The 109,174-nt window shown below is 62.6% G+C and carries 127 protein-coding genes, 1 tRNA gene and 1 riboswitch (1 of these 129 running past the window's edge); of the genes, 43 read left to right on the top strand and 85 right to left on the bottom strand.

Features of this window, described 5'->3' with window-relative positions; all coding sequences use genetic code 11:
• Window positions 1-10: 10 nt before the first annotated feature.
• The 7 genes from BUA69_RS05995 to dctP form a co-directional block, all read right to left on the bottom strand.
• On the bottom strand, window positions 11-1,327 hold the full coding sequence (locus BUA69_RS05995; protein WP_046133499.1) for an MFS transporter: 1,317 nt from the start codon (window positions 1,325-1,327) through the stop codon (window positions 11-13).
• A 45-nt stretch (window positions 1,328-1,372) separates the two neighbouring features.
• On the bottom strand, window positions 1,373-1,648 hold the full coding sequence (locus tag BUA69_RS06000; RefSeq protein ID WP_046133498.1) for a metal-sensing transcriptional repressor: 276 nt from the start codon (window positions 1,646-1,648) through the stop codon (window positions 1,373-1,375).
• Between the two features lie 119 nt (window positions 1,649-1,767).
• A complete protein-coding gene (locus tag BUA69_RS06005; protein WP_046133497.1) occupies window positions 1,768-2,412 on the bottom strand; it encodes an SRPBCC family protein in 645 nt (214 codons plus the stop codon).
• 61 nt (window positions 2,413-2,473) lie between these two features.
• Window positions 2,474-3,745, bottom strand: a complete 1,272-nt coding sequence (locus BUA69_RS06010; RefSeq protein ID WP_046133496.1) for an ArgE/DapE family deacylase — start codon at window positions 3,743-3,745, stop codon at window positions 2,474-2,476.
• Between the two features lie 75 nt (window positions 3,746-3,820).
• The gene (locus BUA69_RS06015) at window positions 3,821-5,134 is read right to left on the bottom strand and encodes a TRAP transporter large permease (protein ID WP_046133495.1); all 1,314 of its coding nucleotides are present in this window, start codon (window positions 5,132-5,134) and stop codon (window positions 3,821-3,823) included.
• A 5-nt stretch (window positions 5,135-5,139) separates the two neighbouring features.
• Window positions 5,140-5,655, bottom strand: coding sequence for a TRAP transporter small permease (locus tag BUA69_RS06020; RefSeq protein ID WP_052950313.1), 516 nt, complete (start codon window positions 5,653-5,655; stop codon window positions 5,140-5,142).
• 84 nt (window positions 5,656-5,739) lie between these two features.
• On the bottom strand, window positions 5,740-6,753 hold the full coding sequence (gene dctP / locus BUA69_RS06025; RefSeq protein ID WP_046133494.1) for a TRAP transporter substrate-binding protein DctP: 1,014 nt from the start codon (window positions 6,751-6,753) through the stop codon (window positions 5,740-5,742).
• A gap of 247 nt (window positions 6,754-7,000) precedes the next feature.
• Between dctP and BUA69_RS06030 the strand changes: the two genes are divergently transcribed.
• Genes BUA69_RS06030 through BUA69_RS06040 form a run of 3 tightly spaced genes read left to right on the top strand, consistent with a single transcriptional unit; the run spans window position 7,001 to window position 10,700 of the window.
• The gene (locus BUA69_RS06030) at window positions 7,001-7,870 is read left to right on the top strand and encodes an FAD binding domain-containing protein (RefSeq protein WP_046133493.1); all 870 of its coding nucleotides are present in this window, start codon (window positions 7,001-7,003) and stop codon (window positions 7,868-7,870) included.
• On the top strand, window positions 7,867-8,361 hold the full coding sequence (locus tag BUA69_RS06035; protein ID WP_046133492.1) for a (2Fe-2S)-binding protein: 495 nt from the start codon (window positions 7,867-7,869) through the stop codon (window positions 8,359-8,361). Before BUA69_RS06030 ends, BUA69_RS06035 begins: the two co-directional genes overlap by 4 nt.
• The gene (locus BUA69_RS06040; RefSeq protein WP_046133491.1) at window positions 8,358-10,700 is read left to right on the top strand and encodes a xanthine dehydrogenase family protein molybdopterin-binding subunit; all 2,343 of its coding nucleotides are present in this window, start codon (window positions 8,358-8,360) and stop codon (window positions 10,698-10,700) included. Before BUA69_RS06035 ends, BUA69_RS06040 begins: the two co-directional genes overlap by 4 nt.
• Before the next feature lie 135 nt (window positions 10,701-10,835).
• Here BUA69_RS06040 and BUA69_RS06045 read toward each other — a convergent pair whose 3' ends face one another.
• The 6 genes from BUA69_RS06045 to BUA69_RS06065 form a co-directional block, all read right to left on the bottom strand.
• Window positions 10,836-11,813 carry a 2-hydroxyacid dehydrogenase gene (locus BUA69_RS06045; RefSeq protein ID WP_244468675.1) on the bottom strand — a complete coding sequence of 326 codons (978 nt, stop codon included), beginning with the start codon at window positions 11,811-11,813 and terminating at the stop codon, window positions 10,836-10,838.
• A 127-nt stretch (window positions 11,814-11,940) separates the two neighbouring features.
• The gene (locus tag BUA69_RS06050; protein WP_280136794.1) at window positions 11,941-12,912 is read right to left on the bottom strand and encodes a TRAP transporter large permease; all 972 of its coding nucleotides are present in this window, start codon (window positions 12,910-12,912) and stop codon (window positions 11,941-11,943) included.
• Entirely contained in the window at window positions 12,912-13,220 is a 309-nt protein-coding gene (locus BUA69_RS21405) for a TRAP transporter large permease subunit (RefSeq protein ID WP_280136793.1), read from the bottom strand. The genes BUA69_RS06050 and BUA69_RS21405 overlap by 1 nt, the downstream gene beginning before the upstream one ends.
• A 2-nt stretch (window positions 13,221-13,222) precedes the next feature.
• Complete coding sequence (locus tag BUA69_RS06055) at window positions 13,223-13,735, bottom strand: TRAP transporter small permease (protein ID WP_046133489.1); 513 nt, start codon at window positions 13,733-13,735, stop codon at window positions 13,223-13,225.
• Entirely contained in the window at window positions 13,732-14,550 is an 819-nt protein-coding gene (locus BUA69_RS06060) for a maleate cis-trans isomerase family protein (protein WP_046133488.1), read from the bottom strand. The genes BUA69_RS06055 and BUA69_RS06060 overlap by 4 nt, the downstream gene beginning before the upstream one ends.
• On the bottom strand, window positions 14,547-15,530 hold the full coding sequence (locus BUA69_RS06065; protein ID WP_046133487.1) for a TRAP transporter substrate-binding protein: 984 nt from the start codon (window positions 15,528-15,530) through the stop codon (window positions 14,547-14,549). Before BUA69_RS06065 ends, BUA69_RS06060 begins: the two co-directional genes overlap by 4 nt.
• A gap of 334 nt (window positions 15,531-15,864) precedes the next feature.
• Between BUA69_RS06065 and BUA69_RS06070 the strand changes: the two genes are divergently transcribed.
• Entirely contained in the window at window positions 15,865-16,773 is a 909-nt protein-coding gene (locus BUA69_RS06070; protein WP_046133486.1) for a LysR family transcriptional regulator, read from the top strand.
• Here BUA69_RS06070 and BUA69_RS06075 read toward each other — a convergent pair.
• The 8 genes from BUA69_RS06075 to BUA69_RS06110 all read right to left on the bottom strand — a co-directional run bounded on the left by BUA69_RS06075 (window position 16,765) and on the right by BUA69_RS06110 (window position 24,766).
• Window positions 16,765-17,382 (bottom strand): nucleotidyltransferase family protein, encoded by a 618-nt coding sequence (locus tag BUA69_RS06075; RefSeq protein ID WP_046133485.1) that lies wholly within the window; start codon window positions 17,380-17,382, stop codon window positions 16,765-16,767. The two genes, BUA69_RS06070 and BUA69_RS06075, sit on opposite strands and share 9 nt — an antisense overlap.
• The gene (locus BUA69_RS06080; protein ID WP_046133484.1) at window positions 17,369-18,331 is read right to left on the bottom strand and encodes an XdhC family protein; all 963 of its coding nucleotides are present in this window, start codon (window positions 18,329-18,331) and stop codon (window positions 17,369-17,371) included. The genes BUA69_RS06075 and BUA69_RS06080 overlap by 14 nt, the downstream gene beginning before the upstream one ends.
• 49 nt (window positions 18,332-18,380) lie before the next feature.
• On the bottom strand, window positions 18,381-19,859 hold the full coding sequence (locus BUA69_RS06085; RefSeq protein ID WP_046133483.1) for a pyridoxal-phosphate dependent enzyme: 1,479 nt from the start codon (window positions 19,857-19,859) through the stop codon (window positions 18,381-18,383).
• Window positions 19,856-21,076 (bottom strand): diaminopropionate ammonia-lyase, encoded by a 1,221-nt coding sequence (locus BUA69_RS06090; protein ID WP_046133518.1) that lies wholly within the window; start codon window positions 21,074-21,076, stop codon window positions 19,856-19,858. Before BUA69_RS06090 ends, BUA69_RS06085 begins: the two co-directional genes overlap by 4 nt.
• Before the next feature lie 107 nt (window positions 21,077-21,183).
• A complete protein-coding gene (locus BUA69_RS06095) occupies window positions 21,184-21,870 on the bottom strand; it encodes a GntR family transcriptional regulator (RefSeq protein ID WP_052950312.1) in 687 nt (228 codons plus the stop codon).
• A 78-nt stretch (window positions 21,871-21,948) separates the two neighbouring features.
• Window positions 21,949-22,281, bottom strand: coding sequence for a cupin domain-containing protein (locus BUA69_RS06100; RefSeq protein WP_052950311.1), 333 nt, complete (start codon window positions 22,279-22,281; stop codon window positions 21,949-21,951).
• 30 nt (window positions 22,282-22,311) lie between these two features.
• Complete coding sequence (locus tag BUA69_RS06105; protein ID WP_046133482.1) at window positions 22,312-23,952, bottom strand: thiamine pyrophosphate-binding protein; 1,641 nt, start codon at window positions 23,950-23,952, stop codon at window positions 22,312-22,314.
• Between the two features lie 25 nt (window positions 23,953-23,977).
• Window positions 23,978-24,766, bottom strand: a complete 789-nt coding sequence (locus tag BUA69_RS06110; RefSeq protein WP_046133481.1) for an SDR family oxidoreductase — start codon at window positions 24,764-24,766, stop codon at window positions 23,978-23,980.
• 163 nt (window positions 24,767-24,929) lie between these two features.
• Here BUA69_RS06110 and BUA69_RS06115 point away from each other — a divergent pair, with 163 nt between their 5' ends.
• The 7 genes from BUA69_RS06115 to BUA69_RS06145 all read left to right on the top strand — a co-directional run bounded on the left by BUA69_RS06115 (window position 24,930) and on the right by BUA69_RS06145 (window position 31,747).
• Window positions 24,930-26,387, top strand: coding sequence for an aldehyde dehydrogenase family protein (locus BUA69_RS06115; RefSeq protein WP_201777423.1), 1,458 nt, complete (start codon window positions 24,930-24,932; stop codon window positions 26,385-26,387).
• 147 nt (window positions 26,388-26,534) lie between these two features.
• Entirely contained in the window at window positions 26,535-27,065 is a 531-nt protein-coding gene (locus BUA69_RS06120) for a dihydrofolate reductase family protein (RefSeq protein WP_046133480.1), read from the top strand.
• A 95-nt stretch (window positions 27,066-27,160) separates the two neighbouring features.
• Window positions 27,161-27,274: riboswitch (TPP riboswitch) on the top strand.
• The gene (locus tag BUA69_RS06125) at window positions 27,266-27,877 is read left to right on the top strand and encodes a YkoF family thiamine/hydroxymethylpyrimidine-binding protein (RefSeq protein ID WP_046133479.1); all 612 of its coding nucleotides are present in this window, start codon (window positions 27,266-27,268) and stop codon (window positions 27,875-27,877) included. Its footprint overlaps the riboswitch before it by 9 nt.
• Window positions 27,878-27,910: 33 nt before the next feature.
• Window positions 27,911-28,705, top strand: coding sequence for an ABC transporter permease (locus BUA69_RS06130; RefSeq protein ID WP_046133478.1), 795 nt, complete (start codon window positions 27,911-27,913; stop codon window positions 28,703-28,705).
• The gene (locus BUA69_RS06135; protein ID WP_072866487.1) at window positions 28,702-29,454 is read left to right on the top strand and encodes an ABC transporter ATP-binding protein; all 753 of its coding nucleotides are present in this window, start codon (window positions 28,702-28,704) and stop codon (window positions 29,452-29,454) included. Before BUA69_RS06130 ends, BUA69_RS06135 begins: the two co-directional genes overlap by 4 nt.
• A 2-nt stretch (window positions 29,455-29,456) precedes the next feature.
• Window positions 29,457-30,452, top strand: coding sequence for an ABC transporter substrate-binding protein (locus BUA69_RS06140; RefSeq protein WP_046133841.1), 996 nt, complete (start codon window positions 29,457-29,459; stop codon window positions 30,450-30,452).
• A complete protein-coding gene (locus tag BUA69_RS06145; RefSeq protein ID WP_046133840.1) occupies window positions 30,449-31,747 on the top strand; it encodes an LLM class flavin-dependent oxidoreductase in 1,299 nt (432 codons plus the stop codon). Before BUA69_RS06140 ends, BUA69_RS06145 begins: the two co-directional genes overlap by 4 nt.
• On the opposite strand, the gene BUA69_RS06150 is transcribed toward BUA69_RS06145, so the two are convergent.
• The 7 genes from BUA69_RS06150 to BUA69_RS06180 form a co-directional block, all read right to left on the bottom strand.
• Window positions 31,744-32,730, bottom strand: coding sequence for an ABC transporter ATP-binding protein (locus BUA69_RS06150; RefSeq protein ID WP_046133839.1), 987 nt, complete (start codon window positions 32,728-32,730; stop codon window positions 31,744-31,746). The two genes, BUA69_RS06145 and BUA69_RS06150, sit on opposite strands and share 4 nt — an antisense overlap.
• Before the next feature lies 1 nt (window position 32,731).
• Window positions 32,732-33,742 carry an ABC transporter ATP-binding protein gene (locus BUA69_RS06155; RefSeq protein WP_046133838.1) on the bottom strand — a complete coding sequence of 337 codons (1,011 nt, stop codon included), beginning with the start codon at window positions 33,740-33,742 and terminating at the stop codon, window positions 32,732-32,734.
• Window positions 33,743-33,746: 4 nt separating this feature from the next.
• Complete coding sequence (locus BUA69_RS06160) at window positions 33,747-34,664, bottom strand: dihydrodipicolinate synthase family protein (RefSeq protein ID WP_046133837.1); 918 nt, start codon at window positions 34,662-34,664, stop codon at window positions 33,747-33,749.
• 23 nt (window positions 34,665-34,687) lie between these two features.
• Complete coding sequence (locus tag BUA69_RS06165; RefSeq protein WP_046133836.1) at window positions 34,688-35,578, bottom strand: ABC transporter permease; 891 nt, start codon at window positions 35,576-35,578, stop codon at window positions 34,688-34,690.
• 1 nt (window position 35,579) lies between these two features.
• The gene (locus tag BUA69_RS06170) at window positions 35,580-36,539 is read right to left on the bottom strand and encodes an ABC transporter permease (protein ID WP_046133835.1); all 960 of its coding nucleotides are present in this window, start codon (window positions 36,537-36,539) and stop codon (window positions 35,580-35,582) included.
• A gap of 77 nt (window positions 36,540-36,616) precedes the next feature.
• Window positions 36,617-38,203 (bottom strand): ABC transporter substrate-binding protein, encoded by a 1,587-nt coding sequence (locus tag BUA69_RS06175; RefSeq protein ID WP_046133834.1) that lies wholly within the window; start codon window positions 38,201-38,203, stop codon window positions 36,617-36,619.
• 17 nt (window positions 38,204-38,220) lie between these two features.
• Window positions 38,221-38,943, bottom strand: a complete 723-nt coding sequence (locus tag BUA69_RS06180) for a FadR/GntR family transcriptional regulator (RefSeq protein WP_046133833.1) — start codon at window positions 38,941-38,943, stop codon at window positions 38,221-38,223.
• A gap of 124 nt (window positions 38,944-39,067) precedes the next feature.
• Between BUA69_RS06180 and BUA69_RS06185 the strand changes: the two genes are divergently transcribed.
• Genes BUA69_RS06185 through BUA69_RS06195 form a run of 3 tightly spaced genes read left to right on the top strand, consistent with a single transcriptional unit; the run spans window position 39,068 to window position 42,542 of the window.
• On the top strand, window positions 39,068-40,021 hold the full coding sequence (locus BUA69_RS06185) for a Gfo/Idh/MocA family protein (RefSeq protein WP_046133832.1): 954 nt from the start codon (window positions 39,068-39,070) through the stop codon (window positions 40,019-40,021).
• Entirely contained in the window at window positions 40,018-41,016 is a 999-nt protein-coding gene (locus BUA69_RS06190) for a Gfo/Idh/MocA family protein (protein ID WP_046133831.1), read from the top strand. Before BUA69_RS06185 ends, BUA69_RS06190 begins: the two co-directional genes overlap by 4 nt.
• A complete protein-coding gene (locus tag BUA69_RS06195; RefSeq protein ID WP_046133830.1) occupies window positions 41,013-42,542 on the top strand; it encodes a putative N-acetylmannosamine-6-phosphate 2-epimerase in 1,530 nt (509 codons plus the stop codon). The genes BUA69_RS06190 and BUA69_RS06195 overlap by 4 nt, the downstream gene beginning before the upstream one ends.
• Here BUA69_RS06195 and mnhG read toward each other — a convergent pair whose 3' ends face one another.
• Genes mnhG through BUA69_RS06225 form a run of 6 tightly spaced genes read right to left on the bottom strand, consistent with a single transcriptional unit; the run spans window position 42,543 to window position 48,590 of the window.
• Window positions 42,543-42,917: a monovalent cation/H(+) antiporter subunit G gene (gene mnhG, locus BUA69_RS06200; protein ID WP_046133829.1), complete on the bottom strand. Its 375-nt coding sequence runs from the start codon at window positions 42,915-42,917 to the stop codon at window positions 42,543-42,545.
• Entirely contained in the window at window positions 42,914-43,195 is a 282-nt protein-coding gene (locus tag BUA69_RS06205) for a K+/H+ antiporter subunit F (RefSeq protein WP_046133828.1), read from the bottom strand. The genes mnhG and BUA69_RS06205 overlap by 4 nt, the downstream gene beginning before the upstream one ends.
• Window positions 43,192-43,680 (bottom strand): Na+/H+ antiporter subunit E, encoded by a 489-nt coding sequence (locus tag BUA69_RS06210; protein WP_046133827.1) that lies wholly within the window; start codon window positions 43,678-43,680, stop codon window positions 43,192-43,194. Before BUA69_RS06210 ends, BUA69_RS06205 begins: the two co-directional genes overlap by 4 nt.
• Window positions 43,677-45,308 carry a monovalent cation/H+ antiporter subunit D gene (locus BUA69_RS06215; protein ID WP_046133826.1) on the bottom strand — a complete coding sequence of 544 codons (1,632 nt, stop codon included), beginning with the start codon at window positions 45,306-45,308 and terminating at the stop codon, window positions 43,677-43,679. The genes BUA69_RS06210 and BUA69_RS06215 overlap by 4 nt, the downstream gene beginning before the upstream one ends.
• Window position 45,309: 1 nt before the next feature.
• Window positions 45,310-45,645: a Na+/H+ antiporter subunit C gene (locus tag BUA69_RS06220; RefSeq protein WP_046133825.1), complete on the bottom strand. Its 336-nt coding sequence runs from the start codon at window positions 45,643-45,645 to the stop codon at window positions 45,310-45,312.
• A complete protein-coding gene (locus BUA69_RS06225) occupies window positions 45,645-48,590 on the bottom strand; it encodes a monovalent cation/H+ antiporter subunit A (protein WP_082093692.1) in 2,946 nt (981 codons plus the stop codon). The genes BUA69_RS06220 and BUA69_RS06225 overlap by 1 nt, the downstream gene beginning before the upstream one ends.
• Window positions 48,591-49,025: 435 nt before the next feature.
• On the opposite strand from BUA69_RS06225, the gene BUA69_RS06230 reads away from it, so the two are divergent.
• A complete protein-coding gene (locus tag BUA69_RS06230) occupies window positions 49,026-50,597 on the top strand; it encodes a serine hydrolase (RefSeq protein WP_046133823.1) in 1,572 nt (523 codons plus the stop codon).
• On the opposite strand, the gene BUA69_RS06235 is transcribed toward BUA69_RS06230, so the two are convergent.
• Complete coding sequence (locus BUA69_RS06235) at window positions 50,594-51,274, bottom strand: GAP family protein (RefSeq protein ID WP_046133822.1); 681 nt, start codon at window positions 51,272-51,274, stop codon at window positions 50,594-50,596. The genes BUA69_RS06230 and BUA69_RS06235 overlap by 4 nt on opposite strands.
• Before the next feature lie 271 nt (window positions 51,275-51,545).
• Here BUA69_RS06235 and BUA69_RS06240 point away from each other — a divergent pair, with 271 nt between their 5' ends.
• Both BUA69_RS06240 and BUA69_RS06245 read left to right on the top strand, forming a co-directional pair.
• Entirely contained in the window at window positions 51,546-52,403 is an 858-nt protein-coding gene (locus tag BUA69_RS06240; RefSeq protein WP_046133821.1) for a division plane positioning ATPase MipZ, read from the top strand.
• Between the two features lie 70 nt (window positions 52,404-52,473).
• Window positions 52,474-52,926, top strand: a complete 453-nt coding sequence (locus tag BUA69_RS06245) for a MarR family winged helix-turn-helix transcriptional regulator (RefSeq protein ID WP_046133820.1) — start codon at window positions 52,474-52,476, stop codon at window positions 52,924-52,926.
• 73 nt (window positions 52,927-52,999) lie between these two features.
• Here the strand turns inward: BUA69_RS06245 and BUA69_RS06250 are convergent, their stop codons facing one another.
• The 3 genes from BUA69_RS06250 to BUA69_RS06260 form a co-directional block, all read right to left on the bottom strand.
• Entirely contained in the window at window positions 53,000-54,295 is a 1,296-nt protein-coding gene (locus tag BUA69_RS06250) for a serine hydrolase domain-containing protein (RefSeq protein WP_046133888.1), read from the bottom strand.
• A 13-nt stretch (window positions 54,296-54,308) separates the two neighbouring features.
• On the bottom strand, window positions 54,309-55,757 hold the full coding sequence (locus BUA69_RS06255) for an alginate export family protein (protein WP_201777428.1): 1,449 nt from the start codon (window positions 55,755-55,757) through the stop codon (window positions 54,309-54,311).
• A gap of 127 nt (window positions 55,758-55,884) precedes the next feature.
• Window positions 55,885-56,544 (bottom strand): LuxR C-terminal-related transcriptional regulator, encoded by a 660-nt coding sequence (locus tag BUA69_RS06260; RefSeq protein ID WP_046133819.1) that lies wholly within the window; start codon window positions 56,542-56,544, stop codon window positions 55,885-55,887.
• A gap of 340 nt (window positions 56,545-56,884) precedes the next feature.
• Between BUA69_RS06260 and BUA69_RS06265 the strand changes: the two genes are divergently transcribed.
• Complete coding sequence (locus BUA69_RS06265) at window positions 56,885-57,583, top strand: L,D-transpeptidase (protein ID WP_046133818.1); 699 nt, start codon at window positions 56,885-56,887, stop codon at window positions 57,581-57,583.
• A gap of 296 nt (window positions 57,584-57,879) precedes the next feature.
• Window positions 57,880-58,248, top strand: coding sequence for a hypothetical protein (locus BUA69_RS20715; protein ID WP_143154435.1), 369 nt, complete (start codon window positions 57,880-57,882; stop codon window positions 58,246-58,248).
• Window positions 58,249-58,369: 121 nt separating this feature from the next.
• Here BUA69_RS20715 and BUA69_RS06270 read toward each other — a convergent pair whose 3' ends face one another.
• From BUA69_RS06270 to BUA69_RS21540, 4 genes are read right to left on the bottom strand one after another with little or no spacing between them, the layout of a single operon-like run.
• Window positions 58,370-58,660: a hypothetical protein gene (locus tag BUA69_RS06270; protein ID WP_046133817.1), complete on the bottom strand. Its 291-nt coding sequence runs from the start codon at window positions 58,658-58,660 to the stop codon at window positions 58,370-58,372.
• Window positions 58,657-59,094 (bottom strand): hypothetical protein, encoded by a 438-nt coding sequence (locus tag BUA69_RS06275; RefSeq protein WP_046133816.1) that lies wholly within the window; start codon window positions 59,092-59,094, stop codon window positions 58,657-58,659. Before BUA69_RS06275 ends, BUA69_RS06270 begins: the two co-directional genes overlap by 4 nt.
• Window positions 59,094-60,041 carry an ORF6N domain-containing protein gene (locus BUA69_RS06280; RefSeq protein ID WP_342079332.1) on the bottom strand — a complete coding sequence of 316 codons (948 nt, stop codon included), beginning with the start codon at window positions 60,039-60,041 and terminating at the stop codon, window positions 59,094-59,096. The genes BUA69_RS06275 and BUA69_RS06280 overlap by 1 nt, the downstream gene beginning before the upstream one ends.
• The gene (locus BUA69_RS21540; RefSeq protein WP_072866488.1) at window positions 59,935-60,165 is read right to left on the bottom strand and encodes an Arc family DNA-binding protein; all 231 of its coding nucleotides are present in this window, start codon (window positions 60,163-60,165) and stop codon (window positions 59,935-59,937) included. Before BUA69_RS21540 ends, BUA69_RS06280 begins: the two co-directional genes overlap by 107 nt.
• 130 nt (window positions 60,166-60,295) lie before the next feature.
• On the opposite strand from BUA69_RS21540, the gene BUA69_RS06290 reads away from it, so the two are divergent.
• Window positions 60,296-60,937, top strand: a complete 642-nt coding sequence (locus tag BUA69_RS06290) for an Arc family DNA-binding protein (protein WP_046133814.1) — start codon at window positions 60,296-60,298, stop codon at window positions 60,935-60,937.
• A gap of 10 nt (window positions 60,938-60,947) precedes the next feature.
• On the opposite strand, the gene BUA69_RS06295 is transcribed toward BUA69_RS06290, so the two are convergent.
• From BUA69_RS06295 to BUA69_RS06305, 3 genes are all read right to left on the bottom strand, one after another.
• On the bottom strand, window positions 60,948-61,364 hold the full coding sequence (locus tag BUA69_RS06295; protein ID WP_046133813.1) for a hypothetical protein: 417 nt from the start codon (window positions 61,362-61,364) through the stop codon (window positions 60,948-60,950).
• Between the two features lie 210 nt (window positions 61,365-61,574).
• Window positions 61,575-61,817 carry a hypothetical protein gene (locus tag BUA69_RS06300; protein ID WP_046133812.1) on the bottom strand — a complete coding sequence of 81 codons (243 nt, stop codon included), beginning with the start codon at window positions 61,815-61,817 and terminating at the stop codon, window positions 61,575-61,577.
• Entirely contained in the window at window positions 61,814-62,497 is a 684-nt protein-coding gene (locus BUA69_RS06305) for a lysozyme (RefSeq protein WP_046133811.1), read from the bottom strand. The genes BUA69_RS06300 and BUA69_RS06305 overlap by 4 nt, the downstream gene beginning before the upstream one ends.
• Before the next feature lie 93 nt (window positions 62,498-62,590).
• On the opposite strand from BUA69_RS06305, the gene BUA69_RS06310 reads away from it, so the two are divergent.
• The 4 genes from BUA69_RS06310 to BUA69_RS06320 all read left to right on the top strand — a co-directional run bounded on the left by BUA69_RS06310 (window position 62,591) and on the right by BUA69_RS06320 (window position 63,720).
• Window positions 62,591-62,812 (top strand): hypothetical protein, encoded by a 222-nt coding sequence (locus BUA69_RS06310; protein ID WP_143154436.1) that lies wholly within the window; start codon window positions 62,591-62,593, stop codon window positions 62,810-62,812.
• A gap of 110 nt (window positions 62,813-62,922) precedes the next feature.
• Window positions 62,923-63,123 (top strand): hypothetical protein, encoded by a 201-nt coding sequence (locus BUA69_RS06315; protein WP_046133809.1) that lies wholly within the window; start codon window positions 62,923-62,925, stop codon window positions 63,121-63,123.
• A 24-nt stretch (window positions 63,124-63,147) separates the two neighbouring features.
• Window positions 63,148-63,375 (top strand): hypothetical protein, encoded by a 228-nt coding sequence (locus tag BUA69_RS20720; RefSeq protein WP_143154437.1) that lies wholly within the window; start codon window positions 63,148-63,150, stop codon window positions 63,373-63,375.
• 51 nt (window positions 63,376-63,426) lie between these two features.
• Window positions 63,427-63,720 carry a hypothetical protein gene (locus BUA69_RS06320; protein WP_046133808.1) on the top strand — a complete coding sequence of 98 codons (294 nt, stop codon included), beginning with the start codon at window positions 63,427-63,429 and terminating at the stop codon, window positions 63,718-63,720.
• A gap of 559 nt (window positions 63,721-64,279) precedes the next feature.
• On the opposite strand, the gene BUA69_RS06325 is transcribed toward BUA69_RS06320, so the two are convergent.
• The 10 genes from BUA69_RS06325 to BUA69_RS06370 form a co-directional block, all read right to left on the bottom strand.
• On the bottom strand, window positions 64,280-64,606 hold the full coding sequence (locus BUA69_RS06325) for a hypothetical protein (protein ID WP_046133807.1): 327 nt from the start codon (window positions 64,604-64,606) through the stop codon (window positions 64,280-64,282).
• Complete coding sequence (locus BUA69_RS06330) at window positions 64,599-64,949, bottom strand: hypothetical protein (RefSeq protein ID WP_046133806.1); 351 nt, start codon at window positions 64,947-64,949, stop codon at window positions 64,599-64,601. The genes BUA69_RS06325 and BUA69_RS06330 overlap by 8 nt, the downstream gene beginning before the upstream one ends.
• Window positions 64,950-66,473, bottom strand: a complete 1,524-nt coding sequence (locus BUA69_RS20930) for a hypothetical protein (RefSeq protein WP_052950362.1) — start codon at window positions 66,471-66,473, stop codon at window positions 64,950-64,952.
• A 37-nt stretch (window positions 66,474-66,510) separates the two neighbouring features.
• Entirely contained in the window at window positions 66,511-67,323 is an 813-nt protein-coding gene (locus BUA69_RS06340) for a hypothetical protein (protein ID WP_046133805.1), read from the bottom strand.
• A gap of 2 nt (window positions 67,324-67,325) precedes the next feature.
• Window positions 67,326-67,988 (bottom strand): hypothetical protein, encoded by a 663-nt coding sequence (locus tag BUA69_RS06345; protein ID WP_143154438.1) that lies wholly within the window; start codon window positions 67,986-67,988, stop codon window positions 67,326-67,328.
• A 122-nt stretch (window positions 67,989-68,110) separates the two neighbouring features.
• Window positions 68,111-70,675 (bottom strand): phage tail protein, encoded by a 2,565-nt coding sequence (locus tag BUA69_RS06350; RefSeq protein WP_046133803.1) that lies wholly within the window; start codon window positions 70,673-70,675, stop codon window positions 68,111-68,113.
• 12 nt (window positions 70,676-70,687) lie between these two features.
• The gene (locus tag BUA69_RS06355; RefSeq protein ID WP_052950361.1) at window positions 70,688-71,125 is read right to left on the bottom strand and encodes a GNAT family protein; all 438 of its coding nucleotides are present in this window, start codon (window positions 71,123-71,125) and stop codon (window positions 70,688-70,690) included.
• Complete coding sequence (locus BUA69_RS06360; RefSeq protein ID WP_046133802.1) at window positions 71,122-71,802, bottom strand: hypothetical protein; 681 nt, start codon at window positions 71,800-71,802, stop codon at window positions 71,122-71,124. Before BUA69_RS06360 ends, BUA69_RS06355 begins: the two co-directional genes overlap by 4 nt.
• Before the next feature lie 8 nt (window positions 71,803-71,810).
• Window positions 71,811-72,425 (bottom strand): hypothetical protein, encoded by a 615-nt coding sequence (locus tag BUA69_RS06365; protein WP_046133801.1) that lies wholly within the window; start codon window positions 72,423-72,425, stop codon window positions 71,811-71,813.
• 3 nt (window positions 72,426-72,428) lie between these two features.
• A complete protein-coding gene (locus BUA69_RS06370; RefSeq protein ID WP_046133800.1) occupies window positions 72,429-74,297 on the bottom strand; it encodes a phage tail length tape measure family protein in 1,869 nt (622 codons plus the stop codon).
• A 24-nt stretch (window positions 74,298-74,321) separates the two neighbouring features.
• Here BUA69_RS06370 and BUA69_RS06375 point away from each other — a divergent pair, with 24 nt between their 5' ends.
• Window positions 74,322-74,615 (top strand): hypothetical protein, encoded by a 294-nt coding sequence (locus tag BUA69_RS06375; RefSeq protein WP_046133799.1) that lies wholly within the window; start codon window positions 74,322-74,324, stop codon window positions 74,613-74,615.
• Here BUA69_RS06375 and BUA69_RS06380 read toward each other — a convergent pair.
• The 25 genes from BUA69_RS06380 to BUA69_RS06500 form a co-directional block, all read right to left on the bottom strand.
• The gene (locus BUA69_RS06380; RefSeq protein WP_046133798.1) at window positions 74,598-74,816 is read right to left on the bottom strand and encodes a hypothetical protein; all 219 of its coding nucleotides are present in this window, start codon (window positions 74,814-74,816) and stop codon (window positions 74,598-74,600) included. The two genes, BUA69_RS06375 and BUA69_RS06380, sit on opposite strands and share 18 nt — an antisense overlap.
• A 32-nt stretch (window positions 74,817-74,848) precedes the next feature.
• Window positions 74,849-75,232 (bottom strand): gene transfer agent family protein, encoded by a 384-nt coding sequence (locus BUA69_RS06385; protein WP_046133797.1) that lies wholly within the window; start codon window positions 75,230-75,232, stop codon window positions 74,849-74,851.
• Entirely contained in the window at window positions 75,229-75,681 is a 453-nt protein-coding gene (locus tag BUA69_RS06390) for a phage tail tube protein (protein ID WP_046133882.1), read from the bottom strand. Before BUA69_RS06390 ends, BUA69_RS06385 begins: the two co-directional genes overlap by 4 nt.
• Before the next feature lie 41 nt (window positions 75,682-75,722).
• Entirely contained in the window at window positions 75,723-76,151 is a 429-nt protein-coding gene (locus tag BUA69_RS06395) for a DUF3168 domain-containing protein (RefSeq protein WP_052950360.1), read from the bottom strand.
• Between the two features lie 3 nt (window positions 76,152-76,154).
• A complete protein-coding gene (locus tag BUA69_RS06400; protein WP_046133796.1) occupies window positions 76,155-76,628 on the bottom strand; it encodes an HK97-gp10 family putative phage morphogenesis protein in 474 nt (157 codons plus the stop codon).
• Window positions 76,628-77,017 (bottom strand): head-tail adaptor protein, encoded by a 390-nt coding sequence (locus tag BUA69_RS06405; RefSeq protein ID WP_046133795.1) that lies wholly within the window; start codon window positions 77,015-77,017, stop codon window positions 76,628-76,630. The genes BUA69_RS06400 and BUA69_RS06405 overlap by 1 nt, the downstream gene beginning before the upstream one ends.
• Window positions 77,010-77,210, bottom strand: coding sequence for a hypothetical protein (locus BUA69_RS06410; protein WP_046133794.1), 201 nt, complete (start codon window positions 77,208-77,210; stop codon window positions 77,010-77,012). Before BUA69_RS06410 ends, BUA69_RS06405 begins: the two co-directional genes overlap by 8 nt.
• Window positions 77,211-77,219: 9 nt before the next feature.
• Window positions 77,220-77,567: a hypothetical protein gene (locus BUA69_RS06415; RefSeq protein WP_046133793.1), complete on the bottom strand. Its 348-nt coding sequence runs from the start codon at window positions 77,565-77,567 to the stop codon at window positions 77,220-77,222.
• Window position 77,568: 1 nt separating this feature from the next.
• A complete protein-coding gene (locus BUA69_RS06420; protein WP_052950359.1) occupies window positions 77,569-78,333 on the bottom strand; it encodes a hypothetical protein in 765 nt (254 codons plus the stop codon).
• On the bottom strand, window positions 78,330-79,694 hold the full coding sequence (locus BUA69_RS06425) for a phage portal protein (protein WP_046133792.1): 1,365 nt from the start codon (window positions 79,692-79,694) through the stop codon (window positions 78,330-78,332). The genes BUA69_RS06420 and BUA69_RS06425 overlap by 4 nt, the downstream gene beginning before the upstream one ends.
• A 5-nt stretch (window positions 79,695-79,699) precedes the next feature.
• Window positions 79,700-79,945 (bottom strand): hypothetical protein, encoded by a 246-nt coding sequence (locus tag BUA69_RS06430; protein ID WP_046133791.1) that lies wholly within the window; start codon window positions 79,943-79,945, stop codon window positions 79,700-79,702.
• Between the two features lie 65 nt (window positions 79,946-80,010).
• A complete protein-coding gene (locus BUA69_RS06435; RefSeq protein WP_244468685.1) occupies window positions 80,011-81,969 on the bottom strand; it encodes a phage major capsid protein in 1,959 nt (652 codons plus the stop codon).
• An 18-nt stretch (window positions 81,970-81,987) separates the two neighbouring features.
• On the bottom strand, window positions 81,988-83,808 hold the full coding sequence (locus BUA69_RS06440) for a terminase large subunit (RefSeq protein WP_046133790.1): 1,821 nt from the start codon (window positions 83,806-83,808) through the stop codon (window positions 81,988-81,990).
• Window positions 83,780-84,220 carry a P27 family phage terminase small subunit gene (locus BUA69_RS06445; RefSeq protein WP_046133789.1) on the bottom strand — a complete coding sequence of 147 codons (441 nt, stop codon included), beginning with the start codon at window positions 84,218-84,220 and terminating at the stop codon, window positions 83,780-83,782. The genes BUA69_RS06440 and BUA69_RS06445 overlap by 29 nt, the downstream gene beginning before the upstream one ends.
• A gap of 119 nt (window positions 84,221-84,339) precedes the next feature.
• On the bottom strand, window positions 84,340-84,711 hold the full coding sequence (locus tag BUA69_RS06450; RefSeq protein ID WP_046133788.1) for a hypothetical protein: 372 nt from the start codon (window positions 84,709-84,711) through the stop codon (window positions 84,340-84,342).
• Window positions 84,711-84,905 (bottom strand): hypothetical protein, encoded by a 195-nt coding sequence (locus BUA69_RS06455; RefSeq protein WP_046133787.1) that lies wholly within the window; start codon window positions 84,903-84,905, stop codon window positions 84,711-84,713. Before BUA69_RS06455 ends, BUA69_RS06450 begins: the two co-directional genes overlap by 1 nt.
• Before the next feature lie 7 nt (window positions 84,906-84,912).
• The gene (locus tag BUA69_RS06460) at window positions 84,913-85,263 is read right to left on the bottom strand and encodes a hypothetical protein (RefSeq protein ID WP_046133786.1); all 351 of its coding nucleotides are present in this window, start codon (window positions 85,261-85,263) and stop codon (window positions 84,913-84,915) included.
• Between the two features lie 2 nt (window positions 85,264-85,265).
• Window positions 85,266-85,640: a beta-sandwich lipoprotein gene (locus tag BUA69_RS06465; protein WP_046133785.1), complete on the bottom strand. Its 375-nt coding sequence runs from the start codon at window positions 85,638-85,640 to the stop codon at window positions 85,266-85,268.
• Window positions 85,641-86,133: 493 nt separating this feature from the next.
• The gene (locus BUA69_RS06470; RefSeq protein ID WP_046133784.1) at window positions 86,134-86,964 is read right to left on the bottom strand and encodes a hypothetical protein; all 831 of its coding nucleotides are present in this window, start codon (window positions 86,962-86,964) and stop codon (window positions 86,134-86,136) included.
• Window positions 86,965-87,221: 257 nt separating this feature from the next.
• Window positions 87,222-88,070, bottom strand: coding sequence for a ParB N-terminal domain-containing protein (locus tag BUA69_RS06475; protein WP_046133878.1), 849 nt, complete (start codon window positions 88,068-88,070; stop codon window positions 87,222-87,224).
• Entirely contained in the window at window positions 88,070-89,026 is a 957-nt protein-coding gene (locus BUA69_RS06480; RefSeq protein WP_046133783.1) for a toprim domain-containing protein, read from the bottom strand. Before BUA69_RS06480 ends, BUA69_RS06475 begins: the two co-directional genes overlap by 1 nt.
• Entirely contained in the window at window positions 89,016-90,500 is a 1,485-nt protein-coding gene (locus BUA69_RS06485) for a DEAD/DEAH box helicase (protein ID WP_052950358.1), read from the bottom strand. The genes BUA69_RS06480 and BUA69_RS06485 overlap by 11 nt, the downstream gene beginning before the upstream one ends.
• Window positions 90,497-91,000: a hypothetical protein gene (locus BUA69_RS06490; protein WP_052950357.1), complete on the bottom strand. Its 504-nt coding sequence runs from the start codon at window positions 90,998-91,000 to the stop codon at window positions 90,497-90,499. The genes BUA69_RS06485 and BUA69_RS06490 overlap by 4 nt, the downstream gene beginning before the upstream one ends.
• Entirely contained in the window at window positions 90,997-91,236 is a 240-nt protein-coding gene (locus tag BUA69_RS06495; protein ID WP_046133782.1) for a hypothetical protein, read from the bottom strand. The genes BUA69_RS06490 and BUA69_RS06495 overlap by 4 nt, the downstream gene beginning before the upstream one ends.
• A 119-nt stretch (window positions 91,237-91,355) precedes the next feature.
• Complete coding sequence (locus tag BUA69_RS06500; protein ID WP_072866490.1) at window positions 91,356-91,556, bottom strand: transcriptional regulator; 201 nt, start codon at window positions 91,554-91,556, stop codon at window positions 91,356-91,358.
• A gap of 96 nt (window positions 91,557-91,652) precedes the next feature.
• On the opposite strand from BUA69_RS06500, the gene BUA69_RS06505 reads away from it, so the two are divergent.
• From BUA69_RS06505 to BUA69_RS06545, 9 genes are all read left to right on the top strand, one after another.
• Complete coding sequence (locus BUA69_RS06505) at window positions 91,653-92,306, top strand: LexA family protein (RefSeq protein ID WP_046133781.1); 654 nt, start codon at window positions 91,653-91,655, stop codon at window positions 92,304-92,306.
• An 88-nt stretch (window positions 92,307-92,394) separates the two neighbouring features.
• Window positions 92,395-92,736, top strand: coding sequence for a hypothetical protein (locus BUA69_RS06510; RefSeq protein WP_046133780.1), 342 nt, complete (start codon window positions 92,395-92,397; stop codon window positions 92,734-92,736).
• Window positions 92,737-92,810: 74 nt separating this feature from the next.
• A complete protein-coding gene (locus BUA69_RS06515; protein ID WP_046133779.1) occupies window positions 92,811-93,179 on the top strand; it encodes a hypothetical protein in 369 nt (122 codons plus the stop codon).
• Complete coding sequence (locus BUA69_RS06520; protein ID WP_046133778.1) at window positions 93,179-93,415, top strand: hypothetical protein; 237 nt, start codon at window positions 93,179-93,181, stop codon at window positions 93,413-93,415. Before BUA69_RS06515 ends, BUA69_RS06520 begins: the two co-directional genes overlap by 1 nt.
• The gene (locus BUA69_RS06525) at window positions 93,412-93,618 is read left to right on the top strand and encodes a hypothetical protein (RefSeq protein ID WP_046133777.1); all 207 of its coding nucleotides are present in this window, start codon (window positions 93,412-93,414) and stop codon (window positions 93,616-93,618) included. The genes BUA69_RS06520 and BUA69_RS06525 overlap by 4 nt, the downstream gene beginning before the upstream one ends.
• Entirely contained in the window at window positions 93,615-93,893 is a 279-nt protein-coding gene (locus BUA69_RS06530) for a hypothetical protein (protein WP_046133776.1), read from the top strand. Before BUA69_RS06525 ends, BUA69_RS06530 begins: the two co-directional genes overlap by 4 nt.
• Window positions 93,893-94,324 carry a hypothetical protein gene (locus BUA69_RS06535; RefSeq protein WP_046133775.1) on the top strand — a complete coding sequence of 144 codons (432 nt, stop codon included), beginning with the start codon at window positions 93,893-93,895 and terminating at the stop codon, window positions 94,322-94,324. The genes BUA69_RS06530 and BUA69_RS06535 overlap by 1 nt, the downstream gene beginning before the upstream one ends.
• A 34-nt stretch (window positions 94,325-94,358) precedes the next feature.
• Window positions 94,359-94,754 carry a hypothetical protein gene (locus tag BUA69_RS06540; RefSeq protein WP_178371390.1) on the top strand — a complete coding sequence of 132 codons (396 nt, stop codon included), beginning with the start codon at window positions 94,359-94,361 and terminating at the stop codon, window positions 94,752-94,754.
• Window positions 94,714-95,805, top strand: a complete 1,092-nt coding sequence (locus BUA69_RS06545) for a tyrosine-type recombinase/integrase (RefSeq protein ID WP_046133773.1) — start codon at window positions 94,714-94,716, stop codon at window positions 95,803-95,805. The genes BUA69_RS06540 and BUA69_RS06545 overlap by 41 nt, the downstream gene beginning before the upstream one ends.
• A 60-nt stretch (window positions 95,806-95,865) precedes the next feature.
• Here the strand turns inward: BUA69_RS06545 and BUA69_RS06550 are convergent.
• Window positions 95,866-95,942: transfer RNA gene (locus BUA69_RS06550), tRNA-Met, on the bottom strand.
• Between the two features lie 297 nt (window positions 95,943-96,239).
• Between BUA69_RS06550 and BUA69_RS06555 the strand changes: the two genes are divergently transcribed.
• A complete protein-coding gene (locus BUA69_RS06555) occupies window positions 96,240-97,190 on the top strand; it encodes a ring-cleaving dioxygenase (protein ID WP_046133772.1) in 951 nt (316 codons plus the stop codon).
• Window positions 97,191-97,303: 113 nt separating this feature from the next.
• Here BUA69_RS06555 and BUA69_RS06560 read toward each other — a convergent pair whose 3' ends face one another.
• Both BUA69_RS06560 and BUA69_RS06565 read right to left on the bottom strand, forming a co-directional pair.
• Complete coding sequence (locus BUA69_RS06560) at window positions 97,304-99,397, bottom strand: vWA domain-containing protein (protein WP_244468684.1); 2,094 nt, start codon at window positions 99,395-99,397, stop codon at window positions 97,304-97,306.
• Window positions 99,394-99,906, bottom strand: a complete 513-nt coding sequence (locus BUA69_RS06565) for an RNA polymerase sigma factor (protein WP_143154455.1) — start codon at window positions 99,904-99,906, stop codon at window positions 99,394-99,396. The genes BUA69_RS06560 and BUA69_RS06565 overlap by 4 nt, the downstream gene beginning before the upstream one ends.
• A 210-nt stretch (window positions 99,907-100,116) precedes the next feature.
• Here BUA69_RS06565 and BUA69_RS06570 point away from each other — a divergent pair, with 210 nt between their 5' ends.
• Window positions 100,117-100,311, top strand: coding sequence for a hypothetical protein (locus BUA69_RS06570; RefSeq protein WP_046133770.1), 195 nt, complete (start codon window positions 100,117-100,119; stop codon window positions 100,309-100,311).
• Between the two features lie 5 nt (window positions 100,312-100,316).
• Here BUA69_RS06570 and mnmA read toward each other — a convergent pair whose 3' ends face one another.
• Window positions 100,317-101,468, bottom strand: coding sequence for a tRNA 2-thiouridine(34) synthase MnmA (gene mnmA, locus BUA69_RS06575; RefSeq protein ID WP_046133769.1), 1,152 nt, complete (start codon window positions 101,466-101,468; stop codon window positions 100,317-100,319).
• A gap of 267 nt (window positions 101,469-101,735) precedes the next feature.
• Between mnmA and BUA69_RS06580 the strand changes: the two genes are divergently transcribed.
• The 3 genes from BUA69_RS06580 to sciP all read left to right on the top strand — a co-directional run bounded on the left by BUA69_RS06580 (window position 101,736) and on the right by sciP (window position 104,450).
• Entirely contained in the window at window positions 101,736-103,211 is a 1,476-nt protein-coding gene (locus tag BUA69_RS06580) for a flagellar hook-length control protein FliK (protein WP_046133768.1), read from the top strand.
• A gap of 9 nt (window positions 103,212-103,220) precedes the next feature.
• The gene (locus tag BUA69_RS06585) at window positions 103,221-103,949 is read left to right on the top strand and encodes a flagellar hook assembly protein FlgD (RefSeq protein WP_072866493.1); all 729 of its coding nucleotides are present in this window, start codon (window positions 103,221-103,223) and stop codon (window positions 103,947-103,949) included.
• A gap of 222 nt (window positions 103,950-104,171) precedes the next feature.
• Window positions 104,172-104,450 (top strand): CtrA inhibitor SciP, encoded by a 279-nt coding sequence (sciP, locus tag BUA69_RS06590; RefSeq protein WP_035102845.1) that lies wholly within the window; start codon window positions 104,172-104,174, stop codon window positions 104,448-104,450.
• Window positions 104,451-104,758: 308 nt separating this feature from the next.
• Here the strand turns inward: sciP and BUA69_RS06595 are convergent, their stop codons facing one another.
• Window positions 104,759-105,382 (bottom strand): glutathione S-transferase family protein, encoded by a 624-nt coding sequence (locus BUA69_RS06595; RefSeq protein WP_046133767.1) that lies wholly within the window; start codon window positions 105,380-105,382, stop codon window positions 104,759-104,761.
• 215 nt (window positions 105,383-105,597) lie between these two features.
• On the opposite strand from BUA69_RS06595, the gene fliF reads away from it, so the two are divergent.
• The 4 genes in view from fliF to fliN are tightly spaced (at most 56 nt apart) and all read left to right on the top strand, a layout consistent with a single transcriptional unit that may run on beyond the window.
• A complete protein-coding gene (gene fliF / locus BUA69_RS06600) occupies window positions 105,598-107,169 on the top strand; it encodes a flagellar basal-body MS-ring/collar protein FliF (RefSeq protein WP_244468683.1) in 1,572 nt (523 codons plus the stop codon).
• 2 nt (window positions 107,170-107,171) lie between these two features.
• Window positions 107,172-108,248 carry a flagellar motor switch protein FliG gene (gene fliG, locus BUA69_RS06605; protein WP_046133765.1) on the top strand — a complete coding sequence of 359 codons (1,077 nt, stop codon included), beginning with the start codon at window positions 107,172-107,174 and terminating at the stop codon, window positions 108,246-108,248.
• 3 nt (window positions 108,249-108,251) lie between these two features.
• Window positions 108,252-108,890: a FliH/SctL family protein gene (locus BUA69_RS06610; protein WP_046133764.1), complete on the top strand. Its 639-nt coding sequence runs from the start codon at window positions 108,252-108,254 to the stop codon at window positions 108,888-108,890.
• A 56-nt stretch (window positions 108,891-108,946) separates the two neighbouring features.
• On the top strand, window positions 108,947-109,174 hold the 5' portion of the coding sequence (fliN, locus tag BUA69_RS06615; RefSeq protein WP_046133873.1) for a flagellar motor switch protein FliN. It continues 63 nt past the right edge of the window; the window shows 228 of its 291 coding nt (coding positions 1-228); the start codon lies at window positions 108,947-108,949; its stop codon lies beyond the right edge, outside the window.

A 109,174-nucleotide genomic window follows, 5' to 3' on the forward strand; every position in this document is an offset into this window, starting at 1 on the left:
TCGGATAATATCAGCGCGGCCAGACGGGGTGGTGATTGTCGATCACAAAGCCATGCGCATGCCGATGCCCCCGCCCGGCCGGCACCGCGTCATGCAGATGGGGATGGTCGGGGTCGAGCCCATAATGGGTGTGCGTCACCACATCGGGATCGCCAACCGGCCAAAACAGCGTCGCCACCACCATGGCCGTAGCCGCCGCCAGCCCCAGCACCATAAAGCTTGCCGGCAACCCGATCAGCGCCCCGAGCCAGCCCGCAAGCGGATATGTCGCCAGCCAGCAGGCGTGCGACAGCGCGAACTGCGCCGCAAACAGCGCCGGCCGGTCTTCGGGATGCGACGAGCGCCGCAACAATTGCCCCGACGGGGTCAGCACCAGCGAATAGCCCAGCCCGAACACGGACCACAGCGCCAGCAACTGGCCATAGCCATCGAGCATCACGCCGGCCAGCAGCGCCACGCACAGGACCCCCGCGCCGCTCATCATCGTCCTGCGCACCGGAAACCGGTCCAGCAGCGGCGGCAGCGCCAGCGCGGCAAGGATCGAGCCACCACCGAATGCCGCCAGCGCCCACGCCGTCGCCTGCTGGTCCAGCCCGAGCCCGGACTGCACGATCAGCACCGTGTTGACGAACACCATCGCCCCGGCACAGGCCACGCCGAAATTCAGCGCCAGCAAGCCACGCAGCCGCGGCGTCGCCAGATAAATGCGGATCCCCCGCGTCGTCCGCTCGTAAATTCCGCGCGGCGCCGTCGGCTTGGGGCTGGGTAGCGTCACCGAGACCACAAACGCCGCCGAGGCCAGAAATCCCACCACCGTCCCGGCGAAAATGCCATGGAAGCTGATCACCGTTAGCAGTGCCGCCGCCAGGATCGGGCTGACCACGCTTTCCAGGTCATAGGCCAGCCGCGACAGCGACAGCGCCCGCGTATAATCGCGCTCGTCGGGCAGCACATCGGGAATGGTCGCCTGAAAGGTCGGGGTGAACGAAGCCGACGCCGCCTGCAGCAGGAAGATCAGCACGAACACTTCCCAGATCTGGGTGACGAAGGGCAGCGCCACCGCCACCGCCGCCCGGATCAGGTCCAGCGTCACCAGCATGGCCCGGCGTGGCACCCGCTCGGCAAAGGCGGCCGCAACCGGAGCGACAGCCACATTGGCCACCATCTTGATCGCCAGCGCCGTACCCAGCACCATGCCGGCATTTACCCCCGCCAGTTCATAAGCCAGCAGGCCCAGCGCCACGGTACACAGCCCGGTGCCGATCAGCGCGATGACCTGCGCCATATAAAGGTGGCGATAGGTCCGGTTAGCCAGAACATGCAGCATCTTGTTTCCGCCCCCTCGGCGGGATGGTGAGTGAGCGGCCCCGATCTACAGGTACCGCGTGATTTCCTTGAACGTGTCGACTGACTGGCGCTTCTCCAGCGTCAGCGGTCCCACCACATCGTCCAGACAGTGATCGAGGTGATCCTGGATCAGCGTCCGCTTGGCCTGCACGATGGCCTTTTCCACGGCATGCAATTGCTGGGCGATATCCAGGCATTCCCGCCCACCCTCGATCATGTCGATAATGCTGCGCAAATGCCCTTCGGCCCGCTTCAGCCGCTTGACGATAGCCGGATGGTTTTGATGCAGGTGCTCACTCATGATCCTATCCTCCTGGAGGGGATAAAAAAGCCAGAAACACCCGCCAGATCAAGCCCTGTCCGCTCAACGTCCATCCCCAAAGAGTCAGGCGCGGGTCATTCGGCCCGCGCCTGCTTGGGTCACGGCTGCGTCTTGCCGCCAAACAGCGACCGCAGCTTGTTGCCCAGCACCGTCATAAGCAGCGCGAACATGTTGAGTTCACGTGGCTTGGCCTTGGCGGGTGCCGGGGCTGCCGCAGGAGCCGCAGCGGCCTCTGCACTCGTCCCCGCTGCCGGCGCTTCCGCCACGGCCGCAACCGGCGCCGGATTGGCTGCTTCGATTTCGGCTTCCAGGTTCTCGGTGAAATCCGAGATGATCTGCCCCGCCACTGCCTCGACTATGCCGCCCCGGGCAAACTGGGCCAGCCCGCCAGACAGGACATAGTCCACCGCCACGTCGACCTGCGTGCGCTTGCCGCCATCGAGATCGATCAGCGTATAGGTCACCACGCCCTTGGCGCGCGAGTTCTGGTTCTTGTCGACACCGGCGCCGGTAATGGTGCCGGTAAAGTCAGCCGGATTGGGCTCGACCTTGGCTTCGCCGCCAAAATCGGCCTTGATCGGCCCCAGCTTGACCGAAATCCGCCCCTTGGCCACGCCATCCACCGGCGGCTCGCTCAGCGACGCGCCGGGAATGCACGACACCACTTTGGGCAGGTCCTGGAACATGTCCCAGACAACGCTGCGATTGTGGTTGACGGTGAAGCTCTGCTTGATTTCGGCCATGGGGATATTCCTTGTCTGGATGGCGGCAGCCCGCTGCAAAGGCAGCAGGCTGCGCTGAAAACTAGTCTTCGACGCCGCACCAATCGTAGATGCACAGCGCCATGACCTTGATCGCGGTGATGTAGTCCTCGATCGAGACATACTCGTCATTGGAGTGCATCACGGCGGTCGAGCCGGGCCCGAAGATCACGGTCGGGGTATCGGCATAGAGATTGAGGAAGCGCGTATCGGCGGCGCCCTGGCGTCCACTGATGACGGGTTGCTTGCCGGTCAGTTCGGTATAGGTCTTCGACACCAGGTCGACGATCGGATGATCGTGCGGAATTTCGGACGCCTGGGCGTCATAGCCGACGAAGCGCACCACCGGCGGATGGTCCTTCATCCACGGATCCTGCGCCGCCATTTCGGCGATCTTGTCGACGAGGCTCTGCTTGACGCCCTCATGGTCTTCGCCCGGCACGGTGCCGATGCTGCCCTTGAGCAGGGCACTGTCGGGGAAGGCGCTGGGATAATTGCCGGCCTGGAAACTGCCGATAATGCAGGGCAGTGAATCGATGGCGCTGGGGTAGAGCGGATGCTTGACGGTGGCGACGCGATGGTCTTCCAGCTCCTGCACTGCCTTGACCACCTTGTTGCCAAGCTCGATGCCGCTGATGCCCAGATAGCGCTGCTGGATGCCTGCCGGCTTGCCCTGCACGGCGATCTCGAACCAGATGCGGCCGATACAGGCAGGCTGCACATGCAGGTCGCTGGTCTCGCCCGAAATGCCGGCATCGGCCTTGTAGCCGCGCATCACGGTGTCGAGCGTGCCGTGACCACTGACTTCCTCGTCGATGACGACGTTGATCAGCACGTCGCCCTTGAGCTTGACGCCCGCCGCCTTGAGGAATTCGACGGCAAGGATATGGCTGGCAACGCCGCTCTTCATGTCGCAGGAACCGCGGCCATAGATGCGGCCGTCCTTGATCGAAGCCGACCAGGGGCTGTCGGTCCAGCCTTCGCCATTGCCCACCGGGATGACGTCGGTATGGCCATTGAGCAGCAGCGACTTGCCGCCGCCGGTGCCCTTGTGAGTGGCCACGATATTGGGGCGGCCTTCATAGCCGCGTGCGACCGGGCGATAGCCGGGATGCGTCTTGAGCTTTTCCCAATCGGTTTCCCAGACGTCGACTTCCAGCCCGAGCGCGTCGAGATATTCGCCGACGAACTTCTGGATGGCGGCCTCGTCCCCGGTCACACTGGGGATGGCAACCATCTGCTGCAGGAAGGAAATCGCCTTGTCGCGGTTCTGCTCGATGACATCGAGAACGGCCTGGCGGGAATTGGCACTCATAAAGTCACTCCACGGGGAATATCGGGTTACAGCGCAGCCTGGGGCCGGGACCGCGAGGGCCCCGACCATTGAGCGTTACGGCATGAGGCTGGGGAGCCACATGGTGATGGACGGGAAGGCGATCATCAGGCCGATCAGCACCAGGTTGATGACGATGAACGGCAGGGCGGCCCGGTAAATATCGCCCATGGTCGTGTTCCTGGGCGCGATGCCCTTCATCACGAACAGCGACAGGCCGAAGGGCGGGGTGATCGTCGCCATTTCCAGGTTCACCATCATGATGATGCCGAACCAGATCGGATCGAGCCCCAGCGCCTGGATGATCGGCAGGAAGATCGGAATGGTGATCAGCACGATCGAGGTCTGCTCGATGAACATGCCCAGGAACACCACGATCAGCTGCATCACGATGACCAGCACGATCGGATGTACGTTCCAGTCCGTCGCCAGTTCGGTCAGCGCCGCCGTGGCGCCCGAAAAGCCCAGCAACTGGCTGAACCCGGCCGATCCGGTCAGGATGATCAGGATCATGATCGACAATTGCGTCGCCGAGCCGATGCCCTTGACCAGCACTTCCCCGTTCAGCTTGCGATAGAGGATCGCCAGGATAAAAGTCAGGAAGGTGCCCAGGGCCGCCGCCTCCGTCGGCGTGGCAACGCCGGTGAAGATACAGGCAATGATGATGACGACGATCGAAACCGGTGGCACCAGATAGAACAGGGTGTCGCGCAGCTTCTCGCGCATCGGCACCGCCTTGACCTCATAGAGCGGCGCAATTTCGGGCTGCAGCGTGCAGCGGATGATGATGTAGCCGATGCACATCACCGCCAGCATGATGCCGGGCACGATGATGCCGATCAGGATCTTGGCGACCGAGAAACCACCCAGGCTCGCCAGCACGATGGCCAGCGTGCTCGGCGGAATAAGGATGGCAAGGCCACCGCTGGCCAGGATCGGGCCGAGCGACATCGATTTGGCGTAGCCGCGCTTCTCCATTTCCGGGGTCAGGGTCGACCCCAGCATGGCGACACTGCCCATCGCCACGCCGGTCAAAGTGCCCAGCACGGCGCCAGCCCCGATTGCCAGGACCGCCAGCCGGCCAGCGATGAAGCCCAGCCACTGGTCCAGCACCGCGATCATCCGCTGGGCGATGCCAGCATGGAACATGATGGCGCCCATCAGGATGAACATCGGCACCGGGACCAGCACGAAGGTCGAGATCGAGCTGTCGATGCTCAGGATCAGCTGGTTGAAGCCGCCGGTGCCGCCCCACATGAAGTAGACGCCGACCATGTTGACCAGAAGGAAAGCGATGGCCACCGGCATGCCGGTCATCATCAGAAACGCCAGGCTCGAGAAAAACAGGATGAGATAGGCCCACCATTCCATGACGATCAGGCCTCCATCCGGGGTAGCTCGGAGGCGACGACGTCACCCCGATAGAACCGCATGGCGCGGCGAATAAACTCGATGCCCAGAAGAAACGAGCCGAGAGGGATAACGACCAGATTGACCGCGCGGGGGATTTCGAGTTCCGCCGCCACCATGACGCCACGCGCCAGGGAAATGGCTACGGTCTGGGCCGAGAAATAGGCGACCAGCAGGCAGGCAAAAGCACCGATCAGCGAGCCGATGATCAGGACAACCCGGCGCGGACCTTCCGCCAGTGCGCCAGTAACGATATCGACGGTGACATGGCCGTCATTGCGCAGCACCCAGGCGGCACCAAGGAAGGTCATGTAGACCATCATCACGCCACTGATCTGATCGATGCCCAGAATGCCGTGATTGAGGAACAGGCGCATGCCGATCTTGACGACCGTGGCGAGCATCATCGTCACCAGGATAACGCCGGAGACCACGGCAAACGCGTTGAGAATGAAGTCGAATATTTGTCCAAGTGCTTTCATCGGAAGCCCGTCTGCCCGCTGGAGCGTTACTGGAAGAAGGTCCGGACGCCGGCCGAGGGGACCGGCGCCCGGGAGCGTGCTGTCCTATTCGGCAGTCAGCAGCGCTTTGATTGAAGCCAGATGCTCGGCGTCGAGTACCGTCGCGTAATACGCCCACAGCGAGTCATTGGCGACCTTGGTCCAGCGGGCCGATTCCTCAGGCGTCAGCGACAGCACTTCCATGCCGGCTGCCTTCATCAGCGTCGTCTGCTCTTCAAGGTTCTGCGCGAACCAGCCACGGGTCCATTCCTGGGTCTCCGCCATGGCCTTGAGCAGGATGTCCTGGGCTTCGGGCGACAGGCTGTCCCACTTGTCCAGGTTCATCGCGATGCTGGCGCCACTGCGATACATCGGCTGGTCGATCATGTATTTGGTGACCGTCTGCCAGCCGTAGCGGGTGAACGCGTCAGCCACCGGCCAGCTGAAACCGTCAACCGTACCGCGATCCATGGCGAGAAAGATTTCGCTGGGCGGCAGGGTGATCGATTCAGCGCCCGCGGCCTGGATGAAATGGCGGGTCAGCGGCGCCACACGCAGCTTCATGCTCTTGAGATCGTCGATACTGGCCACCGGGAAATTGGTGCTCAGATAGTGCACCCCGACCCCGAGATCGCCGGCGCCATGGCCGATATAACGCACGCCCTTGGCGGCATAGAGATCGACCATGAAATTGTAGAGATCGGAGCCCGGGCCATTGTCGGGCGTCTGGAACGGCGACAATTCGGTGATATCGCCGCCCGGCACCACGCCAGCCCAATAGTTCGGCGCGCCATACCACACGTCGAACACGCCATTGACCAGCGCTTCGGGCTGATCGAAAGGCGGCAGCACGTCGTCGGCGCCGATATACTGAATCTTGACCACGCCTTCGCCGAGGCGATTGACATTGTCCATGAAGTTTTTGCCCACATCGGCGGTCGGCGAGAAGCCGTGTGCCCAGGCGCCGACCATTTTCAGCGTCACCGGAGCCGCCATGGGGGCAGCGGCCGTCAGCAGTACCGCGCCGATGGCAAGAATACTCGCGCCGAGCGAGGTTCTGACTGTCTTGAATACCTGCATTTCTCTCTCCCTGATCCGGTCCCGCATATCGCGGAGACCTCACATTCCGTCTAGGCTGCGCTAGAAAGTTCGGGTCGCGCAGTTTCCTCCTGTGACTGCCCGCACCGTAATGCGCGAAAGCGTCGTTTGTCTACAAAGTTTTTCTTATTGCATACAAGATGCCGCTGACTTACCGTCAAGGCAGGATGGAGCACGCCCCTATGCGCGCGATCCAGTCCGTTTTTTGGATTGCAGGAGACAGAACCGGATGAGGCCAGCTTCCTTCGGCTATCACAAGGCTACGGACCTGGCGCACGCGCTGGCCCTGTTGGCCGAATTCGGTGACGATGGCCGCCCCCTTGCGGGTGGGCAGAGTCTTGTACCGATGATGAACCTCAGGTTGGCGCGCCCCGCCCACCTGGTTGATATCAACGCGCTGCCGCTTACCGCCATCGAACGCCGGGGCGATGTGCTGCATGTCGGCGCACTGGTGCGTCACCACCGCTATCTCAGCGATCCCCTGATCGCGGCCCACTTCCCGGCCTTCCTCGAAGCCGTGCACTGGATCGGTCATCCGACCATCCGCAATCACGGCTCCATCGGCGGCAGCATTTCCCATGCCGACCCCACCGCCGAACTGCCGGCAATATGCCTGCTCTATGATGCCACCATCATCGCCAGCTCGACCGGCGGCGACCGGCGCATCGCGGCGCGCGACTTCTTTCTCGGCGCCTATGTCACCGCGCTGCAACCCGGCGAAATGGTCACTGCGGTCGAATTCCCCATTCCCCCCGCCAAATCCACCGGCGCTTTCATCGAATTGGGCGAACGGCGCGGCGATTTTGCCATCGCTTCGGTCGGCGTCGCCCTGCAATGGAGCGGGCGCCAGATCACCGGGGCGGCAGTCGTCTGCTGCGGCGCCAGGCTGGTGCCGATCCGCGCCAGCGAGGTCGAAAACCTGCTGATCGGCCGTCAACTCGACGCACCCGACGCCGCCGCCATCGGCCGCCGCTTCGCCAATACCATCGAGCCGGTCAGCGATCATTCCGGCAGCTCCGCCTATCGCAAACACCTCATCGGCGAACTGACCCGCCGCACCATCGAGCGCGCCTGCCAGCAAGCACTGGAAACAGCATGACCGAAATTACCCTTGCCGTGAACGGCACTGCCAAGACCGTCGATGTCGAGCCGCGGCGCCTCCTGGCCGACGTTTTGCGCAATGACTTCAACCTCTCCGGCGTCCATATCGGCTGCGCCCACGGTGCCTGCGGCTGCTGCACCGTGCAGATCGATGGCGTGCCGCGTCTCTCCTGCCTGACCTTTGCCGTGCAGTGCGAGAACGTCGAGATCACCACCGTCGAAAGCATGGGCGGGCCTGACGCCACCCATATCCTGCAGCAGGCGTTCAAGAGCGAACACGGCCTGCAATGCGGCTATTGCACCCCCGGCTTCATCATGACCCTGGCGCCCTATGTCGACACCATGCTGGCGCAGCGCCGCATGCCCAGCGATGAGGAAATCCGCGAGGCCATGAGTGGCAATATCTGCCGCTGCACCGGCTATCACGGCATTGTTTCGGCGGTGCGCAAGGCCATTGGCGACCAGCTTGGTTCGGAGGCAGCAGCATGAAGGCAGATAGCCCAAAACATATCGGCGCGCGCATCCAGCGCTTCGAGGACGTCCGCCTGCTCTCGGGCGCGGCCCGCTATATCGACGATATCCGCCTGCCCGGCATGCTGCACTGCACCTTTGCCCGTGCGCATACCGCTCATGGCACCATCCTGGAAATCGACACCTCCGGCCTCGCCGATCTCGATTATCCGACCTGGGTCTTCACCGGCAAGGACACTGCCGGCCTCTCGATGAAGGCGCATCAGGACTATCCTGAAATGCAATATTCCGAGCAGCCGCTACTGGCCGAAGGCAAGGTGCGCTTTGTCGGCGAAGCCGTCGCCGCCGTATTGGCCGAGGACGCCTATAAGTCCGAGGACGCCGCCGAGCAGCTGTTCATCGATTGCGATCCCCTGCCCGTGGTCGGCACCATGGCCCAGGCCCGCGACGCCTCGCTCCCACCGCTCTTCGATGGCTGGCACAGCAATGTCATCGTCCAGCGCCAGATGAAGGGTGGCGATCTCGAAGCCGCCAAGGCTGCCGCCGCCCACATCATCAAGCGCACCTATCGCAACCAGCGTCAGGCCGGCGTGCCGATGGAAGGTCGCGGCGTCGTCGCCCATTACAACAATGCCGATCGCGTCCTGACCGTCTGGTCCTCGACCCAGATGCCGCATCTGGTGCGCACCTATATCTCCGAGGAACTCGACCTGCCGGAATCGCGCATTCGCGTCGTCGCCCCCGATGTCGGCGGCGGCTTTGGCGTCAAGGGCCAGGTGTTTGGCGATGAAGTGCTGATCGCCTGGCTGGCGATGAAAACCGGCCGTCCGGTCAAGTGGATCGAGGATCGCCGCGAACACCTGATCGCCAGCATCCATGCGCGCGACCACGAGCATACGCTCGAGGCCTATGTCTCGGCCGACGGGCGCCTGCTGGGCCTCAAGGCCGATATCTCGGTCGATAACGGCGCCTATTCGACCTATCCCTTCACCTCGGCCGGCGAACCCGGCATGGTCGGTAAGGTCCTGCCCGGCCCCTATGATTTTCAGGCCTATGAGGCCACGTTCCGGGCGCTGGCCACCAACAAATGCTCCATCGGCACCTATCGTGGCGTGGCGCGGCCCTCGGCGGTGTTCTCCCAGGAACGGCTGATGGACGACATCGCCGCCGAACTGGGTCTTGATCCCTTCGAGTTCCGGCTCAAGAACATCATCCGCGAGTTCCCCTACAAGAACGTGCTCGGCTTCACCTATGACCCCGGCTCCTATGCCGAGTCACTGGAGCTGATGCAGACCCTGCTGGCCGACGATGTGGCGGCGGCCAAGGCTTCGCACGCTTCCGACACCACGCGCGTCGGCGTCGGCATTGCCTGCTTCATCGAGCAGACCGCGCATGGCACGCCCGACTTCACCCGTCGCCGCACCCCCATCGAAACCGGCTATATCGCCGCCCGCGTCGAGATGGCGCCCGATGGCACCGTCACCATCGATCTGGGCCTGCAGAACCACGGCCAGGGCCTGGAAACCACCATGGCGCAGGTCGCCGCCGACGCGCTCGGCGTCTTGCCCAGCAGCGTCTATGTCCGCCACGGCGATACCCTGACCACCCCCTATTCGGTGGGCACCTGGGGCAGCCGCGGCGGCGCGTTGGGTGGCGGCGCTGTCCATGTCGCCTCGCTCAAGATCGCCGAAAAACTCAAGGCCATCGCCGCCCACCTGATGCAGACCACCCCCGACGAGATCGAACTCGCCGATGGCCAGGCCTATATGCGCTCGGCCGAGGATCGTTTCATCCCGATCAGCAAGCTGGCCCGCGCCGCCCTGCGCAATGTCGATCAGCTCCCCCCCGGCATGCTGCCGGGCCTTGAAGCCGAACAGCGTCAGGATGGTCCCCGCGATGGCACCTATGCCAATGCCGTCCACGCCGCCGTGGTCGAGATCGATGTCCCCACCGGCAAGATGCAGCTGAAGCGTTTCGTCGTGGTCGAGGATTGCGGCACCATTCTCAATCCGCTGGTCGTCGATGGCCAGGTGCGCGGCGGCGTGGTGCAGGGCATTGGCTCGGCCATGTTCGAGCACTTCGTCTATGACGAGGAATGCCAACCGCTGACCACCAGCTTTGCCGATTACCTGATGCCGCTGGCGCCGGAAATTCCCAATATCGAAGTCCACCACTTCGAGACCCCGACGCCGCTGACCCCGCTCGGGGCCAAGGGCCTGGGCGAAGGCGGTGCCATCGGCCCCGCCGCCGCCATCGGCAATGCCGTCGCCAATGCGCTCGGCGTCGAAGTGCGGGAAACCCCGCTCAACGCCAATGCCATCTGGCACCTCTCGGCCCACCTGCGTCCTGCCGAATAACAAAAGCCGGAGACCGCGTCACACGGTCTCCGGCTTGTTTGTTATGAGCCCCTTCTCACCTCGCCCCTCCGGGGAGAGGTCGCCCCTCTCCGGGGCGGGTGAGGGGGCCTTCCTCCGCGAAGTAACCGCCGCCCCCTAGAACCCCGCCTTGGGATAAATCTGATGCAGCGGCGCGCCGCCGCCATTCACCCGCCGAATGCTCTCGGCGACGTCCTTGGCCGCGCTGGTCGGCACGGTAATGCTCGCCAGATGCGGGGTGATATAGACATTCTCCATCTGCCAGAAGGGATGGTTGGGCTCCAGCGGCTCCTTGATGAACACATCGAGCGTCGCCGCGCCCACCTGCCCCGATTGCAGCGCCGCAATCAGCGCCGGCTCATCGACCACATCGCCGCGCGATGCATTGACGAATTTGGTGCCAGGCGTCAGCGCCGCGAACACCTCCGCATTGATCAGCCCCCGCGTGCCCGCCGTCAGCGGCATCATGTTGACCAGGATATCCAGGTCGCCGAGGAACCCCGCCCATTGGGTCGGATCGGACACGGTGGTCACGCCTTCGATCACCTTGGGCGACAGGTCCCAGCCGCGCACGTCAAAACCCTGCTCCGCCAGTCCGCGCGCCACGGCCGAACCCAGCGCCCCGAGCCCCAGCACACCCACCCTGATGCGATCGAGCGGCGTGGGATGAATGTAATGCCATTCCTTGCGCCGCTTGGCCGCCTCGAAATCGGGCATGTCGCGGGCATAGCGGATCACCGCAAAGGTCACATAGCTGCGCATCAGCGCCACCATGCCGGGATCGGAAAGCCGGCAGATCGGCACTTCGGGCAGATCATCGCGCCCGGTCAGTGAATCAACCCCTGCCCCCAGATTGACCACCAGCTGCAGGTTCTTGAACGGCGCAAAAAACCCCGCCGGCGGCTTCCAGGCCAGCACGTAACGCACATCATCGGGATTGCCAACATCGGGATAGACCCGCACATCCAGCTCGGGCAGGCAGGCCTTGAGCGCATCCGACCATTCGGTCGGATCATCGAACTCGGAATAGAACACCAGAGCGCCCATTGCGCCGGCCGTCTCGGGTTCGGAAATCAGGCTTGGGGATGAAGACATGAATTCACCTAGTTTTTTTCTGACGCCGGGGCACGAGTGCGCGCTTCAGGCGCGGCGGTGCGGCCCGGCGGTTTAGGAATGGGCGCCTGCCGGCTTGATCCGGCAGGCGATAAGTTTGGAGGGGCCGCTACATCACCAGGTTGGGCAGCCAGGTAACGATGGACGGCACGAAGATCAGCAGGATCAGGAACAGGACCATCGAGATCAGGAAGGGCGTATTGGCCTTGAACGTCTCGATAATGTCTTCCTTGCCTATTCGCGCCGCCACGATCAGGGCGAGGGCCACCGGCGGCGTCACCTGGCCGATCACCACGGTCACCACCATCAGGATGCCGAAATGCACCAGGTCGATGTCCAGAGCCAGCAGCGAGGGCAGCAGCACCGGCATGATCATCGGGATCAGCGGATCCAGGATCATGCCTGCGATCAGCGCCAGCAGCAGCATGAGCATGATCTGCGGAACGGTCGATTCGAACGGGAAGATGGTCTGCAGCAGTTCGGCCAGCGCCGTCGGCACCCGCGCTTCTGAAAGCGCCCAGCCGAGCGCCACCGAGAAGCCCACCACCAGCATCACTTCACCGGTCAGCACCGTGGCTTCCACCAGCACCTTGCGCAGCTGTTTGAAACTGAGTGTGCGATAGACCAGCATTGCCAGCACCAGGGCATAGGCCACGGCGAAGGCACCCGCTTCGGACGGCGTGAAGATGCCGAACACCAGCCCACCGACGATCAGCGTTGGCAGACCCATCGGCAGCAGGGCGCGCTTGCCCGTCCGCAGCAATTCGGACCAGGCAAAGCCCTGCATCGCCTGCCAGCCATGCCGCCGCGCCAGGATGGCGACGGTGGTCATCAGCATGCCCGCCAGCACCAGGCCCGGCACCACGCCCGCCAGGAACAACGCCCCCAGCGAGGTGCCGGTCACTGCCGAATACAGGATCATCGGCGAACTCGGCGGCACCAGGATGCCGATGCCCGAAGACGTCGCCGACAATGCCGCCGCGAACGGACCGGGATAGCCGGCCTGCTTCATCTTGGGCATGATGATCGAGGCACTGCCGGCCAGATCGGCCACCGAAGTGCCGATCATGCCGCCGAACATCAGGCTGACCGCGAATTGACATGGGCCAGACCACCCCGCAGCCAGCCGAAAATGGCGGCGGCGAAGTCGAACAGGCGATCGGAGATATCGCTGGCATTCATGATCCCGCCCGCCAGGATGAAAAGCGGCAGGGTGATCAGGATGTAGTCGCTGATGCCCGTCAGCACCTGCTGCGGCAGCGACAGCTCCCAGCCGCCACTGACGAACAGGAAGACAATGACCGAGGAGGCCAGCGCAACGATGATGGGCATGCCCAGCACCGCCAGAACGCAGAGGGTCACGATGACCGCGAGCGCGAGAAAAAGCATGGTCAGGCCTTCCGTTTGAAGATCGGCACCAGAAGGGTGCAGGCCAATCCGAGCAGGGCCGCGAACAGCGCGGCAATGACGATGCCCTTGGGCATCCGCAACACCGGCGATTTGTCCCAGCCAAAGACCATCAGATATTCCCAGCTCAGCCAGGCGCAGTAGAACATCACGCCTGATCCAAGCAGGGCGGACAGCACCGCCAGGACCCGCCGGCGGCTGCTCCGCAGCCGGTCGGTGAGGATGTCGCAACAGATCAATGTCTGGCGCATACCGGCCATGATGATCCCCAGCGCCGTTAGCCAGACCATGAGGTAGATGACCACCTCCTCCGTCCAGGGCAGCGGCATCGAGAAGGCATAGCGGCTGAACGCATTGACGAAGACCAGGACCGCCAGGCTCGCCATGACCAGCATGGCTAAAGATTCCACCACCCAGTTGAGTGCGGCGACAACCTTGTTCGGCGGCCGAATTTCGTGGTCATGCAGGAGCAGTTCGGCGCTGCTGGCTTCGCTCATCTCGTCCCTCCCGGGGTCGGGTCGGCCAGCCGCCGCTTGAACAGCGAGCCATAGCCCGGCTTGGCGCCATTGACGTCTAGGACCTCCAGCGCATGCCAGAACGAGGCCTGCACCGCCGAGATCACCGGCTTGCCCAGCTCCTTTTCCAGCGCCTCGATCACCGCCACCGACCAGAAATTGGTGCAGGAGATGAAGATCGCGCTGGCTTCGGGCGTATCCACCGACTTCACCAGGTCATAGACCTGCTCGGGCGGCACTTCGGCCAGGGCCTGGTCGGTATCGATCGACAGGTTGCGCGAGCTGACCACGCCATGCCCGTTCTCTTCGAGAAAACGAATGGCGCGCTGGTGGATCTCGCCCACATAGGGGGTGGCCAAGGCCACCTTGCCGGCGCCAACTTCCTTGAGCGCGGCCAGCGTCGCCGTGGACGCCGTATTGATCTTGGGGCCCGGCGCCCAGCGCTTGAGTTTTTCGATCAGCGCATGGTCATAGGCCGTGCCGTGCAGGAACGAGGCACTGGTGCCCCCAAAGCACAGCAAATCGATCGGCGCCGAGCCCAGCAATTGCGCCGCCCGCTCGAGTTCGGGCGCATTCATCATCTCCTCGATGCCCTCGACAGTCACCTTGGGCAGCTTGATGCGCGTGGTATGGATGGCGACGCCCTCGGCGGCCATGGCCCACATTTCCGATTCCATGACGATGCTGGACGCCATGAAGATCAGCCCGATACGAGCCTTGGTGCCATTGCCGTCATAAGCGAAGTCTGGGTAGGCAGAGCGCTGTGCGCTCTGCCCGGTCTGAAGTGTCGATGTCATTGTACGATTGCTTTTACCTGGGCCATGAATTCTGGCGTTACGAACTTGGCGATCTCGGCATGGATCGGCTCGGCAGCGACCTGGAAGGCCGCGATGTCGGGAGAGTTGACGGCGACGCCCTTGGATTCAAAGAACGCCACCAGTTCGGCATCCTTGGCATCGGAGAGTTCGCGGGTCTTCTGGCCGGCAATTTCAGCCGCTGCGGTCACCTTGGCCTTCTGCTCGTCACTCAGCGTGTCCCAGGTCTTGCCGTTCATCGCCAGGGTGATCGGGCTGTAGACGTGGTTGGTCAGCGAAATGTATTTCTGCACTTCATAGAGCGAGAACTCCTCGATCACCGAGAGCGGGTTTTCCTGCCCGTCAAGGGCGCCCTGCCGCATGGCGACATAGGCATCGCCAAGCGCCATCGGGGTCGGCGCCGCGCCGAGCATGGCGAAGGCCAGGATGCGGGTTTCGCTGCCCGGGGTCCGGATCTTGAGGCCAGCCAGGTCGGCCGGAACATTGATCGGACGGGTATTGTTGGAGACCGAGCGGAAGCCCAGTTCGCCAAAGCCCAGCACATGCAGATTGGCCCGCTGGCGCAGCGTTGCCTTCAGCAGGTCGCCCAGCTCGCCATCGATGGCGGCACGCGCTTCATCCTTGTTGTCGAACAGGAAGGGCGCATCAAACACTGCGAAGTGATGGTCCATCTGCACGATATCGGAGCCCAGCGGCACCACCTGCACGCGGTCGACACGCAGCATTTCGGTGAGTGCGGTCTCGTCTCCCAGCGAGCCGCCTTCGAAGAACTCAACGGCGAAATCGGCACCGGCAGTCGCCGCCAACTCGTCCTTGAATGTGGTCAGCATCAGGTTCAGCGGATCGCCCGGCGAGGTTTCGACGGCCATGCGCAGCGAGGTTTGCGCCACGGCGCTCCCCGTCAGCAGGCCGAGCGCGACGATACCGGCGCAGGCGATCTTGAATGATTTGGGCTTACCCATGGAAATGTCCCCTAGTTCCTTGTGGTGGTTGGTTTGCCGAATCCAACGCGCGACTCAACGACGTCCGTGGAGCGAACAAAACAGATTCGGCGCTTTTTTATGCAGTTTTAGTTGTCGGCGTTTTTGCAGGCAGCGACAGGATTGTGCGAAAATGGTCGAAGTTGCCCAGCGGGTGCGGGTGACGCTTGCTGCGTTCCCAAAGTCCGCAAGCGGGCATTCTTCGGCTGCCGGCTTTCTCCCCAGTCCTCCTCCAAGCACTGGTCCAAAGACATATTGATGACATCCACAACATCAGTAAAATAGTATTCTCCTTTCTTTTGGATCGGATTTTCTGATGCTATTTTCTCTCCGTTCGCTCCGTTACATCGTGACCGCCGCCGAGACGCAGAGCGTCACCGAGGCCGCCCGCCAGCTGGGCATTTCCCAGCCCGCGATCTCCGGCGCCATTGCCGCAGCCGAGGTCGAACTGGGCACGGAAATCTTCGTGCGCCACCATGCCAAGGGCATTACCCTCACGGCGGCGGGACAGCGCTTCGTGCATGAGGCACGCCTGCTGCTGAAACATTCTCAGGACTTCGAGCGCTCGGTCGCCTCGCTTGGTTCCTCGATTACCGGCGAGATCACCGTGGGCTGTTTCGGCACCCTGGCGACGCGCTACATGCCGGCCCTGCTGTCGGAATTTTCCCGCCGCGCGCCCGGCATCACCGTGCGGCTCGAAGAGGGCAACCAGCAGGAAATCGTCGATGGCCTGCTGTCGGGGCGCATGGAGATCGCCATCGCCTATGCCTATGCGCTGCCGAGCGAAATCACCGGCGAGGCGCTGGTCGAGCTGCCGCCCTATCTGCTGGTCGCCGCCGACCATCCGCTGGCGTCCAAGCGCAAGATCAGTCTCAAGGAAATCGCCGCCGAGCCATTCATCCTGCTCGATCTGCCGCACTCGCGCGAATATTTCCTCAACCTGTTTTCGGCCTGCTCGATCATGCCGCTCATCGTCTATCGCTCGAAATCCTATGAGCTGATCCGGGGGCTGGTCGGGCATGGGCGCGGCTACACCATCCACAATGCCCTGCCGGGCACCTCGATCACCTATGACGGCAGCCGCGTCGCGGCACGCGCCATTGTCGAGCCCCTGCCCCCGGTTCATGTGATGAGCCTGCGGCTGCGCCGGCAAACCATGCGCCCGGCGGTCAAGGCCTTCGCCGATTTCCTGCCCGAAGCCTTCGCTCCCGGCGGACTATTCTGACAGTGCCAGCGCATAATCCTCCGCCTCCGCCAGAGCCGCTGGCGTATCGATGTCGATCAGCACGCCGCGATTGCGGCTGCGCACCTGCGCCAGGGCCGGGCCGTTCGCCCTGATGATCGCGCCACCGCCCTTGTCCCCCTGCAGGAGGCGCAGCGCCGGAAAATGCTGGCGCGCGAAGAGCACCGGATGTCCGCGCCGCCCCTCGAACAGTGGCGCCGCAATGGACTTTTCCGGCGCCTGTTCCAGCGCCGAGGCCAGCGCCCGATAATCATCCGGCCGCACAAACGGCATGTCCGCCAGCGCCAGGAAAGCATGGCTGACGCCATTGACCGCGCCAAACCCGGCAGCAATCGAGCCCCCCATGCCCAGGGCCGCATCTGCGTTTTCAACCAGCGCCAGGCCCGTGTGCCGGGCATAGTCGAGCAATTCGGTATCGGTGTGGGGTCCATGCACCATGCTCCGCTCAGCCAGCGGCACAGACGCCAGGCAATCGATCGCCCAGAATGCCAGCGGCCGCCCGCCCAGTTCCGCCACCAGCTTGCTGGCGCCAAAGCGGCGCGACAGGCCCGATGCCAGCAACACCCCGGCCATGGCTTCAAGCGAGGGCATTGGCCGGCTCCGCGCGGCGCCGCGCCGCAATGATCTCACCCAGAATGGCGATGGCAATTTCCGGCGGCGAACTCGCCCCGATATCCAGCCCGACCGGCGCCCTGATGCGCAGGATATCGTCGGCCGCAAACCCCATATGCCCCAGCGTCTGCACGCGGTTGGCATGCGTCCGCCGGCTACCCAGCGCCCCGACATAGAAACACGGGCTGCCCAGGATCTTGCCCAGAATAGCCGGCTCCCATTCATGCTCGTGAAACAGCAATACCGCCGCCGACCATTGATCGAGCCCGGCATAGGCAAAATCGCGCGGCGATTTCAGATGCACCTGCTCGGCACAATGCGGCGCGATCTGCGCCAACAGGTCCGGCTCGGTCGAAATCGCCACGATCTCGAACCCCGCCATGGCGCCCAGCTGGCACAGCGAACCCAGGATCGCGCCCTTGCCAATAGCCACGATGCGGCGCGCCGGCTCGTAATGCTTGCGGTATTCCGCCTTCGCTTCAGGCGAAACCACGGGCCCGGTTTCCAGCCACGAGCGATGCGCCCTGGTGTCCTGCACCAGCGTCACCGGCTGGCGGGCCTGCAGCCGCTCCGCCGCCGCCATGATCAGCTCGGGATCGATCCGCGCATTGATATAGATTTCGATGCCGGAGCCGCAGGGCAGCCGGATGTCGAAATAGGGCGAACCCTTGCCATAACGAATGCGCCGATTGCTCTGCGCCTCGATCGCCACCAGCGCCTCGGTGACGATGGCCGCTTCGGCGCAGCCCCCGGTGATATTACCGATGGCCGAGCCATCCTCGGCCACCGCCATCTGGCTGCCCAGCGGGCGCGGCGAGGAGCCATCCACCTCGACCAGCGTCACCAGCGCCACCCGCATGCCCTGCGCCGCCTTGGCATTGAACCAGGGCAGCACAAACTCGGCAAACGGCACCGGGCCGCCCGCCACCCGCCCCGTCCCGGGGACGGAGCAGGCCAGATCGGAACTGCTTTGGGCGCTAGCTGGCCGGTGCGTTGAAGGCATCGATCAACTCGTCCCAGATGGGCACCATTGCCATCAGGCCATCCCAGAAGGACTGCTGGCGCCGCGCATCGAACGCCTCCAGCGACACGCCCTGCTGTTCGACCCAGGTGTAATAGCCCAGGTTGAAAATCCGTTCCTTGTCGACGCGGCTCAGCTCCTGCATTTCGTCGGTGGCAATACCAGCCAGATATTGCCCGAACGCCTCGGCCGCCTGCACTGCGCCAAACCCCTTGGGGAAGTGCTGCGCCAGCGTCTTGTCCAGCTGGGAGCCATACATCACCGCCCCATCGGTCGCGATGGTGACAATGGCGTCGTCAGCCCCGAGATCGAGGTAGCGTGCGAGCTTGATCGCCGCCACGATATTGGCAATCGAGGACAGGCCGAGATGGCCCAGCCCCGCCAGCTGCGCGGCATCCAGCCCCTTGTGCTCGGCCAGATAAGCGCGCCCGGCTTCGGTATTGAACAACACGTTCAAAACGTCCGAGGCGTGGTCGGAAACCCCGATCACATAGTCGGTGTTAAAGGCATTGTGGATCAGCGGAATATGCTTGTCGCCGATGCCCTGGATATTGTGCTCGCCATAGCCATTGCGCAGCAATGTCGGGCATTCCGTCGCCTCGACCGCCGCAATCTGTGCGCCCAGCACGTCCTTCAGGTGATCGCCCGCCGCCAGCGTGCCGCTCGATCCCGAGGCACAGACAAACGCCCGCGCCCGCAGCGCGCTATCGCCCTTGACCGCGCGGAACACCGCTTCCAGCGCTGGCCCGGTCACCGCCCGATGGGTGACGTAATTACCGAATTCGCTGAACTGGTTGAGGATGACGTTCTGGGGATCCTTGGCCAGCTCATGGCAGGCATCGTAGATTTCCTTGAGATTGCTCTCGCTGCCCGGCGTGCGCACGATATCGCTGGGGTTCTTGGTCCAGGCTTCCAGCCAGGAGAACCGCTCGGCGCTCATCCCTTCGGGCAGCACCGCAACGCTGCGGCACCCCAGAATGGTCGAGATCGCCACCCCGCCACGACAGTAATTGCCCGTCGACGGCCATACCGCGCGCTGCGCCTGCGGGTCGAACTGCCCCGTCACCAGCCGCGGCACCAGGCACCCATAGGCCGCCAGCACCTTATGCGCCCCGATCATCGGGAAGCGGTCACCCAGCGCCACGATGATGCGGGCTTTGACCCCGGTCAGGCTTTCGGGCAGCACCAGATGCTGCGGCACCGCGCCCAGTCCCTGCCGCTCCGCATCATTGTGCCAATGCACGCGATAGAGATTGCGCGGATCGGCAGCGTCGGGATCGACCCCAGCCAGCTCCGCCACCACACCCTTGTCGATACGGGCTGGATCTGCCAGTTCCGACAGTTTGGGCAACCGCACCCCATTGGCGCGGAAATGCGCCCGGGCCCGCTCATGCACCCCCTGATCGACAACGCTGCGGGCAAACAGATCGGTCATTGCGCAGCCTCGTGATGCTCGGGCGTCCACTCATTGGTCGGCGCATTGATCAGCCGCTGATAGAGCGCCGCATCGGTTGCGCCCTCGGTGCCGATCAGCAGCACCCGCGAATTGCCATCCAGCCCCAGCTGCGCCTTTATGCCAGCATCCTCGAGCGCCACCATCAGCCCCGCCAGCCCAGCGCCACCGGACTCCCCGATCTCCAGCATGGGATCGCTGCCCAGCGGCCGCGCCAGCTGCTTGATCGCCGCAATCGCCACGCCATCAGGAATACTGAGGAAGAAGTCGGCCGTCTTTTCCAGGATATTCCAGGCGATCAGCGACGGCTCGTAGCATTCCAGCATCGCCATCACCGTCGCCTCGCCCGGCGCCATCGCCTGGCGCTGATTGGCCATCGCGCTGCGCTGCAGGCAATTGGCCCGCGCCGGCTCCACCACGATCAGCTGGGGCCGTTCGCTTTCCAGCAGGTCATGGAAATAGCCCGCGACCACCGCCGCCAGCCCGCCGACGCCGCCCTGCACGAACACATGGGTGAACGAGCCCGAGGCCTGCTCGATGATCTCGTCGAGCATGATCGTATAGCCCTGCATGACGAGGCCCGGGATTTCCTCATAGCCTTCCCAGGACATGTCCGAGACCGTGGTCCAACCCTCGCGCGCCGAAGTCTCGGTGGCCTCGGCGACCGACTGGTCGTAATTGCCCGGCGTCCGCACGATCTCGGCGCCAAACGCCGCAATCGCATCGGCCCGGCCCTGGCTGACGCCCGAATGCACGAAGATTACGCAGCGGCAGCCGAACATCTGCGCGCCCGCTGCGACCGAGCGGCCATGATTGCCGTCGGTGGCGCAGGCCACGGTCATCTCGGCCGCAATCGCCTTGCATTCCTCGCCCAGCAATTCCGCCGGATCGACCGCCCGCCCCAGCTTGCGCTCGACATGGCGATGCACCAGCCGCGCCACCGCATAGGCGCCGCCCAGCGCCTTGAAGCTCACCAGCCCATAGCGCTGGCCCTCATCCTTGACCGCGATGGCACCCAGCCCGAGCGTATCGGCCAGAGCCGGCAGCTCCACCAATGGTGTCGGCTTATAGGTGGGAAACGCGCCCAGATACCGGCGTACCGCGTCGGGCGCCTTGGCCCCGACGATCTGGGCCTCGGAAGCGTCGAGCTTGCGGTTGAGCTTCCCCGAGCTATTGGCCACCAAAGTCGTATCGGTCATCATCCACTCCATTCGGACAAGGCTTCGCCATTCCCGCCAGCGGCAGGTCGAAATAAGGTCATTTGGGTAGGTGCCGCTCGTGCGAGCGGCACGCTTCAAAGGCTGGGTTAGCCTCGGTTCTTGGCTTCGAGCGCCACCAGCACGTCGGCGGCGGAACCAGCCAGCAAGTCGACATGCTCGCGCATCAGGATATGCGCGCGTTCTTCGCTACCCTGCTCGATGGCATCGACGATCTTGTAATGCTCTTCGACCGACCGCCCCATGCGGCGCGGCTGGAAGGTGATGTGGCGGCGATAGACTTCCACCCGCCGCCGCAGCTTGCTGCTTTCCAGCGTTAGGAAGCGGTTCTGCGCGCATTTGTAGATCAATGCGTGGAAGGCATTATTGGCGGCAAAGAACCCCAGATGATCGCCGGCATTGGCCCGGGCCTGGCACTCGTCATTGAGCACGCGCAGTTCCTTGACCTCTTCCTCGGTCATCCGGCGGGTGCACAGACGCGCCGCCAGCCCTTCCATCTCGGCCAGCACCTGGAACATCTCGACCAGTTCGGCCGTGGTCACGGTCTTGACCGCGGCCCCCTGATTGCGCCGGATCTCGACCAGCCCGCTCGATGCCAGATGGTGCAGGGCCTCGCGCACCGGAGTGCGCGACACCTCGAAGCGCTTGGCCAGCGCCTGCTCGTCCAGCTTGTCGCCGGGCTTGAGCGCGCCATTGAGGATGTCATCCTCCAGAATGCGGATGAGATTGGCCGAGGAGGAACGCTGATCGGGTTCGTCTTCCATCACATTGCTCATCTTTCTCTCCACATTCCGACTCTGCCAGCCTCCGCGGCGGGCACGGATAGTGTGATACTATCCGCACCAGCCTCGATACTACTGCTTTACCGTGATCACCAGACTTGTGCAGTGCTCATCCTGCTCATTGACCGTGTAATGCGGATCGAACGGCTCGAACAGCACCGACTGGCCCTTGGTCAGCGTGAAGCGCTCCTTGCCCGTATCGAAGGTCAGCGCGCCCTCGAGCACATAGAATACCTGCGACCAGCTCTCATGGTGATGCAGTTCGCCGCCACCGCCCTTGGGGGCCTTGGAAACCTGCACGCTGAAATTGCTGCCGGCAAATGGCACGATATCGAGCACGTTGAGCCCGCCGAAGTGATTGGGCGGCGTAATCCCGGTCGCATCGCCATTCTTCCAGATCTTCATGTTCTGCTCCTCAATATGACTTTGCGCGGACTACGAAATGTAGGCCATGTAGGGGCTGATGACGCTGCGCACCGGCACCTGCACGATGGCCGGCTTGCCCTTGGCCACGGCATCGACCAGCGCCTCGGCAATCGCCGCCTCGGTCTCGGCGAAGTAGCCATTGCCACCTAGCCCGACCGCCACCTTGGTCCAGTCGCGGCGCGGCAGGTTCATCTCATAGGTTTCCCCGAAGCTCTGCTGCTGCGGCAGTGCGATGGCGCCCCACATCTCGTCATCGAGCACGACGATGATGAAGGCCCGGCCATAGCGCTCGGCGGTATCGAGTTCGGACACATGGAAGCCCACGCCACCATCGCCGACAAACACCACCACCGGCGCGTCATGATCGGCAAAGTTGGCCCCGGCGCCATAGGGCACTTCCGCCCCCAGCGTGCCCGACTGCCCGGCCCGCAGATAGCGCCCCGGCGCTGCGATCCGCAGCCGCCCATCCGCCCAGAAATCCACATTGCCATGCGAGGACACATAGATGGTATTCTCGGGCATGGCGGCGCACACCGCGTCGATTGCCGAGATCGGGTGCATCCCGGTATTGTCGCCTTCCCCGCTCTGGCCTTCGCGCTCGGCGCGCCATTCGGCGAGGAGACCCTCGATCCAGGCGCGGTCAAAGCTGCCAATCGCCGCTTCTGCCAGCGCATCGACCACCGATGACGGCGACGACTGGATGGCCAGATCGGCCCGCTTGTTGCGGTGCAGCAATTCGGCATCGGATGCGACCTGCACGATCTTGGTGCCCTTGCCGACATTGTCGCCAAATTCCAGATCGAACTCGAAATGGTGGCCTAGAAGGATCACCAGATCGGCTTCCTCGAGCCCACGGCGCAGTGCGCCATTGCAGGGGGCATAGCCGGGGCCGGCCCACAATTCGTGATGCTCGTCGATGATGCCGCGCGCCAGGCGCAGCGTCGTAAACGGCAGCCCATGGCGTTCGACGGCACCCTGCAGCTTGGCGCTCTGGTCAAAGAAGGTCTCGTCGCCCAGCACCAGGAATGGCCGCTTGGCGCCCGCCAGCAGCGCTTCGAACGCCGCCTTGTCGTCGGCCCGCAGCCCGGCCTTGCCCGGCATGACCGGCGCCGATGCAGCGATGGTGGCGGGATCGACGGTCACGGCTGCCGAAAGGATATCGGTCGGCACTTCCAGGAACACCGGACCCGGCCGCCCCGCCCACATCTTGCGCCAGGCGATATCGAGATATTCGGCCAGCCGGTTGGGATCGGTGCAGCGCGCCGACCACTTGGTCACCGAGCGCATGGTGGGCAGCACTTCAAACGACATGCCCGCGCCACGTTCGGCCGAGCTGGTCGAGGACTGGGCGCCAACGATCAAAAGCGGCGTACCGGCCAGACTCGATACCAGCGCCGGGGTCACCGCATTGGTCACGCCGGGCCCCAGGGTCACCACGGCCACGCCGGCCTGGCCGGTCACCCGCGCGCCGGCTTCCGCCATGTAGCAGGCTGCCGCTTCATGGCGGGCATGAACCAGTTGCACGCCCTGCTGGGCGCATGCCCGGTAGATTGCGTTGATCGGACCACCCGACACCGAAAAGATATCGGTGACGCCAGCGGCCTTGAACCATTTGACGATCGCTGCGCCGCCATCGAACTGCTGTTGCATTTGATACTTACCGTTCCTGCGAATGTTAGTAGGCGCGCGACTTGCCGCCATCGAGGGCGATCGCGGTGCCGGTGATGAAACCGGCGCGTTCCGAGGCGAGGGTGGCGACAATGGCGCCGAAATCCCGGGGGTCGCCGAATTTGCCGGTCGGCACTTCGGCCAGCCACAGCTTTTCGGCCTCGGCGCGGCTCAAGCCGTCGCGGTCCATGCTCGACTGCACCAGATATTCCATGCGGTCGGTCGCAAACGGGCCAGGGCAGAGGCAGTTGACCATGATGCCTTCATGGGCAAATTCGATCGACAGCGACTTGGCCAGCCCGACCACGGCAAGGCGCACCGAGTCAGACAGCACCATATTGGGCTGCACCACTTTGACGCCGACCGTGGTCACGAAAATGATCCGGCCCCACTGGTTCTTCTGCATTTCGGGCAGCACCGCATGGCAGAGATCGACCAGCGGCAACAGGCTCTCATTGAGAGCGGCTTCCCAACCCTCGCGCTTGATGCTCAGAAACGGGCCCGCTTCGGGTCCACCGGTATTGGCCACGAAAATGTCGAGGCCGCCCAGCTTGGCCACCGCAGCTTCGACGCCCGATACCAGGGTCTCGCGGCGCGACAGATCGATCTCGACCGCCACCGCTTCGGCGGCGCCAGCGGCGCGCAATTCATCGAGCAGCTCATCCATGCCCGCCACATTGCGGCCAGCAACGGCAATTCGCGCACCCTCGGCCGCCAGTGCCAGCGCCGATGCCCGACCCAATCCACGCGATGCCGCGGTGATCAGCGCCCGCTTACCGCCCAGTCCCAAATCCATTCCGGACCTCCCTCTTCGTTAATCCAGAGCTAGCACCAGCGAACACACGTTGTCAAATGATGTCGACAATACCAATTTGGTTGTATACAAACTTCGCATTGGAATTGAGCAGCGGCCCCATGCCGCCGTCTCCGACAATTGGACAGATTAAGGGAGTGGACCTGTGGCCATTGAGATGATCCCCCTCGTGCTGGGTAAGACGACGCTGAACGAGGGCTCCGACGGCGTCGGCGAGACCCGCGATCCGGCAACCGGGGCGGTAATCGCCCAGTTCGCCCGCGCCGGTGAACGCGAGGTCAATCTGGCGGTGGAAGCCGCCCGCAATGCCTTCGACCATGGTCACTGGACCCGCATGCGCCCCTTCGAGCGTGGCCGCATCCTGCGCCGCATCGGTGAATTGATCCTGGAGCGCCGCGATATCATCGCCCGCAAGGAAAGCATCGATAGCGGCAAGCCGCTGCGTGACGCCTATTGGGAAGTCGACTGCGCCGCCCGCTTCTTCGAATATTATGGCGGCGCCGCCGACAAGCTGCATGGCAGCTCGATCCCGCTCGGCCCCGATTGGTCCGACTGGACCGTCAAGGACCCGATTGGCGTCAGCCTCCACATCATTCCCTGGAACTATCCGTTCCAGCTGATCGCCCGTGGCGTTGCCCCCGCGCTCGCCGCTGGCTGCTCGATCATCATCAAGCCGGCGACGGACACCCCGGTCACCGCCTATGAATTCCTCAAGATCTGCCAGGAAGCCGGCCTGCCCGAAGGCCAGGTCAACCTGATCAATGGCCGTGGTTCGTTGGTTGGCGATCTGCTCGCCCGTCACCGCGGCGTCGATCAGATCACCTTCACCGGCTCGGTGCCGACCGGCGAGCGCGTGCTCGTCGCCGCCGCCTCCCATGCCATTCCCTGCTCGATGGAGCTGGGCGGCAAGTCCCCGCAGATCCTGTTCGCCGATGCCGATCTCGACAAGGCCCTGCCCATGGTCGCCGGTGGCTTCACCACCCATTGCGGCCAGGTCTGCAATGCCGGCACGCGCCTGCTGGTCCAGCGCTCGGTGCATGACGAAGTCGTCTCGCGCCTGCACGAGCGTCTCCAGACCATGACGCTGGGCGCCGGCCTCGATGATCCCGATATGGGCCCGCTGATCAGCCGCGGCCACAAGGAAGATGTCGAGCGCTATTACGACATCGCCCGCCAGGACGGCGACCTGCTGTTCGGTGCCGAGCTGCCGACATCATCGGCCCTTGCCAATGGCGCCTTCGTGCGCCCGGCTCTCGTCGTCGGTGCCGGCAACCAGACCCGCATTGCCCGCGAGGAAATCTTCGGGCCGGTGCTGACCATCATTCCGTTCGACACCGCCGAAGAGGCCGTGACCATCGCCAATGACTCGCCCTTCGGGCTGGTCGCGGGCGTCCACACCGCCAATATCTCGACCGCCCTCGGCGTCGGCGAAAAGCTGCGCGTCGGCCAGGTCTGGATCAATTCCTTCGGCGTCGGCCTCGACGTCGAATTCCCCTTCGGCGGCTACAAGCTCTCCGGCTTCGGCCGCGAAAAGGGCCTCGAAGCCCTCGGCGCCTATCAGCAGGTCAAGAACTTCTGCATCCACCACCCGCTCGGTAACTGATGCGTCCACATCACTGAGCCGGCAACGGCGCGCGACCCCCTCGCGCGCCGTTTTCGTTTGTTCCCTCGCCCTCGCCCCCAATTGTGCCCGGCCCCGCTTCTGGCTAAATTCTGTTCACCCTTCTGGGCAGCGCGGGGAGTTTGCGGCATGGCAAAGCTCGTCTTCGGAATGAACCAGTCTCTCGATGGTTATGTCGACTACACCGCGTTTGGGCCCAGTCCGACGCTGTTCCAGCACTATATCGAGCAGGCGCGCGAGCAGGTCGGCAGCATCTATGGCCCCCGCCTCTACGAACTCATGGCCTATTGGGATGAAGATCGGCCCGAATGGGACGCGCCTCGCCACGACTTCGCCAGGGCATGGCGCAAGCAGCACAAATGGGTCGTCTCGCATTCCGCAAAACCCGTCGGCCCCAACGCGACAATGATCAGCGCTGACGTTGAGGCGACGATCCGCCAGATCAAGCATGAGCGCCAGGGAGAAATCCAGGTCGGCGGCCCCAGGCTCGCCCATAGCCTGACCGAGCTCGGCCTGATTGATGAATATCGCCTCTATGTCCATCCCGTCGTGCTCGGCGCTGGCGAGCCGCTCTTTGCCGGCCCACAGCCAAGACTGCGCCTGCAGGCCAGCGAGCGCATGGACGAGGACGTGATCCGCCTGACTTACGTTTCGGCCTGACCGCGCCATCGCCGCTGCCAGCGCCGTCCGGCTCCGCCTTTCGTCGATACCAGTCAAACGGGTCTTGCCCTCGCCGGGGCAATCTGATTGATTGCCGCCATCCACAGGGGTGCTCCGTATTGCCGGGGCTGAGACGCGGGCGCCAAGCCTTCAGACCCTATTAGCTGATCTGGGTAATACCAGCGGAGCGAGGCGGGGCGATGTTTTCTGGCGCACAAATTTCCCTTTATCCCATGACCGACGATTTCGTCGGCGTCATCATGAGCGCATTGGGCGCGCTCGATCCCTATCGCGATCACCTGCGCATCGAGACCGACGATATCTCGACGCTGTTGGTCGGTCCGCCCGAAGTGCTGTTCCCGGCCATGCGCGACCTCTTCGCCGCCGCCGCCAATACCGGCACCCATACCGTGCTGTCCGCCGCCATCTCGCGGGGCTGCCCCGGCGAACCCGATGACGCCATCTGCGTCTCCGCCCAATTGTCCGGCCCGCGCGAGCCGCTGGAGCAGCGCAAGGCCGCGTCGCTGGCCGCTGTCGCCGCCGCCCCCGATCTGTCGACCCCGATCGCCGCCCAGTTCTCGCTCTATGTGATGGGCACCGGCAATCACATGGACGAAATCTACGGCTGCATCGACTTCCTCAAGCAGTCCGGCGTCTTCGACCGCTCCAAGAATTTCTGCACCAAGCTCGGCGGTGACGCCGGCGCCGTCTTCGCCACGCTGGAAGCGGCCTTCTGCCAGTTCGGCCCGCCCGAGGGGCATGTGACCATCGACCTGACGGTTTCAGCGAACAGCCCGACGCCGCGCACCTAGCGCCACCGTCCCCTCGCTTCCCAAGGTCTTGTCATGTCCAAATCGCACCCGCGCGCGTTCGCGTCCGCCTTCGGCCATATCGGCCCGGCCCTGCTCTCGGTCGGCTCGCTGATCCTGGCCTGGGAACTCTATGCCCAGTTCTCCGGCATCTCGCCAACCACGCTGCCCGCCCCCTCCCGGGTTCTGGCCCAGGCGCTGCAGCATCGTGCCGCGCTGTTCGAGAACACCCTGCCCACCATCAGCGCCACGCTCCTGGGCTTTTCCTGTTCGCTGATCGCCGCCTTCGTCTTCTCGGTGCTGATCGACTTCTTCAAGCCGCTGCGCCGCGCCCTGTTCCCGGTCTTCATCATCAGCCAGACCCTGCCGCTGGTCGCCATCGCCCCGCTCATCGTCCTCTGGTTCGGCTTCGGCCTCACGCCCAAGATCATGCTGGTGGCGCTGGTCACCTTCTTCCCCATGCTCGTCGCCCTCGTGCAGGGCTATGCCGCCACCGATGACGATATCGAGGCCCTGCTGGCCTCGATGGGCGCCTCGCGCGTCCGCATTTTCCTTTTGGCGCGCCTGCCCTCGTCCCTGCCCTATTTCTTCGCCGGGCTGCGCATTTCCATCACCTATGCCGTGGTCGGGGCGATCTTTGCCGAATATGCCGGCGCCGCCAAAGGCCTCGGCATCTATATCCTCAATGCCAAGAACAATTTCCGCCCCGATCTGGTGCTCGCCGCCGTCCTCGTCAGCGCCACCCTGACGCTGGTCCTGTTCGGCACCACCATCCTGATCCAGCGCCTCGCCATGCCCTGGGAACGACTGGGCGAGAAGGCCAGGCCATGACCCACAATCGCCTCGAACTCCGCCATGTCAGCAAGCGCTTCGGCGAGCTCGACGTGCTCGGCGACATCTCGCTCACTGTCCGTCCGGGTGAGTTCGTTTCCATCCTCGGCCCCTCCGGCGCCGGCAAATCCACCATCTTCAAGCTGCTGACCAGCAGCTTGCAGCTTGATGGTGGCGAGATCGCCTTTGATGGCGCCCCTTTGCGGGGTCAGCGCCCCTTCGCCTTCATGCCCCAGCACGATGCGCTGATGCCCTGGCGCCGCATCATCGACAACGCCACTTTGGGCCTGGAAGTCCAGGGAATGAGCCGGTCTGAGGCCCGCGCCCGGGTCCAGCCGCTCTTCGCCGAATTCGGTCTCGATGGCTTCGAGCAGCACTATCCGGCCCAGCTGTCCGGCGGCATGCGCCAGCGTGCCGCGCTGCTGCGCACCATCAGCCAGCAATCCAGCATGCTGCTTCTCGACGAGCCCTTTGGTGCCCTCGACGCGCTCACCCGCGCCGGCATGCAGCGCTGGCTGCAATCCATGTGGGAACACCACAATTGGACCGCCCTTCTCATCACCCACGACGTTCGCGAGGCGGTTTTCCTCTCCGACCGCATCTATGTGCTGACCGCCCGCCCCGCCCGGGTGCTCACCGAAATTACCGTCCCCCTACCCCGCCCGCGCCGCGACCTGGCCTCGCCAGCGGCCAGCGCCATCGAGGCCAAGCTCTTGCAAACCCTACTCAATCCCGACCAAAGGACCTGACCATGCGCCACCTTCTCGTCGCCGCCCTCGCCACCTTGATGGTCAGTCCGGCCCTCGCCCAGACCGAGCCCGTCACCATCTCCCTGGATTGGACACCCAATACCAACCACATCGGCCTCTACGTCGCCCAGGCCAAGGGCTTCTACACCGATGCCGGCCTCGCCGTCGAAGTCCTGCCCTATAGCGACACCTCCGCCGGCACCCTGGTCGCCAACCACGTCGCCGATTTCGGCATCCTCGGCTCCCTCGGCCTCTTCACCCAACGCACTGCCGGCGCCGACCTCGTCGCCACTTATGCCCTGATGCAGACCGAGACCGGTCGGCTGGTTTTCAACGCCGACCGCGCCGATATCGAGTCACCCAAGGACCTGGATGGCCTGACCTATGGCGGCTTTGGCAGCGCCTGGGAGAACGCCTTGATCGGCACCATCATTCGCCATGACGGCGGCGAAGGCAGCTTCGAAACCGTCACCCTCGGCACCTCGGCTTACGAGGCTCTGGCCAATGGCGCCGTGGATTTCACTTTGGAAGTCTACACTTGGGAGGGGGTCAAGGCCGAACTGGAAGGCAAGGGCCAGCGCGCCTTCCGCTATGCCGATTTCGGCGTGCCCGACCAGCACACCAATTTCATTGGCTCCAGCCAGGCATATCTCGATGCCAACCCGCAAACCGCCGCCGCCTTCATCGCCGCCAGCAAGCGCGGCTACGCTTATGCCGTGGCCAATCCCGATGAAGCCGCAGATATCCTCATCGCCGCCAATAGCGATGTGCTGACCGATCGCGCCCTGATCCGCGCCTCGCTGCAGGCCCTGATCGATGGCCATTACCTGCAATCGGCCGACGGCGTCATCGGCACCATCGACCCTGCCAAGATGGATGCTATCGCCGATTACCTCTTCACCGCCGGAATTCTCCGCGACGGCAATGGTAATCCCGTCGCCACCCGCCCCGACATCGCCGCCTATTACACCAACGCCTTCCAGGGCGGCGCCCAATGACCGACACGCGCCGGCTGCACCTCAATGCCGTGATCTTTGGCCTCGGCAGCCACGAGGCCGGCTGGCGCATGCCGGAAAGCGATCCTCTTGCCTCGACCAGTCTCGACTACTGGATCGACATTGCCCTTCGGTCCGAGGCCGCCGGATTCGATGCCCTGTTCCTCGGCGATGTCCTCGCCCTGCAACAGGGCGCCGACCGTCACCTCTCCGACGCGATGGACCCCTTTGTCATCCTGTCGGCGCTCGCCGCCGTGACCAGCCGCATCGGCCTGATCGGCACTGCCTCGACCAGCTTCGACCACCCATTTCACCTTGCCCGCCGCTTCGCCTCGCTCGACCATATCAGCAAGGGCCGCGCCGGCTGGAATATCGTCACCTCCTCCAACGCACTCGAAGCCCAGAATTTCGGCCTCGACGCCATGCCCGAGCACGATGCCCGCTATCGCCGGGCCGCCGATGTCGTCGATGCCGCCATCGCGCTCTGGCAGAGTTGGGAACCCGATGCCCGCCATCCCGACAAGGCCTCAGGCTGCTATTTCGACCCGGCCAAGGTCCACGCCGTCAATCACCGCGGCGCCTATGGCGGCGCTGCCGGTCCCCTCAACGTGCCGCGCCCGCCCCAGGGCCGCCCGATCCTGGCGCAAGCCGGTGCCTCGGAAGCCGGCCGCGCCTTCGCCGCCCGCTATGCCGATATTGTCTTCACAGTCCAATCGACCTTATCGGAGGCGCAATCCTTCTATCGCGACATCAAATCGCGCGCAGCAGACGTCGGTCGCGATCCCGCCAAGGTTCTGATCTTCCCCGGCATAGTCCCGATTGCCGCGCCAAGTCAGGCCGAAGCGGAAGCTCGCCTCGCGCAGATGAACAGCTTCGCCGTCATCGAACATGTGCTGGCCAAACTCTCTGAGTTTCTCGGCGCCAACCTGAGCGGCGCAGAACTCGACGCACCGCTCCCCGCCGAAGTCGGCGCGGGCGTACCCAGTCAGTCCAGCCAAAGCCGGGTCGCGGTCCTGGTCGGTATCGCCCGCCGTGACAATCTCACCCTGCGCCAGTTGCTGCTGCGTCTGGCCAGCGGTCGCGGCCACCTCTTGGCAGTGGGGACCGGCTCAACCATTGCCGACACCATGCAGCATTGGTTCGAGCACGGCGCCGCCGATGGGTTCAATGTCATGGCGCCGGTGATGCCAGCCGACCTGCAAAGCTTCATCGACCACGTCCTGCCGATCCTGCAGCAGCGTAGCCTTGCCGCTCCATCCGTCGGCACCAATCTGCGCCAAAGGCTCGGTCTGGACTAGCTGATTGCCCCTGCCGCGATCTCCGCATTGCGGATGCAGGCGCTCCGATGCTCGGTGCCAACCGTTTCAAGCCCCGGCACCGCCCCCGCACACGCCTCGATGGCGAGCGGACAGCGCGTGCGGAACACGCAGCCGGAGGGTGGATTGGCCGGGCTCGGAATATCGCCGACCAGCACCTGCCGCTGGCTGGTCCGGCCGGGGATGGGCTCGGGAATGGCCGAGAGCAGCGCCCGCGTATAGGGATGGCGCGGATTGGCATAGAGCGTCTCCGCCGGCGCGATTTCCATGATCCGCCCGAGATAGAGCACGATCACCGTGTCACAGATATACTCGACCACCGCCAGGTCATGCGAGATGAACAGCATGGTCAGCCCAAGCCGCAATTGCAGATCGCGCAGCAGATTGATGATCTGTGCCTGGATCGAAACGTCGAGCGCCGATACCGGCTCGTCAGCGACGATCAGCTCCGGCTCCAGCGCCAGCGCCCGGGCAATGCCGATGCGCTGACGTTGGCCACCGGAAAACTCGTGGGCATAGCGATCAAACGCGTCGGCGGGCAGTTCCACTGCCGCCAGCGCCGCCTTGGCCCGGGCCACCCGCGTCTCGCGCGGCTCGACCCCCTGGATCTCCAGGCCTTCCATCAGGATCTGCCCGATGGTCATGCGCGGCGACAGGCTCGCAAACGGATCCTGGAAAATATACTGCATGCGCGAGCGCTGCTGGCGCAGTTCACGCGCCGACAACTTGGTCATGTCAACGCCATCGACCAGCACCGTGCCGGCCGTCGGCTCGACCAGCCGCAGTACCGAGCGGCCAATCGTGGTCTTCCCACTGCCCGACTCGCCGACGAGCCCCACCACCTTGCCGCGGGGCACCTCGAACGACACGTCTTCAATCGCCCGCACCACCGGACCGCGCGAAAACGCGGCAGGCTTGAAATGCTTGGTTAGCCCGGTGACGGACAGGAAGGGTTGTTCAGTCATCTCAAAGCTCCTGCCAGCGAATACAGCGGCTCAATTGCCCCTCACCGGCATCGACCAAGGCCGGCACCGCAACAGCGCAGGCGTCAATTGCATAGGGGCAGCGCGGTGCGAACGAACACCCCTGCGGCAGGTTGGCCAGGCTCGGCACCGAGCCGGCAATGGTCGGCAGCGGCGTTCCGGCCCGCTTCAGCGCCGTCGCTTCGCCCAGCCGCGGAACCGAACGCAACAGCCCCTTGGTATAGGGGTGGCGCGGATGGGCGAACACCTGGTCAACCGGCCCGGTCTCGACAATCCGTCCGGCATACATCACCGCAACGCGGTCAGCGATCTCGGCCACCACGCCCAGATTGTGCGTCACGAACAGCATCGCCATGCCACGCTCGGCCTGAACCTTGGCGAGGAGTTCGAGGATTTGCGCCTGGATGGTCACATCCAGCGCCGTCGTCGGCTCGTCGGCGATCAGCAATGCCGGATCGCAAGCCAGGGCCATGGCAATAGTGGCGCGCTGGCGCATGCCGCCCGAAAGCTCATGCGGATATTGCCTGGCCCGGCGCGCCGGATCGGGAATGCCGACATCGGCCAGCAGCTTGACCGCATCTTCGGCCGCCTGCTTGTGCGAGCGGCCGAGATGGATGCGGATCGGCTCGGCGATCTGCTCACCCACGGTATAAACCGGATTGAGGCTGGTCATCGGCTCCTGGAAGACCATGCCAATATCATTGCCACGGATACGGCGCAGGCTTTCACCATCCATCTGCGCGAGGTCATTGGTGACGCCGGACTTACCCCGGAACCGGATGGTTCCGCTGGCAATCCGGCCCACCTTCTTGGGCAACAGCCCCATGACCGAGAGGCTGGTAACCGACTTGCCCGAACCCGACTCGCCTACCAGCGCCACGGTTTCGCCGGGTGCGATGGACAGTTCCAGATCCGACACGGCCGCAATGTCGCGGCCGCCGATGCGGAACACCGTGCGCAGATCCTGGATATCGAGAATGGGTTCGGGCATCATTGCATTACCCCATCAGGCCGGCAGCGCGGACCAATTCGACAATCTTGGCCGTTTCGCCAGCATCCAGCCGACGCTGTGGCCGGGCCATGATATTGGTCTCGATAATGCCAAGCTGCTGCATCGCGGTCTTGAACGAGCCGACACCGGCCGAACCGGGGCTGACGCGCGGCAGCGCCACCCAGACCATTTCGAACAGCTTGCAGAGACGCTCCTGCTCGGCACGGGCCGCAACCCAGTCACCGGCCTGCGCATGGTTCCACAGCCGCACATAGCCATGCGGATCGACATTGGCGAGGCCGGGCACGACGCCATGGGCGCCCATCTGCAAGGCGGTGTCGACGACGATTTCCGAGCCGGTCATCAGGAAGAAATCGGGCAGATCGGCCAGGTCCTGCAGGCAGAAACGGAAATTGCCGTCATCGCCGCTGGAATCCTTGAGCCCGGCAATTGTGCCTTCGCGCGCCAGGGTCACCGTGGTCTTGCGATCCAGCTTGATGTTGACGCAGACCGGAATGTCATAGGCAATTACCGGCACGTCGATGGCTTCACGCACATAGCGGAAGTGGTCGATCACCTCGCCCTGGCTGGTGCGCGCATAGAAGGGCGCAGTCACCACCACGGCATCGACACCCAGCTCGGCCGCCGCCTTGGAATGGGCAATCACCCGGTCGGTGGTCGGATCGATGGTGCCGGCCAGCACGGGCACGCGGCCATTGGCGATCTTGATCGTGTGTTCGATGATCTTGCGACGGGTCGCGTCATCATGGAACACCACTTCGCCGCTCGAGCCGAGCACGAACAGGCCATGCACACCGCCATCGACCAGGTTCTCGACCACGCGGGTCAGCGAGGCATAATCGACTTCGTAGTTTTCGGTCAGCGGAGTGACGACGGGAGGAACGACGCCTTTAAAGGTAGTCATAGTTTTCGCCTGTTGGTTTCTAATCAGTTGAGGTCGGATCGTGGGTCAAAGGCATCGCGCAGCCCATCACCCAGGAAATTGATTGCCAGCACCGTCAGCACCAGGGCTCCACCGGGGAACATCCACTGCCAGACATATTGTTCGAGCACGATGGTGGAGCGGGCGGCGTTGAGCATGTTGCCCCAGCTCGCTTCCGGCGGGGCAATGCCCAGCCCGAGGAACGAGAGCCCGGCTTCGAGCAGGATCGCATTGGCGATCTGGAGCGTCGCGTAGACGACCAGGATGTCGATGCAATTGGGCAGGCCATGGCGGAACAGCAGGTGCGGCATCGAAGCGCCCATACCGCGGGCCGCCACCACGAAATCGCGCTCACGCAATTCCATCAGCCGGGCGCGCACCATGCGCGACAGCACCGGCCAGGACAGCAGCGAAATGACCACGATGGTGGGCATCACCCCGGTACCGGCAATAGAGGCAAGCACCAGCAGGAAAATCACCGGCGGCAGCGTCATCGCCAGATCGACAAGGCGCATCACGCCATTATCGACGACCTTGCCGCCAAAGCTGGCAATGGCCCCCACCAGAAACCCGATGACGATGGAAATCGCCACAGAGACGATCGCCACGGTCAGCGAAATGCGGCCACCCTGCAGCAGACGCGCCAGGATATCGCGGCCGACGCCATCCGTGCCGAACCAATGGACGGCGCCCGGCGCCTGGTTGAGGGCGCGCAGATCGATATCGTTGGGCGCATAGGGCCACCATAGCGGATAGCTGCTCACCGCGATCAGGATCGGCACGAGGATTGCCAGACCGGCGAGCGCCGCGCCATTGCTGCGGAACCGCTCCCAGGCGCGCAGCCAGGGACCCTTGCTGGTCTTGCGGGGTGTTGCGACACGTGTTGCTGCGCTCATCTCAGGCCACCTGGATGCGCGGATCGACCGCGGCGTATGTGATATCGGTCAACAGGTTGACCACGATGACGCAGGCGCCGATCACCAGCGTTGCGCCCATGATGACGGGGTAGTCGCGGGTCTCCACCGCGTTGACCAGCAGCAGGCCCATGCCCGGCCAGTTGAAGACGCTCTCGATAAAGATGGCGCCGCCCACGGCGATGCCGATGGTCGAGCCGATCAGCGTGATCACCGGCAGCAGCGCATTGCGCACCGCATGCTTGACGATGACGAAGAACTCCCGAACGCCCTTGGCCCGCGCGGTCCGCACGTAATCCTGATTGAGCACCTCCAGCAGCGAGGCGCGCATATAGCGCATGATCAGTGCCGCATGACCGATGGACAGCAGGCAGGCCGGCAGGATCAGATGGGCCAGCAGATCAGACATCGAGAAGCCCATGCCCGGCGTCAGCATGCCGCCCGATGGCGCCCAGCGCAGTTGCACCGAGAAGAAATAGAGACCAAGCAGGGCCGTCAGAAATGCCGGGCTGGAGATACCGATAAAGGCGACGACCGAAAAACCGATATCGGTCGGCGAATTGCGCCGCACGGCGCTGATGATGCCGCCGGCAACACCAACGACGATGGCGATGATCAGGCCCGCCGCCATCAGCAGCAGGGTTGGTCCGATGCGCTCCATCACCAATGGCAGCACCGGCACGCCGACCCGCTGGATCGAGTAACCGAGATCACCGGTAATGGCGGTTCGCAACCAGCCAAAATACTGCACCGGCAGCGGCGCATCGAGGCCAAGCCGTTCGCGCAGCGCCTGCATCGCCTCGGGCGATAGTGGCGAGGTCGGATTGACATAGGCATCGATCGGATCGCCTGGTGCCAGCCGCAAGAGGATGAACACCAGCACGCTCAAGGCAAGCAGCATCACGAGGCCGATAGCCAAACGTCGGGTAATGAAAGTCGTCATGGCATCACCGAAGCGTGTTGGGAGAACGGGGCGGCACGGTGCGCCGCCCCAGAAGCGCGAAGTTCAGGCGATTGGGCCTATTCCGACTTGGCCCACTTTTCCGGGTGCGAAGCGAAGGGGCCGCCAGCTGGAGCCGGGGTCCAGACGAAGTCCACCAGATCATTGGAGGCAACGCCATAGCGGTTCGCCACCCACATGGTTGCCCATGGCAGTTCTTCATTCATCACGCGACACACATTCTGCCAGCGCGCATCGGCCTGGGCCGCATCGGTTTCGCCAAGCGCCGCGTCAAACGCCGCACTGAGCGGCCGGCTCTGCACGCGCATGATATTGGCGCCGTTCGGCGGTAGCTGGGACTCGTTGAGACCCACATTGATGCCGGCCGGGTTCGGACCATTCTGCAGGCCCGCATAGACCAGCGGGAACGCGTTCCAGTCCGGATTGCCTTCCTTGTAGACGATGCCGTTATAGGTCGGGGTATCGACCACGCGCGGCACCACATTGATGCCGACCTGCGCCAGCATCGCCTGGGCCGCAGCCATAACATTGGCCGCCAGTGGCGTGTTGTAATAGGTCAGCCAGGTGATCGGCTTGTCGCCGTTGATCTCAGCCCAGCCGGCTTCGGCCAGCAGCGCGCGGGCCTTTTCCGGATCATAGGCATAAGGCTCGATATCGGATGGCACCAGCTGCGGCGCGATATAGCCGCAATTGGCAGCCGTCGCCGCGCCACCATAGAGGCTCTCGATGATTGCATCGCGATCGATGGCATACATGAAGGCCTGACGGACCCGCACATCATCCCAGAGGTCGACCATGTGGTTGAAGCCGACATAGTTGACGACGAAGGACGCGCCCTCGATCACCCGGAAATCGGCACTGCCGTCAAAGGTCTTGGCGTCATCGGACTCCACATAGGTGAAGTCGATTTCGCCGGCGCGCAGCGCCGAGACGGCCGCAGCCGAATTGTCGAAATAGCGGTTGATGACGCGGTCGGTGACCGGACGGCCGAGGCGGTAGTCTTCGTCGGCGGCCAGTTCGACATACTGGTCGGTCACATACTGGGTGAACTTGAACGGACCGGTACCGATGGGGCTGGTTGCCCACCAGGTGCTGGTCGCGATGGCTTCCGGCGCAATATCGGCCAGCGCATGCTGGGGCAGGATCATCACCTGCGACAGCGTCGATAGCAGACCGCTGTCGGGCGCAGAGAGCTTCAGGACCACCGTGCGGTCATCGGGCGCCTCAATCGAGGAGATCGAGTTCAGACGCGCCGAAAACACGCTGCCGGTCGCTGCATTCTTGGCCAGTTCGAGCGTGAACTTGACGTCGGCCGAGGTAAAAGCCTCGCCGTCATGCCAGGTTTCTTCGGCCAGCGTGAAGGTGATCTCGCGCAGGTCCTCGCTGACAGTCCACTCGCTGGCGAGCGAGCCCTGCAGCGCGGTCAATTCCGCATTGTAGATGACCAGGGGTTCGAAATAGACACTGAGCCAGGTCAGGCCGCCGGTCGCTGCCAGCGGATTGAAATTGCCCTGGAAACCACCGGGACCGACGTCGAAACCGCCAGTGATGGTCGACTGCGCCTGCGCAATGGCCGGCATGGTCAGCGCCGTAGCGCCAAGCAGGGCCGCAATTGCGACCGAGCGGGTAATAGCCTTCAGTGTCATGGGTAGTTCCTCCCCTGTTATGTCTGAATGGTCTGCTTGTTCTTCTCGATGACCTGCATGATGCCCTGGTAATGCTCGTCCAGGCGCGTGCGGGCCTTCTCGACATCGCGGGCGACAATCGCCTCGACGATTTCATGGTGATCGCGCCAGGTTGCCAGCGGATCGGAATTTGTCAGGTTGGCAAAGTCGGACGCCTTGTAGAAGGCACCCCAGAACACTTCGATCAGTCCGGCGAGCATGCGATTGTTGTGGCAGCGGAACAGCAACCGGTGAAACTGCTCGTCTTCTTCGGCAAAGCTTTCATTGCGCTCGGCACGCTCGCGCATCCGCTCGGTCACCGCCCGCAGCTCGGCAACGTCCTCTTCCGAGATCAGATCAATGGTCTTGCCGATCAGGCCGGTTTCGAGAACGCGGCGAATTTCGCGCAACTCCTCGACATCCCGCAAACTGTCACCCAACCCATAGGCCAGATTGTCGAGCAGCGGCTGGAACGAGAATTCCTTGACGAACACCCCGATGCCACGGCGCGTCTCAAGGATACCCAGAGACTCAAGCGCCTTGATGGCCTCACGCACCGAATTGCGCCCCACACCCAATTGCTGGGCCAGGAAGGTCTCGGGCGGTAGCGGATTGCCGGCACGCAGGCCATTGTCCTCGATATAGCCGCGAAGGCTTTCCTGCACGGTGACATGCAGCGAAGGCGGTCGGCTCAGCGGCTTTATCGACTTCATTGTGGCCATTCCGGGTCTCCTGCTGATTGGGTTCTGGCGCGAAGCCATATCACCGTTCAGCTGTCCAGGCGACTTGTGGTATAGCGACTTGTAGGATATCCTGCAAGTCAATAAACGGACAAGTGGACAACCTATGCGAATAGCCCTCCTTGGCGTCAGCCACTGGCACGCGCAAATGCATGCCGATGCAGCACTATTTTCCGGCGCCCAGCTTTGCGCTGCATGGGACAAAGACCCCGGCATCGCCGCGAGCTTCGCCGCGCGCCATGCCATCCCGGCCAAGGAAACGCTGGCAGCAGCTTTGGCGAGCGACCCTCATCTTTGCGTGGTCATGGGCCATCCCCTTGATGTCCCGGCCCTGGCGCGGGCGGTCATCGAGGCTGGCATTCCAATGGTTTTGGAAAAACCAGCAGCTTGCAGCACTGCGCAGCTGCAAACGATTGCAACAGCAGCAAAACAGCACTCTGCTTTCGTCGCCGTGCCCTTGGCCAATCGCTTCAGTCCCGCGCTTCGCCATCAGGCCGCAACCGGCCACCGCATAGCCCACGCCCAGTTCCGCATCATCAACGGCCCGCCGCAGCGCTATCGCGACGACGGCGTTGGCTGGGTCCTTGATCCCGCCATCGGCGGCGGCGGTGCCCTGCGCAATCTCGGCATTCACGGCATCGACTGCGCGCTGAGCCTGGCGAAAGGCGCGGTCAAGCTGGAGGCGGCCCATATCGGCAAGCGCCTCTACGCAGATGAAGCCGTCGAAGACCATGCCATCGTCACCTTGAGCGATTCATCCGGCGCCCTCTTCACAATCGAGGCCGGCTATACCTTCCCCAGCATGGCGGCTGGCGGCGACTTCCAATGGCGGATCGCCAGCGCGGGCGACTATGCGATCGACAATGGCGACGATGCGGTTCTGTTCACCCCGACCGGACGCACCAGCCTTGCTCCCCTCCCCGCAGCCGAGCGCTATCGCGCCTTCATGGCCGACACGCTCGCCCGGCTGGAGAGCGGCCAGCCGCCGCTGGTCGGACTGGCCGACTACGTTGCCGCCATGGACATCATCGATCAGGCCTATGCAGGAGCACGTTCATGACCGGTATCGGCATCATTGGCGCCGGCCACTTCGGCGCCGTCCACGCCCGTGCCCTGGGCGGCCTGCCCGGCGCGACCCTCGTCGCCGCCTGCCGCAATGACGCTGACGGGATCGCCGCTTTTGTGGCCGAGCATGGTGGCACGCCCTACACCGACTGGCGTGCACTGCTCGATGACCCGGCGGTGGACGCGGTGGTCATCGCCACGCCCCACCATCTGCATCGCGACGTCACGCTGGCCGCGCTCGCTGCCGGCAAGCATGTGCTGCTGGAAAAGCCCATGGCCTCCACGCTGGCCGAATGCGACACCATCATCGCCGGCGCTGCGCACAGCGCGGCCAAGCTGATGATCGGCCACGTCACCCGCTATTTCCTGCCCATGCAGGCCGCAACCGATTTTCTCGCCACCGGCGTCATCGGCCGGCCGATAACCGGCACCAGCGCCTTCATCAAGCTCTGGATGGAATCCAACCGCCAACCCTGGCACCTGCAGAAATCCGCAGGCGGGGGCATGCTGATGACGGCCGGCATTCACGCGCTCGACCGCCTGGTTTACCTGATGGGTGGCCAGGTTGCCGCAGTCAGCGCCATGATGGGGGCCGCCTTCCACCAGCAGGAGGCCGACGATATTGCGCTGATCAATCTTCGCTTCGCCGATGGCCGCTTCGGCCATGTCGGCAGCATCGGCTATCGCAACGGCGCGGTCACATCCGCCCTGCAACTGGTCTGCGAGAATGGCGTGCTGGACATCGACCTCAATGGTCGGCTACGCGTCGGCCAGGATGGCGCCTGGCGCGAATTGGACATTGCCGCCGAGGCCGATCCGATGATCGGCGCCGTACGCCGGCAATGGCAGGCCTTCCTCGCCAGCGTCAGCGCGGGCACGCCTGTCCCGATCGACAGTGCCTATGCACGTCAACTCGTTGCCATCATCGAAGCGAGCGCCCTGGCAGAGCAGGACCGCCGCGAAATCACCATTCATAAGGACCTGACATGACCGTGTCTTTGCTGGAACGCCTCGAAGGCGGGTTGATCGTATCCTGCCAGCCAGTGGATGACGGTCCGCTCGACACGGTCGAGGCAATCGTTGCCTTCGCTCTTGCCGCGCGCGACGGCGGAGCCCGCGCGCTGCGCATCGAAGGTGCGGTCAATGTGGCGGCCGTGGCCAAGGCCTGTGACCTGCCCATAGTCGGCATCGTCAAGCGCGACCTCGACGGGTTCCCGGTCCGCATCACGCCCTATCTCGATGATGTCAATGATCTCGCTGACGCCGGCGCACACATCATTGCCGTCGACGCTACCGACCGGCCCCATCCTGTTTCGGTGCCCGCATTGCTGGCTGCGATCCATGCCCGCGGCCGTCTCGCCATGGCCGACCTGGCCGATATTTCCGAGGCCACGCACGCCAAGGCGCTGGGCTTCGACATCATCGGCACCACCATGTCCGGCTATACCGGCGGCCCCATCCCCAGGGAGCCCGACCTCGAATTCCTCGCCGCCTGCCGCACGCTGGGCGGTACGGTGGTCGCTGAGGGGCGCTATAATACGCCTGCCGCCGCGGCCGCCGCGATGCGCGCCGGGGCGAGTGCCGTCTGCGTCGGCTCGGCCATTACCCGCACCGAGCATGTGACAGGCTGGTTCAGGTCTGCGGTCGACGGCGCCGCCGCCAGCCGCGATGAAACTGTCCTCGCGCTCGATATCGGCGGCACCAAGACCCTGGCCGCACTGGTGCGCGATGGCATCGTGCTTGACCGCCGCACGCTGCCCACCCCCGGCGCTGTCGCAACCCCCGAATGGTTCGACAGCATTGCCGGGCTCGTGGCTGGATGGGAGGGTAGATATCGCCGCGTCGGCGCCGCGGTGACCGGCGTCATTGATGACGGCCACTGGTTCGCCCTCAATCCAACCACGCTGTCCATTCCCGAGCGCACGCCGCTGGTGGCTGAACTCGAACGCCGCCTGGCTGTCCCGACCGTAGCCCTCAACGACGCGCAGGCCGCGGCCTGGGGCGAGTTCAGTCGAGGTGCTGGCATCGGCAGGGACATGGCCTTCGTCACCGTGTCGTCGGGCATTGGGGGTGGCGCCGTGCTGAATGGCCGCCTGATCACCGGCGCCCGCGGCCTGGCCGGCAGCCTCGGCCAGATCCAGGGCAGTCCAGCGGCCCCTCGGCTCGAAAGCCGCGCCTCAGGCTTTGCCATCGCGGCAGCCGCCGGGGCTGCCGGTCATCCCGCCGACACCAGAGCCGTGTTTGCCGCTGCCGACGCGGGGGAAAGCTGGGCCACCGGCATCCTGCATGCCGCTGCGGCAGACCTTGCCATCGGCCTGTGCGACCTGCAGCGCATGCTTGATCCGGCATTGGTCGTGCTCGGCGGTGGCATTGGCTTGCTGCCGGCCTTCCGCGCCGTTCTTGACCAGGAACTGGCCGGGTTGCCGTCGCGCCTGCGCCCGGCTGTCGTTCCCGCGCAACTGGGCGCCGACGCCGGCATTATCGGCGTTGCCGACTTCGTCTGCGCGCCGGCATAATCAGCGCTGGCCCTGTTCGGTATAATCGGGATCGGCCGAGGGCGGCACATTGCCGTTGCGCTCGGTCCGGTCCCGATAGAGGGCTGCGCGGGCCAGCAGCATGAGGGTGACTGGCGTCGTCACCGAGACGAAGACGAAGACCAGCACTTCATGCACGGCGAGGCGCTGATTGGTCACCGTGAAGTAAACGACGGAGCCCAGCAGCAGAAAGATGGTGCCAAAGCTGGTGCCCAGCGTCGGCGCGTGGATGCGGTGGTAGAAGGTCTCCAGTCTGGCCAGCCCGATGCAACCAACCAGCGTCAGCAGCGCACCGGCCAACACGAGTACCGATACCAAAATCGCCGCCCAGACGGGGGTATCGACCGTTTCAATCATTCGATGACCTCGCCGCGCATGAGGAACTTGGCCAGCGCCACCGTGCCGACAAATCCAAGCAGGCCGATGATCAGTGCCACCTCGAAATACACCGTCGTGCCGGTGCGGATGCCGAACGCCACCAGCATCAGCATCGCACAGACATAAAGGGCATCGAGTGCAAGGATACGATCCTGCGCCCGTGGACCCAGGATCATCCGATAGACAGTGGCCACCATCGCCAGCGCCAGGAACACCTGCGCCACCGAGATCGACCAGAACAGGATGGTCGCGCTCATTGGAAAATCTCCAGCAACAAGGCTTCGTAGCGGTTCTTGAGTGTGTCGATCCAGGTCGCTTCGTCGACCAGATCAAGCACGTGGATCAAGACGGTGTTGTTGCGCGCGTCATATTCAAGCCAGGCACTCCCCGGCGTTGCCGTCACGATGCAGGCGAGGATAGCTAGGGCAAACCGATCGGTCAGCAACAGCGGCACCGTGAGGAAACCATCCGTCTGGCCACGCTGCCTGCCTTCGAAGATGATGCGGGTGACCGCGATGTTGGAGCGCGCAATATCGACCGTGACCAGCCCGATCAGTTTGATGATCTTGCCGATATGGCGGATTTTGGGGCGCTCTGGCTGCAGCGCTGCCATTGCCCGGCTGGCCGCGAGAGCGATGCCGGCGCCGAGCAATATCTGTCCGGGGGCAATGGATTGCTGCAACAGCAGCCACATTGCCAGCAGTGCCAGGGCGAGCAGCGGATGGGGCAGAATATGTCTCATGGTGACACCACCTCGACCACCAGCGGCGCGTTCAGCACATCAGCGATATAGCCCGCGGGCATATGCAGCGCTGCCGCCGCTTCATCCATATAGCCCATGACGGGACCGGCCATGACGCTCATGGCGATGCAGAGGCCCAGCAGAACCAGCACCGGCGCGATCTCGATCACCCGAACCGGGGCAGGCCGATCCGACATGGTCATCCAGAACGTGTTGATGCCGGTACGGGTCAGCGCGATCAACGCCGCAAAACCCGAGAAGATCAGAAGCCCGATCAGCCACCAGGTCGACGCCACCACCGCGCCAGCCTCGATCAGCCCATCCGGGTTGAGCATGGCCGACAGCATGGTGAACTTGGCCAGAAACCCCGACAGCGGCGGCAGGCCCGCCAGCAGCAGAACACAGATACCGAAACTGATGCTGAGCACGGCCAGGGCGCCGGGAATGACGACGCCGACATCCTCGACCTCGTCCATCTCCTCATCTTCCTCGCCATAGGCTTCCATGGTCACCGCAAGCACGTCGGCGCCTTCGATACGGATGCGCTCGAGCAGTTCGACAAGCAGGAAGAATGCACTGATCGCCAGTGTCGAAGATACGAGATAAAACAGAGCACCCGCAGTTACCCCGACATTGCCGAACGCGGTGGCTGCCAGCAGCGTGCCCGAAGAGACCAGCACGCAATAGCCCGCCAGCCTCGCTGTCGACTGCGAGGCCAGCACGCCCACCGCCCCAAATGCGATGGTTGCCATGCCGCCATAGAGCAGGAAATCATGCCCGAACCCAGCCGATGCCCCCGAGCCCTCGCCAAAGATCAGCAGCGACAGGCGCAGCACCGCATAGACGCCAACCTTGGTCATGATGGCAAACAGCGCCGCCACCGGCGCGCTTGCCGCCGCATAAGTCGTGGGCAGCCAGAAGCCCAGGGGCCACATACCCGCCTTGACCAGAAACGCCACGCCCAGAATCGCCGCACCGGCCTCGAGCAGGCCGCGATCGCTGGCAGCAATCAGCGGCACGCGCGCCGCCAGATCAGCCATGTTGAGTGTGCCAGCCACGCCATAGATCAGCGCCGCACCAATGAGAAAGAGCGACGACGCCGCCAGGTTCACTGCGACATAGTGCAGTCCCGCCTTGACGCGGGTCAGGCCCGTACCATGCAGCGCCAGCCCATAGGACGCCGCCAGCATCACTTCGAAGAACACGAAGAGATTGAACAGATCGCCGGTCAGGAACGCTCCGTTCAGCCCCATCAGCAGGAACTGGAACAGGCTGTGGAAGCTCGGGCCAGCGGCGTGCCAGCGGGCCAGTGAATAGACCAGCGCACAAATGCCCAGCACCGCAGTCAGCAGCACCATCATCGCCGCCAGTCGATCTGCAACCAGCACGATGCCGAACGGCACCGGCCAGTTGCCCAGCGGATATGTTGCAGTGGCCCCCGTGGTTGCATCCACCCCGGCGGCCTTGATCACCAGCAGGACCGCGAACACCACCAGCAGCGCAGTAGCCCCGAAATTGATGATCGCCTTGGCGGTGCGCAGCCGGTCGTCGAAGAACAGCATGATGGCGCCGGCTGCCATGGGCAACACGATCGGCAGGATGACCAGATGGTCGAGCAATCCACCCATGCTAGTGCTCCCGTCCATCGACATGGTCGGTGCCGGTCAGGCCACGCGCGGCCAGCAGCACCACCAGGAACAGTGCCGTCATGGCAAAGCCGATGACGATCGCGGTCAGCACCAGCGCTTGCGGCACCGGGTCGGTATAGTGCGAAATGTCGGCGGAGCCGCCATCCAGCACGGGCGCCGCATCGAGACGCAGCCGACCCATACCGAAGATGAAGAGATTGACCGCATAGGACAGCAGGCACAGCCCGATGATCACCTGGAAGGTCCGCGGTCGCAGCAACAAGAAGACCCCGCAAGTGGTCAACACGCCAATGCCGATGGCAACAATCAATTCCATCAGCGTGCCTCCCCGCTTGTCGGGGTGCCCGTTTCAGCCACTGGCACGGCCGGCGCGGACCGGCGCGACGCCTTTGGAGCGCGAACCGATTGGTGCGCCAGCGCGATGAGGATGAGCACCGTTGCCCCCACCACCAGCACGAAAACGCCGAAATCGAATATCAGGGCGCTCGCCATGGGCACCCGACCGATGATCGGCAGATCGGCATATTGGAACGCCGTGGTCAGGAACGGGTAGCCGAAAATCCAGGAGCCCAGCCCGGTGGCCAGCGCCAGCAGCAACCCGGTTCCGATCCACATGACCGGCAGGATGCGCAGGCGATCTTCGACCCAGCGCGTGCCCCCGGCCATGTATTGCAGGATGAAGGCAATCGACATGATGATACCGGCAGCAAATCCGCCGCCCGGCTGATCATGTCCGCGCAGGAAGATATGCAGTGCCAGCACGATGATCACCGGGAACAGCCATTGCATGATCACGGCCGGGATCATCAGGTATTGATTGATGGTATCGCCCCTGTTGCGGTCAGGCCGTTCATCGTCAAAAGCATTCTGGATGCGCTGCTGCTCGGGCTTCTCGATGGATTCGCTGGCCGGCCGGAAGCGACGCAGCAGGGCGAACACCGTCAGGGCCACAATGCCCAGCACGGTAATTTCGCCCATCGTATCGAAGCCACGGAAGTCCACCAGCATGACGTTGACGACATTGGTGCCGCCACCGAGCTTATAGGCGTTTTCGAGGAAATAGCTGGAAATGCCCTCCGGGCTCTGCCGCGTCATCACCGCATAGGCAATCAGCGCCATGCCGGCACCGGCCGCAAGCGCCAGGCCGAGATCGCGATAACGGCGGCCGCGCGCCCGCACCACATTGGTGTCATCCTCGAGCAGTTGCACGCGCTTGGGCAGCCAGCGCATCCCCAGGAGGATCAGCACGGTCGTCACGATCTCGACCAGCAATTGGGTGACCGCCAGGTCAGGCGCCGAAAACCAGACAAAGGTGATGCAGGTCACCAGACCGGCGCCGCTCATCAGCACCAGCGACACCAGCCGATGGAACTTGGCCTGGTGCGCGGCCGCGATGGCGCAGGCAATGCCGATCAGCCAGATGATGGCAAAGGCCGGATCGAAGCCATTGAGCGACAAGTGCATCGGCCCCATCCGCCCCACCAGAACCAGGGCCGCCGCACCAACGGCTACGGCGACCAGCAGGAACAATTGCGGCTGCAGACGGCGGGTGCCGAAACGTTTTTCCAGCAGCTTTGCCCATTTCCACGAGATCGACACCAGCACGCGCTCGAAAATGCGCTGGCCCTTGAGGTTGCGGATCAAGGGCGGCCCTTCAATGCCGCGCTGCAGGTAGCCGTACAGCGCCCAGTACAGCAACCCGCCGCCCACCAGCGCAATTGCGCTCATGGCCAGCGGCAGGTTGAACCCATGCCAGACCGACAGGCTGTAATAGGGGGTATCGGGACCCGTCACGGAAACGACGGCAGCCGCGAGGAATGGTCCGATGGTAATGCCTGGAATGATGCCGACGATGAGGCAGAGCAGCACCAGCACCTCGATCGGCCGACGCATCAGGGCCGGTGGTTCGTGCGGCACCCGGTCCAGTTCTGTCGGCGGCGGCCCGAAAAACACGCCATGCACGAAGCGGAGCGAATAGGCCACGCTGAACATGCCGGCGACGGTCGCTCCGATCGGCAGGGCCAGATTGACGAAGGTATTTGGGTCACGCAACGCCGTCTCGGTGAAGAACATCTCCTTGGAGATAAACCCATTGAGCAGCGGCACGCCGGCCATCGCCGCACTGGCAACCATGGCCAGCGTTGCCGTGAACGGCATGAAGCGGAACAGCCCGCTCAGTTTTCGGATGTCACGCGTCCCCGTCTCATGGTCGATGATGCCGGCGGCCATGAACAGCGATGCCTTGAACGTCGCGTGATTGGCGATATGGAAGATCGCCGCCACGGTCGCTAACGGGCTGCTCATCCCCAGCAGTGTGGTGATCAGGCCCAGATGACTGATGGTCGAATAGGCCAGCAGGCCCTTGAGGTCGGTCTGGAAGATCGCCGCATAGGCGCCCAGCATCAGCGTGGTCAGCCCGGCAAAGGTGACGATCCAGAACCAGGCATCGGTGCCGGCCATCACCGGCCAGAACCGCACCAGCAGGAACACGCCCGCCTTCACCATGGTGGCCGAGTGCAGATAGGCCGAAACCGGGGTCGGCGCCGCCATGGCATGGGGTAGCCAGAACTGGAACGGGAATTGCGCGCTCTTGGTCAGCGCCCCCAGAAGCACCAGCAACAGCGCCGGAATATAGAGCGGGCTCTCGCGGATCAGGTCGCCCGAAGCCAGCACCACGTCGAGGTCATAGCTGCCGACGATCTTGCCGATGATCAGCATGCCCACCAGCAGGCCCAGACCGCCAAGCCCAGTGACGATCAAGGCCATGCGCGCGCCATCGCGGGCCGCCGCCTTATGGAACCAATAGCCGATCAACAGGAACGAGGTGACGCTGGTCAATTCCCAGAAGATGACCAGCTGGATGATATTGCCCGAAATCACCATGCCGAGCATGGAGCCCATAAAGGCCAGGAAGAACGCGAAGAACCGCGGCACCGGATCTTTGGGCGACATGTAATAGCGCGCATAGAGCACGACCAGCAAACCCACCCCGGTTACGAGGAGACAGAAGAGCCAGGCAAACCCGTCCAGACGGAAGATGAGATCGAGGCCCAGAGTGGGCAGCCACGGCACTTCGAAACGCACCACTTGACCATTGGTGATCTGGGGAAAGAACCAGATCGTTACCGCCAATCCGAACACTGCCACGCCGCCGGCCAGCCAGGCCTCGGCATTGCGGGCATTGGAAGGCAATATGGCAGCCACAAGACTGGCCAAAAATGGCAACAGTACAATGAGCACTAGCAAATTTGGCGACGTCATCTGCGCGGGGGCAACCTCTATGCGGGGGGCAGGAAAGTCGCATCCAGAAAGTCAGCGACCACTGCTTTCTCAGCCATACCTACCGCTAAATCAACCCTGCTATTGGGCAAACTTCCCGTTATCTGATCTCGATGGCGCTTCAAGCACTTGATCCCTGGCAGTAGCGCCTTCAAGCCTTGCCGGTACCATACCCGCCGATGGTCGATCCAGCAGGCTCCACCACTTGCCGACGGCACTCCCGAGCTGCGGGCATTACCGTCCGCAGCTTTGGTCGATTGGCCGCAGGTAAAGGCCATGGTTATGGCGCCCCCCCCTGAAGCAATCGCTCGGTGCTCGGGCGGGTAAGCGGCCAGCAGCACGTATTACACGGACCCCCCGGTTGCGGTTCACGAACTTGCCGCTACACTGCGCCCAGTTCTGCCTGAGAGGCCTGCAATGTCCCTGCCCTTCAAGTCGCACCGTACGACGCTGTCCCTACTGCTGCTGGTTGGCGCCATCACCCCGGCGCTGGCCCAGCCAGCGGCGATCCATCTTGGTGCTGCGCCCAATCAGGACGTGCTCACCCTGCCGCCCGACAGCATCGACGCAGCCCTGGCTGACCTACCCGACCATATCAGCGCGGTGATGGCGCGCAGCGGCGCACCGGGTGTTGCGGTCGCGGTCGTGCATGGCGGCGAGACCATCTATGCCCAGGGCTTTGGCGTGCGCGAACGTGGTAAAGACGCGCTCATCGACGCCGATACCGTGTTCCAGATCGCCTCGGTTTCCAAACCCCTTGCGGCGACCGTCGCTGCAATCCAGGTCGCGGCCGGCATTGTCGACTGGGATGACCTGGCCCAGCAATACCTGCCCGATCTGGCGCTCGGCGACCCTGCCGTTTCGGCCATGACGACGATCGGCGATCTCTATGCCCATCGCACCGGCCTGCCGATGGCAGCCGGCGACGATCTTGAGGATTTTGGTTTCAGCCGCGATGACATCGTCGCAAGGCTGCGCCATCTGCCGCTCGACGCGTTCCGCACCTCTTACCACTATGCCAATTTCGGGATTACCACCGGCGCCGAAGCCGTTGCCGCCGCTTCCGGCCTGCCCTGGGAAGACTTGGCGGAACAGGCGCTTTATCAGCCGCTGGGCATGACCGCGACCAGTTCGCGCTATGCCGACTTCCTCGCCCGCGACAACCGCGCCGCCCTGCACGTGCTGCAGGACGGCACGTTCCAGCCGCTGTATCAGCGCGATGCCGATGCCCAGTCCCCCGCTGGCGGGGTTTCCTCAAGCGTCAACGACCTGGCCAAGTGGCTGCAGCTCCTCCTGGCCATGGGCGAGCATGACGGCGGCGCCTTGTTCACCCCCCAGGCCATGTTGCCGGCGCTGTCACCGCAGGCTTTCAGCGGCAGGCCGCATGCAGTCGATGCCCGGCCCGGCTTTTATGGTTATGGCTTCAATGTGGGGGTCAACACGAGCGGGCGAACTGCCTTCAATCATTCCGGCGCCTTCACGCTGGGGGCCGGCACCCATATCCAGTTCATTCCCTCGGCCGACATTGCCATCGTGGTGCTGACCAATGGCGGCCCCATCGGCCTTGCCGAGGGCATCGCCTTCCAGTTCATGGATATCGTGCAATATGGCAGCCCGACGCGCGACTGGTTCGCCGCTTTCAATGGGGTGATGGCCCATTACTACGATCCTGTCGGCGACCTTGCCGGGCAGAAGCCACCCGCCGATCCTGCCCCGGCCCAAGCGCTTGCCGACTATGCCGGCAGCTATGCCAATGACTATTTCGGTCCCATCCTCATCACCGCTGACGCCGACGGATTGCAGCTGAGCATTGGCCCGCGCGGCGACAGCTTCCGGCTCCAGCACTGGCAGGGCGACGTCTTTGCCATGACCCCGTCCAGCGAAAATGCGCCCAAGGACTCACGCTCCTCGGTGATTTTCGATCGCGCCGCCGGCACCGTCCATATCGACTATCTCGACGCCAACGGCCTCGCGACCTGGACGCGTTAGGATGCGGCCAGACCCGACAGACCGCTGCCCAGCACGCTCATTCCCAGAATGGCGAAAATGACCATCAGGATGACGTTGTTATTGGCCAGCATGAACTGCTTGACGCCCTCGAGCTGAGCCGTGACGCCTTGACCGCCAAAAGCGTGCACCAGGGCCACGGCCAGTACCGAGCCTGAGCTGAGAAGCACGAAAACCAGCACATCGACGCCGATTGCGGCAATTGACAGCGACACCTCGGCCAGCGGCGACATTGCTGCCAGAGTGAAGGCGAAGTGCTTGGGATTGACCAGCGCCACCGTGACACCCAGCCGCAATGCCTTGGCGCCATCGACGTCGCTGAAAGTGTCGATCCATTTCGGCACCACCGGTTTATCACCGCCGCGCGGCCGCTTCTGCCATTTGCGCAGCGCTGCCCAGAGCAGCAGCAGGCCAACCAGGACCCGCGTCAGATCGAGCCAGAAATTGCCGCCCGGCCTGGGCTCGCCCAACTGGCCGATCAACACAACCAGCACGATCGCCAGCACGGTCATCCCCGCGATCCAGCCCAGCGTGAACGCAAATCCGGCCCCGCGGCCACTGCCCGACAATGCCACCAGCACCGCCGCGACGATCGGAATCGGCCCCAGGGCAATCGCCATGGCCATGGGCAGCATCTGCCCGATCACATCCAACAGCACCTTCAGGCTCCTTGCTGGGCGCGCATATCAGCCAAGCTGTCACAGCCAGAGGCTGCCGTCATCAGCTCTGGCAGTCGGCCGGTACGTTTTCGGATTCGTGCGCCGAACCGGTTGGCGGCATCGCACCGCGTCCCTTTCATCGGACGGGCTGGTTTCAAAACGGTCGAAAACCCGGCACGCGCCCAGCGCCACCTGTCTGCGTTAGGGGTTTGTTAACCATGGGGACACTTGATGGAGATGCGGGATCGATCCCTGATTTGGAGAGTCGGACATGGTGCAAACAGGCGCGCACATCATTGCGGTGGGCAATGAAAAGGGGGGCTCGGGCAAGTCGACCACGGCGCTGCACCTGGCAGTCTACCTGCTGCATCAGGGCCATCGCGTTGCCACCATCGATGTCGACAGCCGCCAGCAGACCCTGACCCGCTATGTGCGCAACCGCCGCGCCACGCTGGAGACCAGCGGCCGCTCGATCCCGATGCCCAAGCATGTCCACCTGCCGACCGCCTGGGGTGACTCGATCCGCGAGAACCAGCGCGCCGAACTCGACATCTTCACCAAGGCCGTGGATGGGCTGCGTCATGAGGTCGATTTCATCATCATCGATACGCCCGGCTTCGACGGCAACCTGGCGCGCCTGGCTCATGGCTTTGCCGATACGCTGGTCACTCCAATCAATGACAGCATGATCGATCTCGACGTGCTGGCACGGATCGACCTGGCCAGCGGCGAGCCGATCGAGACCAGCCCTTATTCGCGCAATGTGCAGCGCGCCCGCGCCGAACGCCAGACCAGCACCGGCCGGGGCATCGACTGGGTGCTGGTGCGCAATCGCATTTCCAATCTCGGCTCGCGCAATGCCAGCCAGGTGCAGGACACTGTCGAGCGTATCGCCGCCCGCCTGGGGTGCCGCGTGGCCGAAGGCATTGCCGAGCGCGTGATTTTCCGCTCGCTGTTTCCCATTGGCATGACCGTGTTTGATCCGCTGGAAGCGGACCTGCTCGGCGGCGCACCCTCAATGTCGCACGTCAATGCGCGCCAGGAATATCGCAGCCTGGTGGCGGCGCTCAACCTGCCGACTCCAGCCAGACCCGACACCGCAGCAACGCCAATGCGGCTTTCGGCCTAATTGTGCATCCGCATTGGGACGCCGTCCCCAGTTAGTTGCAAGCGCAACTAACTGGGGATAGCATCTGTCGATGAAGTCCGACCCCGCATTCGATCTCAGTCATTTCCTGCCCTATATGCTCAACCAGGCGGCGGAAGCCGCCAGCCTGGGATTCCAGCAGGTCTACAAGCAGCGCTATGGCATGTTGCGCACCGAATGGCGCGTGCTGTTCCACCTTGGCCGCCATGGCGAAATGACGGCCAAGGCAATCTGCGAACGGGCGCGCATCCACAAGACTAAGATTTCACGCGCCGTCAAAGCGCTTGAAGATCGCCGCTTTCTTATCCGCCACGAACAGCAAAGCGACCGCCGCGTCGAACTGCTGAGCCTGACCAGGGCCGGCGCTGCGGCCTATGCCGACCTCAGCGCCATCGCCCGCGACTATGACCAGCAGCTGGCAGCACAATTCTCGGAGACGGAGCGGGCGATCCTGCGCCAATGCCTGCAACAGCTGGCCGACCTGCCCGCGCGGGCACGGGAGTGAGCTGGCGCGCCAACGGCCACCCCATCGGGATGGCCGTCAGACTCGGCGCTGCATTGCGCCTAACACGGGCCGGTTACTGCCCCAGCAAATACTCGCCCACCGCCTCGTATGCCGGCAGAGTGGTTGGATCGTTGGCGGCATTGCCGGCCTGCGGATTGGAGGCAAACCGCGCAATGACCATCTTGGCCTCGGGGTCAACATAGATCGACTGACCGTGCACCCCCCTGGCCATATAGGCGCCATGAGCATTGTTGGTGATCCACCACATGCCGCGATAGCTCCAGCCGGGAAGCAGGTCATAACCGGCTTTTGCGAAGGCATCGACATCGCCACCGGCGCGGATGCGCGCAATGGCCGCCTCGGGTACCAATTGCTTGCCATTGATGGCACCATTGCCGAGCATCAGCTGGCCGATCCGCGCCAGATCGGTCAGGCTGGCATTCAACCCGCCACCCGCAAAGGGCGTGCCGATAGAATCGACGGTATAATAGCCATCCTGGGCGGCTCCCATCTGGCTCCAGATCCGATCCTGCAGCAACTGGGCCACCGATTTGCCGGTGACACGCGCGATGATCCAGCCCAGGGCATCGGTATTGATGGTCTTGTAGCCGAAGGCCCCGCCATGCTCGCCGGCCTTGCGTACTGTCTGCAGATACTCGAAATAGGTCCGGGGCCCGGTATAATCGGCGGGCTTTGGCAGAGGATTGCCGGCAGCCCCATAGGTCCAGACGTCGGCATTGGGATCGGAATAGTCTTCGCTATAGTCCAGGTTCGTGGTCATCTCCAGAACCTGCTTGACCGTCGCGTCGCCGAACGCACTATCGGCCAGCTCCGGCACCAGGCTCGCCACTTCGGCGGTTTCATCGATCATGCCCTCCGCCACCAGCATTTCGCCGAGCAGACCGGTGATCGATTTGGTCACCGACATGGCCCCGTGCTGACCCAGTTCGGTGAGGCAGCCAGAGTACTTTTCATAGACCACCACGCCATCATGCAGCACGACGATGCCATCGGTGAAATTGGCGTCGAGCGATTCCGCCCAGGTCATGGTGCCGTCGCCGCCCAGCGGCGTAAAGGTCAACGCGTCGATGGCAGGGTCCACCTTCGCCGCGAAGGGGACGGGATCGCCAATGCCACGGCTGACATTGACGGTCGGCATCAATTCGCGGAAATGGCACACTGTCCAGCGCAGTTTGGGAAAGCTGAAATAGTCGGGGTCCGTAAAGCGGATGATCTTGTCGTCGGGTGGTGGCGCACCCACCATCCAGCCAAGCTTGATAGGATCAGACTGCTCAGCCGTCATCGCGGCCCCATCCTGGGCAAATGCCGATAGCGGGTTCAGCAGTGTGAGCGTGGACAAGAGTCCCATCTTGATCGCGACCTTAGAAATTGACGACAACATTGACAAAACCTCCTGTCCAGACCGGCACATTGCCTGGCCTGATCGATTGAATGCCTTGGCCTGGAAATGAGACGCTGAACCCTGCAGTCAGGAAGGCGTTCGGGGTCAGCACCCGGCTATACTCGATGAAAACATCGTCACTGAGATGACCATTGGTGACCCCGGCAATCGGGATTGGCTCGCCCCCCGCATTGATCACCCTGGTGCCCTGGCCAAACTGGATGGGGCTGGCCAGCTGGTTGGCCCGGATATGGGCGTAGCGCAGCGTGACGGTATCCAGTGGCGACGGCTTGACCGACAGCGCCAACTGATGGGCATTGACGTTGGAGTTGATGAACACCATCGACGATTTCGAGCCCGTCGCCCAGGCGCTAGGGCTGCCTTCGTAAAACAGCGGATCGAAACGCTCGAGCCCCGAGGTCGTCGGATCATCGCCCGAAAATGTCTGGTAGGTATACGAAATCGTCGGCGTCCAGGGGATTTCGGCAAAGGTGTAGCCGATCTGGGCGCGGCCAGCCCAGGCGGACATGTTGATCCGTTCGTTCCACTCATAGGCGATGTCGCCGGCCAGGAAGAAGTTCTCGTTTTCCAGATCGAACGGATTGCCGCGCCCATATAGATTGATGAAGTTCAGCCCTTCGCGCGCGCCCGGAATGATTTCGGGCACGCCGATGCCGCCGGGCGCGGCCTTGGGATAGGGCGACCCTGACTCCAGCACATGACCATAAGTGGCGCCCAGGAATGTCTGCGCCGATCGATCATAGCGCAGATCGAGACCGACAATTTTGGTGCCGCTGTCATTGTCGGGCTGCTCGTTGGCATCGAGATAGAACGCTGTACCCTTGACGTCATCCACGCCGATGCTGCCGAGCACCGCCATTTCCCACGCCTTGCGCGGGCCGAGCTTGAGCGCACCACGATCAAAGCCGCTGGACCCGCCATTGGCGAGCAGCATGCCAGTGCCGGCCTTGAATTCGCGGGGGCCAACCGAGACGTCCATCGACGGACCGCTATCGCCGCCGGCGCGCAGGCCAATATAGCCCTCTTCGAGCGTGATCGCACCGGTATTGCCGGTCTCATAGGCATCAATGCCCAATGTGCCCGAGGCGACGAGCGAGCCTTTGCCATAGATGACGGCGCTGTTGCCGGCGTCGAGGGTGAAGCTGAGCCCCGGCTTGATGTAGCCTTCGAGCCATTCTGCATTTGAATCGGTGCTCGGGGCGAAGATGCCGGCAAAATTCCAGAACAGGTTTTGCTCGATGACCCCATTGACGCCCGCCTGCAAATGCCCCCGCAGCATGAAACCATTCTGGTCGATGAGCAGCATCGGATCTTTGGCGGGTTGCTCCTGGGCGAAGGCGTATGGCGCAGCAGGCAATGTGCAGCAGGCCAGAATAGTCGAGGCAATGCGAACGCTCAAAAGTGGCATGACGTTACCTATCCACCATAATCTCCCGGCCCTCTCAGCCAGCCGTAGGCTCAGTATGCGGCATCGAAAAAAGGATTGACCATCGGGGGATTCCCCGAGAGCCCCCAAAAAGGTCGCCGCGACAACGCTACAAATGACTGAGATTATGCCGGATGGCGTAGCGCACCATGTCCACAGCCGAGCGGGCGCCGATCTTGCGCATGATGGTGGCGCGATGGGTCTCAACGGTCTTGACGCTGATCCCCAGGAGCTGCGCCAGATCCTTGTTGCCGATCCCGTCGGCAAGATGGCGCAGCACCTGCAGTTCGCGCGGCGTCATGGCTTCCGCCGCGGCCCCGCCCGCATTGCAGGCCACCAGATGCAGGCAGGTCTGCAGGTCGGCATCGGCGAGAGCGGGCGAGAAGAACGGCCGGCCGGAGGTGATGGCGCGAATGGCGCTGATGGCGATCTCGGGCGCATCGCTCTTGAGCACATAGCCCCTTGCCCCCGCAAGGATAAGCGCGCTGATGGCGCACGCGCTTACCGGCAGCGAGAACACCAGGATCATGGTTTCGGGGCAATCCCTGCCCATATGGTGCAGGATCTCGACGCCCCCCAGATCGAACATGTCGGGATCGAGCAGCACGATATCGGGCTGCAACTGGCGGGCCATCCGCACTGCATCATGCCCGCTCGCGGCCTCCCCGCAAACCGCCAGCCCCGGCTCATGTTCGATGTATCGGTGCACCCCGCTCCGGACCACGGGGAAATCGTCGACGATCAGGATACGTGTCAGGGGCAAGTCCATCGAAGAACTCCGCGGCTACATCGCATACCCCCCGGCAAGCATAGCCCCACTGCCCCCGGGATTGTCTAGGGGTATTCATGTAGGCCTCTGATGCCGCTGATTGGATAAAATTGCCTGGATCTGGGCCCACCGCGGTCCCCATCTGGCCAGCTTGAATCTCAGTGTCTGCGTGCAGTGAAGGAGGCAGACCGACAGACCGAGTTCGCCGGACAATCATCACTAGGACCCCGCCCCGAGGGCCAGCCTGCCAAGCACCCGCTTGCCAATTTCGCGATGTGGGGCCAATCTCGGGGCGAGGAAGCGGCGCGTGCATGCGCTGGCGCAGGGGAGGCTTGAAGTCATGATCATTGGCGATGGGATTGCAGATGCCGCCGAAATGGACGCGCCGGCCCGGCCTGGGAATTTCAGCCGCCGCGCATTTCTGGTGGGTTCCGCCGCGGGCCTCGGCGCGCTGGCGCTTGCCGGTTGCGCAACGTCCGGCGCCATGACCCTGGCCGAGGCCGAGAAGGTCTATGGGCCTCTGCCCAACGAGCGCTTCCCGGTCCCAGCCGTCAATGTCAGCAAGATCAACCCGAAATATCTGCGCCGGACGGTTCGTTACGACACCAAGGAAGTTGCGGGCACGATCATCGTCGACCCTCGCAACTACTATGTCTACCGCGTCGAAGGCGACGGGACAGCCACCCGTTATGGCGCCAATGTCGGCCGTGCCGGCTTCCTGTGGAGCGGCGACGCCTATATCGGCCGCAAGGCTGAATGGCCCATCTGGACGCCACCCAAGGAAATGATCCAGCGCCAGCCCGAGGTCGCCAAATATGCCGGCGGCATGGCGCCTGGTCTGGGCAATCCGCTCGGTGCCCGCACGCTCTACCTCTATCAGGATGGCGTCTACACCCTCTACACGCTCTATAGCACGATCATGCCCGAAACGATCGGGAAAGGCATCTCAAGCGGCTGCGTCGGCCTGCTCACCCAGGACATGATGGATCTCTATTCCAAGACGCCGGTCAACACCAAGGTCGTCGTCCTACCCGCATAGGCGGTCGCTGGCAGGGCCGGTTTGCGGCCTTGGTGCCGCCAGCACGGAAACACCGAATAGGGCCGATCCGGCTCCGGTGATTGTGATTTCAATGTGGGTGCTCAGTCGCAGCGCTTAGCGGGGCTAGCCTGTTGCCAGCATCCAGGGAACTCAACCGCAATAAAAAACCCCCGGTTTCCCAGGGGTTTAAAATGGTAGCGAAGCCCAGATTTGAACTGGGGACACACGGATTATGATACCGGGCTTAATCGTTTGGTTACAATAACATCGGCTGTCTAGACGAAAAAACAGGGCAATTGAAATCAAACGATGAATCGGCGCTTGGTCTAGAAATGGGCGATCATCAGGAGCTGGCGCACGTGCAGAATGACGACGATCCGCTTACACTCCGGGATGCGTGCGACCTGATATTTCGTGGTGCCATTTCACCGGCAACGCTGCGAGCTGAAGCGCGACGCGGGCGTCTGGTGATCGAACGTATAGGGCGGCGCGATTTCGTCACACGCGCTGGCATCAAGGCGATGAGAAAGCTTTGTGAGGTTCAACCTACCCCTGCAAAGTCTCCATCTGACTACTGGCCCGAAGAGACCCGGGCAACGGCGGCCAGATTAGCTTGTGAGGCAACCGCAAGGGCGCTCATCGCTTCGTCCAAGAAAAAGAAATAAACCCCGGCCTTTCGACCGGGGCTTACAGACTGCTGCAGGCGGCTACAGATCAAGCCGCAGGGCGAAACTGCTCAGTCACCATAGCCATGATGTCTGCCAGCGGATCCGAACTCGGCCCCCACTAGGAGGCATAGTGCAGCAACATCAGGATGCGCCGTTCCTCATGTTTCGGGTCGGGAAAGCGAACTGCGCGCAAGCTGTCGATCAGCTCGCCGATAACCTCCCCGCACCAGCCCTCGCCGATGTCGCAGATGAAGGCGGCGCCCGGATGATAGTCACCCGTCTTGGCACTCGTCGCCCGAGGCTGGTTCTGAAGCCAGACCGTTGCGTCGTTGACCTGGCGGATGCCGTCGAAGGCCAGTTCATAGTCGAGGATCGACCAGCCGATCATATTGAGGGTGAGAGGCCTCATGCCTTGCCCTCCCGGAACGCGCGCATTGATGGGCCACCCGAGTTTTTGAAGGCCGCGAACATGGCCTCCATCGACATCAGGCCCTTATCGAAGATGAACCCACCCATTGCGGCGCTGTAGCCACTATGCGCCGGTCCGAGCTCGTCCACGTGATGCCCTGCCTCTACGTCAATCATTCCGCAAAGACCTTGCGCCATCGCGTGGCAGATGATGGTCGCGATACGGTCCCCGTTGCGGGCGGTAGAGCAAGCACGCTGCCCCTCGGCTTCACCAAACCTATGGGTCAGTGCGACAATGCGGCGGGCACGAGAGCGAGGAAGAAAGGCCTTCGCCAATTCCTCAACATCCACCCAGGGGAAGTCCGGCTCGACGTGCGGCTTTTCGAAAACTGACACCGGCTTGCCGTTCACAGTGATTTCGCCAAGCTTAGTCATCACATGCCCCCAAAAATCAGGCGCCGAAGCGTCTCGACAATGCTGCTGGGCCAAAGAAGCTGCTGGATCATGCGCCCGCCTTGCTTCTTTCCGGTATCCATCATCTGCCCACCGGCAGTAACGCCCTTCTCGGTAGGCTCGTAGTGGAGTGCCCGCTTGTCGTCGCGGAACGAGCGCTGAAACCCATGATGGATCAGGTCTTTGTTTACGTCCTGAGCACTTCGACCACCGAGCCGATCACCAATAGTCTTTGGATTGATCATGGCCAGATTGGCGGGGGCTGGCAGGTGGGTGCGACCGACGATCTCGAGTGGATCAGTGCCGGTTTCGCGCTTCGTTGCCAACGCGGCAGACAGAATTGCAGCGTTATCCTTGAGCCCCGCCAGCTTGGCCATCCGCGCGGTGATGCTGAACACTTGCTCAACTTCACGCAATTGGGCGCTGCGCTTCAGCAGGCTCAGGCCAGCCTTCACAGAAAAATAGGTATCCTCCAGCTGCTCGAAGATTTCCCAGGCCGTGTCTGTGTCGAGGATCTTTGCGTGACGAGCGACGCCGCGTTCGGTCCAGAGCAACAGATGAGAGGCGGTCTTGCCAACCAACCCGATATAATCGGGTTCGTTCTTGAGAGCCTTCAATGCCGGCCCATGCACCTTGTGGAAATGCACCCCCTCCACAAAACGGGCCGAGTTATTGGCGAAGTTGTCCGAAATCTGCTTGATGCCTGCGCCGAAGCTTTTGGCCATCAGTTCGGTCGTCATCACGGGCTGCCCCTTGTACCCAATAGGGTCGCCGTCTGGAACGTTCCCGATCTGTGCAGGTAGACCTTGCGCCCTGGAGGCGTTATGTTCGTGCATCATTGCTTTCATTCCTTGCTGGGGATGGGTTTTGATCATGGCTCGGAGAGGTTGGCGCCTCTGCCGGGCCTTTTGCTTTTCCGAGAACAGCATCCAAATGGTGGATTATCTCGGCATTCATCGTTCGGTGGTTGGCTGCGGCGTGCTGCTTTATTCGATCGCGAAGGCCGGCGGGAAGCCGGATCACAAACTTGTCCGCTATCGTGCTGGGGTACATCGTCGCTCCTTGTACGTCTGGTAACCATGGCTAAAAGCCACGATTGCAGACTGGCTGTTAGCCATATACGCGTCAAGCGCAAAGATGGCTTTTAGCCCTCTCCGCGTGTGAATAATCGGGAAAACTCAAAATGGCCCGTGTGCCCCTTCAGCCCCAAGACAAATATGTGTTGCGAATGCCGGATGGGATGCGAGACCGCATCAAGAAGGCGGCGGAACGTAGCGGCCGATCCATGAATGCTGAAATCCTCGCCGCGCTTGAGCATTTCTACCCGGAAGAGCCAAGCATTATTGATCTGCTGGACAATGTGCATGACGCTATCAGCCTCGCTGAGCAGCAAAATGGAATGCCCTACCGCCAAGTTTTGATTGATCGATTAAACGACCTTTCGGCGCGCGTTTCAGCCGGTCTTGAGTTCGATCAATATCGCCAGCCTCGCTTCGGGGCGGAATATGATCGAGCCAATAAGTTTGCAGACCGCTATCGTCGATGGCGGAGGGTACAGGAGTATGGTGTTGAGCAATCGGATTTGGAGGATCAACTCAAGAAGGGCATGCTGCATAATGCCCGTGGGGACACCGTGCGACAGGCGCTCAAGTACTTCGAGGCTGGCAAACCCGAAATGGCTTTACGGCTCTTTAGATTGCACGAAACGAAGTTCGCCGACCCAGACGCTGCGCATCAAGCTATTCGTTCGGATCTCCAGTCTTTCTTCGATGAGAACTGGGGTGACCTTACGCAGGAGGACTGGGACGCACCGGACGACGATTAACCGGCCAGCGTTAATTGGGATTGATCGACCGCGGATCGAGGCGCTGCAAGATCTCTCGCATCACTCGGATATCGCCGCTCTGGCTGTTCACAGCGGCTTTCAGTTCCTCGACCGAGCGGGCCAGCGTCTGGGAGCCCTGCTCCTGCACTGTGATGCGATAAGCCAGGTTCTCGTATTTCCGCATCTCGCCTTCCATGGCACTGATCCGCTGATCGGTTCGGGCCTCGATGCCGGTCACTGCCGCCAGCCGATCCTTGTGCATCTGGTCATGGGTCACGATCCAGGCGTCATACTTCTGGCCCATGGCTGACACATCGGCCGTGAACCGGCCCCAGATGATGCCCCAGCCTATCGCCGTGGCCGCGAACCCTGTCAGCAGGATCAGCGTGTTGATGTTCACTTCATATTTGCGAGCGGGCGCGTGCATGTCGCCACCTTTTTCAACGGTCAATGGTCCGAGCCCCACGGATAGAGAATAGGTCGGGCGACCGGAGCCGCCCGAGGTGGTCAGCGCCGGCAGACGGCCAGCTTGTCGTAATGCCGATCGAGGTCGACCACCCAGGCATCAACGGCGCTGTCCTGCGCCGCCTGCAGGGCATCAATGGCGGCCACTGGCGGCGATGACAGCGCCGGGCAGTTACCGGCCCCCCTCGCGCTTGCGCAGCCGGTCATAAGCCCCGCGAGGATCAACAGGCCCAGCGTCGATACGGTCGTATTCTTCCTGGAGCGCATCGCGTTTCCTTTGCTGTTCGGCTTCCATGTAGCGTTTGCCCTCGGCGCGGCCCTTGAGCAGCGCAATCCCGATGGCGACGATGACGGCGCCGGCGATGGCCAGCCCCGCTTGAACCTTGGCCCACGGGCCCGCGAGCCAACTGATCATCGCGAGGCCTTGCGGATCACGAGGAAGGCGATGGTGATGGCCGCAACGACCATGAGAGCCGCAATGGCGTACTGAACGGGTCCATTGCCCGAGGCGACGGCGGCAGCACCGCCAAGGAGCCCGCCACCCGCTGCCAGGTTCTCCGGCGTCACCAGTTCCTTGATGGGGTTGCCGGGCTTGGCCGACACCGGCGCCGAGGCGACGAAGGCGCCCTTGGCCCACAGTCCAGCCTCAGCTGCACGGCGATTGACCAGGCCCTGCATCTTGGACCCGTCATTGTTGACCCAGCGGGCCAGTTGGCCTGGCACAGCCTCATAGTCGCCGGCATTGAGTTTCTTGAGCAGCGTCGAGCTCGAAAAGCCCGGCACCGACGAACTCCCCCAACCCACGTTGTCGGCGAAGGAAACCAGAGCGGCGAGCTGGTACGGCGAGAGCGGAACCTTGACCACGCCGAGAATGCGCGCAGCCAATCGGTCATGGCGCTGCTGAAGCAGAGAGGCGGCGAGCGCCTCGCTGATGGTGTCGCCCTTCTTGACCGGGGCGCCGTTGATCTCGGTTTGGCCGTAGCCGATGGTCCAAGGCGTGCCATCGCGCGACCCGGGATCGGGATAAGCCTTGTCGCGAAAGCCCTCCCATTGCTTTGAGAACGCGGCAAAGTCCGCTGGCAGCTGCGTTGCCATCGTAAGCTCCTATCAATGTTGGATTAAGGTTGGCGGCGTCGTCCGCTGGACCGACTGGGCCCGCTGCGGCAATGTCTGGCCATGGACCACGACGTGAAGATCGAGACTCAGCGCAGCAGGTCAAACCTGTTTGCTTTCAGGCGATTGAAGTGGGGTAAGCCCAAGCTGCGACCCAGCGCTGACCGCGCGGCAGCCGGGCCCGAGGTGATTGAACTTGAACCCAAACGTAAGCGCGAGCGGTTGGCGGATGCAATTTTTTGGACGATGGCGATCGGCGCTGTCGCAGCACTTGTCTGGGCTGCCGCCTCGCTCTAACTCCTCAAAATCTTGCAGATGACGAGGCGCCTACGCGGCCTAACTTCCAGCTGCGGCTTGAGTGGACGCTAGGATTTGTTTTACATCTTGGTGCAACGCGGGGGGCGAATATGGCGGAATACAAGGTTGAACTGACTTCCGGAAAATCGATCCTGATCGAAGACATACGGTCTATCGAAGACCTCGCATCTTCCCTCTGTACCCATGGCTTCATCCACGTCCAGCGACTGAACAATGGCGGCTATCAGCCTGAAACCAGCACCATGGTCGCGTTGATGGAGCGCGCAATTCTAAGCATTGAACCAACGTAACAATGGCTTGGTACGGAGAGCGAAGTGTCCAAAACGTTTCGCGTTATCGACCTGCGGCAAAGCGTCGAAACAGAAACCTTGGTCGTGGCTGACACACCAGATGCCGCCGCCCACCAGGTTCTAGGTATTGAAATAGTCCGGGGCGGAAACAAGCGAGCCCTGGTGGCGAAGGTTTATTCAGAAAGTGAAACCGGCCTCTCGATGGTACGTCTATATGCGCGAGCGGCAGGACGCTCCATCGCACGGACTTGAAATATTCACCACCCAGAGTCACGTTACACTCGCCGTTGAAAGGAGGTTACGATGCATACAGAACACGAAGTTCGCGCAGTTGAAATCGTTGACAATGGAACCGCCTACACTGCCACTTACTATGTCGAGCACGGCGTCATCGTCGCCAAACTCGATGAACAAGTAATGCGGGTGCCAGTGGGACTGGTGGATCCACATAAGACGGTCAGAGCCCTGCTTGCCGCAAGGATCCAGCGCGCTGCTCGACTGTCGAAGCACCGCGACGAATGGACTTCTGCGACCGCTGAGACTGCCCCGCGCGGGCGCGGACGCCCGAAGCTGGTGCCGCTGGAACCTGAGACCTAATTCTGCACCGCCACACATCGCGGCTTACTATGCTGGCCGCGATAAACTGCCCGGGCCCGAAAGCCCGGGCTTTTTTTGTCAGTCTTGGCGTTCCACATAGTGCCAAATGCCAGCAGCACCGGCGCCGACAGCTATGAACACTGGGATTAACGTCTCGGGATGCCCGGCGACCGACGCCAGCACACCACCCACAAACACGCCGCCAAGAATGCTACATGTCAGTTTGCTAGCCATATCCGTTCCTATGCAGGTCGATCAATGCAACCGTGTACCTCCAAGTAGTTCATAGGGAACGAATGGAGGACGTAGACGTTCGGCCAATGACCTCCAGTGGCAGCACGGTCGTCCCAAGCTCCAAACCCGCCACCGGAGATCAAGGGGTCGAAAGATCCCAGGGCCCGGGTGATGTAGTCTAGCCCGGGCCCCGTTGTTTCCAAATTTTCCGCATCCCGTTGGAACCGCCCAGCACACAGCTGCATTACTTGCCTGCAGCTTGTATGGACGCAGTTGCATGACGTCAGTCAGACTTGCCCGGGCATGTTGGTAGCCCGGGCATTTTTTATGCGGCCCCGTACAGCCAGAGGGCGTCCAGCTCCTGCACCGACATTCCGATGGCCTGACGGGCATCCTCGACAAACGGATGATCGCGCTCGAAGAACTTACCGAAGTCCAGCTTGGACGAAGCAGCCGCCCAGTTTGCTGGGTTGGGCTCGTCCTTCATGGCCTCGACCCACGCCAGCAGCTCGGGCTCAAAGCCCGATGCTCGCACCACGAACCAGAACTGATCCGGTTCCAGGTTGGGGAAGTGATCCTTGCGCGCGTCAGCGGCCTCTTTGGCCTCGCGCTGTTCGCGCGTTACCAGCATGCTCCAATCGATATTACTCATCACCTGCATTCCCTTCAGGTTGCGCGATCGGTTCGGGCTGGACCGGTGGTCGATCAAACGGCACTGGCACATTGCCGTTCGCGGGATTTACCAGAATGGCCGGGAACGCCACGGCCTCGGATGGGTTCGCGCCATGCGGCAACAGCAGGGTGAGACTGACCCCGCCGTTGCCCCGAACCACATCACCCACGATCCACTGGCTGTTGATTGCATCAGCGGGCAGCGTCCCACCGTTGGGCAGTTCGGAAAAGTCAAAGACTTCCCCGTTTATGGTGAGCACGTCTCCCCGCTTGTGAACCGTCAGTGCGTCATCGCGGCGCTGCGGAGAGAATGAAATACGCATTTAGAACCACCTTCCAATCGCAAAATAATAAACAACCAATGGTGCTGTGCCCGAGATTTCTGCGAATGCATAGAAATTAGGCCATGATGAGAGAGTTGGCTGATTGCCCGTCGCAGCCCATGAGGCTTTACCAGACGCAAATGTTTTTATTGATGCATCATGGAGAACAGAAAACGATACTGGAAATACAGCAGCAGGAGCAGACGCGGCAAAATAGATTGAACCCGATACGTTGCTGAACGATACGCTTGGGTATGATTGTGTCCGCGTGCAAATCTGCGTCCCATCTGCAAAACGTACATACTCTCCGTTTGCATTGCTGCCGCGTTCGATTACCGCTCCAGTCGGGACGCCCGCTGACTGCGAAACTGCGCCAAGAATATTACTCTTGGCGTAAGCATCTGTGATGGCCAACACCTGCGCGGCGGTTAGGTCACCCGGAACACCAGTTCCCGCCCCCGCAGCGCGTCCCTTGATGGTCGCCTGAGCCATATCGGCAAGCTTGACGTTGGTTACGCTTCCGTTTGCCGGAGTTAACTCGGCAATCGTCTTTCCACCGTCCTTGAGCAAATTTCCGTCGCCGTCGAACACGGCAATGCGATTATCAGCTGCGCTGCCGGGCGCCCCCACGGCACCCAAGCCGGTGCGCGCGGCCGTAGCATCGGCATCAGACCCAAGCCGCGTCACCCAGAATGGCGTTACCCCATCGATATCGCCGGTAGGCCCGCGCGGAATGGCGAAATCCACCCGATAGCCGCCGGTCACCGGCACGAAGGTCACCGCTGCCGGTTGGTCCGAAGCCAGCGTCGTGGTGGCACCAGGTTCGATGATCATCCCACGCGGGATCACGAATGACACGTCGTAGCCGCCGGCGCGAGGCGTCAATGTCACATCAGGCGGGGCCCCATAGGGCACTTCGTCAACTTCGGTGATATCGAGGGTGATGGGGGGACCGGTTACATAGGCCGCAGCGGACCAATCACCACTGGCATTGCTCAGCTTTGAGAAGATCGCCGCCCGGCCATCGCCAGTGTCCGCGACCAGGACGGCAAAACCCGCCACTTGCCCGTCAAAGGCTGCTCGGGCCGCCATATTGGCAACCTGCACATCATAGTTGGCACCAGACACCAGATCGGTGAGGGGCACGAGCCGGGCAGAGCCACCGGGCAGCATCTCGATGACACCGGCCGGCTCTGCTGCTGCAGCAATGGCGGTCAGCCGGCCATTGCCCAAGAGTTCGATCAATAGGCGCGCTTGGGCGGTCGAACGCTGGCCATCCGCCATATACCGGATGCGATACTCCGCAGTGACGTCCGGCCCTTCCCAAGGCTTTGTCAGCGTCCCCGACGTGTTGTCGGTGATGGAAGCGATGACGCCCATAAACTCGGTGGCGCCCGTCACATCGATGACGGTGTCGCCCTCGCGGATTTGCGCCAGCTGCCAGCCGGAGCCGGTGCCCGAAAAGCTCGCCTGTCCGTTGGTGAGTGTGATCGTACCGGTCACATAGTCGGATTTGCCGGCCATCAGGGGCCTCCCTAGAATTGAAGTAAAAGGAGCCGGCTTAAACGCCGGCGTTATATCGCCCTGGCGTGATCAGAAACGTGGCCTGCCATGTCGATGAATAGCTAGAATTGTCGGTGGTCGAGCATTGCGTTGAGTTCCCTCGATAAGGCGGGTTGAGCCCACCCGGCAGCCCTTCCGGCCATGACAGGGTCTTTGCATCGAGCTGGCACGCAACCATGCCATCGGGGCTGGAGCCGTATGACCAGCCGAACCGGGTTGGGCCTCCCCAGGCATCCCATGTCCGCTCAGCGCCACCGCGCGACGACTGAAACCGGCTTAGTACGATGTCGGTGCCAGAAAGCCCCACATGGATCGCGCGCCGCCAGCCGCCCGCAATTTCCAGCACCCCTGACCCGCCTTGGAGATGCGCAGTCACCCCTTGCCCCAACGGCGAGGCGACAGGGCTGCCTCGGATGACCAAGGAGCCATCGTGTGCGGTCGGTCGCTTGGTCCAGCTCAGAACCACCCGCACGTCTATATGGTTCATCCCGGCCGGAACCGTGCCAATCACCTGGTCTGGCAGGTTGTAGATGCCGCCGGCGCTGGGGCCATATTCTCCGGGCAGGATTTTCGACAGCGTGACGCAAGATCCCGTGTCGTAGTAATCTGGATCGCCTGGCCCACCGGCCGGGAATTCGCGGAACTGATTGTAGCCGTAAACGAAGTCCTTTTGAAAATCAGGGAAGGCTATTGTTCGGACAATAGACTGTTGGGCGGACATCAGTAGGTTGATTGGGGGCGTGTCTGTGCCCCAGATCTTGCGCCCGCCCTGGATCACGATGATGTGCCCATTTTCTGGAAAGACAGCCATGCTCAGGTTCCCACCGGGATAAAGGGGCCACCTGCAAAGGAGCCGCTGTAGAAGTCGTCTTGCATCACGTCGCCACCAGTGGAGATCCGCACGCCGCCATTTCCCAGTCCCACCGTTCGCGCCAGGTCGAAGTCAGTCGAAGTCTCGCCTGCGGAGCGATAACGCAGGTAGCTCCCTGTGCTCTCGATCTTGCCGCGCCCGATCTGAAAACCGGACGGGTTGCCAGAAAAGAGAGCCTTGGCCGGATCTGCGGCCGGCGTCCTAAACACCAATACCTGGACCGTGATCGATATCGCCGGGAGGTCGACGCTGCTGGAATAACCACACCAGTTGAGCACCACATGACTGGTGGTGGCATAGACGGAGATCATCCGGCGGCCGGCGCCGAAGCTCTGGGCAATGCGCCCAGCGACGATGACGTTGCCTGCGTAAGCCACCATCACCAATGGCACATAGCCAAGGTTGTGGGCATAAGCATTCGCTGCGCCCGACAGCTGCTGGCCGGTGACGGAATACGACAGTCGCGTGGGCATCCCCGGGAGCAAAGGCGGCGCCGCCCAGGTGGCGGTCGATGCCGCCACGGCCGGCAGGCTCACCAGCACCGTCTGAATGGGAAGCGCCAGGTGATAGGGCACGAAATCGCTGTGAAAGGCGATCTTGTCCATGTGTGCCGCTGGGGTCTTGGCTGGCGCATTGCGCGGCGCATCGAAGTCCCCAATGTCCCCCCCGCCCGCTGCTTCGGTATAGCAGGCGACCACCCCCTGAGCCGGGAAACCTCGGAGCACCCTCATGGCGCACCGAAGCTGAAAAAGCCGGTGGTCAGATTGATCGTTGTGGCAGGTCCTTCCAAAAGGCCGGCGGTTATCCGATCGATGCGCGCAGCCATCATCTTGGCCTCGCCATCCTCAAACACGAACGGCTGAAAGGTGATGTCCTCAAGGCTCGATGCGATGATGAACTGATCAGCGATTTCGATGCGCCGGGTTGGATCATCTGGATTATTCGGCGTCACCCAATAGCTTCCCGCCATGCGAAAGTCGTCGCTGTCAGCAGGATTGAAGCGTGTCTCAATGCCAATCGTGGACGATCCGGATGGCCCCGAAGTTGCCGTCATGCGCCAGCGGGCGGTGTTTAAATCATCGCCATCGGCAGCCGATAGCTGGGTCAAAGCATCAGCTACCGCCACCAACTGACCATTCATTGGGATGATTGCCGTGGTGATGGTTTCCTCGAAGCTGGCCGACAAATTGCCGGCCACCGTGCTCAAGGAACGGCGCATCTCGTCAAACTGCACCGCATTGGCCAGTTCTTGGTCACCGGTAAGCATGGCCTGTGCCTGCGCCTGGTCAATCAGGTCGCGGATATTGCCGCCGATCCACTCCAGCAAGCCCTTGGCCTGTTGGCCCAGTTCGTCGAGGTTGAGGTCGCCATAGACGACATCGAGCGGGCCAAGCTTGATGTCCTCAGTCCGAACCTGCAGCCAGGGCCCGTCGACGACATTGCCGTCGACATCCATGGTCTGATTGGACCAGAGCGGGCGCGCGGGCCCCAGCAGAATGCCGCGCACCTCGTACAGCGTATCGGCAGTGAAAGTGCCGGTCAGGACGTTGCGCCATGGATCGCCATAGGGCTGGGAATCGCTGTCGAACATCGGCACGGTCTCGCCAAAGACGCGCACCTGCACCCGCACGGCATTCACCGCAGCGAGGCCGGAAGCATAACGCACCTGGATCGAGGGGCGGCGTGGCCTCCCTTGGTCGTCATTGATGCGTGCCGGCAGCACTTCCCAGCCCGACATGGGCATAGGAATCGGACCGGCCAGATTGAGCACACCATCGGTGACGGGGCGGAAGTCTTCGTCCTGGTCCCAGTCATAGTCCGACGGATCGACTTCGGTCAGGTCGACGATGACATCAAGGTTGGCCTTGTAGATCACGCCGTCGACGCGAAAGAGCTTATCCACATAGCCATTCCGCGCCGAGGTCCAGCGCACCACGTCGCCCGGCTCGATGACGCGGAATTCAGGACCCAACACGAAGGTATGCCGGCGGGCCCGCAGCGCCTCGCTCAATGCCCACTTCATCAGTCGCTGGACCTGTCCCTTATAGGGCACGACATCGAGCGAGACCGAGGCCATCAGCCGGCGGTTGCCGTCGAGGGCTTCAAGGTCCGGGCGCAGCAGCGGCGGCGCCGTCTTGACGTTCCAGCCCTCTGCCGGATTGGGGTACGAAGCGGCCACGCCGTTGACGGTATCGGCCAGCGACAGGAACGGGCTGAAGGTCTGCTCCTCGGTGGATAGGATATCGCCATCGGTGAAAGCCATCACCGGTGCGCCGGGCTCGCCCACATAGAGCTTATAGGTGCCACCGACTTCAACCAGTCGGCCATTGCACGCGGTCAGGAATGCCTCGATCGAGACATTGACCTGCGCCCCCACCTGCAGCTCGCCGCCGGCGCGGAACGTCGCTTCCGGCCCACTGGGGCCGTCGACCAAAGCGCGTGCTCGGTTGATGGCCGCAATGAACGTGGCGTCATCGATGCGGGCCGGGTGCATCGCCTGCAAGCCATAGAGCCACTGCCCATTGAAGCGGATGCCACGCAGAACGTTGTAGATATGGACGGGCGGCAGGAAGTCGCCGTCGCCGCCCCAGGTCGCCGGATTGTTCCAGCGCTGTGCCCCCACGCCGCCCACCGTGCTGTCGCGCGACGGGTCATACCAGCGCGCGCCATAGGTGATGAATTTGACCGCTGGCTTGCCCTGGAACAGCGGCTTGCTGCCATCGTCATTCCGCTCGGGCGCCATCGCAGTGACTATGGCATAGGGCACGCCATAGCCGATGCGATCGGCGCCATAGGGGCGCGACGGCGACGACACATAGGTGGTGAGAAAGCTGTCGGCTGCGGTCTGGGTGCCGTCATAGAACTTGATCCAGAGATGATCGCGCCCATCCTTGCGAAAGCCCGCCACGGGCCAGCCATACTGGGGGTGCGCCTCGCCCTTCAGCAGCGTATCTGGAACGCCATCAATCTCCACTCCGACCAGTTCACGGATAGGAATGTCACCGATCGCCATGACGTGGGTGGACATCACCCCGCCGGCCGCCCAGGGGCTGTGATAGACCAGCGAGCCAGCCGTGCAGTTCCAGCCGAAGTTGATCGAGCGCGGGACATCGTCGCCGCCCTGCAGTTGCACCTGCACGCCGAACTTTGCGGGCTGGGGCTCGCCCTGCATGGCCTTGCCGATGGCACTGAACGCAATGCCGGTGACGACCTGCAAGCCTGCGGCGGTGAGACCAGCAAGGAACGTGCCCGCGCCAAAGATGGCGGAGCCTATCGCCGTAAAAACGGGCATGTAGGAAGTCCCCTAAAGTCGCTTGAGGTAGTGGGTTTCGGTCCGGGCGTAGCCGCGGCGCTCATAGATGCGGCCGGCGCGCGGGTTGGCCTCCATCGCTGCCATGCAGCAGAAGGTTGCGTTTCGCTGATCGGCCCAGAGCTCAAACGCGTCCATCATCTCGCCGGCGGCGACACCCCGATGGCCCGGATCAATCCACCACCCGAAGTCTCGAGCGAATGAAATGCTGGCCATAGGCGACGGCGCCACATAGCCAAGCAGGAAGCCGCGAGCGATACCGTCCGGGGCATAGACAATGCAAACCCGATCGGCTTGGTCGAGCGACTGCTGGAACAGCTGATCGGCATGGACCGCGCTAAAGTTCCACGGCAGCTTGCCGGCGACATGGGCGGCCTTTGACATCGCCACCACGCGCAGGCAATCGGCGGCCACTGCCGCGCGGACGGTCATAGGAACCCCAGAAAGCCGCCCCAGCCGAACAGGCCCTTGGGCTTGGTCTCGACTTTGGTTTGGCCGTTGTCGCCCCAGTAATGGTCCCACTCGGGACACACCGCAGCGTCGACGAAGAACGCGTCACCTGGCGCGCGGACCTGTTGATCGGCATGGCTGCGCGTCGAGGGGTTTGCCCGGGTCAATTCCTGCGTGTGGCTGGTGCAGGTCAGTGTCACCCCACCATCCTCATTCTCGGGCGGGGTCGTGATGGGTGCCTCGTCGACAAAGCCGACGAACAGCGGTTCGGCCGGATCGACCAGTTTGCGGCTGTCGGGATCGAGCAAGCCGGTATGGATTTCAACACGACCCTGCTTCAGGTCGTATTGGCGCACCACCTGTTCAACCAGATCATCGAGCTGGCTCATCTTGATGGTGACGCGTTGGACGGTCACGCCAGCAATGGCCGGGATGTCACTGATCTGGATAAGGGAACCCTGGCCCTTGTAGTTGCGCATCACTGGCAGGCCGGTGTCTGGATCGATTACCAGCGCCGCCACGGTGTCATAGCCGGAATAGAAATGGGCGGTTTCGGGCAGGCCGGTTGTGCGGTTGCGCGCAGTGATGGACAGGAAGTCGACAGGCAGCAACACCCGGGCAGCAAGCGCCGCCTGGTTGGCTGGAGAGATGGATTTCATGTTGGCCTCTAGCCGCGCGCTTCGATGGCGTCGAACGACACCGACCCGCGCCCGGTGCGCAGATCGCCGGACGCCTGCAGCGAGTTGGGAACGATCACCATCAGGCAGGATGGCTTGGCGATGACGACAGCCTGCCCGGTAAATGCGGCGGGCCACAGGTGAGGCCGGATTTCAAACAGTGGCGTCAACCCGGCCACAGCGGCGGCCGGCTCACGCACCTGGTGCAGGTTTGGACCGATCTGGATCAGGTCGCCAATGTCCAGCCGGATAGTGGGCAAGCCGTCCGCGCGGATGGATTTGTTGTTGGCACCGATGGTGTGCAGCGTGCCGGTGGGCAGCGGCAGATTGCCGGGATGATGGATAGGCCGGCAGCGAGACAGTGCCCGGCCATAGAACGTCATCTGGTCATTCATCGCCGCCGACAGGATAGCCCGCCAGCGGTCCAGTTCGTTTGCGCGCATCACCCGCGAGACATAGCTTGCCCGCCAAAGTGGCGACCCGAAATCCTTGGTTCGGGTGCGACCGGCAGCGCTGCGGGATTGCTCCTGTCGCGCCATCAGATCGAAGCTCGTCGACCAGCCGGGGAAGCCGTCAAGCAGGTCGAGCGGTTCAGTTACAGCCATGGCCTACCACCCTTCCTTGCTACGGCGAGAGACGATCTTGCGTACCCTGCCCTCAAACTCGGCACGATCGCGCGCCATGACTTGGGCCAGTTTAGCCACCGCCGCCTCGTCAGCGCCGCGGGCATCAATGGTTGGCGCGTAGGTGACGCTTGCACTACCACCACCGCCGCCGCTCGGCAGCCGTGGGAGGATCACGCCATTCTGCGTGGGAACGAATAGTTCCGGGCGGCGCTCGCCCACGACATAAGGCTGCCCGGCCTGGACAGGCCCACCGCTTTCCCTGCCGGGTATCTTGAGCAGACCACCGAGCAAACCGCCTCCGCTGGCGCCGCCGCTGAACAGGCTGTCGAGCCCCATGTTAATGAGACGGTTGCCGATGTTGGCGAGGGCATTGCCCAGCGCCTCGGTGGCGTTCTTGCCTGCCAGCACGTCCTGGATGAACCCAGAAAGCGCAGCGCGGCCAGCGTCGGAAAACTCGCGCACCTGATCGTTGACCAGATCCAGCGCGGCTTGTTCTTCATAGGTCGCGTTCACCAGCGCGATGATCGCCTCGCGCTGCGTGTCTGTTGCCGCGGCGCCCGCCTGTCGCAATGCGTTGGCCACCGCCTTCTGTTGCGCATTGAGGCCCAGCAATGTTTGTTCGTGTTCCAGAGCGGCGATAAGCTCCAGCACGGCATCGCGCTCGCGGTTTTCGGTCTTGCCGGCAGAGCGTTCAGCCGATGCCAGCTTCGAGCGGCGATCTTCGGCGGCCAGACGCCCTTGGGCAATTTCCAGCGCCTGCTGATCGCTGACCAGTGTCTTTCCGCGCTCTGCCTCGGACCTGACCCGCGCTATCTCGTTTTCAAGGTTGAGCTGGTCTGCGGTCAGGCCGTTGAGCCGCTCTTGTTCCGCAATAAACTCGCGGTTCGCATTGAAGGCACTGACCTGCGCGACAGGCTCGTTCAGTTTAGCTTGTTCCTCTCGGAAAACTGCCGCCTCTCGCGATGCCGTGGCCAAAGCCTGGGAAACGCCTGCGAGAATGCCCTGCAGCGAAACTAGGCTGGGCACTGTGCTAGCACCGGTCGTCTGCGCCAGCAGCTCCATCATGCGTTCAAGGTCAGCCGTGGTCGCGGAACCATCTTCGGCACGCTTGCGTAGCGTATCGAATTCACTCTGCAATGCATCGATCTCCTGCGCGCTCGCCCCAAGCGCTGCAAGATCGGTGCGCGCAGCTGCAAACTCCGCACGGGTTTCGCTTAGGGTCGACCGAAGGGTCTCGAACTGGCGCAGGACAACCTCGTCATAGGCCTGCCCCAGGCTGGTCTGATCCTTTGCGCGATCGAGTTGGTCGACATATGCCTTGAGCGCGGGGACTGCATCCCCCCACTTCTCTGCCACGCTGCGTATCGTCTCGTTGTGTTCCTTGAGCAGTTCTTCGGCTGACTTGCCCTCGCCCAATAGCTTGCCGAGGTACTGCGCCGCAGCACCACCCAGAGCAATGGCCGCGATGGTCGCCAATGAGATGGGATTGACCATCTGCATAAAGCCAGCGCTGAGCGCAGCAATCGGGCTCTTAGACTGGTTCAGCACAGCGCTGAGCTGGGTGCCCTGTTGCATGGCGATCAAAAACGGCGACTGTCCGCCCTGCAATTGAACAGCAATATCCTGAAACTGGGCAGCAATGTTGCTGGTCTGCCCAGCGACAGGCTGAAGCGCGCGGGCGGTGTTGGCACCCGCATTATTAATGGATTTCGTCATGCCGTCGAAGCGCTGCTGGACGCGCTTAACGTTGGTGTCCGTGACACCCATCGCCTTCGACCATTCGCGCTGGTATTTGACGAACGAGGCCTCCATCTGGACGACGAGGCGCTGCAGGTCTACTTCTGTCGCCATTGCGGGGCACCTCGGGGAGAGCGGATGTTAAAGGCTTTGATTGTGACTGCCTGCGTTGTGGTAATCGCCGTCGGCGCATACTTCGCCTGGGGAGAGTTCATCCGCATCGACAGTGAACGACAGGCAGCGGAAGCACGGACACGAGTTTGGAACGGACTGGCTCGTGATTTAGATGTCGATGCTGCATCCCCAGAAGCGATGCGCACCGCATGCACAAAGTCTGCTGCGACCGCGCAAGCGGGGCAGCTGTCGCCCGAAGCCCAGACCACAGCTGATCGCATTGTGAATGCCTGCCAGGGCCTAGGCCTGCTGAGCTAGCAGCTTTAGCCGCTCTCCCGACCACGCGTACCGGGGGAAATGCTTCAAGCCATTGGCCACCGGCACATCGTCGATCCAATCGAACAGGGCTTGCGCATCGCTCTCGCTGATCTTGCTGCCGTCGCTGTTAGCGGCGACATAGCCATTCCAGGCGGCGAGAAACTGCCAAAAGCTTTGGCGATCCACTTCTTGCGGGGCCATGCCCAGAACAGCGCCTTGGGCGTAGATGATGCTTATTCGCCATTTCCCGTTGGGGAGGTCGTCGAGGCGGTCGCCGCCTCCCCCTCGGGCTCCCCCGGAGCCTCATCAGGTGCCCCCTGCAAAGCGGTGCCGAGGATGCCTTGGGCCAGCGGCAGGCTTTCCACCGGTGGCCGGGTTTCGACATACTGCTGCACGAAGGTCAGAGCCTCGGGAGCCGGCATGCCGCCGCCAATAAGCCCCAGGCGGATCGTGTTGCTGATGTCGCCCATCTTCCAGCCGCCGGTCATCAGGCGAGTGTAGACGACGAAGGGACCGGCGTCGCAGTGCTCCTGGAGCTTGATCAACTCGCCCCAGGCCATGCGGAAGGTCTTGGGACCGTCCGCGAATGGGAGGGTGATCGAACCGTCCCGGCTCATGGAGTGGTCACATCGGCCATGGCGCCGTCCGACTGCATACTGATATTGGCGGTGACACGGCGGCCATTCGGCGCGGTCCATTCCATGCTCTCGACGTGCATGTTGCCCGTAAAGGTCAAAAGCGTGGTTGGCATCTCCACCTCGATTTTGACGGGGACGGAATCGACATCCTTCCATGCGGCCAGCCAAGCGGGCAGTGACTCCACGGCCAGCACGCCCTCGCCGGAGACGCTGATCGAGAGCGACACCGCATCGCGCAGAAGCCAGGACACAGCGTCCGGATCGGTGCAGCTCACACCCTGGGTATCTTCCAGTGCTTTGCTGAGGGTCACCGTCTTTGAGGTGAAGCCACACGGCGCGGCGTAAACGATGGGATCCTCGGGATCGACCGGAAGCGTCCCGAGCAGCACGCGGACCTTGCCGCCCTTGATGGTAGTTGCGTCAGCCACGGTGGCCTCCATGAAAAAGGCCGCACTGGGCGGCCGGATGATTAGGGGGTCTCGACTTCGCCAGAGAACTGGACGACGCCATGGGTAATGGCTGGATTTGGATCATCCAAAATCCGGGTCATCTCCCAATTGAAGGTCACCAGCGCATTGGCGGTGAGGGAAAGCGGGACATCATGCAGAGCGCGCTTGATCGCATCGCAGATCTTGCGGCACTCGACAGAGCCGAACGCCTCGCCCGCTCCGCTCGACCACACGTCAAACTGGATGGTGATTTCCTCGCCCATGACACAGTCATAATCGGCGGGGATGGAGACGCTGGGACCGAGCGAGACATATGGAAATTCTACGTTGCGCTCTGCTCGCTGCTGCTCTGGCACTCGATCGAAAATCCCGGTGATCTTCGACATCACCGCAGGGGTGGCTTCAAGTCGGGCTCGCAGTGCCATGATCAGGTCAACACTGGCATCCATGGGTTAGCCTCCCGCAGCCGTCGTGCGGGCCGCCTTGCGAATTGCGCGGCTGGTTCTGCCCTTGATGCGCTTCCGCATGGACCGATAGGCCGGAAAGAAAAAGGGTCGCGCGATGGTGCCGGGATGCTGCGTTCCGGGGAACCTGCCACCGTTGATATGCGCGGAGGTGCCGAATTCGACCCACCGCGCATAGTAGGCTTTGCCGCCGCCGGCATAGACCGTGATGGCCATGTTGCCGACGCCCTTGCCCTCATTGCGGACGGAGCCCAGCACCATCGAGCCTTTCGGGGCATCGCCCCAGGTCCAGTTGATCGACATCTGCAGGTCGCCGTCATCGACCGGCGCCAGCGACTTCATCAGCCGCACCAATTCCTCGGCGCTCTGCTCCATGGCTGCGGCGATCTCTTTGCGAGCCATCACCGAAAAGCGCGTCATCTTGCGCTTGAGCTTGTCGACGCCCTCAATCTTGGTCGCCATCAGCTCGGCGGGCCTTCGACCACCAGCAGCTCGATCCACTGATTCTTGCCGTCCGGATCAGTTGGCGGTGCCACGATCTGGAAGACACGGTTCGGCTTGCCGTTGGTTTCACCTGCTCGCGCGTCTACGAGCCGCCACGCGGGCGTTACCTGCTTGAGGCGGGCATTGGCTCGGACTGTGACGACATAGGGTTGACGGCCTCCCAGCCGCGCCGCAGTGACTGCTTCCGATCCAGTGCGTGGCCGCATGCCGGCCGATAGGGTGAATTGAGTGGTGAAGACCCCGGCGCCGGGAATGGGCGGGCCGCCCCAACCGTCGCCAGCCGGTGGGCTCGACTGGAAGTGCAGCCGGTCGCGCAGTGCGCCGGGCCGCCGCCAGTTCTCAGCCATTGGCCTTGGCCGGCTTGGAGACCACGGGCTTGGCGGGCTCGGGATCAGCCTCGACGATCTCGCCGACGCCAGCAGCTTCGCCAGCCTTGGCGCATGCCTGGGTGACAGTTCCAGTCCATCCGGCCTTGTAACCGATGGTTGCCTGGTCGCTCGGCTTGAAGTCGAAATCCTTGGAGAAGCGAACTTTGGTCATCGTGGCCTCCTAAGCCATGCTGGGTTTGCGCAGGCGCCAGAGCAGCGCTGCGATGGGATTGCGCTGATCGACATTCACGCCGGACAACCCGCTGATCATCGCAAGGCTGTCCTCGCTTTCATCGAGCAGGCACCCAACAGCCACAATGATCGCAGCGGTGACTCGGCCGGGCGCGTCATCGGCGGTCCAGGCGGGGTCTGGTTTGGGCTGGATGAAGTCGAGGCAGATGTCTTCCGCCTGCTTGATCTTGAGTAGGACATCGGGGCTGCGTTCGTCGGTAGAAAAGTCTGGTTCGGTGCCCTCCAGATCGAGGCGCAGCGCGCTATTGACCTGGGCAAGACTGACAAGAGTTGCCATGTCAGCCCCTCAGCTTGATGGGGGTGGGCGCGGCCTGTTCGCGGACAACCGCGTCCTTGCCGTCCCTGCCCTTTTTCACGGACAGCCGCCACGTTTCGGGGGAGCCCCCCGGCTTGTCGCCGTTGTCGTCCTTTTGAGAGATCCAGAACGAGCCCGCCCAGGTGACACCATCGCCCTTGGCGTAAATGTCCCCCTCTCGATGAATGCCGCGGTCAATGACGATCGGCAGCACCATGGGGAATTCCTTCACCTGCTCGCCGCGCGTAAAGCTCAGCGTCAATCCACGTTCCCCGTCGTGCGCCACAGCCAGGTCATCGAACCCAAGCCCGGGCTCGCCCGGTTTGCCGTCCGTCCCACAGACCGGGCCGACGTCTTTGGTGGCCCCATCGGTCAGGGTCAGTACGAGGTGGCCGCCGCGATCAATCAGGGCACTGGATACCGCCGCAGGGGGCGTTGTCGCCTCAATGGTGTCGAGCCGCTTGAGAATTGCAGTCAGCTCATTGGCGCTTTCGCTGGCGGCCGGAACCGGCGGGACAATTTCGGTCGCCCCATCCTTGCCGCATATGAGACCGACATCCTTCGTGGCGCCGTCTGACATGGTCAGGATCAAATGCCCCTCGCGATCGACGACAGCACCGGCGACACTGACAGGCTCGGACTTGCCTTCGAGAGCGTCCAGCCGCTTGGCAAGGGCTGACAGTTCGCCGTCGACGTACTGCTTGACGGCCTCGAAGCCCTCATCAAATGCCTGCTGCAGGTCCATCATGCGGCCTTTCGTGTGGCGAACAGTCGTTTGATCTGGCGGGGATCAATTTGCTTATCCTCAACCTTCTCAGGGACTGGCGGAGCGAGCAGCAATTGGGCGGGCTCGGCCGGCGCAGCATCGGCGGTAGCGATCAGTTGCGCATCGCGGGCGGCGATCGCCTCTATCGAGTGATCCTGCTGCTGCATGTAGATCGTTTCGCCACCAGGGACGCCCTTGAGGTCGAGCCGGCGACGGCGCTCATTCAGTGTCATCACGCTACGGGCCTTTTCCAGCACATCCATCTGGGAGGCGCTGTCCATGCGCAGCAGATTGTCGATATCGAATTCCGTGCCCAGCGCGTCGCCGGTTTCCAGCCCTTCATCGAGGCAAAGTTCGATCGCCTCGAACAGAACCTGAAGGCACTGCGAATAATACTCGGTGTTGAGCGCCTGGACGTTGTTATAGGTTGGCTGGGCGCCAATCCCGATCTTGTAGGGCGGGACGTGATAGGTACTGCAAACCACTTCGGCCGACCATTTGAGCTGCTCGATCATCTGCGAATCGACGGCCTTCGCTGCAACCGGCTCAAACTTGAGCCCATCGCCCAGCACGGCGACCTTGCCGCGGTTCGCGCCGCTGAACATCTGTTCCCATGCGGTCTTCATCTCGGCAGCAGTGTCATCGTCAATGGCACCGGCGGCGGTCAAGATGCCACCTGGCAGCGAGCCGTTCTTGAAGAACGTGGCCGAATTGTTCTGGATCGCAAGGCCCTGCGCTGCCGCCAGCCCGCCGGCAAAAATCGGGGACAGACCAACGAGGGGATGGAAAAAGCAGTTGAACCGATCGTGGATGATTTCGCGCGCCGGGACGATGACGCGGTCTGGAAGGCCAGCCAGTTTGTCGGTGTTCAGCTCATAGAAGACTTCGCCGCTGTCGGCTACCAGTGGCTGGGTCAAGGCCGGATCAAGGATGTAGAACTTGACCACCACGCCCCGGCCATCGCGCTGCTTGAGCACGTAGGTATTGCCGCGCGATAGCTTCGAAAGCACCCAGTTTTCCATGAACTGGATGCGGTTCTGGAAGTGGTTCGGCTTGCGCAGCACCGGCGAATAGGCGGGGCTCTTAGTTTCGGTCCAGATGCCCTGCTCATCCTGCTGCACCAGCTTGATGCGCAGCTTGGAAATATCGGAGGCGATCAGCGTCTGGCAGGCAAACACGGCATGGTTCGCCAGCACGCTGTCCAGGTTCACCTCGATATTCTTCTGCCAGGCGCCGGTGAAGGGCTCCATAACGCGAGGCCACCAACCGCCGCGCGTGTCGGGGCGAGTGAGATTGCCGGCCGCCTTTTCGCGGGTGATGTTGAGGCCAAAGGGTAGACGCATCAGGGTCAGTCCTTCGCCTGCATGCGGCGCGTTTGATACGAGTTACCCCGCTTGCGCGTAGGGCTGTTTTCGGATGGCGTCGGCTTAGGTGCGGCCGCGGACGACGTAGGGGAGACGCCATCGGGAGCGTCAGTAGCCTTACGGATGGCCTTCAGCGTGCGCCCATCGCGTTCGTTCGATGCCGCGAATTCATCGCCCGGCTGCAGGTTTTTGCCAGCGTAACGCATGGCTTTCACAGCAATGAGTTTCATGCCTCGCCTCCTGTCGAAATCAGGGAAAAGGGGTCAGCCCAGATTTGGGCCGACCCCTCGTTTCATCAGCCGACGTAGGCGGCGCTGTCGATGTACTGGACGGCGCCAGGGCGGCGCTTGGCCCAGTTGATGTAACGCTCGGCGCGGATGCCCACGAGGTTCATCTGCCACAGGCTGACCAGCACGGTGGCGGCGACCGGTGGATTGGTCGGGGCGCTGTCCATCTGCAGCGATGCCTGGCTGGACGCATCCAGCAGGGTTTCGCCGTCGTCGGCCAACAGGATCTCGTTGGCCTTGGCCAGGATGATGCGATCGCCTGCGCCAACCAGCGGATCACCAGCGCCCGGGTTCGCCGGGATGTTCTCCGACAGCACCACCGGCAGACCCATGAACGTGCCGCCGCTATCGCCGTTGATGTTGATGTCGGGGAATTCGCGCTGGCCGAGCGGATTGAGCATCAGCGCAAAGCTGAGGGCCCGCATCTCGGTCATGATCCACACGGCGCCGGTCAGCGACATGTTGGCGGTGAGGAACTTGCCGAACAGAGCCTTCACGTCGGCGCGGACATGGTCAGCCGTGGTGCCGCTGGCCACCACTGGCGTGACGCCATTGGTGATCGAGGCAGGCTTGACCGTGGCAGTGCCAGCATTGGCCGGGTCGACGAAGTCTCGGTCCATCGTCTGCACGATGGTGTTGATCAGATCCTGGCGAACGATTGCTTCAGCAGATGGGCTCGATGCGCGGACCAGCTCGTCAGTCATCACCACAATGCCGGCCAGCTTGGTCGTCCCAAGCAGGATCTGATCGAAGCCCAGGGCAGACACAGGCTTAGGCGCACCTTCACCAACCCACTGGGCAGACGATCCACCGGTCTGGCGCGGCACCTTGATGTTGAATGGGACGTTCCGCAGGCCCGGGATGCGGCCGATAATGGTTGCGGGGCGCAGCAGCTCGGCAAACTCCGAGGCCATGTTCTGGTATTCAACCAGGGGCTTGGCCCAGGCGGCATCGGTGGTGGTGCCGGCGGCGACGGCGGCCTTGAGGACCGTTTCCACTTCCGGGGTCTGATCGGCCCAGCGCTTGGCGATCTCGGCCGACTGCATCAGGTTACCCTTGCCGGCCATGAGAGCCATGGCAAAGCGGGTGAAGGCGGTGCCCTTGGCAACAGAAGCCTTGACGGCAACAGGAGCAAGCCCGGTGCTGCGCACGGCGGCGGCGGCATCAACCGAGGTCGCGGCATTGACCGGCTTGGCCGAGACAGCATTCATCTTTTCGACGGCCCGCAGGCGCTTCAGGTCGGCATCGATCGCCGCCACTTCCTGCTCCAGGGTGTCGAAATCTTCCTGTTCGGCCTGATCGGTCGAGCGGGCTTCAGCGATGCTCTTGGTCATCACTTCGTTCATGCGCGCGACGTTGGCAGCGCGCTTGGTTTCCAGAGCAGTGATCTGCTCAGCAATGGTCGTCATTTTGGTGCCCTCCAGGGGCTTGAGGTTCACGTTGAAGGATTTCCCAGTCGCGGGAGGGTCATTCGGCCGGCGCCCCGTTTCGCCAGTCGCGGCGGGAGCATTGGTGTCGAATTGCTTGACGGAGGTGATCGACGCTTCGGCCTGGGCCGGAATGGTCACGGCGGATAGCTCCAGCCATTCCCATTTCTGGTAGATCATCCCCCAGGAATTGGGGATCTGTTCGGTGTCGATGCCGCGGAAGCCGATCGACAGGCCGCGCACAAGGCCGGCCTTGATCAGTTTCCATGCCTTCTCGATGTCATCGGTGACATCCTTGGCGATGGTGGCGACAATCTCGATCCCCTTCGCCGTGACCTTCGCCTGAATGACGTGGCCGATCGGCTCGGTTGATCGGTGCTGCCACAGCAGAGGCAGCGGAAGATTGAAGACGGCGCCTTCGGGCAGCACGATGTCGCCGGCCCGGTCGGTGCTGGGCGTCGAGGCAATGCCGGTAATAGTGCGCGTGTCGTCGTCCACCCCCTTGATCTCAAGGAGGCTGTAAGCTCGGTTCATGGTCATTGAATTCCCCTTGGGGCTCTAGAAGACCCGCACGCGGTATTTCGCGGGCTTCTTTGCCTCTGGCAGTTCGTTGTCAGCGGCCCCAACGCCCATGGCGATGGTCACCACGCCGTCGATGCGGCCCCGGCTGCGCTTCTTGTCGAAGGCACGGTTGTTCATCTCATCTGAGCGGATCATCACGTTGGCCGCGCACATCGTCGTCACCGGGCTTTTATCAATGGTGACGGTCCCGTTCAGAATGCGATCCTCCAGCCGCTCGACTGAGCGCGGCATGCTGAGCGACCGTTCCTGAAACACGATACGCGGCCCCTGCCCGTGCCGAACCAGCTTGAGGCCCTCGCCCTCTGGTTCGTCTGGCCCCTCGAATTGCCAGACCGGCAGGTCAACATCTTCGAGGGCGCAGGCCGCGGTAAAGTCGTCGATCTTGGCCGGATCAACCGCCATGAATTCGACCTTGTGACCTTCGACCAGGCGTTTCACCTGGCGCGCCACGAACGCATAATCAATCACCGCGCCATCCAGCGCAGTCATTCCACTGCGCACTGGATCTGCCGCCCATTCCTCATAAGGGGCATTGTCGTCTCGAGCCCGATCGGCAAGACCGGTCTTGGTGGTGAAATACCAAGTCTTTGACCAGAGGTGTCCCTTGGCATCCACCCACGTGGCAGTGACGGCGGTCAGATCGTTCTTCTTGGACAAGTCCAGCGAGAGCCAGCATCGACAGCCCTTGAGCTGGTCGGGGTCCACCGCGCCCAGGCATGAATTCCACGCCTCCTCGGAGATCCAGAACCCATCGCTGCCGACTGGAATGCCGAAGTATAGCCGCTTGGTGGCGAGCGCCTCCGATAGCAACAGCTTGGCCGTCTGGACGCGCTTGCGCACGTTGTCGATCGGGAACGTGACATCGAGCGCCGGCAGAGCCTTTTGCCAGACAGCCTCGTTGTCGAAGACCGTTTCAATGTCCTCTTTGTCGACCCGAGCAATGAAGCTGAACAGGCTATCGTCCTCGGCGGCACCGGTGGCAATGCGCTGGAACAGGTCCGAATACTCGGTGCCGACGATCTGGTTTGACGCCGGGGTATTGGTGCCCAGGATCATCAGCGGGTCACCGCTCATCTTGTCGATGGCGGCTTTCCATATCTGCAGCGCATAGGCGCTTTTGAATTCGTGGATCTCGTCGGCCAACACCGCATAGGGTCGCGGGCCGGAGATGGAATCGACACTGGCCATGGACTGAAACTTCGAGCTCGTGTCGGGGTGCTCGATCTTCCAGGCGTTGTCACCGGTGCCGCGGATAACCACAGTGCCACGGGCTTCGAGGCTATCCCCGTCGTCACAGTCTGGGATCGTCGCGCGCGACATGCCCACAGCATCCTTGAACAGGACGTTGGCCTGATCTTTGTCGCTGGCAATCGCGTAGACTTCCGAGCGCTGCTTGCCCGCAAAGCCCATCATGTAGAGGCCCATGCCTGCCATGAATGGCGACTTGGCCTGTCCCTTGCCCGTTTCCATCCAGGCCATGCGGTAGCGCCGCAAGCCGTCCTCACGAAACCAGCCATGCAGCGAGGCGGCAACAAAGCCGTGCCACTGCAGCAGGTCGAACGGCTGGCCCTCTTTAATGCCCTCGGTCACGGTCAGCACTGACGGGAAGAACCCGCAAGCATGTTTGGCCTTGTCGGCATTGAACATCAGGCCGCGTGCCGACCCAATCTCAAGGTCTTTGAGGTGCCGAGCGCAGGCAGCTCGAACAAACGCCCCTGCTACAATCTTGCCGTCGATAACGTCGAGTGCGTACCGGGTGGCGAGGTCGTCAGCGACCGGTCGAGCCGAGATAGGCATCAGATGCTCGGCTCCTCGTCTTGGGTGCCGGCGCCTTTGAGGCCGATGACCGGCGGCGCGGTGCAAGCCCGAATTCTGCTTCAAGGGTGGCTGCGTCTGACCCCAGCTCGCGCATGGCGGCGAAGTGGGGGCTGGTCCGCGCAATAGCTTTCGGATTGCCGCGCTTCGGCTTGGTCACAGCACCATGTTCGGCCACTTCCCGCAGCGAGCGGTCATAGAGGACGTAGGCGACGATCAGCCGTTGCATGGCGTGGGCATTGCCTGGCGATAGGATGTTCCGGCTTTTCAGTTCAGCCGAAACCCGGCGCCAGTGTTCCTTGGCAGCCTCAATTTCCAGCGCGTCATTGAACAGCGCTTCCCAGTCCGGCTCTGGGACGATTTCGCCGGTGCCGTCTAGGGTTACAACGTTCATCGCAACTCATCCCCTTCGGGGATGGCCTCAACTTTTTGTTCTGAATTCGGTTTCGGTGAAAATGGAGGGGGGACGCGGGTGCAGAAGATCGGTCGATCAGGACCCGCGAAGGCCCCCCCCTATGGGGTCAGACGGCCCGGGGCCCGCTCCGGCTCGCCCTTAGTCAACACTGCGATGTCTATGCCCCTATCGAGGATGATCACCTTGGCATTGACGCCCAGGTTGTCGACCAGCGCCGTGAAAGCGCTCTTGAGGTGGAAGGCCTCGTCTCGGGTGACAACGTGAGGGCACTTGATCACCAGGCAATCGCCATCAGTGATGTTGAACTTTACTGCCTCGGTTCCGGTGTAGCTCTCCAGCTCGTCGATGAGCTTGCGAACGCCAAGCCCTGACCTCTCTGCCGCTTCTCCCACTTGGTCCGCCAACGCTTCGAGATCGACATTCGGGTAGCGTGGGGCAGCCTCAACGCCGAAGTGCTTGCGCCCGCTCATCACGCCACCGCCATCTCGGTTGCAAGCTGCGCCATGTATGCGGCGCTCGTCTCGCCGTAGGAGGGCTCTCGTCCATTCTGCTCGTCGGCTAGGAACTGGTTGACCATCTCGAACTCACGAGCGAAGCGGTCGGGTTCCTCGATATACCGGCGCATCCATTCGTTGAAGCACTGAGCCATCTGAGCATTCGTCATAGTGGATCTATCCTCGGTTCCATGGGTGGTCAGCGGCCACTGGCCTGCCGTCCTCGGTGCTGCCCTTCACATAGCCAAGGCGTTCCTCGCTCTGCTTGACCTTGGAGTGGCAACGCCAGGGGTCCGCATCACAGAGGCTTTGGAACGGACCGGCGAAGAATGTGTTCGGGTCCAGCTTAGTCTTGGGGTCGACGTGGTCGCAGACGGTGGCGACAGTCACGCGGCCATAGCGCAGGCAGTTCTCACACAGCGGCTGCTTGAACAGCTGCTCTGCCCGGGCGCGCTTCCACCGGTTCGTCCAGTAGTGCTTGCGGTAGGCCTCGGCCTGGGGTGAACGGCGATGATGGGGCCGCGCCACGGCTATCGGATGTCGATATCGGGGACGATCACCGAAGGCTTGAACACCACACGGTAATGGTAGGCGCTGACGCTAGCTGCTTCCAGCTGCTCGGCAAAATAGGTCACGTTGTCGGACAGACCAAGGAAGTGTTTCTTGTAGGCACCCGGACCGGTCTTGCAGGTTACCGTCAACTGCCCCTTGCTGTCGGCATTTCCGAGGGAACACAGGCCCTCAACGCTCAGGATGTAGTCACCGGTGATGCCGTTATAGAAGACGACGCGGCGGTTGATCTCGAACTGGTCCGCAGCCTTCGACAGGTTGGCCGACGCGACATCGGCATCGCTGCAAGCGGCGAGCGCGACCAGTGGCAGCAACACCGCGGCGTATTTGAGCATGTGGCTCTCCAGCAAAAAGCCCCGCTTGCTAGAGCGAGGCTTGGGGAAGGTGTGATGGGTGGTGCCTAAATGGCGACTCAGGCGAGATGGATTCGCGCCCTCAAACCCCAGCGTTTCCGGGGCTTACAGGTTGATTTCCTCGGACAAAACCCCGATGCGATTCGCACTCTTATTTCAGTGCGGCGTCCACTCGTCGAGGCTGCGCGGCCAGCGTCCGAACTTCATTCGAAATGCGCCACCCCAGAACACACCCCACGAAGCCACCAACACGCCCAGTCCGATAAACCATGTCATGTGCGGCGCCCTGCTTCACGGATCCCGCTGTCTGCCTAGACCGGAGCCGGACCCGGGGGACCATTCGGCAGGTAAGGGATCGAAAGGGAACAAAAGCAAACGGCCCCGCATCATTTCTGACGCAAGGACCGCGATTAACCAAAACATAGATGATTTGGCCCGCCTTGGCAAGCAGGCCAGCGATGGCCCTTTTGCGTTATCAGCCCTCTGGCTCATCGGGCAGCACAAGCGGCGGCCGATCTGCATCACGCCACCCTGTCGGCTTGCCCTTCTCTCTCGGCAGGAGGTTGAAGCAGCCCACCAGCACGTCCAGTGCGTCGAGCAGTTCCTTTTCAAGGCGGCGCCGGGCTTGTCCACCCTGCCCCAACTTCAGGTTTTCACACAGACTGCGCACCGATAGGCCGTGAACGACGATCTTGTCGACGATGCTTGCCGCCCGCGCGCCCAGCGCCCTGCGGCAGCTATCCAGCTCGGCACGGGTGTCGTCCTGTGAGGCCGAGACCTGATCTTGGCGCGGCCCCGACGTGTCGACACGCACCTGGGAGTAGTCAGTGGCCTGCATGGGCCCAATCTGGCTGGTTTCGTAGAGGTGGCAATAATGGGCCGCTGCCATGAACTGGGCTTCGGTCTTGCCCTTCACACGCGCCAGCCCGCCAACCAGCACTACCTGGTTCTTGGCGGCCATGATGCTGGCTTCGTGCTTGGTGGCCACCTCACCGCTGGCAACGGCATCGAGCAACCCCTGGGTAATCATCGGGTTGGGCACCAGCTCGAATTTCGGCACGGTCCGGCCTTCGCCGGCGTCGACCACCGCGCGCAGTTCGTCGACCCGACGCAAAGCTGTTTTTGACTTGGCCCCTTGCCGCGCAAGAATGGCGTGCAAAGCGCGCAGCTGCAGAATGCACTGTTCGTAGGCTTCGGAATAAGCGGATGACAACGCCCGGGCTTGCGCCTCGGCTGCAGGAAGCTCTGATGCCGCCTGATCGAACGTCAGTGGCTTGGAGGCTTTGGCTTTGCTGGCCTTAGACATAGAACGACCTCTCGGGTGGGAGAGGTCGGGCAGGCTGGTCGGACAGTCCTTTTATGCCCGAACTGCCGTGAGTTTTCAAGCGCGCCAGGCCAATATCCCTTTGTGCCGGATGACGTCGGCTGGGGGCTCTATCTCATCCCTTGCTCGGCGCTGTTTCTGCTCAACTTTCGGGTTAAAGTAACGGCCTCCCACCTGGTGGGTCAGTCGAAACGCTACGCCACTCTTCGCCGCATGACGCTGGCTTGACCACTTGCCCATCAGGATGCCTTTCGCTTCTTGCGGCACTTCCTGAACCAGATAGACGCTAGCGCCTTCCAGATGGGAACGCGATGGGTGGCGGCGAATATCTTGGCCTCGTCGTCGACGGTCCACCCCAGACCTGCCACCGCCTCAGTCAAAGCTTCGGCTTCAATCGCTTCCTTGAATTCGTCCTCGGTCAACAGGTGCTCGACGGCCTTGATCTGGTTGGATGTGATTGGTGCTAACTCTGCCTTTGCCAGCACGTCGAGGATTTGCCTCGCGCGCATGGCGCCCCTGCGCGAGACCAAACCCGCGATAGCAGTGACTGCAACGGTCTCGCGCGCCTCAAATTCCCTGCCGGTGTAACGCAGGATCTTGATACCTGCCCGGTCGCAAACCTGCGCCACCGTCACAGCTTCAGGGTCGCCGGCAGCCACCGCCGCATAGTGCAGCTGCAGCGCAGTGATGCCCAGGCGATCCTTGTTCTGGCCAAGGAACGCCTCTGCCTGGGACCGGGTGTCCGGTGCCTCGACGATCATCACTGGGATCAGCGCCACATGCGGATTGCTGGCGCAGGCGATTGCGGTGTGCTGGCCGTCCAGCACCTTCAGCACGGTCTTGCCGTCCTCGTCCTCGGCAAAGGCGCAGACCGGCGGCTTGAACTTCGTCCAGTCGAAATTCTCGATGATGCGGCGCACCTGCTTGATGCCACGCTCGCCAACCGGGCGCTGATAGGCTGGGTCGACCCAAAGGTCGCGGGGGTCCACCATCTCGCAAATGGGCATGCCGGTTTCGGGCTTTGCCGGAGTGAGGCCAATGAGGCCGATGGGTGCGATCTGGCGCAGAGCTTGTTCGGGGGCGTTCATCATTGCGTCCTCAGTTTTGACAGAAGCACGTCGTTCCAGTCGGTGCCGGGTTCAGGCGGGATCACCACCTCGGCCATGATCGATTGGTTGAGCCGCTTGCCCAGCGCATAGGCTGCCGCCTGCCCCACCGAGTTGGTGTCGTTGTCGCCAAAGACCACAACCTCCGTGACGCCCTCGGGCGGCTGCCAGGCTTCGAGCCGGCCTGCATTGAGCGCAGACCAGCAGGGGATGCCGTGTAGGGCAGTCGCCGCCAGTGCTGTTTCGACGCCCTCGGCAATGCCGAGAACCTTGTCGTGCTTCGCCAGCCGAACGGCGCCGCCAGCCGGCAAGCTTCCCATGGTGAGCCGTGGCGCATTGCCGGTCACCTTCTCGCCGCCCTGCGTGAGAAAGGTTCGCTGCAATCCTGCCAGATCGCCATGCACGTCGACGAACGCCGAGATCAGCGCCGCACAGGGCTGGCCGTTACGGTTCAAGGCCGGGTGGAAGCGCAGTGCCCGCGATGGTGCATAGGCGCCGACGCGCTTGCGCAGATACTGGTCAGCGATGTCGTCGGTGGTAATCCATTTGGCGGCTTTCCACACAGCCCTCACCGCAGCGTAGGTCTCTGCCTGCTCATGGCGAGGATCGGCAACGATGGGTTGCTCTACCGGCTCGCTGTCGGTCCCGATCACGGTCTCGACTAGGCGCGCGGCCTCGGCAAAGTCACAGGACTGCATGTCCATCAGCAGGCGGAAGCCGTTGCCGGCGCTGCCGCTGGCATTGGACGATTCCGTGCCATGCTGCTGAGCGCAAAACCACGTGCCCTTGCCGTCCTTGTCGTCGAAGCGAAACCGATCCTTTCCACCGCACACTGGGCACGCGCAGTGCTTCCCGGTGATGGATGCCGCTGGTATGCCCAGCGACGGCAGGATTTCCTTCCAGCGCCCCTGGACGCGATCGCCAATCTTACGCTGCATCTGGTGCCCCTCCCGTCTTCTGTTCCTTTCCGCGGCCCTTCGCGTATCTGATCTGCGAGGCCCTCACGTAATTCCGACAATGCACGTCTGGGGTCGCCGGCACCGCGCGCAGGCTGCGCGGCCACATGCCGAAGCGTTCTTTGAATTTGTGGCTGGCCCAACCCTCAGAATATCCCCGCTCGTCGCAGTACCAGAGCAGCCCAGACCAGAACCGTTGCTTGGTGGCTCGGTCGTCCTTTGTCTTGCCGCCTTGCACCTGGAACAGCTCGCCGTCGACGGTGGCGACATCCTCGCGCCGTGCGGGCGCAAAGCCACATTCTGGGCAGACATGCACACCAGCAGGCTTGAGGTAGGTGCAGGACGTGCATTCCTTGGGGAGCTTCACCGCGCGTACCTTGGGCTCGGCCTTCCTGCCCTTTGCCATGCGGCCCGCGTCGAGCTTTTCGTGCTTGATGTCGGTCACATAGCCCAGCGTCTGGGTGGTGTCGGAATGGTCGAGGATGATGCAATCCTCTTTCCCGTCTGCGGTGCGCAGGCCTCGCCCGATGATCTGGGTGTAAAGAATTTCGCTCTTGGTCGGCCGCGCCAGGATGATGCAGCGCACATCCCAGTCGATGCCGGTGGTCAGAACCCCGACGTTGACGACCACCTTGACCAATCCAGTGGCAAACGCCCGGCCGATCTTGGTTCTGTCATCGCGCTCGGTATTGGCATCGATGTAGGCCGTGGTGACGCCGGCTGCACGGAACTCGTCCTCGAGACTGCGCGCATGCGCCCGGTTCACCGCAAAGCACAGCGTAGGCCGGTTCTCCCCAGACTTGAGCCAGGTCGTGACGATGTCAGCAGTCAGCTGCGGTTTGTCCATGGCCTCAGCGGCTTGGCCTTCGTCGTAGTCGCCAGCGACCGTTCCGACGCCCGACAGGTCTGGATGGGATGGGGCGAAGGCCCGGAAGGGTGACAGAAATCCCCGCGCAATCAGGTCGCGGGTGGTCGCCGCAATGATCAGGTCGTCATAGTGCTTGCCCAGTCCCTTGGTCCAAGGCGTCGCGGACAGCCCGACAAAGGGCAGCTTTGGCCGATCGGCCATCCAGTTGAAGATCACCTTGAACGCTTGGTGCGCCTCGTCGACCAGCACCATGTCGGTATCGGGCAGCGCCCGGCGCGCGAGCGTCTGGACGCTGGCTATCTGGACCCGGGCCATCCAATCCACCGCGGGGTGGTCGGCTTGGATAACGCCGATATCGGTGATCCCCTCTGCTCGAAATTCGTCGAGCGTCTGGTCGATCAGCGAGATCGCCGGCACCGTGAAGCAAACACGATTGCCCTTGTCCAAGGCCATCTGGATCACGGCGGCCGCAGTCAGAGTTTTGCCGAAGCCGGTGGGCGCCTGCAGCATGGGTCGCTTGTGGCCTGATGCCAGCGATTGCCGGAGCATGCGGATGGCATCGGACTGGTGGTCACGCAGGGGCCTCATTTGCCGCCCGCCTTGGCTCGTGCCCGTGTCTTACCACCCTGCCCTACTGAGAGATCCTGCCCTGTATGGCTAAGTTCTGAATCCCTCATCCCTCCTCCCTCCTCCATCTGCGGAGCGATTTCCCCATTTGGGGGAAATGGTTCCGGAATAGACGGCGGTAAGCGGACGTAATTTCGGAAATCATCCGGCATAGGGTGGATGTCATTGGGGGATTTTGGACGCTGGAACTTACGGAAATTCCGAATTGCGCCGTACTTACGTCCGTCGACTTCGTAATTGGCGATGGCGTCAATCGACACCAATTCCGCAAGCAGGGTATCGATGTCGAGGGTGTCCGCCGGAAACAGGCGCATCTTGAGAGTGGTGATTTTCCACTCAAAGGCGCCCTTGTCGTCAGCCTCGACCCATAGCCCCAGCAATAGCAAACGAGCATCTCGGCTCACCTGAACCAAGTCCTCGTCGGTGAAAAAGCCCGGGTGGATAGATCGAATGCGGCTCATACCCGGTCGATCCCCATAATGTCGGCAAACCCGTTCCAGGCCGCGACCAGCGCCGCCGCGTTGGCAAGGGTCGGATCGTCAGCGTTGTGCCTGAAGGCCACGCGATAGGCGTTGAACGCGGCGCGCTGCGGCTCCTGCTGCAGATCGACGACCATGTGCGTGCCGATCAGGTGAGTGGCGTCGATGCCCTCAACGGCGGACATGGCTTCGCCGTCCACGATTTCGTCGTGTTTCATGGTGGTTGATTTCCTTGAAGGGGTGGGCAGCGGGTTGTCCGACCAGCCTGCCCGACCGAGATTATGGGATCAGCGCAAAACTGCGCTGGTCGGGCCATCACGCGCATGTGGGTGCGAGATCACGCAGCAACCTCTTCGCGCGGGTAAATATCTGGGCGGAGATCGTGTCGACTTACGCCGCTGGCCTTCTCAACTGCCAGCACACGCAGAGCCGGCACTCGACGCCACTGACTTACGGCTTGCGGGGTCACACCGATTTTCTCGGCAAACTTTTGGGCCGTGCCCACGGCCTTGATGGCAGCTTCGAGTGCGTTTTCCATAGGCGTATTAAGCACGGCTTAAGGTTAAAATCAAGCACCACTTCATTGTTCACCTAAAGCAATGCTTTATGATGTTGTTCAAACAGGAGAATTGCAATGTCTGCACTTGGAGACCGCATCCGCGATAGCAGAAAGGCTGCGGGGATGACGCAGGCGGACCTGGCACGGGCGCTTGGCATTAGCGTGCAAGCGATTTCGCAATGGGAAAGCGGCAGGACAGTACCAACAGCGGACCGACTTATTTTTATCGGCGACCTACTCGGATTAGACCTGAGAACAGCGTACTTCGGCGGGGAGTTGGGCCCCTATCGCGGAGACACGAGGGAGGGTCGGTTTGTCGTTCCGATGCTCAGTAAAGTGGCTGCAGGGAACTGGTCGGAAACAGTCGCCCAGCAGCATGTCGCTGATGAAATGCGGGCGTTCGAAATCCACTGGAAGCCTTCTGGCCCCACGTTTGCACTAGAGATCGATGGCGAAAGCATGATGCCAGAATTTAAGCCTGGCGACGTCATTATCGTAGACACCGGCCTCGAGCCTATACCAGGGGACTATGTTGTGGCCGCGCTCGAAGGAGAGAGTGAGGCAACCTTCAAAAAGTATCGACCAAGAGGGAATGATGCTGACGGTAAGCCAGTGATCGAATTGGCGCCCCTTAATCCCGATTATCCCAGCCTGACGATATCATCGAAATCACCGGGGCGAATTGTCGGAACCATGAAAGAACATCGTTCATTCCGGCGGACAAGGTGAAGCGACACTTGATTTTAAATTAAGCATCACTTGACATTAAGGTTAAGCGGGGCTTTACTACCTTCAGCGAACACCGTTGGAGGCCGATATGCCGTCACCCCTTCCCAAGCTCTTCGAGGCGGCCCGCAAGCGCGGGTTCGATCCTCTCCTGCTTGCAATTGCTGAATACCGCGTGGGTGCTGCAGCGTTCAACGCGACACCACATTACCTAACCGACATCGGCGACTTAGAGGCTTTGGCGACCAGCGAAGGCTACGGGACTGCGCTCGATGCCTTGCGTACATGGAACACGCCTCCGTCCAGCATGCAGAGCGCCATCGCCGGGCTGGAACTCGGCATTGAAGAACTTCGCAATGGCGACCACGAAGTCGCTGACTGCATGATGGAGAGCGTTCTGGCGTTCTTGAGAGCGCAGCAGCCTGCCGTCTGATCCGAATAAATCGGCTCGGGCAAGCGCTGTAACGCTCCCCGAGCCTCCCACAATTCTACCGCTGGAGGTCAATCATGGATGCCGCATCCAATACCCCAAATTTCCCGTCTGATAAATACTCAGCGATGACCGTCTGGGAGCTCTATTCCGTCATGTCGACCATGGTGTCCATTTTGAACACCTTCGACCTCACGTGCCGCGCTGCGGCAGACGGCGAGTCTGCGGTCTTCGGTTGGGCCGAGGAACATGAGAAACGCCTAGACAGGGAATTGCAGGCGATGTCGGGCAATCTCGCCGCGCGGCTCGGCCTATCGAGGGACGACGAGGACGTTCGCGACATGGCCTTCGCTCGCGTCGACGGCCTGGTGCCATCCTTCATTTGGGCCGATGGCCGCGCTAACCGCATGCGCACCGCCACCGAGCTCCGGAAGGCAGGTGCGTGATGGCCAGTTACGACCTGAACGACCTGCATACCGATCTCACCAACATGGGCGAGCTGATCGACACCGTGGCCGAAACCATCTTGGGATGCGACTTTGGCCCGCCAGGTGCCAGGGTCCCACATATGGATCGCCTGAACGCCCTTATCTGTATCGCTCGCGATCAGATGGAGAAGCTCAACGGCCTTGTCGACGACAACTTCGTTGAGATTGGGTCGACTGTCGTGGGAAGGAGATGAGCGGTCGCGAACAGAACCGGATGAAGGCAGCTGATGACCTTAACCGCGGCCTTGCCATTGTCACCACGGCTTGGCTGGCCCTGGACGCCGCCGAGACGGCAGACGATCAAGCAGCCATCCATGAGACGCTTTACGAGGCCATACAGAAGCTCAAATCGGCCGAGGTGCTTCTGGGCGTCTACACGGCAGGGGAAGGCAAATGAACCACTCCCAGCTGCGGCAGCGCGCCGAGGCGATGATCGAAGAACTGATCGAGATGCTCGACCAGATCGACGGGGATCCGGATTTTGAGGCAAACGGCGACCTTGAGCCGTCCTTGGGCCTCGGGATGCTCTTTGACGAAACCGGCCGCTGGCACTGGTCGGGGGAAGACAGGGAGGGCCACGACGCCGGCGATGAGCCCGACATGGACTTTTGCGCCCAGACGATGAACCCGTCTCCCATCCGGACCAAGCGCATCACCAGGAGGGCTGCGTAATGCACGAGAAACCAATCGGCGCATTTGATGCCATGGGTCTGATCGTCCGCGAAGGTGTCGCCGTTCGAGACCTGAAAACCCGCGAAGAATGCGTCCAGGCTGTCGTTGATATCGATATGCAGATCGAAGGCATGCTGTCTCAGATCAGCCGTGTTGAAGCCGATCCAGAGCACAGCTTAAACAGGCCTGGCTGGCGCTCGAAGGTGCAAGGCGCAATTCGTTGGAAGAAACGAGCGAAGGCAGCAGTTAATAAGCTCATCGTCCAGTTTGATAAGGGCAAGCCGGCCGATCCAAGCAAGGACAGCTTCCGCTACGTTCTCTTGGACACACTGCGCCAGGAGCTTGGCGACGCCGAGTTCGATCGCATCCGAGATATCGCGCGGGATCGATATCGGGTGGCCTTCCCATCCTGTGATGGGAATGCGCCGTGAGGCTCTTATGGGTTACCGCATGCGCTCTGTCCGCATGGACCTGCGCATCGTGGGCAACAGGCCTCACCCCGGAGCACAACCTTGCCGTGGATTACATCTGGCTCTGGTGGCTGCCGGCGTTCACCTGGACCCTGACGGCGATCAGGACAGCTATGGGGGAACGGGGATGACAAAATCCGCCATCCGCCGCCTAATGTCGCGCTCCGAGGCTGCTGCCTATTGCGCTTTGTCGGTCCCAACCTTTACGGCCGTTTGCTCAGTGCGCCCCGTTCCTCTGGGGCCGGGCAAACGCCTAGAGCGATTTGACCAAGCGGATTTGGACAAATGGATTGACGGGCTCAAAGGGATAGAGGCCAAGTCGGATTTCGATCAAGCACTGGAAGCGCTGAATGGCGACGAGGAAGAAGAAACCGGGAATACCCGGCATTAAGCGATACTTCGAGCCGAAGTCCGGGAACTGGTATTCTTACCACCGCAAGACCGGTAGGCGGATCGAAGCTGAATACGGCACCGCCGATTTTGTTGCGGAAGTCGCACGGATCAACGAGGAAGTAGCAAAGGCCGCAACAGGCAACGCGAAGGCTGGCACGTTGGGTGCGTTAATCACCATGTACCGCGCCACCGCCATGCCGCTGCTGGCCACGCGCACCAGAACCGACTACCAGAAGGTATTCGACTACCTCAAGCCTATGCGTGATCAGCCCCTCGCAGCTTTCACCAGTGGCGCCATAGTCAAGATCAGAGACAAGGCTTACGCGAAGCACAAACGTCGTTTTGCCAATTATGTGGTCGCCGTCTTCTCCATCATTTTTGAGTTCGCGCGCGAGCGGGAGATGGTGTCGACCAACCCCGTGATCAGAACCGTGAAAAAGATTCGTCGGCCGAAGGGAATGGCGGACGCTAACCGGGCATGGTCACAGGCCGAGCGCGAAGCAGTGATGTCTGCGGCCCCTATTCATCTCAAGGTGCCCATTGCCTTGGCGATGTACGTTGGTCTGCGCGAGGGCGACGTGTTGCGGATGACATGGGCGCGATACAATGGCCACGACATCTCCACCACGACCAGCAAGGCGGGAACCTTCGTCTGGTGGCGCTGCCCAGTTGCCCTGCGAGAAATCCTTGATGAAGCCCCACACTTCGATGAGGTGCCAGAGATCGCTGCTACCAGCCGAGGCACAGCCTGGACCGAAAGCGGCTTTCGCGCTTCCTGGCGGAAGTTCAGAATGGCTTTGGAGCAAAAGGGCCTGGTCCAGCCAGGCCTGACCATTCATGGCTTGCGCCATACAGTCGCAACAACCCTGCGCGAGCAAGGCTTCGATACCCGAACAATTGCAGACGCCCTCGGCCAGAAGACGGAAATCATGGCCGCGCACTACAGCAAAAACGCAGACCTCAAGAACAAAATGGCGACGGTAACTGACGCCATGGACCGTCTGCACCAGAACGAACAAGAACAGAAGCTGTCTAGACGCATTGTCTAGAACACGTTTCGTTCTTCTGGACCGAAAACAAAAAACCCCCGGTTTCCCAGGGGTTTGAAATGGTAGCGAAGCCCAGATTTGAACTGGGGACACACGGATTATGATTCCGCTGCTCTAACCAACTGAGCTACTCCGCCCCAAGATGGTGCGACCGGCCAAGCCATGTCGCAAAGCGCTCGGGGAGCGCATGGACGTATTAGATTTGCGCATTGCCACTGTCAACCCCGCTGCGCTGACTGATCGCGATAGTATGAACACGATAATAGTCCAACCTGGATTGGTCACGAATTCAGCCACCCCGCGCCCGATCGTTCGGGAAACGGCAACAGCTTGTTGTTATTGGCCCTCTGCTCCACACTCGATAAATGGCCTATCTCATTGGCAACGGCGCTAACGGACCACATCAGATCACGCGCCCCTTCAGGAGAACGAATATGACCCTTACCCTTTCGGGCATTCATCATCTGACGGCCGTCACCGCCGAGGCCGCCAAGAACCTCAATTTCTACACCCAGACCCTGGGCATGCGGCTGATCAAGAAGACCGTAAACCAGGACGACACCACCGCCTATCATCTGTTCTATGGTGACGGCGTCGCCTCGCCCGGCGCCGACTTGACCTTTTTCGATTTCAACACCGGTCGGGAAAAGCGCGGCACCCATTCGGTGACCCGCACGGGCCTGCGCGTTGATAGCGAGGAGACGCTCAACTGGTGGAAAGAGCATCTGCAGACCCACAATGTCGGCACCTCGGCCATCAAGGAGCGCGCCGGTCATGTCTCGCTCGATTTCGAGGATTTTGAAGGCCAGCGCTTCCGCATGGTGATCGACAATGCCAACAAGGTCATCCCCTGGGCCAAGAGCCCGGTGCCGGCCGACAAGCAGATCATCGGGCTAGGCCCGATCACCATGAGCGTGCCGCGGCTGGACCGCACCGAAGCGGTGCTCACCCAGGTGATGAATATGCGCAAGGTGCGCACCTATCCGGCCAAGGAACGCAGTGGCGAAGTCCATGTCTTCGAGATGGGCGAAGGCGGCCCCTCGGCCGAACTGCATGTGGCTGTCGAGCCGGATCTGCCGGTCACCCAGCCGGGCGCCGGCGGTGTCCACCATGTCGCGTTCCGCACGCCCGATCAGGATACGCTGCGCCAATGGGTGCGCCGGGTCGGTGAATTCGGGCTGCGCTCGAGTGGGGAAGTCGAACGGTTCTACTTCACCTCGCTCTACTTCCGCGAGCCCAATGGCATCCTGTTCGAAATCGCCACAGACGTCCCCGGCTTTGCTGCCGACGAGCCGATGGAAACCCTTGGCGAAAGCCTGGCTTTGCCGCCTTTCCTCGAAGGTCGACGCGCCAGTATCGAGGCCAACCTCAAGCCGCTGGTCTAGTCTCGGACAGCCGCCCCCCGCGACAAGCGGGGGGCCTTTCCTGCTGGCGCAGGGAACGTGGATGCATCGTGCCGGAATCGTGGATAGCGCAGCGAGCATCAGGCCAGGCAGGCCTACTTTTGAATCGGTGAGTCCGGCTTCAGGATGGCGGCGTCCCCGATCAGCTGGATGAACTCGGCGCGGTAGCCGCTTTCATCGGCGCCACGGCCGGACTGGGCCAGGGCGCGGATATCGGCCCAGCTGATATCGCCATAATCAGACCCCTTGAGCTTCTGCCCGAAGGCAGCCACTGCGGCGGCGAAGCGCATGTCGTCGCTGATATCGGCGATATCGCCATGCACCAGCTCCGGGGTTACCGCCAGTTCGATCAGCTGACTGACATCCTCGTCCGGCAGCTTGTACCGCATCTTGAGGAAGGCGATTTCGTCGCCGACATCGGTCGCGGCCACCGGAGCCGCCGCGCCATAACGCAGGGGTTCGACCAGTTCGGCGCCCGAGCCAACCGGGGTGATCTCATAGATCGCTGTGACGGTGTGACCGGCACCGATATCGCCCGCATCGACCTTGTCATTGTTGAAATCCTCGCGGTTGAGGGCGCGGGTTTCATAGCCGATCAGCCGGTATTCCGAGACCATGGCCGGGTTGAACTCGACCTGGACCTTGACGTCCTTGGCGATCATTTCCAGCGTCGAGCCGCCCTCCTCCACCAGCACCTTCTGAGCCTCGCGGAAGTTGGAAATGTAGCTGGCATTGCCATTGCCGTTCTGGGCCAGCGCCTGCATCGTCGCATCATCGAGATTGCCGCGACCAAAGCCGAGCACCGACAGGGTCACCCCACCATCGCGCTTGGCCTTGATGAAGTCTTCCAGTGCTTCGGGCTCGTCGATCCCGACATTGAAATCGCCATCTGTGGCCAGGATCACCCGATTGGTGCCGCCCACGATCTTTGCCTGTTCGGCCAGCTTATAGGCCAGCGCAATGCCCTCGGCGCCCGCCGTGCTGCCACCGGCGCTGAGCTGGTCGAGCGCAGCCAGTATCCTGGCTTTTTCGGTCGCCACCATCGGCTCCAGCACCACGCCGGCCGAGCCGGCATAGACCACGATCGACACCGTATCGTTGCCCGATAGCTGATCGACCAGGAGACCAAAGGCGCGTTTCAGCAGCGGCAGCTTGTCCGGCTCGTCCATCGAGCCTGATGTATCGATCAGGAACACCAGATTGTTCGGCTTGTCCTCGCCCGCCGCCGGCACATAGCCCTTGATGCCGATATGCAGCAGCTGGGTCTTGGGATTCCATGGCGTCGGATAGACCGCGATACTCGGCTGGAACGGCACGTCGCCACTGGTCGGGCCGGCATAATCATAGGGGAAATAATTGATCAGCTCTTCGATGCGCACGGCATCGGGCTCGGGCAGAGAGCCGTCCTCCAGCTGGCGCCGCACATAGGAATAGCTGGCCGTGTCGACATCGATCGAGAAGGTCGACACCGGCTCATCGGCCACCGCCTTGAGGCGCTGTTCGTCAAAGCGAGTGAACTGGTCCCCGCTCGGCTCATTCGGCCGCGCCACCATGCTGGGCATTGGCGCGGGCATATAGAGCGCCTCGCTCTCTGCAACCAGGCCAGGGGCACGCATCAGCACCGCGCTATTGCCCAGCCCCTGCGGTGATTGGGCCATGTCAGCCATTTCCTGATCCGCCATTGGCGCGGGCGCTGCCGGTGCGGCTGCCTGCTGCTGGGGCGTGATCGGGAGGGTCACGGCGGGTGGCGCCACGACCGCTTCCTTGCGCTCATCGGTCGGGGCAATCTGCGGCGCGGCGGCCGGAACAGTCGTCGCCGTCTCGGTCGCAGCCTTGGGCTCGCGCGTTGCGGCCTGCTCGACGGCCGTCGGCGTTGCGGCCGGGGTCATCGAGGTACTCGAATAAAGCTGGTAGCCGAGCGGCAGCACCAGCAAGGCAATGGCCGCGGTGCCGATGGGAAGACGCATATCCATGATCCAGTTTCCTTTAAGGGATGGAACGATGGACATGAGACGGCGGCGCCACTGACTTCCTTGGGCACTCGACTGGATTTTTTTCGACTGTTCGGAATTGGCAGCGGCAAAGGCAGCCATGCCGGCGGTGCGCGCCCGTGCCTTGGCCTCGGCGCGCGCATCGGGAACATTGGTCTGGCCCAGGGCCTTGAATGGATCGTTCATATCGTCGCTCATAGCAGCCCCCTCAGGGTCTTGCGCGCTTCGAAGATGTGCCAGGACACAGTGGCTTCCTTGCATCCCATGATGTCGGCGGCCGCAGCGTGGCTCAGCTCTTCGGCATAAACCAGCAGCACCGAATCGCGCTGTTTTTCCGGCAGGGTCCGCACCGCCGCCCAGAGCTGGCTGGAGGTTGCGGCCTCTTCCTGCTCGGCCGGCACATCTTCGGGACTGACATGGGCATAGGCTTCGGCATATTTCGCCCGCCGCCCCCGCGCCCGCTGCATGTCGCGCACGGCATTGAGGGTGATGCGATAGACCCAGCTGGAAAATGCCGAGCGGCCGTCAAACCCGGAAATGGCGCCGCCCAGCTTGACGCAGACGTCCTGGGCAATGTCTTCGGCATCGCTGCGATTGCCGCACCATTTCCAGGCGGTGCGATGGATGAGGTCATAATGATCCTCGATCAATTCGCCAAACGCCTCGGCATCGCCATTCTGGGCACGCGCCACCAGCGCCCGCGTCAGCGCCGCGGCGTGGTCAATTGGCGCTGCGGCAGTCAGTCCCATCACTGGAGCGTACACTCGTGCTTTACCTAAGCTGACAGTCTAGAGGTATGACGCCGCTGCCGGGCCACTCCTTGGGATATTTGCAAAGATTTTTTGACCCGCCCCGGTCCGGGACCATGACAATGCCCTGTTAAGGGCCTATCTGCGTAGCAACGAAAGGCCATTCCGATGGAAGAACCCAAACTGAGCCCATTCAAGCTGACGCCGTCGCGGATCATTCTTCTGATCTTCGGCGTGCTCGTCCTGCTGATCGGCATTTCGACCGCCATGGGTGGCCTGAACTCCTACCAGGAACTCAAGGGCGCATCCGCGGCCGCCCAGAACGGCGAATCCGTGGAACCGGCCAGCACGCCGACGCCCTGACCCCGCTAGGCGGCAAACACCGCCGGGACCGCCTCGGCGATGAAGCCGCCGCCCCAGACCTCGGAGGTCGCGGTATCGTCGGCATAGAACACGCAGGCCTGGCCCGGCGAAATGCCGTATTCGCCGGACACCAGGGTGACGTAGACATGCTCGCCCTGCATCTGGATCACTGCGGGCTGCGGGCCACGCGTCGAGCGAACCTTGACCTCGACCGGCGCGCCATTGCCGGCAGATAGCTCGGCCAATGGCCGCCCGCCCAGCCAGTTCACATCGCGCAGCCGCACCGTATGGGTCTTGAGCGCCTCGCGCGGCCCCACGATCACGCGGCCGGTCTTGTGCTCGAGCTTGATGACATAAAGCGGCTCGCCAGCGGCAACACCAAGGCCCTTGCGCTGGCCCACCGTGTAATTGACGATGCCCTCATGGGTGCCAAGCACCCGTCCATCGAGATGAACGATCTCCCCCGTGGCGACGGCCTCGGGATGCATCTTGCGGATGATATCGGCATACTTGCCCTGCGGCACGAAGCAGATGTCCTGGCTATCGTGCTTTTCGGCGATTTCCAGCCCCATGTCGCGGGCCAGTTCGCGCACTTCGGCCTTTCCCATGCCGCCCAGCGGAAAACGCAGGTAGTCCAGCTGGCTCTGCGTGGTGGCAAACAGGAAATAGGTCTGGTCGCGCTCGGCATCGACAGGCCGGAACAGCTGGCGGCGGCCATCTGCACCCAGCCGGGACTGCACATAGTGGCCGGTCGCCAGCGCGTCGGCGCCCAGATCCTGCGCCACGGTCATCAGGTCGATGAACTTGACCGACTGGTTGCAGGCAATGCAGGGCACCGGGGTTTCGCCCTGCTGATAGGCATTGGCGAAGGGCGCGATGACGCTCTGCTTGAAGCGCTCTTCATAATCGAGCACGTAATGGGGAATGCCCAGGGTGGCGGCGACGCGGCGGGCATCATGAATATCCTGCCCGGCGCAGCAGGCGCCCTTGCGGTGCGTGGCTTCGCCATGATCGTAAAGCTGGAGCGTTACCCCAACCACGTCATAGCCCTGGCGGGCCAGGAGCCCGGCAACGACCGAAGAATCCACGCCCCCAGACATCGCAACCACAATGCGCGTGTCTTCGGGACGCTTGGCGATATCAAGCGAGTTCAGCATCTTTCTGGTATCCGGTTGGGTTCAAGGGCCAGCGGACGGAATGTCGAGGGGCGCTTTTACGCCTTTCGCCCCAGCGAGGCAACACACACCCGGCAGCTTTTGCCGCCGCGCGACATTTGCTGCCGCCCTGCGCCGGCCAAACGCAGTCACTGCGCCCTCCCAAGGCATCACAACCCATTGTAACCGCTGATAGTTTTTCGACGACTCCGACTTGGCAAGGCTCTTGCATCGCTGGGACTGGATTAGTCTCTGCCGAGGGCGCCTGCCGTGTCGTCTAACCTTATCATCACCGCTGCAGCCAATGCCGGCAAGGCCGTGCGCGGCCCCACGCCGCCAGCATCCAGCGAGGACCGCAAGGCCTTCGCCAGCATGCTGAGCGATGCCGGCGACACCACGCGCGCCAATGATGCCCGCAAGCCCAACCGCACCGAAGAAACCGAAGCCGGCAGCAATAGTCCTGATCGCCGTGCCGACGATCCCGAACTGATCGCCGCCGTCGTCGACCCAGTCGTCCCCATCCAGGCCGAGCCGCTGATGAACCAGCCGCTGCTGGGCGACCTGCTCAACGGCCTGGCCGACCTGCGCGCTGCGCTCGAAGCCGGTATTACGCCCACCCCGGCCGATCTCGAAAAGCTCAGCACCGCGCTCGATGCGCTGGCCGAAGCGCTTGGTGTGTCGCTTGAGAGCTTGCCCAGCATGGAAGACCTGCAGGCGCTGGCCACCCAACCGCTGGCTGAGGGCGCTTCGCTGGCCGATCAATTGTCCCAGTCGCTGGCGCCGCTGGCCGAAACGCTGCTGGGTGCCACCGATGATGGCAGCGATACCGCCGCGACGCTGAAGTCGTTGGGCGAAAAGCTTGCCGCCCTATTGCAGGCGCTGGAAACCGGCGAGGTCGACGCCAAGCAACTGGCCGCGCTCGGCCTCGATGGCGAAACCAGCGCGATCGATCCCGATCTGGCCGCCGCCATCGCCAAGTTGACCAAGCCGGCGGCTGCCCCCACCGAGCCTGCCCCCGCTTTTGCCGCCGCCGAACTCAAGCTCTCCGAGCCAGTGCTGACTGGCAAAAGCACGCCGAGCACCGACACCGTCGCCCCTACGGCTGACACGGCGATCAAGGTCGCTACCGATCCCAAGGCGGGCAATAATGCAGGCCAGTCCGACAGCAAATCCAGCGACCGCTCCGCGCCGATCATTGCGGCGGCAACAGTCGAAACGGCCCCGGACGCACAGAGCACCGGCCAGATTGGCGCCCAGCCGATCCGCGTCGAGGCCGCCGCCTCCGTTCGCCCCATTCAGGCCGGCTACCAGACCAGCCAGCAGCAGCTCAACCTGCCGCAACTGGCGTTCGAACTGGTTCGGCAGGTCAATGAGGGCAATACCCGCTTCCAGATCCGCCTCGATCCGCCCGAACTGGGCCGCATCGATGTGCGGCTCGACATCGACGCCAATGGCCAGGTCAATGCCCGCCTCACCGTCGAAAAGGCCGAAACCCTCGACCTGATGCAGCGCGACCAGCGCGGTCTGGAACGGGCTTTGCAGCAGGCCGGCCTTGATGGTGCCAAAACCAATCTTGAATTCTCGCTGCGCCAGAATGGCAGCGGTGGGAACCAGCAGGGTCAGGATGACCAGGGCGGGCGCGGCGGACTGTTTGGCAACGAAGCCGAGGCCGAGGATATTCCGGCCCCCACCGTCAATCTTTATCGCGGCAGCCTCACGGCCAGCGGCGTCAATATCATCGCGTAGGAGACTGTCATGGCTGTCAGCGGCGTTTCAGGCAATTCCGGCACAGGTTCCACGCTCGATACGAGCCGGCGCGGCATCGCCGACAATTTCGACACCTTCCTCAACATCCTGACCACCCAGTTGAAGAACCAGAACCCGCTGGACCCGATGGATACCAACCAGTTCACTCAGCAGCTGGTGCAGTTCACCGGTGTCGAGCAGCAGCTCAAGGCCAATTCCTATCTCGAAGCGCTGATGCTGGCCAACCAGTCGGCGGTCAACACCGACGCCGTCTCCTATATCGGCAAGGAAGTCACCGCCGCTGGCACCAAGTCCGAGCTCAAGGGTGGCGGCGCCACCTGGGCTTACAATGCCGATGCGGCCGTATCCGACGCGCGCGTCACCATCAAGGATGCGCTGGGCAATGTCGTCTATACCGAAACCGGCTCACTCAATAAGGGCCCCGGCAACTTCCTGTGGAACGGCGTCGGCTCGGATGGCAAGCTGCGACCCGATGGCGCCTATACGATCAGCATCGATGGCAAGAACCTGGCCGGCAACAACGTCGCCATCTCTACATCGACCGTCGGCGTGGTCTCTGCTGTCGACTTCTCCGGCTCCGAGCCCATCCTGACAGTCGGCGGCTCCAAGATAAAACTCTCCGACGTCACCAACGTGCGTATCCCGATCGAGAACAAACCGGTCGATCCCAAGCCCGATACTGATACCGACGCGGACACTGAATCCGAAGCCGCCTGAGGCCATCACGGTTAATGCCAGGACGGGTCGCAGGGCCCGTCTTTTGCATGTCCGACTTGCCATTGCGGGGCCTCAGCAAGTCTTTCCAGAGGCGGCGGAGCTGGATTCCAATCAATTGAAAATCCAGATCATTCTTAACCTGTTGTAAGTTTCCCCTTAGTCGAATTTTAAGGGCAACGGGCTACTCTTCAACCTATATGGTCAGGTCGAGTAGAGAGTAAAATGACCGTACAAATGCGTCCTCGCGTTAAGTACGTTATCGGACCGGACGGAAGTCCGCTCACGATTGCAGATCTTCCCCCCGCCAATACGCGGAGGTGGGTCATCCGCCGTAAAGCCGAAGTCGTCGCAGCAGTGCGCGGCGGGTTGCTCAGCCTCGAAGAGGCCTGCGACCGCTATACACTGAGCGTCGATGAGTTCCTCAACTGGCAGGCCGCCATCGATAAACATGGCCTTGCCGGTCTGCGGACCACCTGGATCCAGCATTACCGCGAAGGTTAATGCTCCAGGCCAACTCTTTCAAAGCCCGCCAGCGCAAGCCGGCGGGCTTTGTGTTTTGCGGCTGCCCACTAAGTCCTCGCGCAGGCGGGATATCCTTCCCGTGCTCGGAAAACTCAATGACCACCAACCCGTCCCAACCACCGCGCTGTCCCCGGACTTGATCCGGGGACCACTCCCAACCCGGCACAAGCGGAGAACGGCCCACGGATCAAGTCCGTGGGCAGCCGGTGGGTGGAGTGACTCTAAGAATTCACGTGGGCGCGTAGGCAGGCGGCAACCGCAAGTCGCTGAGCACGCGCCGAAAACCCTTACGGCGTTGCTGCGGTCATCACCTCCGCACCCGCCGGCCGGGCTTTCACCCGCTCGTAATAGTCCTCCACCGCCGGCAACGCCACGCGCTCGATAGGCACGCTGAACCAGCGATGTACGGTCAGCCCGATGGCGATGTCGGCGACGCTGAATGCGTCACCCGCGATAAAGGCCCCGGTCTTGGCGACCTGCGCTTCAAGGATCTCCATCGTCCGCGTCCAGCGCGCGATCGCATCGGCCAGCCTGGCCGGATCTTCATAGCCGGGCGTCTTGCGGATCAGCGCATGCACGGGATAGCCCGAATAGGCACCCAATTCCGTCGCCTGCCAGACCAGCCATTGCTGCACCAGCGCCCGCTGCTGGATGTCGGCCGGCAGCACGCCACCCCGGCCGTATTTCTCACCCAGATAGAGCAGGATGGCATTGCTCTCCCACAGCACGAAGCCGTCGTCGATGATCACCGGCACCTGGCCATTGGGGTTGAGCGCCAGGAACTCGGGCACTTTGGGATCGCGCAGCGGCAGTCCCCAATCCGTGCGCTCACACGGCACCCCCATTTCGGCCGCAGCCCATGTGACCTTGCGCACATTGATCGAGGTCACTCGTCCGAGAATTTTCAGCATCGCGCTTTCACCCTTTCCTCACCCTGATCGGCATTTTTTGCCGGAATTCGCATTCTGCCACCTGTAGTTAAGACATTGTTTACCATCTACTAGGTAATTTTTGCCTAACGGCTGGTTTGTGTGTTTCGCGCCCGACCGCCTGACAAGAATTGAGAGACGGCGTGGAAAACTTCACCAAGCTTATCAACCGCATAGGGATGCCGCGAGTCGCTGCGATGGCAACCGTAGCGGTTCTGATGCTCGGTTTCTTCGGCTTTTTGGTCATGCGCGCTTCGGCGCCGACCCTGGCCCCCCTCTATACCGGCCTTACGCTGGAAGACTCCTCGGCTATCGTCACCGAATTGCAGACCCTGAACGTTCCGTTCGAGCTGCGTGGCGAAGGCGACACCATTCTGGTTCCCCGCGACCAGATTACGACCCTGCGCATGAACCTGGCCGGCTCGGGCCTGCCGACGCGCGGCCAGGTCGGCTACGAAATCTTTGACGAGCAGAATACGCTGGGCGCCACCAGCTTCGTGCAGAACATAAACAATGTCCGTGCGCTGGAAGGTGAGCTCGCCCGCACCATCGCTTCGCTGGCCCGCATCAAGAGCGCCCGCGTGCATCTGGTGCTGCCTGAGCGCGAACTGTTCCGCCGCGAGCGCAAGGATCCATCGGCCTCTATCGTGCTGGGTGTGCGCGGCGAGCTATCCGCCGGTGAAATCCGCGCGATCCAGCATCTGGTGGCCTCGGCCATCGAGGGCCTGACCCCCACCCGCGTCTCGATCGTTGACGACACCGGACGTCTCCTGGCCTCCGGCACCGAAGACGCCCAGGCCGGCGCGCTGTCCGGGGAAGCGGCGGAACGCACGCTCGGTTACGAGAATCGCCTGCGCACCCGCATCGAAGACCTGCTTGCCAACGTCGTCGGCGCCGGTCGCGCCCGCGTCGAAGTTTCCGCCGAAGTCGATTACAACCGCTCCACGACCACCTCGGAAACCTTCGACCCCGAAAGCCAGGTCGTTCGCTCGAGCCAGGTGCGCGAGCAGGAAAACCTGGCCAATGGCAATGACGGCCAGGTCACGGTTGCGAACGAGCTGCCCGGCGCCAGCCAGAACAACGGCGCCGCCGGCACTACCGAGCAGGGCAAGAGCACCGAAGAAGTCACCAATTACGAGATTTCCAAGACCACCCAGACCGCCGTCACCGAAGCCGGCGCGCTCAAGCGCCTGTCGGTCGCCGTCGTTGTCGATGGAGTCTATACCGATGTCAGCGGGACCGCGACCTATGCGCCGCGCACGTCTGAAGAGATCGCCCAGATCCTGGCACTGGTCCGCTCCGCCGTTGGCTATTCGGAAGCGCGCGGTGACAGCGTCGAAGTGGTCAACATGCAGTTCGCCGAGCGTCCGGGCCTGACTTCTGCCGGCACCGACGCCAATGGTGGCCTGCTCGATTTCACCCGCGACGACCTGATGAATGGCGCAGAAATGGCCGTGACCCTGTTGATCGCGCTCGCTCTGGTATTCTTCGTCATGCGCCCGCTGCTGCGCCGGGTCTTGTCGCCCGAAGCCCAGCCGCTAGCCTTGCCGCCGGGCACAGAAATGGGCGCCCTGGCCATGACGGGCGCCGGCGGGGAATTGGTTCCCAGCGACGAGACGCCGCACGACCGCACACCCGCCTGGGTCAGCAACGCCAAATCGATGGGCGAAACCCAGCTCCAGACCCTCAAGACCGTCGGTACGCTGGTCGAGGAAAACCCCAAGCAGGCCGCGCTGATCGTGCGCGACTGGCTCCATAGCGCAGCATAGACATGTCCCTTATTTCCCAATCCGACGATGATACCGCCCCCCAGGTCAACCCGCAGCTGGTGCTCGGCAACAGCACCAATCAGCGTATCCTGAAGGGCGACGAAAAGGCTGCCGTGCTGCTGCTGGCGCTTGGTCCCGATTATGGCAAGCCGATCTTCAACGAACTCGACGAACTCGAGATCAAGGCCCTGTCGCGCGCCATGGTGCGCCTGGGCCCGATCACCCAGGAAATGCTCGACGATCTGATGATCGAATTCGTCACGACTATTTCTTCCAATGGCTCGCTCTCGGGCAATTCCGACACGACCGAGCGCCTGCTGCTGTCGTTCCTGCCCCAGGATCGCGTCGATTCGATCATGGAAGAAATTCGCGGACCTGCCGGCCGCAATATGTGGGAAAAGCTCTCCAACGTTCAGGAGGACGTTCTCGCTGCCTACCTGAAGAACGAATACCCCCAGACGATCGCCGTAGTGCTGTCCAAGATCGCCACCGACCACGCCTCCAAGGTACTGGCCGTTCTGCCCGAAGAGCTGGCGATGGATGTCGTCCAGCGCATGCTCGGGCTCGACCCGGTGCAGAAGGAAATCCTCGAAAAGATCGAGACCACCCTGCGCACCGAATTCATGTCGACGCTTAGCCACACCAAGCGCCGCGACAGTCACGAACAGATGGCTGAAATCTTCAACTCCTTCGATCGTCAGACTGAAGCTCGCTTCATCACCACGCTCGAGGAAAACAGCCGGGAGGATGCCGAGCGCATCAAGGCGCTGATGTTCACCTTCGAAGACCTGAGCCGCCTGGAGGCATCTGCCATCCAGACCCTGCTCAGCAAGATGGACAAGAAGGAACTGGCTATGGCCCTCAAGGGTGCCAATGACCAGCTCAAGGACTTTTTCTTCGCCAATATGTCCGCACGCTCTGCCAAGCTGCTGCGCGACGATATGGAAGCCATGGGCCCGGTTCGGCTCAAGGACGTCGACGAAGCGCAGGGCCGCATGGTCTCCGTCGCCAAGGATCTGGCCGCCAAGGGTGAAATCATCATCCTCAAGACCAAGTCCGACGACCAGATGGTGGCCTAGACCATGGCCCAGCCCGCCCGCTTCACCTTCGATCTGGATCTGGGAGAGCGCACCGCAGCGCCCGTCCCCACCATGCCCGAAGATCTCGTCGCCCAGCTGCTCGCCCAGGCGCGCGAAGAAGCCTATGCCGAAGGCAAGGCCCAGGGGGAGCGCAACGCCACTGCCATGGCCGCGCAAACCATCGCCGCCGCCGCCGGCGCCATTGCGGCCCGCAGTAGCGAGATGGTCGCGGCGCTCGACGATGCGAGCCAGACCAATCGGCGTGAAGCGATCGAACTGGCCGCCAGCGTCGGCCGCAAACTGGCTGTCCACTTGCTTGCCCGCCAGCCGGCCGCCGAGCTTGCGGCGCTGATTGCCGAATGCATGCAGAGCCTGGAGGGCGTGCCGCACCTTGTCATCCGCTGCCATCCAGAGATTGCCGACGCTATTCGCGACATCGCTACCGCCCATATGGCAACCTCCGGCTTTTCGGGGCGGCTGATCGTCATGGGCGACCCCGACCAGCGCCTCGGCGATGGCCGGCTTGAATGGGTCGATGGCGGCATCGTGCGCGACATCAATGCCATCTCGCGATCCATCGACAGCAAGATTTCAGCTTACATCGCCGCCCAGCGCGGCCAGCATGAGGGGACGGCCCATTGAGCCCGAACACTCCGAACGACGACATCACCGCCCAGGAGCCAATTTCCTTCGAGGAAATGATGCCGCCCGGCCGCCCCGGCGATCCCGAACCCTTTGCCGAAAAATCCGCCTCCGATCTTGAGGCCGTTTTCGACGTTCCCGTGCGCATTTCGGTCGTGCTCGGTCGCACCAAGATGCCGGTTTCCCAGCTGCTGCGCATGGATGTCGGCACCGTCATCGAACTCGACCGTCAGGTCGGCGAAGCCGTCGAGATATTCATCAATGATCGTCTGGTCGCCCGTGGG

The sequence above is a fragment of the Devosia limi DSM 17137 genome (assembly GCF_900128975.1).
In the GTDB taxonomy this organism is placed as follows: Bacteria; Pseudomonadota; Alphaproteobacteria; order Rhizobiales; family Devosiaceae; genus Devosia; species Devosia limi.

Coding starts and splice junctions, on each gene's coding strand:
- BUA69_RS06470 (WP_046133784.1), bottom strand. CDS start 86,964: ATGTCTAAGGCCAGCAAAGCCAAAGCCTCCAAGCCACTGACGTTCGAT.
- BUA69_RS06190 (WP_046133831.1), top strand. CDS start 40,018: ATGACCGGTATCGGCATCATTGGCGCCGGCCACTTCGGCGCCGTCCAC.
- BUA69_RS06375 (WP_046133799.1), top strand. CDS start 74,322: ATGTTAAAGGCTTTGATTGTGACTGCCTGCGTTGTGGTAATCGCCGTC.
- BUA69_RS06225 (WP_082093692.1), bottom strand. CDS start 48,590: ATGACGTCGCCAAATTTGCTAGTGCTCATTGTACTGTTGCCATTTTTG.
- BUA69_RS06445 (WP_046133789.1), bottom strand. CDS start 84,220: ATGAACGTTGTAACCCTAGACGGCACCGGCGAAATCGTCCCAGAGCCG.
- BUA69_RS06280 (WP_342079332.1), bottom strand. CDS start 60,041: ATGCTGTTCTCGGAAAAGCAAAAGGCCCGGCAGAGGCGCCAACCTCTC.
- BUA69_RS06060 (WP_046133488.1), bottom strand. CDS start 14,550: ATGACATCGACACTTCAGACCGGGCAGAGCGCACAGCGCTCTGCCTAC.
- BUA69_RS06050 (WP_280136794.1), bottom strand. CDS start 12,912: ATGTTCGGCGGCATGATCGGCACTTCGGTGGCCGATCTGGCCGGCAGT.
- BUA69_RS06175 (WP_046133834.1), bottom strand. CDS start 38,203: ATGACACTGAAGGCTATTACCCGCTCGGTCGCAATTGCGGCCCTGCTT.
- BUA69_RS06610 (WP_046133764.1), top strand. CDS start 108,252: ATGGCCCAGCCCGCCCGCTTCACCTTCGATCTGGATCTGGGAGAGCGC.
- BUA69_RS06380 (WP_046133798.1), bottom strand. CDS start 74,816: ATGGCCCCGCAAGAAGTGGATCGCCAAAGCTTTTGGCAGTTTCTCGCC.
- BUA69_RS06065 (WP_046133487.1), bottom strand. CDS start 15,530: ATGGGTAAGCCCAAATCATTCAAGATCGCCTGCGCCGGTATCGTCGCG.
- BUA69_RS06365 (WP_046133801.1), bottom strand. CDS start 72,425: ATGGCTGTAACTGAACCGCTCGACCTGCTTGACGGCTTCCCCGGCTGG.
- BUA69_RS06055 (WP_046133489.1), bottom strand. CDS start 13,735: ATGAGCGAAGCCAGCAGCGCCGAACTGCTCCTGCATGACCACGAAATT.
- BUA69_RS06090 (WP_046133518.1), bottom strand. CDS start 21,076: ATGACCGATACGACTTTGGTGGCCAATAGCTCGGGGAAGCTCAACCGC.
- BUA69_RS06170 (WP_046133835.1), bottom strand. CDS start 36,539: ATGACGACTTTCATTACCCGACGTTTGGCTATCGGCCTCGTGATGCTG.
- BUA69_RS06295 (WP_046133813.1), bottom strand. CDS start 61,364: ATGCACGCGCCCGCTCGCAAATATGAAGTGAACATCAACACGCTGATC.
- BUA69_RS06210 (WP_046133827.1), bottom strand. CDS start 43,680: ATGAGACATATTCTGCCCCATCCGCTGCTCGCCCTGGCACTGCTGGCA.
- BUA69_RS06320 (WP_046133808.1), top strand. CDS start 63,427: ATGCATACAGAACACGAAGTTCGCGCAGTTGAAATCGTTGACAATGGA.
- BUA69_RS06425 (WP_046133792.1), bottom strand. CDS start 79,694: ATGCGTCTACCCTTTGGCCTCAACATCACCCGCGAAAAGGCGGCCGGC.
- BUA69_RS06095 (WP_052950312.1), bottom strand. CDS start 21,870: ATGAGCAATGTGATGGAAGACGAACCCGATCAGCGTTCCTCCTCGGCC.
- BUA69_RS06530 (WP_046133776.1), top strand. CDS start 93,615: ATGAACCACTCCCAGCTGCGGCAGCGCGCCGAGGCGATGATCGAAGAA.
- BUA69_RS06480 (WP_046133783.1), bottom strand. CDS start 89,026: ATGCAGCGTAAGATTGGCGATCGCGTCCAGGGGCGCTGGAAGGAAATC.
- mnhG (WP_046133829.1), bottom strand. CDS start 42,917: ATGATTGAAACGGTCGATACCCCCGTCTGGGCGGCGATTTTGGTATCG.
- BUA69_RS06030 (WP_046133493.1), top strand. CDS start 7,001: ATGAGGCCAGCTTCCTTCGGCTATCACAAGGCTACGGACCTGGCGCAC.
- BUA69_RS06595 (WP_046133767.1), bottom strand. CDS start 105,382: ATGCTGAAAATTCTCGGACGAGTGACCTCGATCAATGTGCGCAAGGTC.
- BUA69_RS06510 (WP_046133780.1), top strand. CDS start 92,395: ATGCCGTCACCCCTTCCCAAGCTCTTCGAGGCGGCCCGCAAGCGCGGG.
- dctP (WP_046133494.1), bottom strand. CDS start 6,753: ATGCAGGTATTCAAGACAGTCAGAACCTCGCTCGGCGCGAGTATTCTT.
- BUA69_RS21405 (WP_280136793.1), bottom strand. CDS start 13,220: ATGCTTTTTCTCGCGCTCGCGGTCATCGTGACCCTCTGCGTTCTGGCG.
- BUA69_RS06315 (WP_046133809.1), top strand. CDS start 62,923: ATGGCGGAATACAAGGTTGAACTGACTTCCGGAAAATCGATCCTGATC.
- BUA69_RS06155 (WP_046133838.1), bottom strand. CDS start 33,742: ATGATGCCCGAACCCATTCTCGATATCCAGGATCTGCGCACGGTGTTC.
- BUA69_RS06240 (WP_046133821.1), top strand. CDS start 51,546: ATGGTGCAAACAGGCGCGCACATCATTGCGGTGGGCAATGAAAAGGGG.
- BUA69_RS06415 (WP_046133793.1), bottom strand. CDS start 77,567: ATGGCAACTCTTGTCAGTCTTGCCCAGGTCAATAGCGCGCTGCGCCTC.
- BUA69_RS06400 (WP_046133796.1), bottom strand. CDS start 76,628: ATGGCGACCAAGATTGAGGGCGTCGACAAGCTCAAGCGCAAGATGACG.
- BUA69_RS06490 (WP_052950357.1), bottom strand. CDS start 91,000: ATGAGCCGCATTCGATCTATCCACCCGGGCTTTTTCACCGACGAGGAC.
- BUA69_RS06135 (WP_072866487.1), top strand. CDS start 28,702: ATGACCCACAATCGCCTCGAACTCCGCCATGTCAGCAAGCGCTTCGGC.
- BUA69_RS06355 (WP_052950361.1), bottom strand. CDS start 71,125: ATGACCGTCCGCGCGGCAGTGGCCGCCGATTGCCTGCGCGTGGTGGCG.
- fliF (WP_244468683.1), top strand. CDS start 105,598: ATGGCAACCGTAGCGGTTCTGATGCTCGGTTTCTTCGGCTTTTTGGTC.
- BUA69_RS06430 (WP_046133791.1), bottom strand. CDS start 79,945: ATGAAACTCATTGCTGTGAAAGCCATGCGTTACGCTGGCAAAAACCTG.
- BUA69_RS06545 (WP_046133773.1), top strand. CDS start 94,714: ATGGCGACGAGGAAGAAGAAACCGGGAATACCCGGCATTAAGCGATAC.
- BUA69_RS06385 (WP_046133797.1), bottom strand. CDS start 75,232: ATGAGCCGGGACGGTTCGATCACCCTCCCATTCGCGGACGGTCCCAAG.
- BUA69_RS06165 (WP_046133836.1), bottom strand. CDS start 35,578: ATGAGCGCAGCAACACGTGTCGCAACACCCCGCAAGACCAGCAAGGGT.
- BUA69_RS06195 (WP_046133830.1), top strand. CDS start 41,013: ATGACCGTGTCTTTGCTGGAACGCCTCGAAGGCGGGTTGATCGTATCC.
- BUA69_RS06000 (WP_046133498.1), bottom strand. CDS start 1,648: ATGAGTGAGCACCTGCATCAAAACCATCCGGCTATCGTCAAGCGGCTG.
- BUA69_RS06540 (WP_178371390.1), top strand. CDS start 94,359: ATGGACCTGCGCATCGTGGGCAACAGGCCTCACCCCGGAGCACAACCT.
- BUA69_RS06005 (WP_046133497.1), bottom strand. CDS start 2,412: ATGGCCGAAATCAAGCAGAGCTTCACCGTCAACCACAATCGCAGCGTT.
- BUA69_RS05995 (WP_046133499.1), bottom strand. CDS start 1,327: ATGCTGCATGTTCTGGCTAACCGGACCTATCGCCACCTTTATATGGCG.
- BUA69_RS06560 (WP_244468684.1), bottom strand. CDS start 99,397: ATGAGCGACGATATGAACGATCCATTCAAGGCCCTGGGCCAGACCAAT.
- BUA69_RS20930 (WP_052950362.1), bottom strand. CDS start 66,473: ATGGCCGGCAAATCCGACTATGTGACCGGTACGATCACACTCACCAAC.
- BUA69_RS06370 (WP_046133800.1), bottom strand. CDS start 74,297: ATGGCGACAGAAGTAGACCTGCAGCGCCTCGTCGTCCAGATGGAGGCC.
- BUA69_RS06345 (WP_143154438.1), bottom strand. CDS start 67,988: ATGGACAAGATCGCCTTTCACAGCGATTTCGTGCCCTATCACCTGGCG.
- BUA69_RS21540 (WP_072866488.1), bottom strand. CDS start 60,165: ATGTACCCCAGCACGATAGCGGACAAGTTTGTGATCCGGCTTCCCGCC.
- BUA69_RS06305 (WP_046133811.1), bottom strand. CDS start 62,497: ATGGCAACGCAGCTGCCAGCGGACTTTGCCGCGTTCTCAAAGCAATGG.
- BUA69_RS06475 (WP_046133878.1), bottom strand. CDS start 88,070: ATGAACGCCCCCGAACAAGCTCTGCGCCAGATCGCACCCATCGGCCTC.
- BUA69_RS06045 (WP_244468675.1), bottom strand. CDS start 11,813: ATGTCTTCATCCCCAAGCCTGATTTCCGAACCCGAGACGGCCGGCGCA.
- BUA69_RS06465 (WP_046133785.1), bottom strand. CDS start 85,640: ATGCTCAAATACGCCGCGGTGTTGCTGCCACTGGTCGCGCTCGCCGCT.
- BUA69_RS06330 (WP_046133806.1), bottom strand. CDS start 64,949: ATGCGTATTTCATTCTCTCCGCAGCGCCGCGATGACGCACTGACGGTT.
- BUA69_RS06410 (WP_046133794.1), bottom strand. CDS start 77,210: ATGACCAAAGTTCGCTTCTCCAAGGATTTCGACTTCAAGCCGAGCGAC.
- BUA69_RS06505 (WP_046133781.1), top strand. CDS start 91,653: ATGTCTGCACTTGGAGACCGCATCCGCGATAGCAGAAAGGCTGCGGGG.
- BUA69_RS06010 (WP_046133496.1), bottom strand. CDS start 3,745: ATGAGTGCCAATTCCCGCCAGGCCGTTCTCGATGTCATCGAGCAGAAC.
- BUA69_RS06405 (WP_046133795.1), bottom strand. CDS start 77,017: ATGGCTGAGAACTGGCGGCGGCCCGGCGCACTGCGCGACCGGCTGCAC.
- BUA69_RS06185 (WP_046133832.1), top strand. CDS start 39,068: ATGCGAATAGCCCTCCTTGGCGTCAGCCACTGGCACGCGCAAATGCAT.
- BUA69_RS06120 (WP_046133480.1), top strand. CDS start 26,535: ATGGCAAAGCTCGTCTTCGGAATGAACCAGTCTCTCGATGGTTATGTC.
- BUA69_RS06275 (WP_046133816.1), bottom strand. CDS start 59,094: ATGACTAAGCTTGGCGAAATCACTGTGAACGGCAAGCCGGTGTCAGTT.
- BUA69_RS06435 (WP_244468685.1), bottom strand. CDS start 81,969: ATGACCATGAACCGAGCTTACAGCCTCCTTGAGATCAAGGGGGTGGAC.
- BUA69_RS06250 (WP_046133888.1), bottom strand. CDS start 54,295: ATGGGACTCTTGTCCACGCTCACACTGCTGAACCCGCTATCGGCATTT.
- BUA69_RS06395 (WP_052950360.1), bottom strand. CDS start 76,151: ATGGATGCCAGTGTTGACCTGATCATGGCACTGCGAGCCCGACTTGAA.
- BUA69_RS06485 (WP_052950358.1), bottom strand. CDS start 90,500: ATGAGGCCCCTGCGTGACCACCAGTCCGATGCCATCCGCATGCTCCGG.
- BUA69_RS06245 (WP_046133820.1), top strand. CDS start 52,474: ATGAAGTCCGACCCCGCATTCGATCTCAGTCATTTCCTGCCCTATATG.
- BUA69_RS06040 (WP_046133491.1), top strand. CDS start 8,358: ATGAAGGCAGATAGCCCAAAACATATCGGCGCGCGCATCCAGCGCTTC.
- BUA69_RS06585 (WP_072866493.1), top strand. CDS start 103,221: ATGGCTGTCAGCGGCGTTTCAGGCAATTCCGGCACAGGTTCCACGCTC.
- BUA69_RS06450 (WP_046133788.1), bottom strand. CDS start 84,711: ATGAGCGGGCGCAAGCACTTCGGCGTTGAGGCTGCCCCACGCTACCCG.
- BUA69_RS06075 (WP_046133485.1), bottom strand. CDS start 17,382: ATGCCCTCGCTTGAAGCCATGGCCGGGGTGTTGCTGGCATCGGGCCTG.
- BUA69_RS06265 (WP_046133818.1), top strand. CDS start 56,885: ATGATCATTGGCGATGGGATTGCAGATGCCGCCGAAATGGACGCGCCG.
- BUA69_RS06150 (WP_046133839.1), bottom strand. CDS start 32,730: ATGACTGAACAACCCTTCCTGTCCGTCACCGGGCTAACCAAGCATTTC.
- BUA69_RS06260 (WP_046133819.1), bottom strand. CDS start 56,544: ATGGACTTGCCCCTGACACGTATCCTGATCGTCGACGATTTCCCCGTG.
- BUA69_RS06520 (WP_046133778.1), top strand. CDS start 93,179: ATGGCCAGTTACGACCTGAACGACCTGCATACCGATCTCACCAACATG.
- BUA69_RS06325 (WP_046133807.1), bottom strand. CDS start 64,606: ATGAGTAATATCGATTGGAGCATGCTGGTAACGCGCGAACAGCGCGAG.
- BUA69_RS06220 (WP_046133825.1), bottom strand. CDS start 45,645: ATGGAATTGATTGTTGCCATCGGCATTGGCGTGTTGACCACTTGCGGG.
- BUA69_RS06085 (WP_046133483.1), bottom strand. CDS start 19,859: ATGACCGATCTGTTTGCCCGCAGCGTTGTCGATCAGGGGGTGCATGAG.
- sciP (WP_035102845.1), top strand. CDS start 104,172: ATGACCGTACAAATGCGTCCTCGCGTTAAGTACGTTATCGGACCGGAC.
- BUA69_RS06130 (WP_046133478.1), top strand. CDS start 27,911: ATGTCCAAATCGCACCCGCGCGCGTTCGCGTCCGCCTTCGGCCATATC.
- BUA69_RS06180 (WP_046133833.1), bottom strand. CDS start 38,943: ATGGCCACAATGAAGTCGATAAAGCCGCTGAGCCGACCGCCTTCGCTG.
- BUA69_RS06160 (WP_046133837.1), bottom strand. CDS start 34,664: ATGACTACCTTTAAAGGCGTCGTTCCTCCCGTCGTCACTCCGCTGACC.
- BUA69_RS06360 (WP_046133802.1), bottom strand. CDS start 71,802: ATGAAATCCATCTCTCCAGCCAACCAGGCGGCGCTTGCTGCCCGGGTG.
- BUA69_RS06105 (WP_046133482.1), bottom strand. CDS start 23,952: ATGCAACAGCAGTTCGATGGCGGCGCAGCGATCGTCAAATGGTTCAAG.
- BUA69_RS06070 (WP_046133486.1), top strand. CDS start 15,865: ATGCTATTTTCTCTCCGTTCGCTCCGTTACATCGTGACCGCCGCCGAG.
- BUA69_RS06205 (WP_046133828.1), bottom strand. CDS start 43,195: ATGAGCGCGACCATCCTGTTCTGGTCGATCTCGGTGGCGCAGGTGTTC.
- BUA69_RS06555 (WP_046133772.1), top strand. CDS start 96,240: ATGACCCTTACCCTTTCGGGCATTCATCATCTGACGGCCGTCACCGCC.
- BUA69_RS06270 (WP_046133817.1), bottom strand. CDS start 58,660: ATGAGGCCTCTCACCCTCAATATGATCGGCTGGTCGATCCTCGACTAT.
- BUA69_RS06420 (WP_052950359.1), bottom strand. CDS start 78,333: ATGATGGACCTGCAGCAGGCATTTGATGAGGGCTTCGAGGCCGTCAAG.
- BUA69_RS06140 (WP_046133841.1), top strand. CDS start 29,457: ATGCGCCACCTTCTCGTCGCCGCCCTCGCCACCTTGATGGTCAGTCCG.
- BUA69_RS06515 (WP_046133779.1), top strand. CDS start 92,811: ATGGATGCCGCATCCAATACCCCAAATTTCCCGTCTGATAAATACTCA.
- BUA69_RS06570 (WP_046133770.1), top strand. CDS start 100,117: ATGGAAGAACCCAAACTGAGCCCATTCAAGCTGACGCCGTCGCGGATC.
- BUA69_RS06525 (WP_046133777.1), top strand. CDS start 93,412: ATGAGCGGTCGCGAACAGAACCGGATGAAGGCAGCTGATGACCTTAAC.
- BUA69_RS06015 (WP_046133495.1), bottom strand. CDS start 5,134: ATGGAATGGTGGGCCTATCTCATCCTGTTTTTCTCGAGCCTGGCGTTT.
- BUA69_RS06340 (WP_046133805.1), bottom strand. CDS start 67,323: ATGGCTGTCTTTCCAGAAAATGGGCACATCATCGTGATCCAGGGCGGG.
- BUA69_RS06300 (WP_046133812.1), bottom strand. CDS start 61,817: ATGATCAGTTGGCTCGCGGGCCCGTGGGCCAAGGTTCAAGCGGGGCTG.
- BUA69_RS06145 (WP_046133840.1), top strand. CDS start 30,449: ATGACCGACACGCGCCGGCTGCACCTCAATGCCGTGATCTTTGGCCTC.
- BUA69_RS06125 (WP_046133479.1), top strand. CDS start 27,266: ATGTTTTCTGGCGCACAAATTTCCCTTTATCCCATGACCGACGATTTC.
- BUA69_RS06100 (WP_052950311.1), bottom strand. CDS start 22,281: ATGAAGATCTGGAAGAATGGCGATGCGACCGGGATTACGCCGCCCAAT.
- BUA69_RS06495 (WP_046133782.1), bottom strand. CDS start 91,236: ATGAAACACGACGAAATCGTGGACGGCGAAGCCATGTCCGCCGTTGAG.
- BUA69_RS06255 (WP_201777428.1), bottom strand. CDS start 55,757: ATGCCACTTTTGAGCGTTCGCATTGCCTCGACTATTCTGGCCTGCTGC.
- mnmA (WP_046133769.1), bottom strand. CDS start 101,468: ATGCTGAACTCGCTTGATATCGCCAAGCGTCCCGAAGACACGCGCATT.
- BUA69_RS06215 (WP_046133826.1), bottom strand. CDS start 45,308: ATGGGTGGATTGCTCGACCATCTGGTCATCCTGCCGATCGTGTTGCCC.
- BUA69_RS06230 (WP_046133823.1), top strand. CDS start 49,026: ATGTCCCTGCCCTTCAAGTCGCACCGTACGACGCTGTCCCTACTGCTG.
- BUA69_RS06440 (WP_046133790.1), bottom strand. CDS start 83,808: ATGCCTATCTCGGCTCGACCGGTCGCTGACGACCTCGCCACCCGGTAC.
- BUA69_RS06350 (WP_046133803.1), bottom strand. CDS start 70,675: ATGCCCGTTTTTACGGCGATAGGCTCCGCCATCTTTGGCGCGGGCACG.
- BUA69_RS06110 (WP_046133481.1), bottom strand. CDS start 24,766: ATGGATTTGGGACTGGGCGGTAAGCGGGCGCTGATCACCGCGGCATCG.
- BUA69_RS06455 (WP_046133787.1), bottom strand. CDS start 84,905: ATGACGAATGCTCAGATGGCTCAGTGCTTCAACGAATGGATGCGCCGG.
- fliG (WP_046133765.1), top strand. CDS start 107,172: ATGTCCCTTATTTCCCAATCCGACGATGATACCGCCCCCCAGGTCAAC.
- BUA69_RS06290 (WP_046133814.1), top strand. CDS start 60,296: ATGGCCCGTGTGCCCCTTCAGCCCCAAGACAAATATGTGTTGCGAATG.
- BUA69_RS06535 (WP_046133775.1), top strand. CDS start 93,893: ATGCACGAGAAACCAATCGGCGCATTTGATGCCATGGGTCTGATCGTC.
- BUA69_RS06035 (WP_046133492.1), top strand. CDS start 7,867: ATGACCGAAATTACCCTTGCCGTGAACGGCACTGCCAAGACCGTCGAT.
- BUA69_RS06500 (WP_072866490.1), bottom strand. CDS start 91,556: ATGGAAAACGCACTCGAAGCTGCCATCAAGGCCGTGGGCACGGCCCAA.
- BUA69_RS06020 (WP_052950313.1), bottom strand. CDS start 5,655: ATGAAAGCACTTGGACAAATATTCGACTTCATTCTCAACGCGTTTGCC.